Annotated in this window: 91 protein-coding genes and 5 pseudogenes (2 of these 96 cut by a window edge); 37 read left to right on the top strand and 59 right to left on the bottom strand. The window is 63.7% G+C overall.

Annotation, left to right across the window (positions count from 1 at the left end; genetic code table 11):
- A protein-coding gene (locus tag ACFTWF_RS23165; RefSeq protein ID WP_378463617.1) for a hypothetical protein crosses the window boundary here: on the bottom strand, positions 1–108 show its 5' portion. Its footprint begins 192 nt before the window's first position; only the first 108 of its 300 coding nucleotides appear in the window; the start codon lies at positions 106–108; its stop codon lies off the left edge, out of view.
- 1 nt (position 109) lies between these two features.
- On the opposite strand from ACFTWF_RS23165, the pseudogene ACFTWF_RS23160 reads away from it, so the two are divergent.
- Positions 110–920 (top strand): annotated as a pseudogene (locus ACFTWF_RS23160) (ATP-binding protein).
- Positions 921–1,453: 533 nt separating this feature from the next.
- Here ACFTWF_RS23160 and ACFTWF_RS23155 read toward each other — a convergent pair.
- The 5 genes from ACFTWF_RS23155 to ACFTWF_RS23135 form a co-directional block, all read right to left on the bottom strand.
- Entirely contained in the window at positions 1,454–3,430 is a 1,977-nt protein-coding gene (locus tag ACFTWF_RS23155) for an acetoacetate--CoA ligase (RefSeq protein ID WP_378463516.1), read from the bottom strand.
- On the bottom strand, positions 3,420–4,343 hold the full coding sequence (locus ACFTWF_RS23150; RefSeq protein WP_378463515.1) for a VOC family protein: 924 nt from the start codon (positions 4,341–4,343) through the stop codon (positions 3,420–3,422). Before ACFTWF_RS23150 ends, ACFTWF_RS23155 begins: the two co-directional genes overlap by 11 nt.
- A 13-nt stretch (positions 4,344–4,356) precedes the next feature.
- Positions 4,357–5,223 carry a fumarylacetoacetate hydrolase family protein gene (locus ACFTWF_RS23145; RefSeq protein WP_378463514.1) on the bottom strand — a complete coding sequence of 289 codons (867 nt, stop codon included), beginning with the start codon at positions 5,221–5,223 and terminating at the stop codon, positions 4,357–4,359.
- A complete protein-coding gene (locus ACFTWF_RS23140) occupies positions 5,220–7,016 on the bottom strand; it encodes an FAD-dependent monooxygenase (protein WP_378463513.1) in 1,797 nt (598 codons plus the stop codon). The genes ACFTWF_RS23145 and ACFTWF_RS23140 overlap by 4 nt, the downstream gene beginning before the upstream one ends.
- Before the next feature lie 624 nt (positions 7,017–7,640).
- On the bottom strand, positions 7,641–8,471 hold the full coding sequence (locus tag ACFTWF_RS23135; protein ID WP_378463512.1) for a GntR family transcriptional regulator: 831 nt from the start codon (positions 8,469–8,471) through the stop codon (positions 7,641–7,643).
- A gap of 237 nt (positions 8,472–8,708) precedes the next feature.
- On the opposite strand from ACFTWF_RS23135, the gene ACFTWF_RS23130 reads away from it, so the two are divergent.
- The 5 genes from ACFTWF_RS23130 to ACFTWF_RS23110 all read left to right on the top strand — a co-directional run bounded on the left by ACFTWF_RS23130 (position 8,709) and on the right by ACFTWF_RS23110 (position 14,729).
- Entirely contained in the window at positions 8,709–11,330 is a 2,622-nt protein-coding gene (locus ACFTWF_RS23130) for an alpha/beta hydrolase fold domain-containing protein (protein WP_378463511.1), read from the top strand.
- A gap of 46 nt (positions 11,331–11,376) precedes the next feature.
- Positions 11,377–11,568, top strand: coding sequence for a ferredoxin (locus ACFTWF_RS23125; RefSeq protein ID WP_378463510.1), 192 nt, complete (start codon positions 11,377–11,379; stop codon positions 11,566–11,568).
- Complete coding sequence (locus ACFTWF_RS23120) at positions 11,565–12,725, top strand: NAD(P)/FAD-dependent oxidoreductase (protein WP_378463509.1); 1,161 nt, start codon at positions 11,565–11,567, stop codon at positions 12,723–12,725. The genes ACFTWF_RS23125 and ACFTWF_RS23120 overlap by 4 nt, the downstream gene beginning before the upstream one ends.
- Positions 12,726–12,761: 36 nt before the next feature.
- Positions 12,762–13,943 (top strand): cytochrome P450, encoded by a 1,182-nt coding sequence (locus tag ACFTWF_RS23115; protein ID WP_378463508.1) that lies wholly within the window; start codon positions 12,762–12,764, stop codon positions 13,941–13,943.
- Between the two features lie 342 nt (positions 13,944–14,285).
- Positions 14,286–14,729 (top strand): helix-turn-helix domain-containing protein, encoded by a 444-nt coding sequence (locus ACFTWF_RS23110; RefSeq protein ID WP_378463507.1) that lies wholly within the window; start codon positions 14,286–14,288, stop codon positions 14,727–14,729.
- 315 nt (positions 14,730–15,044) lie between these two features.
- Here the strand turns inward: ACFTWF_RS23110 and ACFTWF_RS23105 are convergent, their stop codons facing one another.
- The 8 genes from ACFTWF_RS23105 to ACFTWF_RS23070 all read right to left on the bottom strand — a co-directional run bounded on the left by ACFTWF_RS23105 (position 15,045) and on the right by ACFTWF_RS23070 (position 23,748).
- Complete coding sequence (locus ACFTWF_RS23105; protein WP_378463608.1) at positions 15,045–15,779, bottom strand: sugar phosphate isomerase/epimerase family protein; 735 nt, start codon at positions 15,777–15,779, stop codon at positions 15,045–15,047.
- Between the two features lie 486 nt (positions 15,780–16,265).
- On the bottom strand, positions 16,266–17,030 hold the full coding sequence (locus ACFTWF_RS23100) for an SDR family NAD(P)-dependent oxidoreductase (RefSeq protein WP_378463506.1): 765 nt from the start codon (positions 17,028–17,030) through the stop codon (positions 16,266–16,268).
- A 312-nt stretch (positions 17,031–17,342) separates the two neighbouring features.
- Positions 17,343–18,551: an NAD(P)/FAD-dependent oxidoreductase gene (locus tag ACFTWF_RS23095; RefSeq protein WP_378463505.1), complete on the bottom strand. Its 1,209-nt coding sequence runs from the start codon at positions 18,549–18,551 to the stop codon at positions 17,343–17,345.
- A 263-nt stretch (positions 18,552–18,814) separates the two neighbouring features.
- A complete protein-coding gene (locus ACFTWF_RS23090; protein WP_378463504.1) occupies positions 18,815–19,450 on the bottom strand; it encodes a PadR family transcriptional regulator in 636 nt (211 codons plus the stop codon).
- A 453-nt stretch (positions 19,451–19,903) separates the two neighbouring features.
- Positions 19,904–20,779 carry a fumarylacetoacetate hydrolase family protein gene (locus ACFTWF_RS23085; protein WP_128639640.1) on the bottom strand — a complete coding sequence of 292 codons (876 nt, stop codon included), beginning with the start codon at positions 20,777–20,779 and terminating at the stop codon, positions 19,904–19,906.
- An 8-nt stretch (positions 20,780–20,787) separates the two neighbouring features.
- On the bottom strand, positions 20,788–21,873 hold the full coding sequence (locus ACFTWF_RS23080; protein WP_378463503.1) for a cupin domain-containing protein: 1,086 nt from the start codon (positions 21,871–21,873) through the stop codon (positions 20,788–20,790).
- 603 nt (positions 21,874–22,476) lie between these two features.
- Positions 22,477–22,671: a ferredoxin gene (locus ACFTWF_RS23075; protein WP_378463502.1), complete on the bottom strand. Its 195-nt coding sequence runs from the start codon at positions 22,669–22,671 to the stop codon at positions 22,477–22,479.
- A gap of 33 nt (positions 22,672–22,704) precedes the next feature.
- Complete coding sequence (locus ACFTWF_RS23070; protein ID WP_378463501.1) at positions 22,705–23,748, bottom strand: Rieske 2Fe-2S domain-containing protein; 1,044 nt, start codon at positions 23,746–23,748, stop codon at positions 22,705–22,707.
- A gap of 1,184 nt (positions 23,749–24,932) precedes the next feature.
- Between ACFTWF_RS23070 and ACFTWF_RS23065 the strand changes: the two genes are divergently transcribed.
- From ACFTWF_RS23065 to ACFTWF_RS23045, 5 genes are all read left to right on the top strand, one after another.
- Positions 24,933–25,136, top strand: a complete 204-nt coding sequence (locus ACFTWF_RS23065) for a hypothetical protein (protein WP_378463500.1) — start codon at positions 24,933–24,935, stop codon at positions 25,134–25,136.
- Between the two features lie 50 nt (positions 25,137–25,186).
- The gene (locus ACFTWF_RS23060; RefSeq protein ID WP_378463499.1) at positions 25,187–26,653 is read left to right on the top strand and encodes a Rieske 2Fe-2S domain-containing protein; all 1,467 of its coding nucleotides are present in this window, start codon (positions 25,187–25,189) and stop codon (positions 26,651–26,653) included.
- 551 nt (positions 26,654–27,204) lie between these two features.
- Positions 27,205–27,720, top strand: a complete 516-nt coding sequence (locus ACFTWF_RS23055) for a flavin reductase family protein (protein ID WP_378463498.1) — start codon at positions 27,205–27,207, stop codon at positions 27,718–27,720.
- A complete protein-coding gene (locus tag ACFTWF_RS23050; protein ID WP_378463497.1) occupies positions 27,720–29,183 on the top strand; it encodes a bifunctional 3,4-dihydroxy-2-butanone-4-phosphate synthase/GTP cyclohydrolase II in 1,464 nt (487 codons plus the stop codon). Before ACFTWF_RS23055 ends, ACFTWF_RS23050 begins: the two co-directional genes overlap by 1 nt.
- Positions 29,183–29,353 (top strand): hypothetical protein, encoded by a 171-nt coding sequence (locus tag ACFTWF_RS23045; protein WP_378463496.1) that lies wholly within the window; start codon positions 29,183–29,185, stop codon positions 29,351–29,353. The genes ACFTWF_RS23050 and ACFTWF_RS23045 overlap by 1 nt, the downstream gene beginning before the upstream one ends.
- A gap of 617 nt (positions 29,354–29,970) precedes the next feature.
- On the opposite strand, the gene ACFTWF_RS23040 is transcribed toward ACFTWF_RS23045, so the two are convergent.
- Positions 29,971–32,331, bottom strand: a complete 2,361-nt coding sequence (locus ACFTWF_RS23040) for a LuxR C-terminal-related transcriptional regulator (protein ID WP_378463495.1) — start codon at positions 32,329–32,331, stop codon at positions 29,971–29,973.
- A gap of 592 nt (positions 32,332–32,923) precedes the next feature.
- On the opposite strand from ACFTWF_RS23040, the gene mftG reads away from it, so the two are divergent.
- Positions 32,924–34,543, top strand: coding sequence for a mycofactocin system GMC family oxidoreductase MftG (gene mftG / locus ACFTWF_RS23035; protein ID WP_378463494.1), 1,620 nt, complete (start codon positions 32,924–32,926; stop codon positions 34,541–34,543).
- A gap of 98 nt (positions 34,544–34,641) precedes the next feature.
- The gene (locus ACFTWF_RS23030) at positions 34,642–36,495 is read left to right on the top strand and encodes a thiamine pyrophosphate-binding protein (protein WP_128639651.1); all 1,854 of its coding nucleotides are present in this window, start codon (positions 34,642–34,644) and stop codon (positions 36,493–36,495) included.
- A gap of 356 nt (positions 36,496–36,851) precedes the next feature.
- On the opposite strand, the gene ACFTWF_RS23025 is transcribed toward ACFTWF_RS23030, so the two are convergent.
- Positions 36,852–37,541 (bottom strand): TetR/AcrR family transcriptional regulator, encoded by a 690-nt coding sequence (locus ACFTWF_RS23025; protein WP_378463607.1) that lies wholly within the window; start codon positions 37,539–37,541, stop codon positions 36,852–36,854.
- A gap of 2,283 nt (positions 37,542–39,824) precedes the next feature.
- Positions 39,825–40,556, bottom strand: a complete 732-nt coding sequence (locus tag ACFTWF_RS23020) for an SDR family NAD(P)-dependent oxidoreductase (protein ID WP_378463493.1) — start codon at positions 40,554–40,556, stop codon at positions 39,825–39,827.
- 122 nt (positions 40,557–40,678) lie between these two features.
- On the opposite strand from ACFTWF_RS23020, the gene ACFTWF_RS23015 reads away from it, so the two are divergent.
- Positions 40,679–41,365 carry a TetR/AcrR family transcriptional regulator gene (locus tag ACFTWF_RS23015; protein ID WP_378463492.1) on the top strand — a complete coding sequence of 229 codons (687 nt, stop codon included), beginning with the start codon at positions 40,679–40,681 and terminating at the stop codon, positions 41,363–41,365.
- Between the two features lie 151 nt (positions 41,366–41,516).
- Here the strand turns inward: ACFTWF_RS23015 and ACFTWF_RS23010 are convergent, their stop codons facing one another.
- The 5 genes from ACFTWF_RS23010 to ACFTWF_RS22990 all read right to left on the bottom strand — a co-directional run bounded on the left by ACFTWF_RS23010 (position 41,517) and on the right by ACFTWF_RS22990 (position 47,111).
- Positions 41,517–42,893 (bottom strand): MFS transporter, encoded by a 1,377-nt coding sequence (locus ACFTWF_RS23010; protein ID WP_378463491.1) that lies wholly within the window; start codon positions 42,891–42,893, stop codon positions 41,517–41,519.
- 249 nt (positions 42,894–43,142) lie between these two features.
- On the bottom strand, positions 43,143–43,937 hold the full coding sequence (locus tag ACFTWF_RS23005) for an SDR family NAD(P)-dependent oxidoreductase (protein WP_378463490.1): 795 nt from the start codon (positions 43,935–43,937) through the stop codon (positions 43,143–43,145).
- A 50-nt stretch (positions 43,938–43,987) separates the two neighbouring features.
- Positions 43,988–45,010 carry an NAD(P)-dependent alcohol dehydrogenase gene (locus ACFTWF_RS23000; RefSeq protein ID WP_378463489.1) on the bottom strand — a complete coding sequence of 341 codons (1,023 nt, stop codon included), beginning with the start codon at positions 45,008–45,010 and terminating at the stop codon, positions 43,988–43,990.
- Positions 45,011–45,073: 63 nt separating this feature from the next.
- Positions 45,074–46,111 (bottom strand): cupin domain-containing protein, encoded by a 1,038-nt coding sequence (locus ACFTWF_RS22995; RefSeq protein WP_378463606.1) that lies wholly within the window; start codon positions 46,109–46,111, stop codon positions 45,074–45,076.
- A 124-nt stretch (positions 46,112–46,235) separates the two neighbouring features.
- The gene (locus ACFTWF_RS22990; RefSeq protein ID WP_378463488.1) at positions 46,236–47,111 is read right to left on the bottom strand and encodes a fumarylacetoacetate hydrolase family protein; all 876 of its coding nucleotides are present in this window, start codon (positions 47,109–47,111) and stop codon (positions 46,236–46,238) included.
- A gap of 227 nt (positions 47,112–47,338) precedes the next feature.
- Here ACFTWF_RS22990 and ACFTWF_RS22985 point away from each other — a divergent pair, with 227 nt between their 5' ends.
- Entirely contained in the window at positions 47,339–48,178 is an 840-nt protein-coding gene (locus tag ACFTWF_RS22985) for an IclR family transcriptional regulator (RefSeq protein WP_378463487.1), read from the top strand.
- 200 nt (positions 48,179–48,378) lie between these two features.
- Here the strand turns inward: ACFTWF_RS22985 and ACFTWF_RS22980 are convergent.
- Positions 48,379–48,610, bottom strand: a pseudogene (locus tag ACFTWF_RS22980) (IS701 family transposase); the annotation flags it as partial.
- Positions 48,611–49,264: 654 nt separating this feature from the next.
- Between ACFTWF_RS22980 and ACFTWF_RS22975 the strand changes: the two are divergent.
- The 3 genes and pseudogenes from ACFTWF_RS22975 to ACFTWF_RS22965 form a co-directional block, all read left to right on the top strand.
- On the top strand, positions 49,265–51,232 hold the full coding sequence (locus ACFTWF_RS22975) for a flavin-containing monooxygenase (protein ID WP_378463486.1): 1,968 nt from the start codon (positions 49,265–49,267) through the stop codon (positions 51,230–51,232).
- On the top strand, positions 51,229–52,077 hold the full coding sequence (locus ACFTWF_RS22970; RefSeq protein WP_378463485.1) for an alpha/beta fold hydrolase: 849 nt from the start codon (positions 51,229–51,231) through the stop codon (positions 52,075–52,077). Before ACFTWF_RS22975 ends, ACFTWF_RS22970 begins: the two co-directional genes overlap by 4 nt.
- 240 nt (positions 52,078–52,317) lie before the next feature.
- Positions 52,318–52,479: pseudogene (locus ACFTWF_RS22965) on the top strand (transcription antitermination regulator); the annotation flags it as partial.
- Between the two features lie 595 nt (positions 52,480–53,074).
- Here ACFTWF_RS22965 and ACFTWF_RS22960 read toward each other — a convergent pair.
- Together ACFTWF_RS22960 and ACFTWF_RS22955 are read right to left on the bottom strand one after the other, a co-directional pair.
- A complete protein-coding gene (locus ACFTWF_RS22960) occupies positions 53,075–54,094 on the bottom strand; it encodes a hypothetical protein (RefSeq protein ID WP_378463484.1) in 1,020 nt (339 codons plus the stop codon).
- Between the two features lie 2 nt (positions 54,095–54,096).
- Positions 54,097–55,263 carry a tyrosine-type recombinase/integrase gene (locus ACFTWF_RS22955; protein ID WP_378463483.1) on the bottom strand — a complete coding sequence of 389 codons (1,167 nt, stop codon included), beginning with the start codon at positions 55,261–55,263 and terminating at the stop codon, positions 54,097–54,099.
- A 227-nt stretch (positions 55,264–55,490) separates the two neighbouring features.
- Between ACFTWF_RS22955 and ACFTWF_RS22950 the strand changes: the two genes are divergently transcribed.
- The 3 genes from ACFTWF_RS22950 (at position 55,491) to ACFTWF_RS22940 (ending at position 56,749) form a co-directional block, all read left to right on the top strand.
- The gene (locus tag ACFTWF_RS22950; protein WP_378463482.1) at positions 55,491–55,649 is read left to right on the top strand and encodes a hypothetical protein; all 159 of its coding nucleotides are present in this window, start codon (positions 55,491–55,493) and stop codon (positions 55,647–55,649) included.
- Positions 55,650–56,015: 366 nt separating this feature from the next.
- The gene (locus ACFTWF_RS22945) at positions 56,016–56,375 is read left to right on the top strand and encodes a hypothetical protein (protein ID WP_378463481.1); all 360 of its coding nucleotides are present in this window, start codon (positions 56,016–56,018) and stop codon (positions 56,373–56,375) included.
- 158 nt (positions 56,376–56,533) lie between these two features.
- Positions 56,534–56,749 (top strand): hypothetical protein, encoded by a 216-nt coding sequence (locus ACFTWF_RS22940; protein WP_378463480.1) that lies wholly within the window; start codon positions 56,534–56,536, stop codon positions 56,747–56,749.
- Between the two features lie 345 nt (positions 56,750–57,094).
- Here the strand turns inward: ACFTWF_RS22940 and ACFTWF_RS22935 are convergent, their stop codons facing one another.
- A complete protein-coding gene (locus ACFTWF_RS22935) occupies positions 57,095–57,808 on the bottom strand; it encodes an HNH endonuclease family protein (RefSeq protein ID WP_378463479.1) in 714 nt (237 codons plus the stop codon).
- Between the two features lie 492 nt (positions 57,809–58,300).
- On the opposite strand from ACFTWF_RS22935, the gene ACFTWF_RS22930 reads away from it, so the two are divergent.
- Entirely contained in the window at positions 58,301–61,555 is a 3,255-nt protein-coding gene (locus ACFTWF_RS22930; protein WP_378463478.1) for a protein kinase, read from the top strand.
- Positions 61,556–61,743: 188 nt separating this feature from the next.
- On the opposite strand, the gene ACFTWF_RS22925 is transcribed toward ACFTWF_RS22930, so the two are convergent.
- The 4 genes from ACFTWF_RS22925 to ACFTWF_RS22910 all read right to left on the bottom strand — a co-directional run bounded on the left by ACFTWF_RS22925 (position 61,744) and on the right by ACFTWF_RS22910 (position 66,982).
- The gene (locus ACFTWF_RS22925) at positions 61,744–62,583 is read right to left on the bottom strand and encodes an LLM class F420-dependent oxidoreductase (protein ID WP_378463477.1); all 840 of its coding nucleotides are present in this window, start codon (positions 62,581–62,583) and stop codon (positions 61,744–61,746) included.
- Positions 62,584–62,708: 125 nt separating this feature from the next.
- Positions 62,709–63,854: an acyl-CoA dehydrogenase family protein gene (locus ACFTWF_RS22920; RefSeq protein WP_378463476.1), complete on the bottom strand. Its 1,146-nt coding sequence runs from the start codon at positions 63,852–63,854 to the stop codon at positions 62,709–62,711.
- Positions 63,855–64,016: 162 nt separating this feature from the next.
- Positions 64,017–65,465, bottom strand: a complete 1,449-nt coding sequence (locus ACFTWF_RS22915) for an APC family permease (RefSeq protein WP_378463475.1) — start codon at positions 65,463–65,465, stop codon at positions 64,017–64,019.
- 305 nt (positions 65,466–65,770) lie between these two features.
- Complete coding sequence (locus ACFTWF_RS22910; RefSeq protein ID WP_378463474.1) at positions 65,771–66,982, bottom strand: cytochrome P450; 1,212 nt, start codon at positions 66,980–66,982, stop codon at positions 65,771–65,773.
- A gap of 94 nt (positions 66,983–67,076) precedes the next feature.
- Here ACFTWF_RS22910 and ACFTWF_RS22905 point away from each other — a divergent pair, with 94 nt between their 5' ends.
- The gene (locus tag ACFTWF_RS22905; RefSeq protein ID WP_378463473.1) at positions 67,077–67,886 is read left to right on the top strand and encodes a FadR/GntR family transcriptional regulator; all 810 of its coding nucleotides are present in this window, start codon (positions 67,077–67,079) and stop codon (positions 67,884–67,886) included.
- A gap of 87 nt (positions 67,887–67,973) precedes the next feature.
- Here the strand turns inward: ACFTWF_RS22905 and ACFTWF_RS22900 are convergent.
- From ACFTWF_RS22900 to ACFTWF_RS22875, 6 genes and pseudogenes are all read right to left on the bottom strand, one after another.
- Positions 67,974–68,066, bottom strand: a pseudogene (locus tag ACFTWF_RS22900) (CoA transferase); the annotation flags it as partial.
- Between the two features lie 355 nt (positions 68,067–68,421).
- Entirely contained in the window at positions 68,422–69,615 is a 1,194-nt protein-coding gene (locus ACFTWF_RS22895) for a thiolase family protein (RefSeq protein WP_378463472.1), read from the bottom strand.
- Between the two features lie 215 nt (positions 69,616–69,830).
- Positions 69,831–70,805: an acyl-CoA dehydrogenase family protein gene (locus ACFTWF_RS22890; protein ID WP_378463471.1), complete on the bottom strand. Its 975-nt coding sequence runs from the start codon at positions 70,803–70,805 to the stop codon at positions 69,831–69,833.
- Complete coding sequence (locus ACFTWF_RS22885; RefSeq protein ID WP_378463470.1) at positions 70,802–71,881, bottom strand: acyl-CoA dehydrogenase family protein; 1,080 nt, start codon at positions 71,879–71,881, stop codon at positions 70,802–70,804. Before ACFTWF_RS22885 ends, ACFTWF_RS22890 begins: the two co-directional genes overlap by 4 nt.
- Positions 71,882–71,895: 14 nt before the next feature.
- Positions 71,896–72,690: an enoyl-CoA hydratase/isomerase family protein gene (locus ACFTWF_RS22880; RefSeq protein WP_378463469.1), complete on the bottom strand. Its 795-nt coding sequence runs from the start codon at positions 72,688–72,690 to the stop codon at positions 71,896–71,898.
- Between the two features lie 61 nt (positions 72,691–72,751).
- Complete coding sequence (locus ACFTWF_RS22875; RefSeq protein ID WP_378463468.1) at positions 72,752–73,954, bottom strand: CaiB/BaiF CoA transferase family protein; 1,203 nt, start codon at positions 73,952–73,954, stop codon at positions 72,752–72,754.
- Positions 73,955–74,067: 113 nt separating this feature from the next.
- Here ACFTWF_RS22875 and ACFTWF_RS22870 point away from each other — a divergent pair, with 113 nt between their 5' ends.
- Complete coding sequence (locus ACFTWF_RS22870) at positions 74,068–74,952, top strand: LysR substrate-binding domain-containing protein (protein ID WP_378463467.1); 885 nt, start codon at positions 74,068–74,070, stop codon at positions 74,950–74,952.
- Positions 74,953–75,134: 182 nt separating this feature from the next.
- Here the strand turns inward: ACFTWF_RS22870 and ACFTWF_RS22865 are convergent, their stop codons facing one another.
- From ACFTWF_RS22865 to ACFTWF_RS22800, 14 genes are all read right to left on the bottom strand, one after another.
- Positions 75,135–75,875, bottom strand: coding sequence for a hypothetical protein (locus ACFTWF_RS22865; RefSeq protein WP_378463466.1), 741 nt, complete (start codon positions 75,873–75,875; stop codon positions 75,135–75,137).
- Positions 75,876–76,018: 143 nt separating this feature from the next.
- Complete coding sequence (locus ACFTWF_RS22860; protein WP_378463465.1) at positions 76,019–76,189, bottom strand: ester cyclase; 171 nt, start codon at positions 76,187–76,189, stop codon at positions 76,019–76,021.
- Positions 76,186–76,437 (bottom strand): nuclear transport factor 2 family protein, encoded by a 252-nt coding sequence (locus ACFTWF_RS22855; RefSeq protein WP_378463464.1) that lies wholly within the window; start codon positions 76,435–76,437, stop codon positions 76,186–76,188. The genes ACFTWF_RS22860 and ACFTWF_RS22855 overlap by 4 nt, the downstream gene beginning before the upstream one ends.
- 266 nt (positions 76,438–76,703) lie before the next feature.
- Positions 76,704–78,011 (bottom strand): flavin monoamine oxidase family protein, encoded by a 1,308-nt coding sequence (locus tag ACFTWF_RS22850; protein WP_378463463.1) that lies wholly within the window; start codon positions 78,009–78,011, stop codon positions 76,704–76,706.
- A gap of 376 nt (positions 78,012–78,387) precedes the next feature.
- Positions 78,388–78,516 (bottom strand): hypothetical protein, encoded by a 129-nt coding sequence (locus ACFTWF_RS22845; protein WP_378463462.1) that lies wholly within the window; start codon positions 78,514–78,516, stop codon positions 78,388–78,390.
- A gap of 470 nt (positions 78,517–78,986) precedes the next feature.
- Entirely contained in the window at positions 78,987–79,385 is a 399-nt protein-coding gene (locus ACFTWF_RS22840; protein ID WP_378463461.1) for a cupin domain-containing protein, read from the bottom strand.
- Positions 79,386–79,412: 27 nt separating this feature from the next.
- Positions 79,413–79,799 carry a cupin domain-containing protein gene (locus ACFTWF_RS22835; RefSeq protein WP_378463460.1) on the bottom strand — a complete coding sequence of 129 codons (387 nt, stop codon included), beginning with the start codon at positions 79,797–79,799 and terminating at the stop codon, positions 79,413–79,415.
- Between the two features lie 106 nt (positions 79,800–79,905).
- A complete protein-coding gene (locus tag ACFTWF_RS22830; RefSeq protein ID WP_378463459.1) occupies positions 79,906–81,213 on the bottom strand; it encodes a flavin monoamine oxidase family protein in 1,308 nt (435 codons plus the stop codon).
- Positions 81,214–81,596: 383 nt separating this feature from the next.
- On the bottom strand, positions 81,597–82,706 hold the full coding sequence (gene ald / locus ACFTWF_RS22825) for an alanine dehydrogenase (RefSeq protein ID WP_378463458.1): 1,110 nt from the start codon (positions 82,704–82,706) through the stop codon (positions 81,597–81,599).
- A gap of 84 nt (positions 82,707–82,790) precedes the next feature.
- Positions 82,791–84,062 (bottom strand): NAD(P)/FAD-dependent oxidoreductase, encoded by a 1,272-nt coding sequence (locus tag ACFTWF_RS22820; protein WP_378463457.1) that lies wholly within the window; start codon positions 84,060–84,062, stop codon positions 82,791–82,793.
- A gap of 3 nt (positions 84,063–84,065) precedes the next feature.
- Complete coding sequence (locus tag ACFTWF_RS22815; protein WP_185723799.1) at positions 84,066–84,254, bottom strand: ferredoxin; 189 nt, start codon at positions 84,252–84,254, stop codon at positions 84,066–84,068.
- An 80-nt stretch (positions 84,255–84,334) separates the two neighbouring features.
- Entirely contained in the window at positions 84,335–85,093 is a 759-nt protein-coding gene (locus ACFTWF_RS22810; protein WP_378463456.1) for a gamma-glutamyl-gamma-aminobutyrate hydrolase family protein, read from the bottom strand.
- Positions 85,094–85,103: 10 nt separating this feature from the next.
- Entirely contained in the window at positions 85,104–86,600 is a 1,497-nt protein-coding gene (locus tag ACFTWF_RS22805) for an aldehyde dehydrogenase (RefSeq protein ID WP_378463455.1), read from the bottom strand.
- 17 nt (positions 86,601–86,617) lie between these two features.
- On the bottom strand, positions 86,618–87,985 hold the full coding sequence (locus tag ACFTWF_RS22800) for an aspartate aminotransferase family protein (protein ID WP_378463454.1): 1,368 nt from the start codon (positions 87,983–87,985) through the stop codon (positions 86,618–86,620).
- A gap of 95 nt (positions 87,986–88,080) precedes the next feature.
- On the opposite strand from ACFTWF_RS22800, the gene ACFTWF_RS22795 reads away from it, so the two are divergent.
- The 3 genes from ACFTWF_RS22795 to ACFTWF_RS22785 all read left to right on the top strand — a co-directional run bounded on the left by ACFTWF_RS22795 (position 88,081) and on the right by ACFTWF_RS22785 (position 91,970).
- Positions 88,081–89,511 (top strand): aldehyde dehydrogenase family protein, encoded by a 1,431-nt coding sequence (locus ACFTWF_RS22795; RefSeq protein WP_378463453.1) that lies wholly within the window; start codon positions 88,081–88,083, stop codon positions 89,509–89,511.
- 256 nt (positions 89,512–89,767) lie between these two features.
- Positions 89,768–91,177 (top strand): glutamine synthetase family protein, encoded by a 1,410-nt coding sequence (locus ACFTWF_RS22790; RefSeq protein WP_378463452.1) that lies wholly within the window; start codon positions 89,768–89,770, stop codon positions 91,175–91,177.
- Positions 91,178–91,259: 82 nt separating this feature from the next.
- A complete protein-coding gene (locus ACFTWF_RS22785; RefSeq protein ID WP_378463451.1) occupies positions 91,260–91,970 on the top strand; it encodes an ABC transporter substrate-binding protein in 711 nt (236 codons plus the stop codon).
- Positions 91,971–92,622: 652 nt separating this feature from the next.
- Here the strand turns inward: ACFTWF_RS22785 and ACFTWF_RS22780 are convergent.
- Complete coding sequence (locus ACFTWF_RS22780) at positions 92,623–93,045, bottom strand: hypothetical protein (RefSeq protein WP_378463450.1); 423 nt, start codon at positions 93,043–93,045, stop codon at positions 92,623–92,625.
- A gap of 98 nt (positions 93,046–93,143) precedes the next feature.
- Between ACFTWF_RS22780 and ACFTWF_RS22775 the strand changes: the two are divergent.
- Positions 93,144–93,821, top strand: a pseudogene (locus ACFTWF_RS22775) (transposase); the annotation flags it as partial.
- A gap of 234 nt (positions 93,822–94,055) precedes the next feature.
- Here the strand turns inward: ACFTWF_RS22775 and nemA are convergent.
- Positions 94,056–95,189, bottom strand: coding sequence for an N-ethylmaleimide reductase (gene nemA / locus ACFTWF_RS22770; RefSeq protein WP_378463449.1), 1,134 nt, complete (start codon positions 95,187–95,189; stop codon positions 94,056–94,058).
- A 406-nt stretch (positions 95,190–95,595) separates the two neighbouring features.
- Between nemA and ACFTWF_RS22765 the strand changes: the two genes are divergently transcribed.
- The 5 genes from ACFTWF_RS22765 to ACFTWF_RS22745 all read left to right on the top strand — a co-directional run bounded on the left by ACFTWF_RS22765 (position 95,596) and on the right by ACFTWF_RS22745 (position 103,974).
- On the top strand, positions 95,596–96,024 hold the full coding sequence (locus ACFTWF_RS22765; protein ID WP_378463448.1) for a serine/threonine protein kinase: 429 nt from the start codon (positions 95,596–95,598) through the stop codon (positions 96,022–96,024).
- A 1,033-nt stretch (positions 96,025–97,057) separates the two neighbouring features.
- Positions 97,058–98,242 carry a tyrosine-type recombinase/integrase gene (locus ACFTWF_RS22760; protein WP_378463447.1) on the top strand — a complete coding sequence of 395 codons (1,185 nt, stop codon included), beginning with the start codon at positions 97,058–97,060 and terminating at the stop codon, positions 98,240–98,242.
- A gap of 98 nt (positions 98,243–98,340) precedes the next feature.
- Positions 98,341–99,441, top strand: a complete 1,101-nt coding sequence (locus ACFTWF_RS22755) for a hypothetical protein (protein ID WP_378463446.1) — start codon at positions 98,341–98,343, stop codon at positions 99,439–99,441.
- A gap of 2,965 nt (positions 99,442–102,406) precedes the next feature.
- A complete protein-coding gene (locus ACFTWF_RS22750) occupies positions 102,407–103,501 on the top strand; it encodes a ParA family protein (RefSeq protein ID WP_378463445.1) in 1,095 nt (364 codons plus the stop codon).
- Positions 103,501–103,974 carry a hypothetical protein gene (locus ACFTWF_RS22745; protein ID WP_378463444.1) on the top strand — a complete coding sequence of 158 codons (474 nt, stop codon included), beginning with the start codon at positions 103,501–103,503 and terminating at the stop codon, positions 103,972–103,974. Before ACFTWF_RS22750 ends, ACFTWF_RS22745 begins: the two co-directional genes overlap by 1 nt.
- A 332-nt stretch (positions 103,975–104,306) precedes the next feature.
- On the opposite strand, the gene ACFTWF_RS22740 is transcribed toward ACFTWF_RS22745, so the two are convergent.
- From ACFTWF_RS22740 to ACFTWF_RS22720, 5 genes are all read right to left on the bottom strand, one after another.
- Complete coding sequence (locus tag ACFTWF_RS22740; RefSeq protein ID WP_378463443.1) at positions 104,307–105,170, bottom strand: ParB/RepB/Spo0J family partition protein; 864 nt, start codon at positions 105,168–105,170, stop codon at positions 104,307–104,309.
- Positions 105,170–105,883: a ParA family protein gene (locus tag ACFTWF_RS22735; protein ID WP_378463442.1), complete on the bottom strand. Its 714-nt coding sequence runs from the start codon at positions 105,881–105,883 to the stop codon at positions 105,170–105,172. Before ACFTWF_RS22735 ends, ACFTWF_RS22740 begins: the two co-directional genes overlap by 1 nt.
- Positions 105,884–106,295: 412 nt before the next feature.
- Positions 106,296–108,185 carry an RNB domain-containing ribonuclease gene (locus ACFTWF_RS22730; RefSeq protein ID WP_378463441.1) on the bottom strand — a complete coding sequence of 630 codons (1,890 nt, stop codon included), beginning with the start codon at positions 108,183–108,185 and terminating at the stop codon, positions 106,296–106,298.
- 218 nt (positions 108,186–108,403) lie between these two features.
- Complete coding sequence (locus ACFTWF_RS22725; protein WP_378463440.1) at positions 108,404–110,161, bottom strand: hypothetical protein; 1,758 nt, start codon at positions 110,159–110,161, stop codon at positions 108,404–108,406.
- 318 nt (positions 110,162–110,479) lie between these two features.
- Positions 110,480–110,677, bottom strand: a complete 198-nt coding sequence (locus tag ACFTWF_RS22720) for a toxin-antitoxin system (protein ID WP_378463439.1) — start codon at positions 110,675–110,677, stop codon at positions 110,480–110,482.
- Positions 110,678–110,868: 191 nt separating this feature from the next.
- Here ACFTWF_RS22720 and ACFTWF_RS22715 point away from each other — a divergent pair, with 191 nt between their 5' ends.
- From ACFTWF_RS22715 to ACFTWF_RS22705, 3 genes are read left to right on the top strand one after another with little or no spacing between them, the layout of a single operon-like run.
- Positions 110,869–111,768, top strand: a complete 900-nt coding sequence (locus ACFTWF_RS22715; RefSeq protein WP_378463438.1) for a nucleoside hydrolase — start codon at positions 110,869–110,871, stop codon at positions 111,766–111,768.
- Positions 111,769–111,812: 44 nt separating this feature from the next.
- The gene (locus tag ACFTWF_RS22710) at positions 111,813–112,304 is read left to right on the top strand and encodes a hypothetical protein (protein ID WP_378463437.1); all 492 of its coding nucleotides are present in this window, start codon (positions 111,813–111,815) and stop codon (positions 112,302–112,304) included.
- Complete coding sequence (locus tag ACFTWF_RS22705) at positions 112,301–113,320, top strand: hypothetical protein (RefSeq protein WP_378463436.1); 1,020 nt, start codon at positions 112,301–112,303, stop codon at positions 113,318–113,320. Before ACFTWF_RS22710 ends, ACFTWF_RS22705 begins: the two co-directional genes overlap by 4 nt.
- Here the strand turns inward: ACFTWF_RS22705 and ACFTWF_RS22700 are convergent.
- Positions 113,277–113,645, bottom strand: coding sequence for a hypothetical protein (locus tag ACFTWF_RS22700; RefSeq protein WP_378463435.1), 369 nt, complete (start codon positions 113,643–113,645; stop codon positions 113,277–113,279). The genes ACFTWF_RS22705 and ACFTWF_RS22700 overlap by 44 nt on opposite strands.
- Positions 113,638–114,231 carry a helix-turn-helix domain-containing protein gene (locus ACFTWF_RS22695; protein WP_378463434.1) on the bottom strand — a complete coding sequence of 198 codons (594 nt, stop codon included), beginning with the start codon at positions 114,229–114,231 and terminating at the stop codon, positions 113,638–113,640. The genes ACFTWF_RS22700 and ACFTWF_RS22695 overlap by 8 nt, the downstream gene beginning before the upstream one ends.
- A 545-nt stretch (positions 114,232–114,776) precedes the next feature.
- Here ACFTWF_RS22695 and ACFTWF_RS22690 point away from each other — a divergent pair.
- Positions 114,777–115,343, top strand: the 5' end (the start) of a protein-coding gene (locus tag ACFTWF_RS22690) for an insoluble domain protein (protein WP_378463433.1). 612 nt of this gene lie beyond the right edge of the window; the window shows 567 of its 1,179 coding nt (coding positions 1–567); its start codon is at positions 114,777–114,779; the stop codon falls past the right edge of the window.

Raw genomic sequence — 115,343 nt, 5'->3', positions numbered from 1 at the left:
CGCCACCTCTGGGACCGGCGTTGCCACGGAGAGGACCGGCGTCGCCACCGAGAGGACCGGGCACCTGACGGTGATCCTCGGCGGCAACCCCGACACGAAGGGAGACACGATGACCACCCCACCCGCACCCGCGGGGCCGGTCGATCCGATCGGCGCCGACCTGATCGCCCTCCTCAAGGCTCTCAAACTCGGCGCCCTCAGGGACACCCTGCCCGAGCAACTCGCCCTGGCCCGCCCACACCAACTCAGCCACGTCGCGTTCCTGGAACTGCTCCTCGCCGACGAGGTATCACGGCGGGAATCACGCTCGGCCACTTTGCGGTCGGCGAAAGCCCGGCCTCGATCAGTCGATGCGGATCGACACCTGGAACGCCCTCGACGACCTCCGCTACGACCGATCCCTGCTGTCGGATCTGGTGTCGCTGCGGTTCACCGAGGCCGGCCACTCGGTTCTGGTTCTGGGTCCGGTTGGGGTGGGCAAGACGCATCTGGCGACCGCGCTCGGGCACGTCGCGATCCGGCGGCGGATAACGGTGCTCTGCGCCCGCGCCGACAAACTGTTCGCCCGTCTGCGCGCCGCCCGGCTGGACAATTCGGTCGAGGCGGAGATGCGGCGCATCGCCACCGTCGATCTCCTGGTCCTCGACGATTTTGCGTTGCTGCCCCTGAACGCGACCGAGACCAACGACTTCTACGAGTTGGTCGTGGAGCGTCATCGCCGCAAGGCGACGACCGTCTCTTCGAATAGGGCCCCTGAGTGGCTGTCGATGACCACCGATGCCCTGCTGGCGCAGTCGGCGATCGACCGGCTCACCTCCTCGGCGCACACCCACGTCATCGAGGGCCCGTCCTACCGGCAACGCACCCGTCTGGGGCATGGCGCGGTTGACAGTTCAGAAGGGGAGGCCGATGCTCGATGACACCTTCGGGTGGTCCCATGCTCGTGGCAACGAGGTGGTCCCATCACCCTGGCAAGCGACAGACCCCGCCCCCCGGGCGGTGAGTTGATCTCCTGTGACAGTCGATCGTCCTTTTTGTCAGTGAATCTTGCTCATTCCCGTTTCTCTGCTTTACGGCCGAGGCTCTGGTCGCGTTCTACGGTGCGCTGGGGTGATTTCGTGCTCGTCACCTTCTGAGATCGCTGACCGGTGAGAGCTTCCTGCATCATCGGCAGATTACTCACGTGGCGGTTTCTGGTTCTGGAACAGCGAAGACGGCTGGCGTGCCATCGACTGCGCAAAACCCGGTGGCTGCGGGGTGCTCGACATCGCTGGATTAGAAAGCCTGGTCACGAGGTCGACTTCGAGTGGCAGAAGCCGACCGTCCGGCCGTGGCTGCATTCGTGGCTACCCAGGTACGCCAGTGCAGGCCGATTGAGATGGGCGACCAGTATCGACACCACAGCTATTCCGCAGTCGGAGATGCTGGCCCGGCCGCCGCGGCCTGGCCCAGGTCACCCCCACGTACTGGTGGTCTGCGGACGGAAGGTCTCGAATCTGATCAAAGCGCCGGGGTCGTCGATGGCCTGGGGGTTTACCACGGTGGCCGCATCGGCGCCCTGCAGGATTCGCTTGACGGGTACCTCGAGTTTCTTGCCGGTTCGGGTGTGGGGTAGGGCGTCGACGACGATGACGTCGTCGGGTACATGCCGGGGGCTGACGCCGACGCGGATGGTGTCCCGGATGGTTTTGGTGAAGGTGTCGGGGTCCGGCACCGGGTGGCTGGGAACGACGAACAGGGGCATCCAGTATCCGCCATCGGCGAGTTCGACGCCGACGATCAAGGAATCGCGCACCTGGTCGAGTTGTTCGACGACTTCGTAGATTTCGCCGCTGCCGATGCGCACACCCTGCCGGTTCATCGTCGCATCGGATCGTCCGTGCACGATAACCCCACCCCGGTCGGTGACGGTGATCCAGTCGCCGTGGCGCCAGATGCCGGGGTATCGGTCGAAGTAGGCGGCGGTGTATTTGGTGAAGGCGGGGTCGTCCCAGAAGAAGAGCGGCATCGAGGGCATCGGGCGGGTGACGACCATCTCGCCCGTCTCGTTGAGGACCGGGTCCCCGTCGGCGTTCCAGGCGGCGAGCGCGACCCCGAGTAGGGGGCCTTGGATCTGGTCGGCGTAGACGGGTTCGGTGGGCACGCCGCCGGCGAACGCGGAGCAGATGTCGGTGCCGCCGCTGGCCGAGGCGAGCCACACCTCGGGCAGCATTTGGGACACCCACTGCGCGGTGCTCGGCGGCAACGGTGATCCGGTGCTCCCGATCGCGCGCAGTCGCAGTCCGGGCGCAACGTCGCGAGGATGGGCGTCGAGCTTCTGGGCCGCGATCAGGCTGGCGGCGCTGGTGCCGAGGAAGTCGAGGTCGAGCTTGTCGGTGATGCGCCACAGCTGGGCGGGGTCCGGCCATGCTGGGCTGCCGTCGTAGGTGACGATTGTCGCCCCACACAGCAGCCCGGAGACCTGCACGTTCCACACCATCCAGCTGGGGGTGGCCAACCACAGGAACGTCGCCCCGGGTTTCAGGTCGGCGTGCAGTCCCAGGAACTTGGTGTGTTCGAGGACGATGCCACCGTGACCGTGGACGATGCCCTTGGGTCGGCCGGTGGTGCCGGAGGAGAACAGCACCCACAGCGGATGATCGAATTCGACGCGGGTGTATTCGGGTTCACGGCCGCTCGCGGTGACCTCGTCGAAACGGGGCCCGGCGGTGGTTGCGTCGAGGTAGCCGAGGTTGTCGATCCACAACACCGTTTCCACCGAGTCGAGGGCTCCGGCCAGTGCTGTCGCCTGCGCGCGGCGGTCGTGCTTCTTGCCGCCGTAGTGGTAGCCGTCGGCGGCGATGAGAATCTTCGGTTCGAGCTGCGCGAACCGGTCGCGGGCACCGTCTGCCGAATACTCCTGCGCGCACGAGGCCCACACCGCTCCCACGGCCGCGCAGGCGAGCATGGACACCACCGCGGCCGCGATGTTGGGCACGTAGGCGGCGACCCGGTCTCCGGGCTCGATGCCCTGGCTGCGGAACCAGTGGGCGAGCGCTCCGACCCGCAGGCGCAGTTCGTCCCAGGTGAGGATCGCGAGGACGCCGGTCTCGTCGAGGGATTTGACGGCGATACCCGGCCCCGAGGTGCGCAGCGCATTGGCGGCGTAATTCGTTGTCGCACCGACGAACCAGCTCGTGTGGGGCATACCCGCACTGTCGTCGACGAGGCGATCGCGGTCGTCGATGTCGAGGTCGAAGAAGTCGCGGATCGAGCTCCAGAATCCGGCGAGGTCGGTGGTGGACCACTGCCACAGCTGCGGGTAGTCGTCGAAGGTGCGCCCCCGCTCGGCGGCGAGGTAGTCGGTGTACGCCGTCAACCGTGACTGGGCAATGAATTCTGCGGAGGGCACCCAGAGGGCGTCCTCTGCAGGTGACGAATCAGCCGGCATGGTGGGATCCGGTCATGTGTGCGGCGAGGTCCTCGGGCAGGACGAACGACGGCGGAGGCGGCGGCCCCCAGTTGAACAGGCTGTGCGCGGCGTCCCACACTCCGGGTTCCCACAAGGCATCGTCGACGATGCAGTCGATGTCGGAGTAGTACTCGGAGAAGTTGCCGGCCGGATCCTTGAGGTACCAGAAGAAGTTCGACCCGACGTGGTGGCGGCCCAGGCCCCACACGTGCCGGGCGGGATCCTGTTCGAGCATCGCCATCGCGCCGCGGCCGATCTCGTCGATGTCGTCGACCTGCCAGGAGGTGTGGTGCAGGAAGTTCACCGGGGCCTGTTGGACGAGGACGTTGTGGTGATCGGTCGAGCAGCGCATGAAGGCGGCCAAGGACGGGATCACGTCGCTGACCTTGAGTCCGATGCCGTCGGTGAAGAACTTCTGGGTCGCGGCCTGGTCGGTCGACCCGATCACCACGTGCCCGAGCTTGTGCGGACGCACCCGCTCGTCCCGCAGGATGCCCGGCGCCCGGCCGGTGCCGCGGTCGATGCGGCCGGGACCGTTATAGGGCGTGGCCGGGACGGGTTCCTGAGCCAGGTGCGGCATGATCTGCACGACGGCCTTGAACCCGGCGATCGGTTCGAGCGCCTCGACCCGGCCCTCGGTCACCGCGGCCGCCAGGTCCAACCGGTCGATCTGCCGGGCGATCCGGTCGATATCGTCCTGGTCCTCCGCGCCGATGGTGATCTCGACGACTTGCCGCCGAGGCGCGTGTACCACCCGCAACTGTTCGCCGCCGTCCGTGGTGGCGAACCGGTCCTGACCGAGCGGTGTGAGTCCGAAATCCTCGTAATAGGTGGCGGTTTCGGCGACGTTGGGGACGCCGATGGTCACGGACCCGAGCCGGTGAAGTGCCATGATGTGCTCCTGTTTATGAGGTGCTGCCGGCCGGGTACGGGGTGCCGGTGCGGCAGGTGGAGGTGATCGTGCCGATGCCCTCGACCCAGGTTTCGAGGACGTCGCCGTGGCGCAGGAACACCGGGGGTTTGCGGGCGCCGCCGACTCCGGACGGGGTGCCGGTGAAGATCAGGTCCCCGGGCAGCAAGGGCAGGATGGCCGAAAGCTTGGCGATAATGCGCGAAACCGAGAAGATCAGATCGCTGGTGCGGCCGTCTTGCATGACCTGTCCGTTGACCGAGCAGCCGATCCCGAGGTCGTCGCGGTTGCCGAGTTCGTCGACGGTGACCAGCCACGGTCCGGTGGGGGAGAATCCGGGGAAGGACTTGCCCAGACTGAACTGCGGGGCGGGGCCGATGAGCTGGCGGGTGCGTTCGGAAATATCCTGTCCCACAGTGAGACCGGCAACGTGATCCCACGCCGCCGACTCGGATACCCGGTGGGTGGGGCGACCGATAACGGCGACGAGTTCCGCTTCCCAGTCCACGGTGTCGGTGGGCAGTTCGAGAATGGTGTCGGGGCCGGTGACCGAGGTGGGGAACTTGGTGAACACGGCCGGTTCGGGGGGCAGGTCGAGTCCACTTTCGGCGGTGTGGTCGGCGTAGTTGAGGCCGACCGCGAACACCTGGCGCGGTTGCGGCGAGGGTGCGCCGAGTTTGGTGCGGTCGATCACGAATCCGTCCGCCAGGTCGACGGTCTGCGACCATGTTGCGAACTCGTCCCAGACGGCGAAGATGCTCTGCGGGTCGTCGGCATACTTGCCGTTGCTGGCGTCGGCGGCGAAGACGGCGCGCTGACCGTCGGTGACGACGGCCCGGCCGTCGTAATGGGCGAATTTCACTGTGGGACTCCTAGGTCGTGGGTGGAAAGGATGCTGTCGAGGGCGTCGGTGAGTGCGGCCTGTGGGTCGGCCACGGCACCGGCGGAGCGGAAGCCGACGAATCGGTCGGGACGCACCAGCACCACTCCGTCGCGGGTGATCTCACGCTTGCGCAACCACGCGAAGCGCACGTCGGCGAGATCGGCGTCGTCGGCGCCGACGGTGACCGCCTCGAGGGCGATCCCGGTGCTTTCGGCGATCTTGTTCGCCGCCTCGACCCACGCCTGCCCGTCTTCGCCGGCGATGAGCAGGAATTTGCCGCCGTGCGTGAGGTTCTGCAGCGGGAACGTCTCCCCTCGTCGGGAGACGAACGCATGAGGCAAAGGATGGCCCGGTTTGGTGCTCGGCTCGTACAGCCGAACCGGATCGATCGGCTCACTCGCCGGGCTGCCGTCGTCGACGATCGCGGCAGATAGGTACGTGAAACCGAATTCGAGCCCGTGGTGATGGAATTCCCCGGATTTCGCAGCGAGCGCGTTGTTGACCAGGTCGCTGCGTTCGGGGTGTTCGGGGTGTGACTCGTCCCAGATGGCCTCGATCGCCGACCAGTTCTCCTCGGGTGACTTTTGCGGTGACAGCCCGAGTGCAGCATCGAGTGCGAAGGAATCGTGGGTGCATTGGACCGAGTTGGCGATGTTGCGCTCGACCACGGGCTTACGCTCGTCTTCGTAGGTGTCGAGCAAACCGTCTCCGGCGCGGCCGGCGACAACCTGCGCCAGTTTCCAGCACAGGTTCTGAGCGTCGTGGATAGCGGAGTTCAACCCGAGTCCGCTGGTGGGTGGGTGTTTGTGGGCGGCGTCGCCGGCGACGAAGACGCGGCCGGCGCGGAACCGGTCGGCGACGACGCCCTCCATGGTCCACACCGACACGGCATGAATTTCAGTGTCGAGGTCGGGCAGACCGAGCAGGGTTTTCATGTGCTCGATGACCTTGTCGCGGTCACCGGCATCGGGGTCGCCGTGAGGGTAGCCGATGTGGAAGGCCCATTCTTCGGAGCGGGTGCCCCACTGGTCCGGTCCCATCGGGCACAGCACCCCACCGGTGAAGGTGCCACCGAAGTCGGGATTGGTCAGCCACCGCAGCAACACCGAATCGTCCTCGAGCACCCCGGACAGGTCGGCGCTCATGTGCACCGAGACCATATCGAGAATGTTGCGTTGCCCCTCGAGCGAGATACCGACCAGCTCGCCGACGGTGCGGCCGCCGTCGGCGGCGATCACATATTGCGAGTGCACCTGGTAGTCCTCGCCGGTGGACTTGTTCCGGATGGTACTGAGCACCCCGTTCTCGTCCTGTTCGAGCGCGATCAACTCGTGGTGGAACCGGACCCTGCCGGGGTTGAGCTGGTCGGCACGTTCCTTGAGGATGGGTTCGAGGCGCAGCTGCGGCAAATTCCCCGTCGGGCACGGGCTGGCGTCGATGTACTCCGGATCTCGATAACCGGCTCCCCACAATTCGAGCTTGCCGATCTCGCGGCCGGCGTTCGGGTTGGCTCCGCATACGCCGGCATAGAAGGCGGTGGCAGCCAGATTGTCGGGCGGAGTGCCGCGCCGGTAGACCTCCTCGGCAACGCCGAGTTCGGTGAAGATCTCCATCGTGCGCTGGCCGAGTACATGAGCCTTAGGCAACGTCGACGTGGTCGGCAGGGCGCTGACCAGCAACGAGTCGACACCGTAGGTGGACAGCAGCATCGATGCGGACAGGCCCGCGCCGCCGCCTCCGACGATCAGTACCGGGACAGTGGTGGTGGTCATAACGGGTTCAACCTCTCGAACGCGGCGATACGCCGCTGGGGTTCGTGACATGCACCACAAGTTCTACCCGTCGCGAATCGGAATAGCAAGCGAATGTCGTTTTTTTGCCCAATATCGGTTTTCTGTTGTGTGATGCGATCCCACGGATGCCGACCGGTACTGAAGACCCAGGTCGAAGCCGTCTTCGGTGCGCTCCGCGCGAGGTCCTTGCTGCCCGCATTCGCCATGAAGCGCGCCGACGAGAGTCACGCTCCGACGTGAGGTGGGCACTGCGGCGGTACGTTCTGGGATTGCTGAGCGAGTCTGGGGGTGCCCGAGGCCATGCGCCCGGACCGGCTCCCCGAACAGACGGGTGCGGTGCAGGCGAACCGCAGGAGGGTTGCAGTGCGATGCCGGGTAGATCGATGACACCGCTCGGGCTCATCGGCACCCTGGTCGTCAGCGCGCATCCATCCAGTGCGGCGACGGCACCTAGCGGCACGGTGTGCAGGTCGAGCGACAGCGCCTCTTTTCGCAGGCCGCCACTCCGCCTCGAGGCCTCAGCCGCGCTGTCAGTGGCAGGAGGTGACCACGACGCCGCAATGCTCTCGATTCATAAGTGCCGACAGCGAAACCGTGGTCGACCTACCGGTCCGACTTCACAGCATCAGCAGCGGCGGACGCCTCGGTCTGAGTGCAGGTCAGCAGCGCCGCAGTGGTACGCGTGATGTGCGCGGTGAGTTCCGTGACTGCGGTCTCGACGTTTCCGGACAGAGCCGCATCCATGATCGCCCGGTGCTCCGCGGCGAGGTCGCGCTCGTCGTCGTGAGCGATCGTGGTCGACCACACGCGATAGAGTTCGGCGCCGTCGCGTAGAGAATTGGCGATCATTTGCAGACGCGGGCTGCCGCACCCGGACAGCAGTGCTTGATGAAAGTTTCGGTGGACCTCGAGCCACTCCGGGTTGACCCGCCCGTCCTCGCAATGAACCGGGGTGCGTTCGAGGGTGTGATGCGTTGACACCACCAGCGCTTCCCACGCGATCCCACCGTGCTCGATGGAATCACGCAGAGCAAGGGGCTCGATCTGGGTGCGGACGCGCGTGATGTCCTCGAGATCCTCGCGGGAGAGGCTGACGACGTTGAAGCCTCGCTGGGGATTGGCGACCACGATGTTTTGCTCGGCCAGACGTGTCAGTGCCTCCCGGACTACCGACAGGCTTACACCGAAGCGAGCACCCAATTCCGCGATACGCAATCGCACCCCCGGCAGGATGTCGCCGTTGAGGATGTCCGCGCGCAACGCATCATGGACGATCTCCGTTCGCGTCGTCTTCACCTCGTCTACCATGCGGCACATCCTATCGTAAATTCGCAATTTTGGCGAAAGATCGACTTTTTGTCGAATGTCTGAGCCTGAGGCCGGCGAAGTGCTGGGCGAGGGGGCAAACCGGTCCGACTCTTCCACCTCTTCCACGGTATGCGTTGAAGTATCGGCCGTGACAGTTCTCGTCGTTTTTCTCTGAAATTTCGATTTCCTATTGATAAATCGTCTAGTTCGGTGCATGCTGTGTTGTACGTCACGACGCACCAGCCCTGCGGAGACCGCTTTGCGCTGGTCCCGCGGATCCGAGACGACTCCGATGACCGTGTGCCGTGCGGCTGATTCGATGCACAACTTTTTTCAGCGAGTGCCCCTGGAGGGAACCAACCCATGACCACCACCGAACACCCGTCGCCCGACCAGATCGCGACTCGTCACGACGTCATCGTGATCGGGGCGGGCTTCGCCGGGATATACGCAATTCATAAGTTCCGCGACCAACTAGGCCTCGACGTGCGCGCGTTCGACGCGGCCTCTGGAGTCGGAGGAACGTGGTACTGGAACCGTTACCCCGGAGCAAGGGTCGACATCGCCGGCGTCCACTACTCCTACTCGTTCGACGAGGAACTGCAGCAGCAATGGCACTGGAGCGAACGCTATCCGAGCCAGCCCGAGATCCTGAGCTACCTCGAGTACGTCGCCGACCGCTTCGACATTCGGCGAAGCGTCACATTCGACACGCGCATCACGCGGGTGGACTGGGACGAGGACGCGGACCTCTGGATTGTTTCGACTGATCGCGGCACCCGTCACTGCGCTCGCTTCCTGGTCTCGGGTAGCGGGACGCTCTCGGTGCCCAAAGCCCCGGATATTCGGGGGATCGAGTCATTCGCAGGCCGCACCCTGGTCACAGCGAACTGGCGTGAGGACGTGGATCTGAGCGGGAAGCGTGTCGGGGTCATCGGAACTGGCGCGAGTGGGATCCAGGTCATCACCGAGGTGGCGAAGGTGGCGGAGAGTCTTACCGTTTTTCAGCGCACCCCGAATTACGCGACTCCCATCAACAACTACCCGACGGACCCGCAGGAGGAAGCCGCTGAGAAGGCTGCGTATGCCGAACTGCGATCGGCCTCACGCAACCACATGTTCGGACTTCCCTACTCGGAGGTGCAGCCATCAGCCCTCGCGGTCACCGCGGAAGAACGCCGTGCCGTTTACGACGACCGCTGGGGCAGGGGCGGATTTCGGCTCATCATGGACAGCTTCGCGGATCTCCTGCTCGACCGGGCTGCGAACGACACCGTCTCCGAGTACATCCGGGATCGAATCAGAGACCGGGTATCGGACCCCGCCACCGCCGAGCTTCTGACCCCGACCACGTACCCATACGGAACCAAGAGACCACCGTTGGAGAACTCCTACTACGAGACCTTCAATCGGGATTCGGTGTCACTCGTCGACGTCTCTGCGAATCCGATCGACTCGGCCGTGCCAGAGGGGGTGCGGTTGGCAGACGGCACGGTGCACAAGCTCGACGTGCTGATCCTCGCCATGGGTTTCGATGCACTGACCGGTCCACTGCTGTCTCTGAATGTGACGGGTCGAGGCGGTGTTCGTTTGGTCGATGCCTGGAAGGAGGGCCCGGAGACCTACCTCGGGTTGACCTCGACCGGTTTCCCCAACATGTTCATGATCACCGGCCCACAGAGCCCCGCCGTGGTCTACACGGTCCCACTCGCCATCGAGGATCACGTCGACTTCATCGCCGACATGATCACCTACATGGACGACCACGGGCACTACATCTTCGAGGCGACCGAGCAGGCTCAGAGTCAGTGGGACGCCGAAACCACGGCCATGGGGAACGCGACACTTATCGCGCAATCGAACAACTCCTGGTTCGTCGGTGCCAACGTGCCCGGCAAGCCCCGAAAGATGCTGCTCTACATCGGCGGAGTGCCCCGGTATCGAGCCATCTGCGCAAATGTTCAGAAGAACGATTACCGGGGCTTCCGCTTCGCGGGAACATCCGCCGACCTCGACACCGCGTCCCCTGCTCCGGCCGTGGATCCCTCGGTGATGTTCCTGGACGAGATGCTCGCCCAGCAAGGTGTTGCGGGCCTGCGGGACATCGGTATCGAGGGTGCCAGGTCGCTTGCGGACTCCTTCCTGGAGATGCAGGCTCCGAGACAGCAGATGGTACGGGTCACCGAGCACCGTTATGGCCCCGAGGCGGAACAGGTACTACGTGTCTACGTTCCCGCGGAAAGGCCGGGCGCGCCCGTGCTGGTCTACTTCCACGGCGGCGGATTTGTCAGTGGCGGATTGGAGGTCGCCGACGAGCCGGCCCGCGACCTTGCCGCACGGACAGGCGCCATCGTGGTGTCGGCCACGTACCGGCTCGCTCCTGAGCACAGATTCCCCGCAGCCCACGACGATGCCGATACCGCGCTGTCCTGGACCTTCGACAACATCGCGGACCACGGCGGCGATCCCTCGAAGATCGCCGTTGCCGGTGAGTCGGCGGGCGGCTCGCTTGCCGCCTCGGCGGTAGCTCACGCCCACCGCGACGGCCGGCCACTGTCGGCGCTGATGCTGATCAACCCGTGGGTCAATCCGGCGATCACCACACCTTCGCTTGCCGAGTACGCGGATGGTCCGCTGGTGCGGCGAGAGGATTTGCTCTGGTTCATCGAGCAATACGCGTCAGGGCCTGGGGATACTCGGGATCCACGACTCGCGCTGGACCTGTCGGAGCTGTCGACACTTCCGCCGACGCTCATTCTCAGCAATGAATGTGATCCGCTCCGCGACGAGGCGGAGCTACTTGCAAAGTCCATGCACGACGCCGGGGCCGACGTCGAGCAGCAACGATTCCCCGGCCTGGCGCACGGGGTCTTCTCGCTCTCGCTCGCGGTGGCGCGTAGCAGCGAGCAACGCGCCGCGGTCGCCAACTTTCTCGCACACCGCCTCGACTCGTCACAAGCCGACAACGCGAAAGCGTCCCGCTGACAAGTTAACCCCTCTATCCGAGGGTCGATCGAACAGGAGCCGTACCATGCGAATTCAAGCCGACCGCCAGCGATGTGAAGGCCACGGCCTCTGCGAGGAGGTGGCTCCCGAGGTTTTCGGACTCGACGAGGACGCCGTCGTCGTGGTCCTCACCGAAGAGCTCGATCCGGGCCTCGAGCTCAAGGCCGAGGCGGGCGTGCGCGTATGTCCGGTCGCAGCACTGAAAGCGCAGCGATGAGTTTGCGGGACATCGTCGTCGTAGGCGGTTCGATCGCAGCCGTGACGGCGATCGAAACTCTGCGCATCGAAGGCTTCGAAGGCACGATCACCATGCTCAGCGACGAACACGTGCCGCCATACACACGAGTTCCGCTATCGAAGGGCGTCCTCGACGGCTCGATGCCCTTCAACGAGGCGGTCCTCGCCCCCTTGTCCGACGACATCGACGTCCGGCTGAACACCCGCGCCCTTGCCCTCGATACCGACACCAAAGTGGTCAGCACTGCGACCGGCGCGGTGCCGTACGACGGTCTGATCATCGCCACGGGTGGACGCGCAAGGCGACTCGGCAGGGCCGATCAGGACGAGCGAGTACTCCGCTCGCACGCTGACTGCACTCGCATCCGCCACGAACTGGAATCCGCATCATCGGTGCTGGTGGTCGGCGGCGGATTCCTGGGCATGGAAGTCGCCTCCACATGTCACGACCTCGGCAAGGCTGTCACCGTGGTCGACCTCGCGCCGCCGCTCGAAAGGCTTTTGGGCCCCGATGTGGCGAAGTACGTGCGCACCACCGCGATGAGTATGGGCGTCACCATGGTGGTCGCCGACGGTGGCGTCCGACTGATCGGAGCCCCGAAGCCTGCGGGCGTGGAACTCGTCGACGGGCGACGTCTCGAGGCTGATCTGGTGATAACCGCCATCGGCGACTGCGCAAATGTTGAATGGCTGGCCGGCTCGGGGGTGGCCGTGCACGGAGGAGTCGTCGTCGACGAACGGTGCCGGGTCCGGGAGAACATCGTGGCCGCCGGTGACGTCGCCGTGATGACCACAGCCACAGGGGAGTTCATCAAAACGCCGAGCTGGTCGAACGCCGTCGACCAGGCTCGAACCGCCGCCCGTGCGTTGTTGCACGGAACGAACACTCCTGCCTATCGGGCGTCGGACTACTTTTGGACCGAACAATTCGGACTCGATATCAAAATGGTCGGGGAGCAAGGACCGAGATCGCACTATGCAGTGCTGGAGGGGAATCTGTCCGACGGCCGGGCGCTCATGTCATGGCAGCGGACCGACCGGCACCGCACCCTGCTTGCCGTCAATCACCGGATTCCGCCGGCAAAGCTGAAAAAGCTCTATCACTCCCCCATCCCCGCTCTTTCCAGTCTTCCTTGATCCACTGCCTAACTCGCGAAAAAGAGGATGATCCCCATGACCACCCCGGTACTGCCTGCGACAAACCTCGATATCTACTCAGATCAGGCAATACTTGACCCGTATCCGGCCTATCAAACGCTGCGCGACCTCGGTCCTGCCGTGTGGATGGAAAAGTACAATGTGTGGGCCGTTACCCGCTATGACGAGGTATACGCGGGCCTGCACGATGCAGAGACGTTTTCCTCTGCATCAGGGGTCGCCCTGACCCCGGAGACCAACCAGCAACTCGCAGGCAACACTGTCTCCAGCGATCCGCCGGAGCACGACCGGCTGCGCGCATTGATCGCGCCGCGACTGAGCCCACGGGCGCTGCGAGCACACCACGACGAGGTGCAGCGCCGAGCCGAGGCGCTGGTGGATCATCTGATCGAACTGGGAACCTTCGACGCCGTGAGCGATTTCGCCCAAGTGTTCCCCGTGTCATTGGTCCCCGATCTGATCGGCTGGCCCGAAGAAGGACGTGACCGCCTTCTCGACTGGGCCGCAGCCGGATTCAACACCATCGGTCCGATGAATGAACGGACCGTCGAAAGCATTCCTGCGGTAATGGAAATGGGTGCCTACACCGCTGCGCTCGTCCAGTCGGGAAAGCTCCGCTCCGGCGGTTGGGGAGACGAACTCCTCGCAGAAGGCCGGCAAGCGGGAATCGATGAACCCACGCTTGCGTCGTTGCTGATCGACTACCTCGCTCCTTCCCTCGACACAACCATCAGCGCGCTCGCAAGCATGCTGTACCTGTTCGGCGAGCATCCCGAGCAGTGGGACATCGTCCGTTCCGACACGACAACAATCCCGAACGCATTCAACGAGGTCGTGCGGATCGAGTCGCCCATCCGAGGGTTCTACCGCCACCTCAAGCGTGATGCCGTCTACGGAGATGTCACGGTTCCCGAAGGATCTTGGGCCCTCATGCTCTATGCGTCGGCAAATCGCGACGAACGCAAGTGGAAGAATCCAGAAGTGTTCGATGTCAGAAGGAGCGCGGCCCAACATGTCGGCTTCGGACACGGGGTGCACAGCTGCGTCGGACAGGGCCTCGCACGTCTCGAAGCGCACGCGTTGCTCAGAGCACTGTCCGCGCGAGTACACCGATTCGAAGTAGGACGCCCGCAGTGGTCCCTCAACAACACCATCCGTTCGCTACAGTCGCTCCCGGTGTCCGTCGTACCGGCCTAATAGATCAATGGTCAGGGCAGGTCCTTTCGGCGTCTGCGACTTTCCCGGTAGGACTCGCCTCCGGCGACGAGATGTTTTCGTAATGCAGAAACCCGTCGAAGATGGAACGCTGGAGCACCAGATCGAGTTGGGGCCGCGAGGCTTTCGCCACCGCGTGCACTGCGGTTCCCTCCCGCCGGCATTACAGCCGGGGACAGGTACTGGGTGATACGGGCGCATGCGCCCCAGCAAGACTCACTCCTGTCGGTTCTGGAGCAGCGCGGCACGGTTCCAGGGTTCCGTGGTCTCGCGTGCTACATCGACCAGGATGTCAGCGCAATCGTCGGATGTGTCCCCAGTCTCGTGAACGCCCCCGAATGTACTGTTGCGATCGCCGGACCGGTCTATCCAGATCAGCTCGGTGCCGCGTTCAGCGAGGCGACCGGCACGCTTCAATCAGCACTGGTCTTCGACAAACGTGGGCTGGTCACCGCTGACCAGATCGGGATTCTGCAAGCAGTCGCTGACTACCCCCAGGTTGCTCAACGTCTGGAGGCCAGATACGTCACACCGATCCAAGCCAATGTCGGCAAACCGGACGAAATCCTCGATTCGGTCTGGGCATACTTACAATGCCAACGTTCCATCAAGCAGGCCTCTGTTGCCCTCTCGATTCACGTCAACACGCTCCGATACCGGTTGGCCAAGTTCGAATCAACGGTGGGGGCGCAGCTCGACGACACCCAGACGCTCGTTGAGATGTGGTGGGTGATGCAGAGCCGACAACGATCGAAATCCACTCACTGAGACGCTCACCTGCCTGTACCACCACCGGGCACGCCTCTGCGGGTTGAACGCTGCCGACTGCTTCTGCGCCGTTTCGGCGTTCGACGACGATCGCCCTCCGGCTCAGACGTCCAGTGCCGCTTCGTCGATCGACAGTGCGAGGGTCGTCGCCTTCCGGCTCACGTTCGGTAGGTGCTGTGGGTCAGCCCTACAGTTTGCGACTTGATCAGGAGCGTGGCAGCAGGCGCTACCGGGTGCGATTGTTGGACGCTGCGGTGCGCGAAGAGACAGTGTTGAGACCTATCGAGTCCTCAAGGGGTACGTCAGGTAGTCGGGTCAACGATCTTGAACTGCCGCGTCGAATGATTTTATGGATTCCACGCCGTTTCTCTCACCAGCAATCGACAGGTCTTTCCAACCGTGTTCGAGGTCGACGAGGCCGCGATACCCGCGCCGCAATGCTGCAGCTGCGATCCTGATGAGTGGGAGCGAATCCGTGGTGGGCTCCACTCTTCCGGGCTGGTCCACAATCTGAAGCAGAACCATGTAAGGGAATGCCATCGCGAAGGCCGATTCCACGTCACCATCAGTATCCGAGGCATGCCCGGTATCGAAGATAATGCCCGCACTTTTGTGGTCCGTAGCTTCGATGACCGCTACCGCCTCGGAGATGGAGCGCACGAGCAACCCCGGCAATGATTTCATCGGTTCGATTCCGATTACCATGCCGTTGTCCGCGGCCACGTTTGCGGCAATACGGAGATTGTGTGCAGCGGCCTCCAGTTGTACGTCTCGATTGGCTTCCGCAGGGTCTTCAGCAAGGGGGACCATCAAAACGCCTGTGCCAAGCTCAGAAGCCGCCGCCGCGGCTGTGGAGATGGTCCTCTCAATCCGTTCGCGCCCCGACCTCGTCCGATCAGTCCAAATGGGTTCCATGAAGGCCTCCAATGGGACCGTGACTACGCAGCTGGACACGAGACCGGTCGCTCGCAGGGCATCCCTAACGGCCCGGACCTCGGTCGGCGGACGGCCTAACACCCATGGATAGAGTACGCCTGACATACCCAACATCGCCGCGTTGTGGACATGGGCAGAAACGTCGTTACCGAGAGTGGCTTGAAACTGCGGCCGTAACAACGGGGGTTCGTAACCTAGATGTGCGGTATATCTAAGTGCCCATCGCCGGGGACTATCGGTCATCGCGGTCATAACACTACCTTTCGATGTAGAACATTGATCGAGTCGGTCGACTAGGCTGCGGTTGCTGTTGCTTACGTGTCTCGCCTCGGTGCACGGTCACCCACGATCGGAATGACATCGGCGAGAGCGCGTACGAGACACGATTTTGGTGTCGTACGCGCATCGACAAGATAACTGCCTTCAGACTCAATAGCCGTCCGATTAGCGGCAGCCGAGTCACTGGAATCCTCCACCGCAGCTGAACGTGCACCCGGAGGCGTTACGGAGCTGGATCCGGCAGGTCGAGGCCGATCACGGCGAGCGCGTCTCTGGCGGAGTCCGGGCAACGCTCGGTAGCGTCGCACCTGGACGGAATTTCTACGGTGCTCCGGCCATGCTGCTCACTGCGTAGGTTTGACCATTGATCCAGGTGGCTTCGTCGGACAGAAGAAATGCGACCATGGCAGCGACTTCTTCCGGCTCACCGTAGCGTGAGGATCGTACTGAATTGAGCAAGACATCGCGCATCTCGTCGGATACTGATTCGCGCTGGTTATCTGTCATTGTGATACCCGGATCGACTGCGTTGGAACGGATTCCATCTTTTCCGAACCGTGCGGCAATGTGGCGGCTCAAAGCAATGATGCCTCCCTTCGAAGCACCGTAAGCGGCAAACATTGGCGTTCCTAGCACGACCCCCGATGTCATGTTGACGATACTTCCTCCGCCGGATTCAAGCATCGCGGGGATGGCGTGCCGACAGGTGTAGAAGTATCCGATCAGATTGACTTCCAAGGTGTGCTTGAGGACCTCGATCGGGAGGCTGACCACGTCGGTATCACGCCCGAGGTTGTCTGCGGAGAGGTCGGCAGCGACGTTGTAAAGTCCGTCGACTGCGCCGCAACGCAGCTGTGTTTCCTGGACGAGCGCACGACAGGAGTCTTCCTCGGAGATGTCGAACTCGAAATCGTAGGCTGTGCCGCCCGCGAGATTGATCTGTTCAGCAGTGTGATTCGCTCCTGCGCCGTTGATGTCTCCCACCACGACACGAGCACCTTCCTGAGCGAGCCGCTTGGCGGTGGCCGCCCCGAGTCCCGTCGCACCGCCGGCGACGATGATCGCCTTGTCTTTTAGCCCGCGCATGAAGAACTCCTTTTAGAACTTGGATTCGGACGAGGCTGGGGCCTACGCCTGGAATTTGGCTGTCAACAGACCGGCGTCCAATCCCGCACGCGGGATTGTTCACGCTCGATTACGACGATGTCGTGAATCTGATGGTTTGCCCGCGCAGGGTTCATGCATCGACAACCGGGTCGGTTCGTCGATCTCTTCGCCAAATCTCTAGTCGAGGTTTGGCCCGTGCGCAACCGATTTCCGCAAGTGCCCGATTCACGAGGGATCCGAACTTCATCGAGGACGTGGGCAGTCTTTGCGGTTCGGGTCTGTATCGCCGGTTCAAACCGGAGCGAGACCCAATGCTGAGTCGATGGGTTTGGCATCTGCGATCAGTCCGCGATAGCGAATGAGTTGACGGGACGCATCGGCTCCGAATGCTCCGACGATCACTCCGTCCCGCTCGAACAGAGCAATGAATGGGGTCCGACTGCTCGAATCTTCGGGATTGCCGGCGATCACGTGGATCTCGTCGGTGGGTGTGCTGTGGCCGAAGAACTGCAGCCGTGTCCCGAACTGGTCGGACCAGAAGTACGGGACAGGCGCATATGGCTTGCGCTCGTTCTCGGTCGTGAGCAAATTGTGTGCCACCACCGCGGCCTGTTCGCGGGCGTTGGTCAAGTGCTCGATCCGCATTCGGCGGCCGAACAGCGGATTTGTCCAGCGAGCGACGTCGCCCGCCCCCCAGATCCCGGGCGCAGCCGAGCAGTAGCTGTCACAGAGCAGACCGTTCTCAACGGGCAGTTCACTACCGAGCCACTCCGTGTTCGGCACTGCCCCGATACCGACTACCACCACGTCGGCGTCGAGGATGCTGCCATCGCTGAGGAGGACACGCTTCACCCGTTCGCCGTCCCCCTCGAAGGCGTTGACACCCACCCCACACCGGAGGTCGGCTCCGTGGCGGCGCAGCAGATCACTGCAGAAGCCACCGACGAGCGGGCCGAGCTTTTCTTCGAGCGGGAGTGACATCCGTTCGATGACCGAAACCTGCATCCCGACACCGAGTGCAGCGTACGCGACCTCGGCACCGATAAAGCCAGCCCCGATAATCACCGCACGTGCTCCCGGGCGAAGTTCGGCGCGTAGGGCGAGCGCGTCGTCCACGGTACGGAGCGTGTACACGCCAGCGAGGTCGGGGCCTGGCAGGGTTCGCGGGCGCGTTCCCGTCGCGACGACGAGATCGTCGAAGTGCACTGGGATGCCATCCGAGCCGGTAACTTCCTGTGCCGCGAGATCGAGGCTGCTCGCCCCGACGCCTGCCCGCCAGTCGACGTCAAGCGCCTCGAGCTGCTCCGGACTGCGCAAACGGATCTTCTCGGTGGTCCATTCGCCTTTGAGGACCTGCTTCGACAGGGGGGGACGGTCGTAGGGAAGGGCGTGCTCCTGGGACAACACGGTGATCGCATCGGTGTACCCGTTTTTTCTCAACGCCTCTACGGTGGCCAGGCCGGCGAGAGAGCCCCCTGCCACAACGATGCGGCGGCTCATCGGTTGCCGCCGGTCTGCATCGACGAACGCGCGGGCGTTCCCGAGATGGAACGTATCCGAGGAGATAGGAGCAGGTCACGCGCGGGTCGAGTCATCGGTACTGCCTCCGAGCTGGGATGGTGGGATCGGGAAACGCCGGCTGGACGGCCGGGATATGTATTGATAAACATACATACAGCGGGGTGTGTGGACAATGGTGTGACGTGCTTTCCTGCTTTGTGCGGTGGGTTGCTTGCCACCGAAGTTTCGGCGGCAAGCCGGCCCTATGCGCCGAGCTTGCGTACCACCGCTTCGGCGACCGCATCGCTGTCGGCACGCTCGCGAGCGAGTCGATCGAGCAGCCGCAGACCGGTTTTCGCCCACTCGACCTCACCACGCGCACGGGTGACCAACCCTGCATAAGCGAATGCCTTGAACTCGATCACGGCTTGCTGCTGCTCAGCCGGCACGTCTTCGAGTCGGTCACGCAACAGGGGGATCTTCCGTCCCAGGATGTCGTCGTGCTGCTGTTGATAGAGGATCTCGGCTGCCTGGAAAAACTCGAGGTGTGCAACGAGTTGAGCACGGGCGGCCTCGGGGTCAGCCCATTCCATGTAGGCAGCCTTCAGCCGATAGGGATCACGTTCGCGACGAGGCTCCTCGATTTCGTTCATCATTGCCCGCAGTTCGGCGATACCGTCCTCGGTGATGCGGTACTGGCGCTTGGTCCCCTTCGGGCCCCGCGGTAGGTCGGCACCCTGGACCAGGCCGGCCTGCTCCAATTTTTTGAGTTCGGGATAGATCTGGGTATGCGGGGCGTTCCAGAGGAATCCGACCGACGCGTCGAACTGTCGCATCACATCGAATCCCGTCATGGGACGGGCGGTCAGCAACGCAAGCACTGCCATACGCAACGACATCGGAACCCCTGAACCTCAGACTGTATGTACATTCACTCAGATTGTATTCGCTCACCGTAGCGTCCCCCCATGGACACCCAGCCAGAAGTCACGAGCGATCCCGCGATTTGCGGGCCATGCGGTGCTCCCCGACGCCTCAGAGACACCCGTTTCGTGGCCCCACGGGCAGCACACCCGCTTTGCCTGCTCCGAGGCGCCGAGCGGCAACCAAAGCGGACGACAGCGGGACGACCGGTCGTGGTCCCGAGAATCCCGCTTACCGCAGGGAGTCCGGGGCGCTGTCGCCGGGTGACTCGGCACGTCCTTGGCGGTGCCACCCACACGAGATTGAGGTGCCACCCACACACGCAATTCAGTCTTGATTGCAACTGGAGTTGCGCGATCATCGGCACCCGAGGGAGCCCAACAACGGTCAAGCCACCCGGAAACGGGCAGGTGGTCCGACCGGCACCATCAGGTGTGGGCTGCGATCGCACTCTCGGTTCCGGGGCGCTCCGCGTACGGACGGGCGGACGCACTGGTGACGGTGACGGTGAGCGTCCCGATGCCTTTGATCTCGACCTCGATCGTGTCGCCGTCTGCGACGGGGCCGACCCCTGCCGGCGTGCCGGTCAAAATAACGTCACCAGGCCAGAGCGTCATGACAGAGCTGGTGTAGGCCACCAACTCACGGACTCCGAAGATGAGGTCTTTCGTCGAGGTGTGCTGGCGAACCACGCCGTTGACGCGGGTTTCGAGTTCTAGTGCGCCGGGATCTCCGACGTCCTCGGCAGTCACCACCACTGGCCCCAGCGGGGTGAAGGTGTCGAACGACTTGCGAGTCGAGCGATCTTCGGTTGAGCGGACGCTCATGTCCAGTCCGCAGGTGTATCCGAAGATGTACTCCAGTGCGTTGTCGGCGTCGACGTCTCGAGCGGTCTTACCGATCACGACGGTAAGCTCGCCTTCTTGATCGGTGCGTACGTCCTCGTAGGGGAGCTGCACCTGATCATTCGGTCCGACGACCGAGGACGACGCCTTCAAGAACACACCGAGATCGGCGATGGAGTGCGTGTAGGACATCTCGGCCTTGTGGTCGAGATAATTGACCGGTGCGCCAATGATCTTCGGCGGCCGGGGCAGGGGTGCCTGCACGGTCACCTCGGTGAGCGGCTGCCGGGGCAGTTCGCGCAGTTGCGCGTCTGACCACGCACCGGTTTCTCCGGACTCGATGAGATGGTGCAGTGGTCCTGCCGGTCCAATGGGGCCGGAAAGCAGAGAGGTCACGTCGATGACGACGTCATCCTCGACGAGTCCGAGCCGTTGCTCTGCGAAAACGACGAAGCGCACTAATCCTCCTAGGGGCGGTCGGTGTCGTCGGGCAGTTCCTCACGGAAGAAGCCCAGGGCCCGAAGCACCGGTTCATTGGTGTAGCTGAATAGATAGGCATCCTGCGAGGCGCTGTCATTTCGCAGCTCGAAAGTGTGCCACGGTGGTACGGCGAACACGTCCTTGTCGTGCCACTCCAGGCGCTGGTTCCCCACTTGGGCTACGCCGGAACCCTGGACGACGTGGTAGATCGCGCTCGAGGTCCGCTTGACCGGCGTGCCCCTGAACCCGGGCCGCAATCTGCTGATCCGGCATCCCATGGTGGGCAGAACAGGACCACCGGTAAGAGGGTTCTTGTACTCGAGCAGCACGCCTTCTGCGGCGCTTCCCTCGGCGTCGTCGGCGATCGCGTCGAACGCTCGCGCCGTTTCGGCCCAGGGATAGTTTCCCACCGGCGACGCCTCAGTGTGCACTACTTCCCAGGCCGGTGAGAGTTGACCATGGATGAACTGTCGGGACGAGAGGTCGTCGGGTACGGAACTCTTCTGCGATCGATCGCCGTACAGTTCGAAGAAATTGATGTCCAAGCAGTTCGTGGCCAGCGGGTAGTCGAGCGCATCGAGCCAGACCATGGGGCCGTCGCCCTCGTGGTAGTGGTCGTGCCAATGCCAGTTCGGCGTCAGCAGTAGGTCTCCCGGGTTCATATGGACCCGTTCGCCATTGACCGTCGTGTACGCCCCTGACCCCTCGATGACATACCGGAACGCGTTGGAGGTATGCCGGTGCGCTTGGGCTGTCTCTCCCGGTCCGATGATCTGTAAGCCGGCATACAGTGAGGTCGTTGTCGCGGGCGGCTCTACCATGCCGGGATTGATAAGCATCAAGACCCGACGCTCTGCCTCTTCGAGCGACAACTCGTCGAGAAACCGCAGCAAGTACGGTCGGAGCGCCGCGTAGCTCCAGAGGTACGGAACCGCGCTCGGTTGCGGTTCTGCGGGTAGAACGCTGCCGTAGTAACGCCATAATGGAGCCGTACCCAGTGCGCGGATCGCGACGTAGGGGTCTTCGGTAGCGGCAGCGGAGTTCGCGGCCTCGATGTCATGGTGGGTCGTCATCCATTTGTCCCTTCGTCGGGCCGTCCCGCAGTGGCGATCCCGGCTTGCTGCCGCAGCACCTCGGCGATGGTTACCACCGGGCTGTTCGCGAGTCGGTATGGTCTTGCATCTGCCGGCCGAGGGATCGACGAGACTTCCTGGTCAGCGCTTACTACATCGAATCGCTCGTGCCAACTATCGGAGATGTCGCCGGGCGGTTCCCACAGCAGGATCCCAGTACCGCTCGGCGCCCCGAGGAGTACCGCTGCGGCGGCATCTCCGTGCGCGACGATCAAGTCTGCTCCGACCGCGCACGCGGCAGTACGGATGCTGCTGGCGTCCGCAGAGGTTGTAACCGACCCTGGTCTGACGTCGAGCGCCGATACGACGAAGTTCTCGACCAGCAGAGGAAGTATCGGCTCCCATTCTCGGTGATCGGTACCGCTGCGATGTACCAACAGCACACTGGGTCCGTTATTGCCTGTCGACCAGATGGATACGTACCCATGAGCGGCGTCCGGTACCCGCAACGACGGTGCATCGAAAGTCCACCACGCACCAAGCGGTTCATAGGCTGGACCGTGCACCGGTGATCCTTGTGGAAGCGTTGTTTCAGTCATGTTCTCAGTCGGTAATCACGATAGCCTCGGTCGGGCACTGCTCGGCGGCCTCTCGCGCCACCTCGCGGTGCTCGACACCTGGCTCGTCGATCAGTGGGTATGCCAAATTGTCATCCGCTCGCAGGTCGAATAAGGCCGGCGCGATGACCGTGCATGTCCCGAACCCACAGCACTTATCACGGTCCACACTGATACGCATGTAGGGCTCCTCTCTTCTCATTAGTACTTCGAGTCACGCTGTCTCGGTTCGGGTTTCTGACTCATCGGCAATCATCCGTTCGATGATGCGCCTGGCTCGGAGCGGGCCACCGTCCACCTTCATATTCAGCTCGGTCGGATACCCAGGCTCGTATGCGGAGATCACCCGCTCGATCGCTTCCGCGGCAGCTATGTCCTGCCCGAAGACTGTTGGTGTTCCCTGCTCCCAGAGAGTGCTCACCTCGTGGTCATCGGTCCGGTAATCACGGGTGACCGCCCAGAAGTAGTGGGCGCTGTTGCCTCGTTCCGGCGTGATGCAGTGAATTGCCTTGTGGCGACACACTTGGTCGCCCTCCGGGTCTGCACCGGCCGGCTTCGCCGTGACGTGGGTGATATGAAAGTTCGGAGCGATGAACTCGGCAATCTGCTCGCGGTCGATTCGCCCGTTCAATCCCATCACTTGCTGAAACAGCGGCGGGCTCTGAATATCGAACATCGCCCGCGTCACCCGGACCGAGCGCTCGTCGAAGTCAGTCGAGACGGGAGACTCGGCGACTTCTTCGGTGCCGATGGTCTCGGGGTGCAGGAAGGATACATGGGAAAGATCGAGGAGGTTTTCGTTTATCAACTGGGCGCGGGCATCCAAATGCAAAGTACCGCGCACAACGGTCCAGTCCTGCGACTCCAACCACGGGTGTGCGGGGATCATCGATTCGTCCGCCTTGTCCGGGTCGCCCATCCAAATCCACACCAGTCCTCCGGATTCCCTGGTGGGATAACGATGCACGCGACATGCCGGCGGGACATGCGCCTGAGCCGGAATGCGCCGCGCTTGCCCGTCGTCTCCGTAGAGAATCCCGTGATAGCCGCACTCGAGGTCATCACCCTTGAGGCGGCCCAAAGAGAGGGGCATCTGTCGGTGGATACAACGATCGACGAGAGCCACAGGGGCCCCGTCCTGCCGGCGGTAGAAGCAGATCGGGTCTCCAAGAATCCACCGCGACATCAGAGCGCGATCGAAGTCCTGAGCATGGCCGGCCACATACCAGTGGTTGCGGGGAAAGGTGACGGGATACACACCAAGTATGTAAGTTCATACACACAGACTTGTCAACCCCTAGTCTTCACCATCTGACTGGCTGCGAGCGGAAGGCGTGATCCGAATCCGCCGAGGGCGCCCTTGAGTGCGAATGCCGAGGGATCGGAAGTGCAAATGCCACCCCTCGCAGCAGATCTCTGTGGTCGCCAGAGTTCGATACAGGCCGAAGCCGGTCGGACCGGCTTTAGCGAGCGATCGCCCTGGCGGCCGGACAGCCCGCCACCAACACGAGGATGTGCTCGTACGACGGCGTCCAGTTCCGCCTTGAGCACCTCGTCGCCACAGTATCGATCACCGCAGGCACACAAGGTTCGACGCTATGACCCTCTGAACCATCGGGCCCCTCCGCCACTGTCGGACAGATCGTGCGGGGAACTTCCAATCAACTGCCCAGGGGCAGTCCCCCACGACCATCGGTAAGCGAGGCCCGCACAGCCCTTCGCACGAGACGGTCAACGCCTTGGCGGCACACGCCGGGTGGTGGGTACGGGTGTTATTACCCGTGACGCCGCCCTCGCGGTCAGTCAATGTGACACACATGACATATTTTCTTCGTGCTCGCGACGCCGCAGAGGCTGTCGATGTAGCAGTCAGTCATCCCACGTAGGTCCGGTGCGACGAAACACGGATAGACCGGGATTCTGCGCGAGCGTTAACCCGGAACCGCTCGGACTCACGACCACCGAAACTTGGTGAGCAAGATGGATAACACTACCACCGAAGCGATCCACTCGTGGTCGCTGCCAAGCGCGACGCCGCGGACGGTGTCGCGGCCATCGCAGTGCGCCGAGCAGGCGGTGCCCGCGCTGCCCCGGCAGACCTTGACTGATAGTCAAATTCTCCGTAATATCGCTGCCGTGGTGACGGAGATCACAATTGTGACCTCGCCGGCACAAATCGTATGCACGCAGCGGGCGCCAAAGCGGGTACTTCAGCTGTTCGCGCACAGCCCCCGTCCTGGACGGCGAGCAACCAAAAACGCGGCAGGTTATCGATCCCCGCATTGCCACAAGGCCAGGATTCCAACGCACTTGAAGGACGTCTTCCACAGCCCGACCAACCGCACGTTCCGGGCGCCGATTTCCGCCGCTCGCCCGCGAAGCCTGACGCCATTGGACGATAAAGAGCATCGACGGCACGCACCCCACGGATAGGAGAGAAATATGGTTATGCTTCGCCATCCCCTCAGCAAGACGGCCTACTACAAGAACCCCGATGGCACGGTCAGGGTCGTCGGTTCCAATAACAAAGAGGGTTTGTTCACCCGCACAGGACGCTGGATCAGCGGGGAGCGGCGCACGTGCGATCCGTCGATGGCGCAATGGGTCGCGGATGGAAAAATTCGGACGGTAACGGTCACCGAATAAGCAGTCATAACGGCGTTGAGACCCCCGATATTGAAACGAAGGAAGAAGAAATGACCGAGACAATCGACAACAAGACCGCAACTGCACCGAATCGCGCCTTCGTCAAACACAGCCACCCCGGCCAATTCCAATCCTACGAAGAAATTCTAGCCTCGGACACTCGCCCGGTCCCGCCATATCTGCGTGATCTGGGAGAGTCCGACATCGGGCCAAATCAGATCCCGACCCGGTGGTACCTGGATCAGGAAGTGCACGACCTGGAGGTCGAACACATCTGGAAGCGCTCGTGGCAGCTCGCCTGTCGCGAAGAGGACATTCCGGAAGTTGGCGATACGTTCGTCTATGAGGTCGCGAACATGTCGTTTCTCATCGTTCGGGAGAGCACGGACTCGATCAAGGGGTACTGGAACTCGTGTCTTCACCGCGGCGCCGCCCTCGTCGACGAGCCGGGCAGGATCGATCGCATTCAATGCCGCTTTCATGGTTTTACCTGGGGCTTGGACGGCGCATGTCAACTCGTGCCGTTCCCCGAAGATTTTCCCCAGATCGATAAAGACGAACTCGCCCTGCCGCAGACTCAAGTCGCCACGTGGATGGGATTTGTCTTTATCAATCCCGATCCGAATGCTGGTTCCTTCGAGGAGTATATCGGGGAGACGGCTGCGCCTATCGAGAATCAAGGTGGCTACGCCAACCGGCATAAAGTAATACATTTTGCCAAAATCTTCCCGACGAACTGGAAGGCCGTCCAGGAAGCCTTCTTGGACACGTTTCACGTCATCACCACCCATCCCCAGTTCGCCATCGTCAACTCTGACGAATGCAGTCAGTACGCGACTTGGAACAATTGGTCGTTCGGCGTCCTCCCGTTCGGGCAGACAAGCCCATACGTGGCGACTACGCCGACAGAACAGGAAATTTTCGAACGTTGGAATGGCGCATGGGACGACGAGGAAAGCGTCGAAGACATCACGCTCCCACCGGGCAAGACCGCCCGAGAAGCGCAGATCGACATCAATCGCGAGGCGCTACGAGCATCGCTCGGACCCGTTGTCGACAACTGGTGTGACTCCGAAATCGTCGATGTGATGTGGTATACGCTTTTCCCCAATTTTTCGCCGTTCACCGGAATGAACTCCGGAATGGTCTATCGCTTCCGCCCCTACGGTAATACGCCGAATTACTCCATTATGGACGTCATGGTTCTCGCGCCCATTCCGGAAGGTGCCGATGCACCGCCTTCAGCGCCGATGCATCTTGTGCCCGAAGGGGATGACTTCACCTCCGTTCCAGGTTTGGACAATGTCGGCGCATTCAACCTCGGCTCGTTCCTCAGTCAGGACATAGCCATCATGAACGGTATGATGACGGGAATCCGTAACAACCAGATCGGTTACGTGAACCTCGGACGAAAGCACGATGTCAAAATCCGACACTTCTATCATCTGTACGAGAAGTCTCTTGGCCTTTCCGCTGAGCAAGAAGTTTCACACCTCGATAACAGGAGAAACCGGTAGCCATACTGCTCCAGTCACACCCGGGCGGCCCTACGCACGGGAACGTCACACCTTAGCTCTCGGGTTGGCACGCGCGGTCGAATGATTTCCTCAACGTTCATCAGGAGGCCGCGCGTCTCCGCCGCCGGCCGGGTCGGCCCGCGCCGCGAAAGGTCAAGATCGTCCATCTCGCAACCGGATTGACAGTTCCGCGGGGGTGCTAGGCGAACTGTGCTCCCCGCGGGTACCCGGTGATGCTCGGGTACGGAACACCGGGACAAGACCGCCGAAGCGATCGACGCCAGCCGGTGGATGTATCCGGCGACATCTGGGTTCCGACGGATACGTTGCGATCACCGGACGGACCAAGGACATGGGCATCCGCGATCATCGACGAGTTCCCGATGACCGTGACGGGCAAGGTCCGCAAGAACGCGGTCGCTGACTCTCATCACGTGAACGCTTGTCCGTAGCACCGGCGCAGCGGTAGCCCTCTCGCAGTCCACCGGCGCCGTCGTCGCACCGTCCACCCGAAACACCTTCTCTCACCACCTGCTCGCAAGGAGCGCGCCATGACCTCCATCCCCACCGACTCCCTCGATCTGCCCACCCTGCAGACCAAATTCCGGAACGTGATGGCCGCGGTGTGCACACCCGTGGCCGTGGTCACCGCCACCAGCGACGACCTCCCCTACGGAACGACCGTCAGCGCATTCACCTCTCTGTCGATGACACCGCCGATGGTCCTCGTCTCCCTCGACACAGGTTCGGAGCTGCTGGCCGTCGTACAGAAAACCGGCACCTTCGGCCTCAACGTCCTCGGCAGCGCCCAGTCGGATCTGGCCCTGACCTTCGCCCGCAAGGGCGGGCCGGCGAAGTTCTCCGGGGTGGCCTGGGAGAACGAGAGCGGTGTCCCACGCCTGCCCGGTGCCAGCGGATTTCTGGCCTGCTCGGTCGAGCAGATGGTCGAGGGCGGCGACCACCTGGTCGTCCTCGGCGGCGTGCGAACCGCCCATCTGCTCGACAGCCCCCCGTTGACCTACCACGACCGAGTCTTCGGCACCCATGTCGCGCTGGGAGATGGGTAATGACCGCCGCCGCGCACTCGGTAAAGCGGTCACTGGCGGCGTTGGCCGCCGGCCGGATGATCGTCGTCACCGACGACGCCGACCGGGAGAACGAGGGCGACCTCGTCGTCGCCGCCGAACACATCACCACCGACCAGATGGCGTTCCTTGTTCGGCACACCACCGGAATCGTGTGCGCACCGATGTCGGCCGAGCGCGCCGACGCCCTGCAACTGACACCGATGGTCGTCGACAACACCGATGCCCACGGCACCGCATTCACCGTCAGCGTCGACCTGGCCGGAACCGGCACCGGTGTCTCGGCTGCGGACCGGACCGCGACCGTGCGCGCGCTGGCGGACCGGAGCCTGCACCCGTCCCGGCTCAGTCGCCCCGGCCACATCTTTCCGCTGCGTGCGCGAAGCGGCGGTGTGCTGCAACGCCCCGGCCACACCGAGGCGACCGTGGATCTGCTCCGAATGGCCGGACTGGGCGGCGTGGGTGTGATCAGCGAGATCGTCGCCGACGACGGCTCCATGCGCCACGGTGACGACCTGCTGGCCTTCGCTGCCGAGCACGACCTGCCCGTCCTGGCCATCGCGGACCTGATTCGGTACCGGATGACCACCGAACGCCTCGTAGTGCCCGTCGCCAGTTCCACCATGCCGACCAGTTTCGGAGATTTCCGTGCAGTGGCCTACCGCAACACCGTCGACGGCACCGAACACCTGGCATTGGTCATGGGTGATGTAGCGGCCGCCAGCACCAGCGGGGACGGGGTGCTGGTGCGCGTGCACAGCGAATGCCTCACCGGCGACATCCTCGCCTCGATGCGGTGCGATTGCGGCGCCCAACTCGAACAAGCCCTGCGGCACATCGCCACCGTCGGCACCGGCGTCGTGGTGTACCTGCGAGGGCATGAGGGGCGGGGCATTGGCCTAGGGAACAAGATCGCCGCCTACGCCCTGCAGGACGACGGACTCGACACCGTGGACGCCAACACCGCGCAGGGACTGCCCGCGGACTGCCGCAGCTACGATGTCGGCACCCAGATACTCGCCGACCTCGGAGTCCAGCGACTACGGCTGATCACCAACAATCCCTCGAAATATGACGGCATGTCCGGCTATGGCCTCGAACTGCTCGGCCGGGTAGCGCTCCCGAGCACCCCCACCCCACACAACATTCGTTACCTGCGCACCAAGAGCGAGAGGATGGGACACGCACTGCTCACCCCCTCCCCGGCGCACAACACCACCGGAGCCGAAGGCCGACCCGCACATGCGGACACGCACACAGTGATGTCAGTCCCACATTGCCGCACAAGCCTGACCAGTGCACCGGACTGGTCCGACGGCATCGTCCGCGGCAACACCCGCACCGCCCTGTGGATCGACCTCGACGACCCTTCGACCTGGCGAATCGGCGTCCCACGTGAGCCCGACGGCCGTGGCGGATCCCAGTACACGTGCACGACAGGCTGATGACCGGCGACACCGCTCCCGTCAGGAACCCGCGTAACCATTTCCAGCTCGTCGACTCACCGGCATACCTGTATACCGTCGGCAGCATCGGCATCACCCCGATCATGTCAATGGCGGCCGAGCAACCGAATGCCCTTCGAGCTGCGGGCGCGACGACCAGCAACTACTAGTTGCGAGACGGAGCAATGCCTTCTCAAGCAGCCGGAACGATCAAACAATCTGGGGTGCAGCAAATGACGACAACGCCTAACGAAGACCTTGTCATGCTAGACCTGGCGCGTAGATGGATGCCTTATGGTGCAGTACCTGCCAGCGAGATCTGGATTCAGTTCGGTATGGGCCCTGATCGCTATTACGCCCATATCCGGAGAATTTTGAGTTCTATTGGAGCAAAGCCACTTTCCCCTTACGAGCGATCGTATCTAGAGCGACTCGCAGTAGACCGACAGGTTGGCCGTACCGCGATCTCCGCCTCCAGGCAGGATCACTAGGCTCAATTCCAGGGTTAAGTCTCGACCGACTGTACCGGCGTCAGGGCGGTTCGCTTGCCCTGGCGGTCGAGACTGAGTGAATCAGAAGGCTGCCCGGGGATCCGGTGCAGCCCAGACGAATTTCCCTCCTGTGCCCAACCCACGCATATGTCTCCAAACATTTCGTAACGGGGACGGACTCTCGTCTGACGCGCGTCACCAGCGAAGCACCGAGGGGCGAGGCGTCGTCGGAGTCGCTCCGCGTGGGACTTATCGTGTCCTCTTGACAAGTCGGCTACATATCAGTGGGCCCAGTTCTAACGTCCGGAGGCGGCAATCAGTGCGATGACTTGTCCGCGCGACGAGCAGCCCAGTTTGGATAAAATGTTCTCCATGTGCCCTTCAATGGTGCGCCGAGACACTACGAGATGGTCTGCCATCTCGCGATTACTCATCCCGCGGGCCAGAAGATCGGCCACCTCCTTCTCGCGCTTGGTCAACACGTCCAGGACGTTCGGGGCGAAGGTCGGTGTCTGCGGGTGCACGGCCGCAAGGTCGAGTCCGGTCAATATCCAGCGGATGGCGGCAGAGGGGTCGTAGTCGCGGCCTGCAGTGAAGTAGTGCTCGAAAACGTCTTCGCCGAGTTCTTCGCGGGCACCGCGCTCGCATCGTCTGTGGTGTTCGGCACTGTGGACACCCAAGGCGCTGATCGTAGTGCCCAGTGGTTCCCACACCGTTTTCGCAACACCTAGCAGTACCGCCGCCCGCACGTAATGTCTCCGTGTGACCGCGATGCACGCCAAGGTGTCGACGACCACGCCCGTACAGACCCGGTCGTAGAACACGTCGGCGATCGCAAGCGCTGCCAGCGAGTGCTGTTCGGCAACTTCTACAGACCCATGCAGCCACTCTTCGACGCCCATCGCCCATCGCGTGTACGAGCGGGCCCACTGCTCACCATACGAATCCGAGATGGCGAGCGCGCGTTGGCTGACAGCGCGTGCACGTGACGATTGATCGGTGTAGGTAAGAGCAATCGCATTCTGGAACAAAATGAGCAGCACCCCTGACGGGTTGCGCTGCCGTTCGTGCATCTCAGCTGCGGTGTCGTACAATTCGATCGCTTCGGGCAACTGGCCGACGAAGAGCGCCGCCGCAGCATGCAACTGTACCGCATAAGCCTCGTTGACGTAGTCACCGATGAGCCCCGTCACCGCCAGGCATTCTTCACGAAGCGTTTCCGCCGTTTCGAGGTCCCCTTGCAGAGTCGCTGCCCAGGCCGCCACCCACAGACCCTCGGCCCGCGTGGCAGTCCAACTGGGCGAGGCGGCGAGAGCACTTGCGAGCCAACGTCGCCCTTCACTGAGCATGCCGTTGACGACCCAATGAAAACGAAGTGCGGATGCCAAGGCCAGCCCCATGTCGCCGTGGCCGGGGGTGGTCAGCATCCACTGCAGGGCTGCACGCAGGTTCTGATGCTCGACGCGTAACCGCGCCAGAGATGCGGCCTGGTGAGGCCCACACCAATTGCGTACGCACTCACGCGCCAGGTCGAGGTAGAAGAAGCTGTGGCGGCGATGGTAAGTGTCCTCGGTGCCGGTGGATCGTAGCTGCTCACGGCCGTATTCCCTGATCGTCTCCAGCATCCGGTAGCGGACGACAGATCCGGGGTGGGAGGCGATGAGTATCGACTGAGCAACCAGCTGGTCGATCAGAGTCAGTAGGTCGTCACTCGAGACATCAGTGCCCGCGCAGACAGATTCGGCGGCATCGAGGCCGAAAGTGCCAGAAAACACCGACAGTCGCGCCCACAACTGTTGCTGTGCAGGAGTGCACAGTTCGTAACTCCAGTCCACCAGCGCTTTCAGCGTCCGCTGACGGGGAGGAATGCTCTTCATGGTTCCACTCAGGATCGCGAATCGGTCACCGAGTCGCTCGAGGACCTGCTTCACCCCCAGCGCTCGCAGGCGGTTTGCGGCCAACTCGATTGCAAGGGGCAAACCCTCGAGTTGGGCGCACAACTGAGCGATGGCTGCTGCGTTGTCATCGTCGAGCACGAAGGCTGAGTTCTGTGATCGTGCGCGGTCGAGAAACAGTTGCACTGATTCCACGTCTCGGATCGCATCGGGTTCGCACTTGCGGCCGGCGTCGAGTCCGTCGGTCAGTGGAACGGCCAATGGGGCCACTGTCACCACGTGTTCGCCGGGAACATCGAGTGCAGTGCGACTGGTGGCCAGCACTTTTAGCTCTGGCGCAGACCCGAGTAGCTGGCTGACAAGCGTCGCGCAGGCTTCCAGGATGTGCTCACAGTTGTCGAGGACCAATAGCAGTCGACGGGTCGACAGATAGTTGCTCAGTTGAGCCTCGACCCCCTGACTCGGGTGCGGGCTGACCCCGAGCGCCGCGCTCACCGTTTCCCAAAGCAGGGATTCGTCGGTGAGATGTTCAAGATTGACCAACCAGACCGGGTCGTCGTGCTCGGCGGCCACGCTCAGTGCGAGCCGAGTCTTACCGACGCCACCCATCCCGACGAGCGTGACCAGTCGTGCGGACCGCATCACATCGGCGATCTCTGCGATCTCCGCCGTGCGGCCGATAAAGGTGGTAACCGGGGCGGGCAGCGTGCCGGGGCGAAACGGCACGGAGTGCTCACTTGGACTATCGATTGGGCTGTTCATCGCCCCACCATTTTCGCCCCAACAACTGACCAGCGGTACACACTTGCCACATTCAGACCGACCACTCACCGGATATGCGCAGACGCGCGCCCAGTGGCTGTGTCTCAGTCTATACATACATAAATGTCAAGGATTCCCCGATCCTCATCCACACTTCTGCCGAGCCCGAATGGCGCTCGATGCTCTGTTCACGAACTACCTCGACGACCCGACCGGCAGGGCGCGCGCAGTCCGGGTGATGAGTACGGGTGTTTTCACCCGTGACGCCACTCTCATCGATCAGCCACTCTGAATGGCCTACCTCGCACGTCCGGATTTCCGGACGCTGCCGACTCCGGGCCGTCGGTGCCATCGCGGACGTCATCGCAAGATCTGTCACCGACACGCACTCAGCGCCCTCCGTCGCCGCAACGACGGGAGCCCTCGTCGGTAGCTGCTTAGTCCCGCCGACAACCGGTGAGGATGTCGGGGGCGACCAACCGCTACTCCGCGATACGTGCGGTCACGCAAGCTCTTTCGACGAAATTCTTATTTGACCACTAGTCAAATCATGGTTTAAAGTGACCTGGAACACAAACATCGGAGGAATGCAGTGGACGGATATAACGTGATCGTGGTCGGCGCCGGGTCGACCGGAGCCGTCATAGCGGCTCGGCTGAGCGAACGGCCGAATTGCACGGTCACCCTTCTCGAGGCCGGCCCGGTGTACGAGCGGCTGGAGGACTTCCCGACGTCGCTTCTCGATCCCGCCGACATGCGTGAATCGATGCCGGGGGCGCCGCACAGCTGGGCGATGCCGGGAACGATCCTGCCCGGCGTTCAGATTCCGATCCCCCGAGGAAAGGTCAGCGGTGGCTCCAGCTCGATCAACGGGGCCTACTTCGAACGCGGTACGCGCGCCGACTTCGATAGCTGGGTCAAGCTCGGAAACGACGCATGGTCGTACGACGAGGTGTTGCCGTACTTCAAGCGGTCGGAAACCGACCTGAACTTCGCGACGGACGTTCACGGCAGCGAGGGTCCCGTGCGGGTCAATCGCGAGGCGCAGGACCGTTCGCCCGAGTTCACCGGGGCATTCGAAGCGGCGTGTCGCGAGCTCGGCTTCCCGGAGGAACGTGACAAGAACTCCGGTGCCTCCGGAGGCTTCGGTCCGATTCCCATGAACATCGACGGAGGCCATCGCCTGAGCACGGCGATCACATACCTTCTGCCGGCTGCGCAACGGCCCAACCTGACGGTCATCGGCAACGCTTACGTGCGGCGCGTGCTTGTCGAGAACGGTCGGTGTGTAGGCGTCGAGGCCGATATCGACGGCGAGCGACAGGTTCTGCGGGGGGACCGGATCGTCGTGTCTGCCGGGGCTCTGCGGTCCCCGCACTTGCTGATGCACTCCGGCATCGGACCCGCTGAGCATCTGCGGAGTCACGGCATCGAGGTTGTCGTGGACCTTCCCGGTGTCGGCCAGAATCTGATGGACCACCCCGAGCTGAGCATGCAGTGGGACATGCCGGGCAAGCACCCGGCCACCCCGGGGCGTGGTGTGATCACCAGCGCGCTGAACTGGACGTCGGAGGGCTCGGACCAGATCGACGACCTCGAGATTCTCCCCTTCGTTTCCACCGCCGCCGATCTCATGCGCATCACGTCGATGATCAAGAATCCCAAGCAGGCTTTCGGCGCACTACGGAACACATCGACGAAATTCTTGATCGAGCAGGCAAAGGCGCTGCGTTTCCCGTTCACCGTGATCGGACTGCAGGCCGAGGACAGCCGAGGATCTGTCACCCTGGCCTCGGCCGACCCGACCGACGCACCACGACTGGACTGGAATCTTCTCTCGGAGGAGAACGACCGTCGGCGTATGCGTGAGGGCGTGCGCGTCGCAGCCGACCTCTTCGGCAGCAACGCGATGCGGAGCGCGAAGGGGAAGGCTGTGAACCTGTCCGCATCCGACCTGGTCGACGACAAGACCATCGATGAATGGGTCACGCAGCACATATTTGCAGTGGGTCACCCTTCCTGTACCTGCCGGATGGGTCCGGACGACGATCAGCTCGCCGTGGTCGACCAGTTCGGGTCCGTGCGAGGTATCGAAGGCCTCACGGTCGCGGACACCTCGATCTTCCCGGTGCTCACATCCAGAGGGCCGAACGCCACCGCGATCATGCTCGGCGAACGGATCGCCGATGTCATCGCGACGACGCAGAACTGAATGTCGACAAGTGTCTGTCGAAACAGCTTTGCCCTTCCTCATCAGCACCGACTGAATGTGCCATTTCCGGACCACCGACGAATTCCAGGAGTTCACCAGTGACTACTACAAGCACTCCCGAGCAGTCTTCCGAAGCCTTGCCTGACGGATATCAGGCTCCCCGTGTACGCAGCAGGGAAGAGCCCGATGCCGTCGAGATCGACCAAAATGTGGCCAGCCGCGACGGCGCCACCGCCATCGCCGACGCGCTCGTGGCAGGGGGGGTGGAAATGGTGTTCGGCTACACCGGCGGATCCGTACCATCCTTGACTCAGGCGCTTTTCAACGAGAACAAGATCGCCGAGTTCGGCGGCCGCACCGAGTTGACGGCGGCTTGGATGTCATACGGTTACAACCGAGTGAAGCGGCGTGCAGCCTCTGCCGTCGTGAGCTGGGCGGTCGGAGCGCTCCACGCCTCGCCCGTCGTCTACGCGGCAAAGCTCGACAGCACGCCGTTTCTGATGATGGTGATGAACAACCCTCCAGCGCTCGATGCCCGCGATGTCCTGCAGGACGCAGGGGAGTTGTATTCCGCGCTCAAACCGTTGTCGAAGTACATCAAGAAGGTCACCGATGCCGGCGACATGCCCGTCGTGGTGCGGCAAGCGGTCAAGGAATCGAGCTCGGGCCGATTCGGCCCCGCAGTCCTCGATTTGGCCCAAACGGCGATGTACCAGACCACATCGATGCCGGTGGAGCCTCTCGAGCTACCAGCTCCGCCGAGTGCCCGTGCCGGCGATGTCCAGGCCGTGTGGGATCTGATTTCGAAGTCGGAGCGCCCGGTGTTCTATGTCGGTGCAGGCGTTCACATTGCCGATGGTGCCGCGGAGCTACAGGAATTGGCCGAACTGACCGGTATCCCCGTCGTCTCCACTTCGTGGGGTGGACGGGGTCTGCTCGCCGACTCCCACGACCTCTATGTCGGCGCCTCGGGCAACTTCGGCTGGCGCTCGGCCAACGATGCTCTGCAAGGCTCGGACCTGTGGATCGGTGTGGGCTTGTCGTTCTCGCAGATGAGCACCGGCTCGTGGAGCATCAAGAAACCGGAGAAGGTCGTCCATGTCGACATCGACGACCACGAGATCGGCAAGATCTTCCAGCCGACTTTGGGTCTGGTTTCCGACGCCCGTGAATTTCTTCGTATGCTCCTGGGCGCCGCTACCGCAGCCACTGACCGCGTGGAGATCGAGCAGCGGTTTGCGTCCTGGAGGGCCGAGACAAGCGAGGCGAAGCAGGCATGGCTCGAAGAGATGGACGCCTGGATCGACGACACAGAAGTGCCGATCAACCAGTATTTCGCCATCCGCACACTGTCGGAGCAGCTACCCGAGAACACGCTGGTCGTGGCCGACTCCGGGGGCAACGCATTCGGAATGTATCGCGCGTTCCAATACAAGTCCGTCACACCTTTGGCCACCGGTGGCCGTTACATGTCCCTCGGGGCTGGGCTTCCCGTTGCGATCGGCGCGAAATTGGCGGATCCCAGTCGGACCGTGGTGAGCTACCACGGCGATGGCGGGTTCTATTACGATTTCATGGAACTGTCGAACCTGACCCAGCGTGGACTGAAGGTCATCGTTGTCATCGACAATAACCATGCGCTGCTGGCCAACCGTGCCTCCGCGAAAGCGATGGGCATCGACAATCCGTGGGTTGACCTTCCCGAGTCCACGGACTTCGTTACGGTAGCCAAAGGCATGGGTGTCGAAGGAGAGCGTGTCGAAAAGCCCGAAGATCTGACCGCCGCGATTCAACGTGCACTCGATGCGGAAGGTAGCTACCTGATCGACATCCATACCACTCCCGGTCTGCGCATCGTCCGCGCCTTGACCGACGTCATTCCCATCGTCGGTGACCGGACGCCGAAGTCGGGGCACCTCGCCGACGTCGTGGAGGGCTCGTGGCCGAGCTGAGCCCACCAACAGCGTGGCCGGTCGGCGGCGGTGGGGTGCTGGTTTCATCGCCCCACCGTTAACCCGGCGAAATCGGCTGCCTACTCCGTAGCCACCGGCATCGACGACGAGAACCCGGTACAACCAGCGACCTCACCGACAAGCTGTCGGTGAGGTCGCTGGTTGTTCGCGGGTAGCATCAGCCTTGTAAGTTTGTTGCAGGGCATCTGATCCAAGGGCTCACGCGAATGATCCAAGGGCTCACGCGAAATACGTCGACGGACGCGATCGGAAGAAACAGTCGTTCGAGTTCGACCCTGCTCGTTCGTAGCGTGCCGGACGGGCGGGACCTCGGCAATCAGCCGATGGTCACCATGTCACCCGGCGAGAGTTGTCGACTCCGGACTTCCCGCTGACGGCACGTCGGACGCCGGCCCGATCACCAGGTTGAGCCTTTCCAGTTCGGAGTCGTCGAACCTCACGTCATTTGCCTCGCGCACAGAGAACACCAAAGCCTGGACGCACAAGTCGGTGATGTAGTTGATATCGAGGTCCCGATTCTGGAGCCAATCCAGAGCAAGGTGGTCCATGTAGCCAACCCAGCCCCAAATCGCCGCCCTCAGCCGAGGAGATGGGTGTTCCGGGCAACCCAGGCTCGCCTTGATCTCGACAAGCGCATGCTCCCGCGCCGCCATCGCCAGCGCGTTGACTTCCTTGTCGGCGTGACCGGTCCGCATCAATGCCTCGAAGCGCTCGGGGTATCTCACCACATACTCGAAGTGGCGGCGTACGTAGCCGTGGACCCGCTCGGCTGGAGTCGTCTCCTCGGGTCGCGGCTTCTCCCACGCCACCATCTCCTCCCACGCCTGGCGCACCGCTGCGGCGAAGAGGCCCCTCTTGCCGCCGAAGTAGTAGGAGAGCAACCCGTGAGACACGCCGGCTCTTTTACACAAGTCATCTACCGAGATGTCTTCGTATGGATTAGAGGAAAACAAGTCGACAGCCGCCCTGAGTACATCATCACGGCGGCTGCTGTCTGGATCAGCCGGCTTTCGACCTCGAGGCATGTCCTCGAGTCTACGCACCTCGTGTGTCTTTTGTCGGATTGGGTTCAGTGCCTACCGCCCACAGCCGGAAGCCGCCTGCTGTGATCTCGCGCCATCGCCGCGCGCAACAACTAACAGATTCGCGAGATCGGGTTCGTTTCGAAGCGGTCCTCGTACCTTGTCCCATTCCGCCGATGGAAGACCGATTTTCACGTCGGGGAAGAGGCAGCCGTTCAATCCTATAGCCACTGCGCTCGGGCCGACCAGCACGTGTGTTGTGCGATTCTTGTCATAGCAGAACGCAGGCGGAAACGAGCACGACGACGCCCGCTACCTTTTGCTCGCCGATCGCCGATCGCCGATCGCCGATCGCCGATCGCTGATCGCTGATCGCTGATCGTCACTGCTGCGGGGTGCGATCGAGAACGCGAAGTGTCCTCTCGTCAAGGATTTTTAGGAGAATGTTGCCCTGTCAGTGTCGACCCGACATGCCCAAACAAACGAGCGCTCGGAAAATGGCGCCGGGTCATAGGAATACGTCGTCGAATTCCGAAATTTTGCGCGTGTACTCGGCTCGTTCAAAGCGACGTCGATGCTGACGGTCATGTGTGCAGGCGCGGGTTGTGTTCGGCTTGGGAAGATGTGCTGGCGGCCTGGGGTGATTGACCGGTTGATCGGGATCAGCAGTTCTTGCTACCTATAGCTATTCGGGAATGGGTGCCAGCATCGGATCCGGTGTTCGCGATGCTCGATGTGGCGGCGCGTTCGACCAGCGCGGCCCATCCAAAGCGGCGCATCGGATGTGTGGGCCGGGGCAGGCTACGACCCAGATAGACCAGCGTTCCTGTTGATTTCGGGGGCGATAGGCCACGTTCCTCACGCACACTCGAACGACTGCGTCGGCGTGATCGGCGTTCCAGATCATCTGCGCAGGTAACACCCCTGATCATGTGACGATCTCTCCCGGTTCAGTTCCGACTGCGCCGATCACGTCGAGGGCTTGTTCCCGCAGGTGCCAACTCTGTGGCGTCCGGGTATGTCCACCTCGGTGTCGATGCGCTCGACGGGGCAAGACCGCGCCTCGAACACAGTTGTCGGCGAACCGCACCGAATAGGGTTTGCGTGTTGCAACCCAGGCCGGGGCCGAGACCTGGATCGCCGAGTGGACCGACGATCCGCCGCACCCTGGCGCGAGTCGACGCGGCTGTTCTCGACCGAGTGCTCGGCGCGTAGATGTGGTTGCAGGACAATGTGGTCGACAACGGTCGCTGCGGCGATGTCTCAAGTTCCAATACCAGCCTCACCACTAGAACGAGCCGTCCCCGCGGTGCCATCATCCCCCCTCGCCGTGTGTGACAGCAGACCGGCACTCGGCGCGTCACCAGCCCCTGCCGCCACCGGGGTCCTCGACCTGCCCGTCACGGTGCCCGATCCCCGTCAAGCAGCAGGATCATCGCAGTCGACGGAGAGACTCTGCGTGGAGCGAAAGACACCGCGGGGCACCTCACATATGTCCGCCCTCGATGACGACGTCGGTGTGGTGCTCGGACAGGTGGAGGTCGGCACGAGGACCAACGAGATTCCACTGTAGTCCGACCTGCTCGACCCCCACGAGATCGCCGATGCCCTGGGCACTGCCAGCGCTGCACCGCGCAGTACTTCCCCGACCGCGGTGGCCAATACGCGTTCACCGTCGAAGCGAACCAGCCGACGTTGCTGGCGCGGCTGAAGGCACTGCCCTGGAGGACGTTTCCGGTATCAACCTCGATCGCATGACGAGGATCGAACGTCGCACCATCAAGGTCACCGAACACGCCAGTGGGCTCGGGTTCTCTGGTGCCGCGCAGCCGTGCTGGTCCAGTGCACCGTCACCCCCGCCGGGGCAAGAGCGTCGAGGTGCTCTATCGGATCTGTTCACTTCCGATATCCGAGGTAGACCCATAGCAGGTCGCAGCCTCGATACGAGGGCATTGGGCCATCGATAACCGACTGTCTGGGTTCGCGATCTCACCCTTGATGAGGACCGTCGCACCATCCGTGCCGGTGCGCCGCCACAGGTGCTGGCAACTCACCGCAACGCCGCCAACGGATTGCTCCGGTTGCCGGCCACGCCGGCATCCCCGCGCGCTACGCCACCACAGCCGAGACCCGCGCCGCCCAGTCGAACTGCTTCTGTCTATCTGACATGGATCTATACGACTCGAGGCCCTGCCTCACCTCCCCTGACATCAGGCGCGGGCCCACTTGCCCCAGCTACCCCCTGCCGCCGAGTGCCCCGAACAGCCCGTATCGGCCTTGCGACCGTCAGAACGACACATACGGCGCATGGGCGAACAGGCCGCCATCGACGCAGATATTCTGACCCGTCACATATCGAGCGTCATCCGAAGCCAGGAACGCGACCATTGCCGCGATGTCCTCCGGAGCGCCGAGGAAGTCCGTGAGAAGAGTCGGGCCCATGATCTCGGGCAACTGGGGAGCCTTCTCGAGAATTGGCGGCGTGACAATGATTCCCGGCGAAATCGAGTTCGCCCGCACATTCTGACGGCCGTACTGCGTTGCAATATATCGAGTGAGGTTGATGATACCGGCCTTGGAACTGCCGTATGCGGTTTGTGCCATCTGGCCACCTAAGCCAGAACTGGAGGCGGTGTTGACGATTACCCCGCCACCGTTGGCGATCAGGTGGGGTAGCGCGAACTTGGCACCAGCGAAGTAGGCGCGCGAATTCAGCGCCATGGCTCTGTCCCATTCCTCCAAGGAGGTTTCCAGGACAGTGGTATCGCCGGGGCCGAGACTGCCAGCATTGTTGTGCAGAATGTCCAGACGCCCGAAGTGGTGGGCGGTGGACTCGACCAGGTCCATGATCGAGTCTTCGTCGGTCGCATCGAAGCCGAAGGCTGCCGTGCCCTCGCCGAGCTCCGCGGCGATCGCACGCGCGCCGTCCACATTGATGTCCGCCACGGCGACCAGCGCGCCCTCCTCGTGAAGACGCCGTGCAGTCGCGGCACCGATTCCCGAGGCTCCGCCGGTCACCAGAGCGACCTTTCCGTCAAGTCCACGCATCTTGGTAATCCCGTCCATCCTGTTGGCATTTGAGTACGCTCTCGTACTGTATTGGGCGAAGCTTAGAGTGCGGGTAGTCTGTACGACAACCCATGACAACGAATCCCGTCGGCTCGGAGCCGCCCCGCCTGCGCGGTCGCCCACCCAATCGCAACCGTGACCGCGAGATCCTTCGCATAGCTCAAGAGATCATCGCGGACCGCGGTGTTTCAGCTGTCACCATGGACGAGGTGAGCGTTCGAGCCGGGGCCAGCAAAGCTACGCTCTACCGGCGGTGGCCAAATCGAGTTGCGTTGGTAGAAGCAGCGGCGGCGGCGTTTCAATGGGACGATCGCGTGCCTGACACAGGCAACTTGGTGGACGACCTCAACGAACTGATGCGATCCTGGAACATGCCCGAAGGATTCGACGCCGGCGCCGTTGAGAAAATCATCAGGTCTGTCGTCCACTCGCAGCCCGCTTGGGCCGCCTTCCATAGTGCGACGGCGCGGACCAGGGAAGACGCACTCGCGGTGGTCGTCGAGCGCGCTGTGGCACGAGGTGAAGCGTTGCCAGGACGTAACGTTGCGCTACTCAATCGAATAGCGCAAGCCATGGTTGCCGATGCGATCGTGCTTCGCGGCGAGGCGATGACCGATGCGGTCCTGGCCGAGATCGTCGAATGCATACTTGTCCCGCTTCTGACCGGAGTGCACCAGCCCGAAATCGACGGCTCGCCGGGAGGCCGCGAACCACCTAGTCGGCCATCCCCCGACGGAGGCAGAGCGCGCCACATGTAATCGCTCGGTGCTCAGCCCCTGTTCGATTGCGTTTGCGTCTGAAAATGCGATCACGCGCGGCTTTCGCTCGCTAGCCGCGGCAGCGACCGGACCGTCTGTACGGAGTACCTACGTACTGCAACCGTGCGGGCGCCTACCCGTCGACCATTGATCAACCATCAATCGGCCGTATTCTCGAATCCGGACGAATGGCAGCGAGGGCAAGAAGTGCGCCAAGGCTCATTAGAGCAGGTAAAGCGGCCGCGGAAAATAATGCCTCGGCTCCCCAGCCGGTAGAGATCAAAAGTCCACCCACAACGGGGCTGATGATCGATCCGATTCTCCCGACGCCCAGCGCCCAACCAACACCGGTTGAACGCACCATCGTGGGATAAAGCTGACCGGACAGCGTGATGATGCCGAGTTGCGTACCGCCAGAACCCATTCCCAGAAGAAGGATTGCGATGAACGTTGGTGCGATCGACGGAAGAATGGCGGGAATGCTAAGAATCGATACAACTGCCACCGTGGATGCGCAAGCCAGCACGATAGCCGGACGCGCAACTTTATCCATTAATTTGCCTAGCGATAATGCGGCCGCGATGCCGCCGAGAGAGAATACAGTACCGGCGAGAATTGCGACAGACAGTGAACTCCCTGCAGCTGTGATTAGCGACGGAATCCAGCTAGCCAGGAAGTAGAAGACCGCATAGTTTGCGAACATTGCGCACCAGACGAACACGGTAGTGCCGGCCCGACCTTCCGAGAACAGCGCAGTAACCCCCGAACCGCCTGAGAGCCCCTCTTCCTCAAAGTAAAATACCGTGTCGCGGTCGACGGGCAGGGACGGAGAGATTCTATGCATAATGGTGAGTATCTTTTCGGAATCTCGCCCCTTGGCGGAAAGAAAACGAATTGATTCGGGCAACAGAAGTGTCATAATTGCAGCCGTCAGGATCGGCAACACTCCACCGACGAGGAATACTGATTGCCATCCAAAAGCGGGAACCAGCCATGTGGACAGGATTCCGCCCGATACAGACCCGATCGGTAACCCGGCCAGCATCGTCATGGCGGCGGTGCTGCGCAACCTTTGAGGCGTGTATTCGTAGGTCAAAGGGACGATCAAGGCTGCAGCACCACCGACGCCCAACCCGGTCAGAAATCTCACTGCGAGAAAGGATTCCACGGAACTGCACCAGATCGTGGCGATGGCTCCGATCCCAAAGACGAGAGTCGAACCGATGAGAAGTGGACGACGGCCGAACTTGTCTGCCAGAGGACCGATGACCATGGAGCCAGCAGCAGCGCCGGTGAGGAATGCGCCAAAGATCCATCCGATCGCACCCGCCTCGATACCGACTTCGGATCGAAGAACAGGAGCGACGTACGCCACCGCTTGAATATCAAATCCTTCGATCAAGGCCACGAAGGCGCAGAGCGCTAGTACTCGTCTTTGAAGTGCAGAGATCGGGGACGAGTCGATTTCGGTAGCAATATCCAGCCGAGCGTGCCGAGAGATGGAACCGCTCAAGTCGGGCGAGCTCATATCTGCCCCCGTGGTGTTATGGCAATCATACTCAGGTCATTCCTATCTAATTCGCAAAGGTTTGGTCAACGCAGAGCGGGGAAATGGATTTCGCGGCTCTCTGCTCCTCCAACAATTCGTGAATTGAAGCGGCTACGGTGCGGCTACGCGACCAGCCGCGGCTGCGTTCCCGACTAGTTGGCATCGACCCAAGGGCTTGTATGGATTTGCTTTCAAGAATTGCGGGCAGACAGGGAGTCGCGCGCGGAGTCAGACAGCTCCGCCGTCGATACTATAGGTGGCCCCAGAGATAAAGCTCGATGCATCCGAGCACAGCAGCAAGGTCAATCCGTCAAGTTCGCGCGGCTGGGCGAGTCTGCCGAACGCCGAATCGTCCGTGAACGCCTGAGCGATGTCGGGAATGTCGCTGAGCCGGCCGCCGCCGATGTTGGTGTCGAACGCAGAGGGTGCAATTGCGTTGATCCGAATCCCGCTCTTGGCCAAATCTTTGGCCGCGTACTTGACGAGGGTCGACACAGCAGCCTTCGACGCGGCGTAGGGGTACCCCGTCAGGGAGAGGAATCTCAAGGCCGCCACCGAGGACGTCACTACAATACGGGCGCTGTCACCGGGAGTGAGATGGCGGGCCGCGGCACGGAGCGTCCCGGCAACCCCGGACAGGTTGATGTCCATCACCCGCTGCCACACCTCGGCATCGAGATTGGCCAGCGTTCCCTCATCGGTCAGCGGCCCAGGGCCACCGGATATCCCCGCGTTTGCAATTACGATGTCGAGACGTCCCTGCGCTGTCTTGGCGTCTGTGAGAGTCGCCTCCACGGCGTCCCAATCGGATACGTCCAGAACTGCGCCGTGGACGTCGAGTTCTTCGGCCCGCAGCGTCTTGACGACGCGGTCAAGTTCAGGGGCGTTGACGTCGGCTAATGTGACAATCGCACCCGCACGAGCCAGCACTGTCGCCATTCCGAGACCGAGTCCGCTGGCACCGCCGGTGACCACGGCTACACGCCCTGCGACAGCGAATACATCACCGGCAATTCCAGACACGTAAGGCTGCCTTTCGGATTTTGTTTGTGGACGAATCATGCTGTAGTAGATCAGGGTACGAGCACCGCGCGCCCGGTTATCATGCCGCGTTCCAGTCGGTTGAAGACGTCGTTGATGGCAGTGAGTGGGTATTTCTCGATGTGGGAGACGAGGGCCCCACGCTGGGCCAACGCAAGAACTTCCGTCAGCTCGTTCCGAGTCCCCCAGTTGCTGGTGGTCAAGGATGCCCCCTGCGCGATGCCGAAGAACGAGTACGGAACGCTGCCACCCGCGAGACCCACCAGTACGAAAAGTCCTTGTTTACCCACCGAAAGGGTTCCGAGGGTCATGGTGCTGTTCACCCCCACGAAATCGATGACTGCCTCGGCGCCCTGACCTCTAGTAAGTTCCATTATTTGGTCAGTGGCGTCATCGGCACCGGGGTCGAGCACGACGTCGGCTCCCAAGGTCGATGCAAGTTCACGTTTCGCCGGGTCGGTATCGATTGCGATGACCCGCGCTGGTGTCAACATCTTCAAAAACTGGATTCCATACTGCCCGAGTCCGCCGACGCCGATCGACAACACGCTGGTCCCCGGTACAAGCCGAGGCAAGGTCTTCTTTACCGCCGAGTACGGCGTGAGTGCCGCGTCGGTTAGCGTGGCTGCCAGTACCGGGTCCACGTCGCCCGTGGGTACCAGTACGCGGACCGATGGGACAATAAGAAACTCCGCGTAGCCGCCCGGTGGCCCCACCCCGCTCCACAGCGACGTGTTACACAGTTGCTCCTGTCCACCAAGGCAAAATCTGCACGTACCACATCCCCAGCCGCCGAACACTACAACCGGGTCGCCAATCTCGAAACCGCGGGACTCAGTTCCTGGGCCGAATTCTTCAATCCATCCGGCATTTTCGTGGCCGAGCGTGTTGGGAAGGCGAACGCCGGGTACCCCACCCTGTTTAATGTGTAGGTCAGAGTGGCAGACCCCTGCGCCAGCGATTTTGATGAGGACTTCCCCGGGCCCCGGTTGTGGGCGAGGCAGTTCCTCGATGACGAAGTCGGCTCCCGGAGTGAGCAGTCGTGCAACTTTCATGGTCGGATCCTGTCCTGGAGCACAATGGAGGTCGTTTCCACGTTCGATTTTTCTTGCTGGCGTCTACAGCGACATTGGGGGGACGAGTCCCGGCGGACTAGACAATCCTAATTTCTCGATTATTGGCTCGTCACTGAAGGAGAAGAGATCGAGGGACGATTCGGCCTCGATGCTGGCCCGAGCCCAGGACGGGACGACCACGACGTCACCCTTCTCTATTTCGAACACCTTCTCACCTATCACGAATCGACCGCGGCCTTCGAAGGCCTGGAACACCCGAGAACCAACAACTCGACTGGACTCCGTAACGGTGCCAGGGCGCAGCCTGTGAAACTCGGCTCGTATCGTTGGCAGCACGTCCGCGCCTGTGGTCGGATTCACGAAACGGATGGCGGCATGGCCCGGTTCCACAGTTACGGGGTGTCCCTCGTCTTCCAGTGCGAGTTGATCATTCAACGCGCTGTCGGTGTGTTCCCAGCGGTAGGCCGCAATCGGTGAGCTCTCGGTATTGCTCTTGCTCGACACCGGCCGAATACCCGGGTGTGCCCAAAGACGTTCGGAGCGCGAATACTGGGGAGTCGATTGGTCCGTGACTTGAAGCGGCCCGAGTTCGAAGAATGAACCGTCGGTGTAGTGAACGAAGGGCACGTCGAGGCCGTCGATCCACGCCATCGGTTCGTCCGTCTCGTTGTGATGGCCGTGGTAACACCATGCCGGTGTCAGCAGGAAATCACCCCGGCTCATCCGAACCGGATCCCCGTTGACGACGGTCCACACCCCCTCGCCCTCGACAACAAATCTGAACGCGTTCTGTGAGTGCCTATGCTCCGGCGCGACCTCCCGCGGACCCAGATATTGAATCGCGCACCACAATGTGGGAGAGGCGAACGGTTCCTGCAGCCCCGGGTTGGCGAGGGCGATCGCGCGACGTTCTCCGCCCCGTCCTACGGGCACAAGCTCGCCGGCCTCTTTGGCCAGCGCCGAGAGTTCTGACCACCTCCAGGCGTAGGGAACTGCCGACGGCTCGGGCTGACTTGGCATGATATTGCCAATCTCCGACCACAGGGGAACCATATGGTGATCGTCGAATTTTCGGTACATCTCCGCCAATCGACGTTCTTCTTCGGGCGTGGGGGGCGGCGGTACAGGCAACGCAGTCGTGGTCACGGACGAAGAGTCGGTGTCCTGCAATTTCATGACAGTTCCTTTGCTTGGTTCGGCCTGTCTAACCAACAGCTGTCGCGGATCCCTGAGCGGCGAGACGTGCGCCTATTCGGCTGCCATAGGCGATGGCTCCCTCGTCCGACACAGTGACCTCAAGGCGTCCCAAGCCGGTGATCTCCATCGTTAAGCGGTCACCACTATTCACCTGGCCGACTCCCGCGGGCGTGCCGGTGGCGATGACGTCACCGGGCTCGAGGGTCATGACCGAACTCACGTAGGCGATGAGGGTGGGGACGTCGAAGATCAGATCTCCAGTGCTGGTGTCCTGTCTCGGTTCGCCGTTGACCCAACAGGACATACGCAATTGACTCGGGTCGCCGACCTCATCCTTGGTGACCACGACAGGTCCCAGAGGAGTGAACGTGTCGAACGACTTTCGCGTCGAACGATCTTCGGTCGATCGCAACGTCATGTCGAATAGGCACGTGTATCCGAAGACCGCGTCCAGTGCATCATCCGGTGAGATGTTATGGCATCGCGCACCGATGACGACGCCGAGTTCAGCTTCCTGATCGTGACGCACATCTGTGAATGGCAATCGCACAACACCGTTAGGACCGATTACGCTGGTGTGCGCTTTGAGAAAGACGCCAAGGTCGGCAACCGTGTGTGTCACCTTCATTTCGACCTTGTGGTCCAGATAGTTCACCGGTGCAGCGACGATCTTCGGTGGCAGCGGCAGCGGCGCCAGAAGGCGCACTTCGTCAAGGCACTGTCGTGGCGCAGCTTTCAGTTCGGCCTCGGTTATCGTGCTGCCCGAGACAATCAAGTCGTGCAGTCGTCCCGACTGAGTCTCGGCAGTGGTGCCGGTTATGTCGACGATGCTGTCGGCTATCACCACGCCGAGTCGGCCATCACCGAAACGAGCGAATTTCATGTCGTGTCCTTCGCGTTGGTCGGCGTTGCGCCGAATGAGGTTCTCTCGCTTCCGACGTCACTCGAGCATGCTCGGCCAGAAGGGTCGTAAACGCACAGTGTCCGAAACGCAATAGAATGCCGCGCTTCTATCGGATCGGGTCAGTTCGTTCTGGGGACGAACCTCAGGATGCGATGAAGCGTGTCGGCCCTTATTCATGATCCGCCGACCAGTGCGCCGGGCGTCCGATGAGATCAATTGTGCGTATTGCGCACACTGTGTGCGCTATGTTTGAATGCTATGCGGTGCATCACAAGGGGTCAAGGGCTAGAAGGCGAGGTGCTCATATGGGCGAGGAACGACGAACAACGGTCCAGTCGGTGATGCGAGCCTGCCAGGTTTTGGACGTTCTAAAGAATGCAAGTCGCCCGATGACGGCTCGGCATATCGGAGAGGTCGCAGGTTTGGACCGTACAGTGACTTACAGACTGTTGTGCAGCCTTAAGGCTGGCCAGCTAGCTTGCGACGTTGGCGGCGAATGGCATCTCGACGTCGGGGCGCTCGACCTGGGCTTTGCATATCTGAACCGCTTATCGTTCCCATCGGTGGCTCCCGCATATGCCATGGACCTCTACAACAGGGTAGTTCGAGGTAATCCATGGGTTGTCTCTCTCGGCGTTCCAGTTGGTGACCACGTCATGCTGATCGACAGATTTTGGACCGAGGATTCACCGCTGAACGCGACTGTATCTGTCGGGACCAGAATCAGGATGGACACCAGCGCGACTGGTTTGGCAATTCTCAGCCGGATGACGAAGAGCGACGGCCAGAACTGTCTCGGCGCGGATCTCTATAACTCTGTGCTCCCGAGTATCGAGGAGGTTCGTGACAACGGCCACATTGGCATAGTGCGCGACACGCTTCGCCCCGGATCCAGTGCAATCGCAGCCGCCGTGTGCGACAGAGATGGACGGGTCGTCGGAGCGGTCAACATTTCAGGACTCGATATGGAGGAGTACTTGACGCCGCATTCAACACTGGCCCAGCACGTCGAGCGAACTGCTGTCGCCATCTCGTCGGCGCTGTGAACGCTATCGGCCTAAGCGAGGCCCAATACTGCAACGGCATGGCAGGTGACCACAGGTTCGATAAGTGAGAGGTGCCGGCCCGGTGTTGACGGAGTCTTCGCAAGTGTGACCAGGATCAGATGTGCTCGTCGGGGTGGGCGTGTCGCAGGATCAGATTCACAGGCAGCCGCCTGATCTCGGGTAGCGCGTACGCGATCATGCCTGACTATCAGTTCCGATTCCCCCTTTACCGCTTCGGTTTTCGTCCCGGCGAGCCGGGCGAGGGCGAGCATCGACAAGGCGATGTGCGCGTACCAGGCCCGGTAGGTGCGCACCTGATACTGGTCGAGGCCGGCTTCGTTCTTGGCTGCTGGAAGCATTCCTCGACCCGCCACCGCAAGTCGGCGACGGTGGCGAGTTTCGGTGAGGCGTGGTGCGGCGTGGTCCGGCGCAGCCCAGGCTATCCGGATCGGGATCCGCACCCGCGGCATCGGCGAGGGCCTGCAACGCGGTCAGGATCCGCGCCCACTGCCTGCGTCGAAACAACCCGTAGACGGTCTGCCACAGCCCGTACCGGGCCGGGACGTCTAGTAGCCTGATCTACCGCATCTCAAATGCGCTTCCCACCACGCCAGCCAAATTCGCGAGATCGCCTACTCTGAGGCATGATCCGCCTGACTGGAACGTCAGGGTGATGCCGAGCAGACGCGCGCTCACGCTGCGACGCCTTGATCGGCGGGCGGCGTCGCACCGCGTCCTGAACATCGTCGAGGTGACGTCATAGTCAGGCCGACGCAAGAATGCCCATGCCGGGGTCCAGACCCGCGGATCGATGGCCAGCTGCCTAGCGCTAGCGCAAGCCGACAGCGAACGCCCAGCGAATCACTCATTGCCAAGATTCCTTTCCGCCGACCGGACGGTGATCGCCAGCAAATTTGTATGGCGCGAGGCCGATGCCGGAACCGTTCATACGCCACAAGGTGTCGCTGTCGCCAATGCATTGACCGTGGCTCACCCCACATCTACACTGTGTGCACAACGCACGTGTAGTGCGCATTGCGCACACTAGCATTTGCCGACTCCGTCTTAACTTGCGAGAGGATCTGTATGACCTCCACCAATCGTTTGCCCGAGCCTCCGACTCTTCGGGAGGCCGACGACGGGTTTCTGACTTCGGTCGTCGAGGAAGCCGAGCTTCCTGCCCTTCTGTGTGCGTTGGCGTTCCTGACGGGCGACCTGTCGCTGGTCCAACACGATGCGCGACCGCCCGCTGGTCCACTCGGTGCCGTGGTGCCCACGCAGGCGGGAATGACCTCCGACACACAACAGAAGGCAAAAGTTATTGCGGTTAAGGGTCTTCGGACGCTTAGAGATGAGGGTGCCACACCACTGGACCTCGAAGACGAGAACAACCTGCGCACCTTGATGAGCTTCATTACCGGCGACGTCGACGACGCCTACATGCCGCTGATGACGCACGAACTCGGGTATCCCCATGATGTCGGAAAACCGTCTTGGCACACCTCGGACTATCCGGATCTCCCTACCCGACGCGTGGCAGTGGTCGGCGCCGGCATGTCAGGGATGCTCGCGGCTCATCGCCTCCGCCAGGCCGGTCACGAGGTGACCGTGTTCGAGAAGAACCGTGACATTGGCGGCACGTGGCTCGAAAATTCGTACCCGGGGTGTCGGCTGGACACCACAAATTTCGGGTACAGCTATTCCTTCGCGCAGGTGTCCGACTGGCCCCAGCAGTACTCGCCGCAGGGTGCTATTTTGGAGTATTTCCGCAAGGTCGCTGGGGATTTGAAGCTCCGCGAGATGATCCGGTTCGGTGTCGAGGTGACTCGGATGGTCTTCCAAGAGGACACCGGCTCGTGGTTGGTGTCCACGGTCGGTAACGAACATACAGATACGCTCGAATTCGACGTAGTGATCAGCGCCGTCGGGCAGCTGAACCGACCGAATATCCCTGACTTCGTAGGCCTGGGCGCGTTCGGTGGTCCAGTTGTCCACACCGCTCGGTGGGATCACTCGCTGGATCTATCCGGCAAGCGCGTTGTTGTGATCGGTACGGGTGCCAGTGCTTTCCAAGCAATTCCACATTTGGCCGAGACTGCGCACCAAGTGTCGATTCTTCAGCGGACGCCTCCGTGGATGCTGCCCGCGGCGGACTATCAGTCGGCCATCGCCCCCGGACTGGCGTGGCTGTTAGAGCACGTTGACCACTACAATCGGTGGTACCGATTCCAGCAGTTCTGGATGACGATGGAAGGTCGGCGCGCTTATGTTCAAGTCGATCCGCAGTGGAAGAGCGACTTCTCAGTATCCTCTCTGAACGACGAGCTCCGGGTAACGCTCGAGGCCTATATCCGCGGTCAGTTTGCCGATCGTCCAGACCTACTAGCGCACGTCGTGCCTGACTATCCGCCGGGAGCGAAACGGATGCTCCGAGACGATGGCACATGGGCCCGAACTCTCAAACGAAGCAACGTATCTCTGATTACAGAGGGCGTGGACCGATTCGAATGCAAGGGAGTTCGCACCACGGACGGCACACTTCACGAGGCCGACGTGGTAGTGCTTGGCACGGGCTTTCGGGCGTCCGAGTTCTTTATGCCGATGGAGGTCGTCGGCCGCGGGGGCATCGATATTCACTCATCGTTCGGGACGGATGTCCGAGCGTACATCGGTATCACCATCCCGAACTTTCCGAACTTCTTCTCGCTGTACGGCCCGAACACTAACCTGGTGGTCAACGGGAGTACGATTCTCTTTTCGGAGATGGGCGCCGAGTACATTCTGGAATGTCTGCATCTACTGCATGAGAGTGGGCTGCAGTCGATAGAGGTGAAACCCGACGTGTTCGAGAAGTATAACGAGCGAATCGACGCAGCCAACGCAGAAATGGCCTGGGGCGCTTCGGGGGTGAACAGCTGGTACAAGAGTGCATCCGGCCGTATCTCTCAGAATTGGCCTTTGAGCATGCTCGACTATTGGAAATTCACGCACGATGCTAATCCCGACCACTATCTTTTCGCAGTGGGGGCACAGGCAGAGACGAGCATCGTATGACCGAACCTTCGGCAGCCGTGAGCCATCAAATACCAGTGGGCCCATTTTCGACGCACTATCTCACCTGGGGCAGTCCGGACCGGGATCCGATTGTATTGCTTCACGATGGCGCATTCGGTGGCAGTGCGGCTGTATCTTGGTCTCGCATTGGTCCGCTCCTAGCGCAGGACTTCTTCGTCATCGCGCCCGACCTGCTGGGGTTCGGGGACACGGCGAAAGCAGTGTTCCTAGGCGCATCCCCCTACGATTTCCGCCTCGCACATATTGCAGACCTGTTACTGGTCATCGGAATCACCGAGCCGGTGCACCTGCTCGGTACGTCGTTCGGCGGTTCCCTCGCCTTGCGTGCTCTTGCTTCAGACGCGCCACTCGACGTGCGTTCGGTAACGTCCGTCAACGGAACGGGCGGACCCTGGCGTACACCACTCGCGCTGACCGAACTGAGCCGATGGGACGGTACGAAGGAGGACCTGTCGCGCATCGTCCGGCTCCTGATGACGGACGGCCCACACCTGTCAAAGCATCTCGACCGACGGTATGAATCTGCTAGTACGCCCGGCCACTACCGCGCGGTCAAGGCTGTAGCATTCCCGATACCGGACGCGTTGCGCACGGCCAACCCTGTCGGAGACCCATGGCCTGAGCAAGTAACTGGTAGAGACACTCCGGTGCTGTTGGTGGCCGGGTCGGAGGATCTTCTTTTAGAAACGTACTGGGCACAGCGCCTCGAATCGGTACTGTCGAACTGTACGGTTGTCACACTTCCTGGTCGACACGCTCCCAACGTGGACGACCCTGACAGCTTGATGTCATGTGTCCGCGAGTTTCTCGATGAGCACGGCTAAGCCCGAGTCCACCGATTTCGTGGCACTTACTGAGAGATGGGTGGCGAGACGGCGAAACGGTGGAGGATTCCAGTGACTCGGCTCGTATGGAAATCGGTTGCGCACGGGCCAAACCTCGACTAGAGATTTGGCGAAGAGATCGACGAACCGACCCGGTCGTCGCTACATGAACCCTGCGCGGGCAAACCATGCGAGTCGCATCGCAGCGACGTCATGGACGCCGTCGACAAGACGGTCGCAGACCTCACCACCTGGCGCTCCCAGGAGACCAACACCCGCCTCGGCGTCATCGCCGAACTGATCGTCGACGGCCTCACCGACTGCGAACCCGACCACGGTTTACGCACCCAGTTCGACCATCTCCTGCTCACCGCGCACCAGCAATCGCGGCGACCGGAATAGCAGACGGGTGACATCGAAGTGCACGACCTCGATCGGGAGGTAGAGCCGCCAGTCATTGACTCCGTGAGCTGCTACCGAGGTCGGACGAGAAGGCGAAACGGGCTGAGCGCTGTTCTGCGGTCATCAGGGTTAGCTTCGGCCCCCCGTCCTACCGGCATCCCTGAGAACGGCGATCCTGTGGCTTGCGATTTCGCTCCGGACCGTTCGTTGTCGATGCTTGGTGGACAAGTCCGGTGTGACCCGCTGGACGGCGGACGGATCGGATGTGTCGCCCCGTTCGGCTCATGGTTGCGGGTCGTTTCCTTCGTCGAGGAGGTCGCCGAAGCCTCTGCGGTGGAGGATGCGGACGAGGCCGGCCGTTGGCGTGTGATCACGGAGCCACTCGGCGATCCCGGCGGACTGCGTCGCGAGATCAGCTCTGGCCAGCTTCAGCCGGTTGAGTAGTACAGGGGGGTGGCATCGACGTTCCGATCGGCAGAAAGTTGCTGTCGTCGTAGAACCGCCATTGATCGCCATGCGGGCCGTCCGTTCGAGTCAGTGTTTCCTCCGAGCCGTCGAGACCAGGATGTCGATCGGGCTGAGCTCGGCCGGGTACTCAGGGCACGTCGTTGAGGATGCCGTCCAGCTCGGCCGACAGCTGGTCCGCGCGGTCTTCGATGTCGTCGAGGAGGTCGGTGACGTCGGTCAACTCGTGGTGGGCGCTGCGCCGGGCCGCGGTTCCCCGTTCGTAGTAGTGCGGATCGAGGACCCGGCCGTCGTCGATCGGATACCTGTCGGGCGACTTGGCCGGCCGCGGCCGTGGCTTCGGCGGCGGAAGGATGTGCGCGGGTGCGGTTCCGGACAGGTGGGCGTGGACGATCGCGGCGACGGCACGTGCGGTGGGCGGCGCCGGGTCGAGCGGGGTGTGACCCCAGCGGTTGATCGAGGTCAGCAGCGGTCGGTCGTCGGCGCGGTAGCCGGCGTCGAAACCGGTCAGGTCGCGGCCGGCTTTGAAATGCTCGGCGATCGTGGTCGTGACGTCGTTCTGGTCGAGAAATCCCAGGACCTCGGTCCACTCCCGGTAGAGCGCACCCAGGGGGATCTCGCGGGACTCGGGCAGATCGAGCCGGGCACCGTCGATGCACAGCAGCAGGGGTGCACCGCGATTGCCTGGTACGGTGAGATCGCGGCGGCGGAGCCGGGCGATCGGTTCGAACCCCACGCCCGCCGCGGCCAAGGCGAGGATGAGCCGGTCGCGGCGGCCGAAGAAGCCGGCCGGCCACCCGGTGACCGGGATGTTCGGGAGCCGCTCGGCGACCAGCGCCGATACGCGGTGCAGGCGAGCGGCTCTCGTGGTGTTGAGGGCGCGGCGGATCGCCTCGTCGGTGCCCGGCGCCGGGTGTCCCTGCCCGCGGTGGACGGTGTTGATCACGCTGACCCGGCGTCGTTGGGTGGCCGGGGCGGCGGGGTTCTCGCGCAGGAACCGGGCCAGCTGCTGCGGTGTGGCGGGGATCTGAGGTTGGTCGGTCGCGGCGCACCAGTCGGTGAACAGCACCCAGACATGCCGGTCCCGGGCGGACAGCCGCGGCGCGGGCTGGGTAGGTACATCCCGGGTGCCGGGTGTGGTGGCGTACATCGCTACAACCCGAGGATCGTGACAGCGTTTCCGACGAGCGGAGTCCGTTCCCGCGCATACGCTTCCACCATTTCGGGCGTGGTGTGTCCGGTCTGACGCATGATCGCGTGGGCGTCGGCGCCGTTGCGGAAGGCCTGGGTGACGAACCCGGCGCGCAGTGAGTGTCCGCCGAGCTGAGTGACCTGGTCCGGGTCGTAGCCGGCCTGGCCGGCGCGGCGGCGGATCGCCTTGTGCACCGCCGCCCCGGACAGCGCGGTGTCGGAGAGGTTGCCGTTCTTGCGGATCGACCGGAACAGCGGCGCCCGCGCCGTCGTGCGGGGGCTGACGCCGCGGCACACGTGCGTGTCGAACGGTTCCGCGGTGGTCAGCAGCCGGATCACCCCGGGGCGGCCGCGGGTGTCGAACGCGGCCACGACCTGCGCCCACCGCACATACGCGCAGGGCGGGCAGCTGTCGGGGCGGTCGGTGAACGGCAGCGCCCGCACCGTGCCGTCGCCTTCCTGGTCGGTCTTCGACCGGCGCAGCCGCACGTGGACACCGTCGTGCCGGTGCACGCGCACATCCCCACCGTCCAGGCCGACGAGTTCGCTGCGCCGGAAGGCGCCGGCGAACCCCATCAGAATCAGTGCGCTGTCGCGGCGTTCGAGGACCGCATCCGCCCAGCCGTCCACCGCAGTCCGGGCGGCGTTGACGATGGTGACGATGTCCGCGGTCAGCAGTGCGGCCCGCGGGGTGCGGGGCCGGTCCCCCACCGCGGCGTAGTCCCGGCGGATGCCGGACAGGGTGGCGCGCACGATTTCCTGCCCGGTCGGCGACTCGTGGCCGGCACGGCGATGGTGGTGGGCGATCGCGGCCACCCACTTGGTCAGGGTCGCTGGCGCATACACCCGGATGCCGTCCGGACCGATGGTGTCGGCGGCATCGACCAGGTACGCCGCGACCGTCGCCTCATGGGCCGGCAACGGAGCATGCCCGTGGGCGGCGCACCACTGCGCGAACCGCCGCCACGCCGAGGCATAGGTGCGGCGGGTGCCCTCGGACCGGGACTCGGCCATCGACCGCCCGATCCGCGCCGCCACCGCCTCCGACAGGTCCGGAAACACCGCGGCGTCGCCGGTAACAGCAGCCGCGGGCAGCTCACGGGGACGTAAGCCCTGCTCGATCGTCATGCCGAGCATGTTATCGGCACCACCCTCCGACACGATTTCAACGCGAAAAGTGTGCTGAAGTGCGGTTTTCCGGGAGACGGTGCGGGAAGCGGAATTCTCGTCACCCACCGCGCACAACCGAAAGTAGGCCGCCGCACACGCCGAGGATGGCTCTCGCCCCCACTTGTTGTTGTGAACTGCTGCAGGCGGCGGATGATCGAGGCGTGCCAGCGGGAGGAGGAGAAAACATGAGCGATCGAACCGCCACAGATCTCGAGCGTGAACTCGGCATGCTCGTCGCCGTCCGCGCCTACCTCCGGGACACGGTGGGGATGGATGTGCACATTCCGACCACCGCGGTCGACCGGGTGCTCGATGAACTCAACAGCCTCGATCGGAAGACCTGACCACCCACAGCCCCCGCTCCCGGTGGAGAACGATCCCCATGTAACTCATACCGGCGCGCCTGACGATCAGCGACACAGGCCCGCCATGTCGGGCCCCGCCCCTACCCTTCCCGGTAACACCCGAGAACGGGACACAGGCGGGCACGGGATGACCACCGTCACCGGCACTCCCCTGCCGCTGCCAGGGATGCCCTCCCCCGCTTCCCCATCGGCGCTCGAACAGCTCGTCCTGCTCGGGCAACCGCAGCCGATCCGTGTTCCCGAGACGCTGTGGCGCTCCTGGCTCGACGACCCCGCCGTGATCTCCCGATTTATATCGAAATGCTATGTGCAAGAGGGCAGTCGATGTTCAGTGTGGATCGGTGGGTGTCATCGACAGGACATGGGTCCTTCCGGGCGGCCAGCCTGCCCGGACCATCGCGGCGCGGCACGGTGCCCGCGCACCTGTTTGCCTACCAACTCGAACACGGGATCATCCCCGATTGGGGTGGTCCGGCGCCGACGACGCGGTGCTGTGCCACCAGTGCGACTTCGCCGGCTGCGTCAACCCTGCGCACATGCGGCTGGGCACCAACCGAATCAACCGCAGCAAATACGACCTGCGGCGGCACCCGCGCCATCGCCGCCGCCATCCGCACCGGCCTCGCCAACCACGACGACCCAGGCACCATGGAAGACCGGATCCGCGCCGCCGAAAACGCCGGTCTACCCCTCACCCTCTGGTAACCGCCGGACCGCGCACACGTACAACGCCAGAATTGTCGCTGACCCGTAGGGGGACTGTCCGAGAACAAGTCTCGTCCTCGCCACACCGCAGCAACGCAGGAGCGTCTGCACCAACCACTACCATTCATCGCAACCACAGGAAACGGGCAGGAGATCTCATGACGATCGAACCGGGCATCGACGAACTCCGCGAACTGAACGCCGAGAACGAAGGCGTGATCCGCGCACTGAGGCGCCAACGCGACACCGCCGAGACGAAACTCGCCAAGATCGAGAACCTGGTGAACTCGCCTCGCGAGCGAGTGATCGCGCAGGACGGCACAAGCGGTGTCCCCCTCGAGAAGCTGCTCGCGCTGCTCGCCGAAAGCGAGTAATCGACAGCTCATCGGCGAGGCGAAGGACAACCGGAATACCTCCCGGTCGGAATACGTACCCTTACCAGTCTCCCGTAGCCGGCCTGCCCGGACCGTCCCGCCGCGGCACCGTCCCGCCGCCCCCGGGCCATCGCGGCCGCCGTCCGTATCGGCCTGGCGAACAAGGAAGATGCCGAGGTCATCGACGAACGGATCCGCACCGCCGAGGGCCGCCAGATCACCGCTCACACTGTGGAAGTTCCGGCGCTGTGCCGTCGGCGTTGTAGCGCTACAGCGCGGCGACAGCACAATTGGCTGATTGCCAGCGCATCTCGCCGTCCGTCGCCAGCGCGCAGACCATCGGTGTCAGCAGGAGTGCAGAACCTGACTTATCGCGTCCTTCTCCGCCTGGGTCACCCACAGCCGGTAGAGCGCCTTGACGTCGATCTGACGGGAGACGTAGGTGCACCGGTAGGCCTTGTTCGGCGGCAACCACGAGGCGGCGTCGGAATCGGACTTCTGGCCGTTGGTCGGTCCGTCGACGGCCTGCAGGTTCCGCGGGTCGTTGGCCAGGTCGCGGCGCTGCTCCGGGCTCAGTTGCTGGGCGCCCTTCTGCCAGGCATCCGACAGCGCGACGACGTGATCGATCTGCACCGCGGTGGAGGTGTCCTGGCCGCGGACGAACGCGATGGTCGTGCCGGTGTAGGTGTCGTGCAGGGTGCCGGTCGCCACCACACAGTCCTTCGTACTGGTCTTGTAGGTCAGGTCGACCAGGTCACGTCGGAGTATGTCGTTGCGGGTGTCGCAGCCGTTGTGGCCGCCCTCGACTCCGTTGTCGTCGGACCAGGACGGGCCGAACTGCTCCCGGGTGTAGCCGGTCTTCGGGGCGCGGCCCTTGACCGGCAGGGTCTCGAGCTTCGCCAACGCCGGTGCCGGATCGAACCCCGGTGCGGGAGCGGTCGGTGCGCCCCCGAGCGATCCGGTACCCGGGTCGGCATCGGCGATCGCCGAACACCCGGTCAAACCGAGCACGGTGACCGCACCCAAGGCGAGAAAGGCGGTCCGGGGGCGATGGCGCATGCGTCTGTTCTCCTGTTACCTATGAGGCTGGTGTGACCTCATTATTGCCTGTGCCTCCGACAACGGCGCCATCGCTTATGACGTCCCCGCTGACCGCGCCTTCGACATCCTCACCTGGCGCTCCCAAGAGGCCAACACCGGCCTGCGCACCATCGCCCGAACAGCTCGTCGCCGGCTTTACCGAACTCGAACCGGACACCGGCCCTGCACACCCAATTCGACCGCCTGCTGCTCACCGCCCACCGGCGCACCCCGCGACCGCGATAGCCGAGTGACCACATAATCTCCCATAGCGGCCCGCTACCGTCGGCTCATCAAGAGATTGTGCTGGTCCTGACACCGCGCGTTCCGTCCACTCCAAGCGTTCGATTCGAGCCGTAGCCCGCCCCGCCCGGAGCCGCGGACAGCGATATCCTGGGAACCACGTCGTCGAGAGGCTAACCGTGCGGATTTTGTCGAACGTATCGCGGAACAGATGAATCGATCTGGACGATGTCCGACATCGATCCGTTCGAGACCCACCGCGATGTGACCCCCTCGGTCACATCGGCGCTGAGCGCTGACGGATTCTACGACGCTCGGGAGATCGGTCGTGGTGGCTTCGGCGTTGTCTACCAGTGCACACAAACCTCTCTCGATCGCACCGTTGCAGTGAAGGTGCTCACCAACGATCTCGCGGAGGAGAACCGGGAGCGCTTCTTTCGCGAACAACGCGCCATGGGCCGCCTGACCGGCCACCCGAACATTGTCAATGTCCTCCAGGTCGGCGTCGCCGAGAGCGGCGAACCGTTCATCGTGATGCCGTACCACCCGCAGGGCTCCCTGGACGAACGGATTAGGCAGCACGGTCCATTGCCTGTGGACGAAGTGCTGCGGCTCGGAGTGAGGCTGGCTGGCGCGCTGGAAGCAGCCCACGGCCAGGGCATCGTCCACCGCGACGTCAAACCAGCGAACATCCTCCTCACCGACTACGGTGAGCCGGCGCTCTCGGATTTCGGAATCGCGCATATCACCGGCGGGTTCGAAACTGCTTCGGGCATCGTTACCGGTTCACCCGCGTTCACTGCCCCCGAGGTCCTCGGCGGCGCGGCCCCAAACCCTGCCTCCGACATCTACGGACTCGGAGCCACCCTATTTTGCGCTGTCACCGGCCACGCCGCATTTGAGCGCCGCAGTGGCGAACATTTGGTAGCCCAATTCATCCGCATCACAACCGAATCAGCCCCGGACCTGCGAGATCAAGGCCTCGCAGATGATGTTGCTACCGTCATCGAGCAGGCAATGTCCCGTCACCCCGAAGATCGGCACCCCTCTGCCGCCGCATTGGCCGAGCACCTACGCGAAATTCAACGCAGCCGCGGACTACCTGTAGACGATATGGCTCTGCATGCGCGAGCCATGTTGGAACCCGAACCACGATCACCTGAACGGTTCCCAACGAACCCTTCCCGCCATGAACGGGGGAACCTCCCCCTGGAATTGTCCAGCTTCGTCGGTCGCAGACACGAAATCACCGAAGCGAAGAGTCTGCTGGCATCATCACGCCTGCTGACGCTGGTCGGGGTCGGCGGGGTGGGGAAAACACGTCTCGCACTACGACTTGCCACGAGTATCCGCCGCGAGTTCGCCGACGGAGCGTGGCTCGTCGAACTCGACGAAGTCCGCACTCCGTCCCGGTTGATCGACGTGGTGGCCGCCACCCTCGGCTTGCGGGACCAAACTGACCGGTCGATACACGAGATTCTGCTGGACTTTTTGTCTTCCCGTGAGCTGTTACTGGTATTGGACAATTGCGAGCAGGTGGTCGACGCGGCGGCCGACCTCGCCACAGCACTGCTGCAACATAACCCGAATCTGCGTATCCTCGCGACAAGCCGTGAGCCGCTGACCGTAGCCGGGGAGGCCACGCTGCGGGTTCCCCCTCTCACCGTCCCCGATCCCGACCGTGAGCCGTCACTTCAGGGTCTTCCCCGTTACGACGCCGTGTCGCTGTTCACCGAACGCGCGACCTCGGCGGTATCGACCTTCGCGTTGACCGATGCCAACAAGTCCGCGGTGACGCGGATCTGTCACCGGCTGGACGGGTTGCCGTTGCCGATTGAGCTGGCGGCGGCGCGGTTGCGGGCGATGTCGCCCGAACAGATCCTGCAGAGACTTTCCAATCGCTATGCGCTGTTGACCCGCGGGAGCCGAGGCGCGCCGACGCGCCAGCAGACGCTCCGGTTGTGTGTCGATTGGAGTTACGATCTGTGCTCCCCGCTCGAGCAACTGACGTGGGCACGTCTGTCGGTGTTCGTCGGCGGTTTCGAGTTGGATGCTGCCGAATACGTGTGCGGGCACGAGTTGCAGCCCGGGGCTCTGCTGGACTCAGTGGCATCCCTCGTCGACAAGTCGATCCTGATCCGCGAAGAGCAACGCGGCACCGTCCGCTTCAGATTGCTCGAAACCCTGCGTGCCTACGGGCGCGAGAAGGCACAGGAAAACGGCGACTACCATGCTCTGCGTCGGCGGCACCGAGATTGGTTCCGCCAGCTGGCCCGCCGGGCCGAGGACGAATTCATCAGTCCCCGGCAGCTCGAGTGGATCGCACGATTCGATAGTGAGCAGCCGAATCTGCGTGAGGCCATGGACTTCTGCCTCGCAGTGAACGATGCCGAAGCCGGTTTGCAGATCGCCTCACCCTTGGCGCAATTCTGGGGGTCACGCGGCCTGCTCAGCGAGGAGAGACGCTGGCTCGACGAATTCCTCTCACGCCGGGGCGAACGTCCTACCACCGCCACCGTCAGAGCGCTGGGCGTCGACTGCCTCATGACCGAACAGCAGCGGGACCATGAGCGAGGTGCCGAGCTTGTCGAGCAGGCGCGCGCCCTCGCCGATCAGATTGACGACCCGATAGCGCACGCGATCTCCGACCATGCGGACGGCACGCTCGGGTTGTTCAGCGGCGATCTCCCGCGCGCGGTGTCGGGTCTGGAGCGGGCACTGTCGGTGTTCCGCCGATCCGAGAGTGATCTCGCGCTCCAGATCGAGTCTTTGACCCTGCTGGGACTGGCGTATCAGCTGCTCGACACCGAACCCGACCGGGCGATCGAATGCTATGAGGAAGTCCTCGCGATTACGGAGGTTCACGGTGAATCCGTTTACCGGTCGTACGCGTTGTGGGCGATGGCCGTTGCCCAATGGCGATTGGGTGCTCAGGGCCGAGCAATCGATCTGCTCGAGCAGGGATTGCGACTTGCTCGCCTCGTCGACGACCCCGTTGGGTGTGCAAATTGCTTCGAGGCGTTCGCCTGGGTGGCCGGAGGCAGTGACCCGACACGTGCCGGTACGTTGATGGGCGCCGCGGAGGTGCTCGGTGGCGTTGCCGGGAGCCCTTCTGTGCTTGTACCGAACCTGCTCGTGTACCACGAGGCGTGTGAGAGGGTTGCCCGTCTGGCGCTCACAGACCAGGTCTTCGAAGAGGCGCGGAAGCATGGCAGGGCTTTGGATCTCGATTCCGCGGTCACCTACGCGCTCGGCGAGCGCCCTCACAAGCCGGTGTCCCCAGGTTCGGGCACCCTGACGAAACGCGAACAGCAGGTTGCGGATCTGGTCGCCGAGGGTTTGACCAACAAGGCGATCGCTGCCCGGCTCGTGATCTCTCAACGCACCGCGCAAGGACATGTCGAACACATCCTCACCAAACTCGGATTCACCTCGCGGACACAGGTCGCTGCCTGGGTTGTAGAAGAGAGACAATCCTCGTAGCTCCCTTGTGCTAGAACAAGCATGGAGTCCAAACGGGACATTAACACCTTCGGCAAGCACGCAAACACGCCGATCGTGACGCGTCGTGCACGTAAACTGCTCCAACTCCCGCACTTCGCGGGGCGATGCCCTGGGCAAGGCGCATCGATGGGCCCCTTCTCGACGAGGTCCGGCCGGGCGAGCGGGAACTAGGCAGTGAATTCCCCTGCGTAGGCGGACCACTCGTCGAGCTTCTTCAACGTCTCAGTCTCACCTGCAGTCGGTAAGAGGAGAACAACTCGGTCGACTCCCAGCTGCGCATAGCTGTCGAACGCTCGGGGTTCAGGGGGTCCGGTATGCACCACAGTCACACCGATATCCGAACGTCCGCCCAGGTCGGCCAGCCTGCCGAGTTCGGAGACGTTGGTTGCCAGCGTAGGCCCGCTGATGGGCATCCAGGAGTCAGCGTAATCGACTACTCGGTTCAAGATTCCTGGCCCGTTTCCTCCCAGGAGAATCTTGGGACCGCCTGGTTGGGCGGGTTTCGGCCAGCTCCATGATGCGTCGAAATTCACATAGTCGCCGTGATATTCCGCTTCCTCGTGAGTCCACAGCGCTTTCATCGCCTGGACTCGTTCACGCAGCACTGCCCACCGGTGTCGGGGGTCGGTGCCGTGGTGCCTCATTTCCTCTCGGTTCCAGCCTGCTCCCACACCGAGCAGTGTGCGTCCGCCGGAAATGACATCCAAGGAGGCGACGACCTTCGCGGTCGTTATGGGATCACGCTCGGCGATGAGGCTTATCCCGGTGGCGAGCCGGAGCGTCGTGGTGACCATGGCTGCTGCGGTGAGGGCGACGAACGGGTCGTAGGTGTGAGCATATTTCGAGGGCATTTCGCCGCCGCCCGGGTACGGGGTCAGTCGACTGATGGGAATGTGGGTGTGCTCGGGCAAGAACAACGACTCGTACCCTCGCTCCTCCATTGCCGTAGCCAGCTGAGCTGGACCAATCGAGTATTCCGTGAGAAACACACTGCCTGCGATGTGCATGGTGGAGAACCTTCCTTGAGGCAACCTGGGGTCGTGAGACAAACAGAGATCAGTGGACGACTGGATGCGGCAGCGGCTCGGCCGGTTCGACGAGGCCGCGTACGAGGTGTCGTCCGAGCCGGCGGTCACAGCGACTTCGCGATGATTCCCTTCATCACCTCGTTGGCGCCCGCGTAGATCTTCTGGACGCGGGCGTCCTCGTACATCCGGGCGATCAGATATTCGCGCATATATCCGTACCCGCCGTGCAACTGCACGCACCGGTCGATGACCGCGCACTGCTGCTCGGTGAGCCAGTACTTGACCATCGCCGCCTCGGACGGATCCAACTCGCCCCGCAGGTGCGCCTCGATGCAATGGTCCAGGAACACCGCACACGTGCGGGCGATGGTCTGACACTCGGCGAGCTCGAATGCCGTGTTCTGGAACTCGAACAGACTGTGCCCGAACGCCTGCCGCGACCTCGTATACGCGACGGTGTCCTCGACCGCACGATTCATCGCACCCGACGCCTGCACGCCGATGATCAACCGCTCCTGCACCAGCTGCGCCATCAACTGCCCGAACCCCTGCCCCTCCTCGCCGAGCAGGTTCGACACCGGCACCCGCACGTCGGTGAACGACAACTCCGACGTGTCCGCGCCGTGCTGACCGACCTTGTCCAGCACCCGACCCACGGCGAATCCGGGACAGTCCCGCAGATCGACGATCAGCAGCGACACCCCCTTGGCGCCGGCCTTCGGGTCGGTCTTGACCGCCAGCACGATCAGGTCGGCGGACGCGCCGTTGGTGATGAACGTCTTCGACCCGTTGACGACGTACTCGTCGCCGTCCCGGATGGCGGTGGTCTTGATCGCCTTGAGGTCCGAGCCGGCGCCGGGCTCGGTCATGCCGATGGCGCCGAGGATCTCCCCGGTCGCCATGCCCGGAAGCCACGCCTTCTTCTGCTCCTCGGTGCCGTACTCGTAGATGTAGTGCGGGACGATGCCGGAATGCACGGAAATGCCGAGCGCGAGGTCACCGGCATATCCCTGGGCCTCGAACACGGCCAGGTCGTGGGCGAACGTGCCACCGCCGCCGCCGTACTCCTCGGGGATCGAGCAGCACAACAGTCCGAGCTTGCCCGCCGCCAGCCACACCTCACGGTCGATGCGGTGCTGGGCGTCCCACTTCTCGTGGTGCGCGACCACCTCGCGTTCGAAGAATCCGACCGCGAGCTCGGACAGGGCCTTGACTTCGTCGTCGTGCCACGACGGGATGTGTGTGTTCATGTTGATTCTCTCTCGGATGTGATGGTGTCGCTTGCGCTGTTCCCGGGTCTGGAGGACCACAGCGCAGCGTGATCGGGGCCGCTGTTTCTCCAGGTGGGCATGGTGAAGTGGCTGGAGGGATGTGTCCCTCCAGCCACTTCGCGTTTTTCAGATTCGAACTGGTCAGACCTCTTCGACTTGGACCGCCGGTCGCGGTGAGACTTCCACCCCTGTACTCGGAGGTTGTCTGCGTTTGGTGATGGCGAAGACGACAAGCAGGACTGCAAGGACGATCAGCACGACCCAGGACATGGAGTCGGCCGGTGAGGGCGGTGGATTGATTACCCCGTTGAGGTACATCCACGCGGTCGCCACCGCGCCGACAACGGACGCGCCGATCAGGAACGGCCGGTTCTCGCGCGCTCGCACGGTGAGCACGATGGCGCCGATGGTGATCAGGACGTACGGGAGCACCCACAGGTAGACCACGAGGGGAGCGACGGTGTAGTACGCCGACACTACGTCGCCCGCGACGAAGACGAGGGCGGTAGCGAGAACGAGACCGGCGAGGGACATCACCGCGATGCTGACGAAGGGGCTGTGGTGGCGAGGATGGATTCTCCCCAGCGGCGCGGGGAGGACACCGTCGTCGGCGAGGGTCATGGCGAAGCGCGCACCGTAGTTGACGAAGCCGATGAGCGCGGCGAAGGTGGCGACGGCGAGCACCAGGTCGCTGGCGGTGGCGACGCCGGAGCCGAGTCCGGCATGCAGCGCCAATGCCGCGGGCGCCGACATTCCGGCGTCCAGTTCGGCGGAGGCCGCCTGCAGTCCCGGGACCTGGAGGATCGTGACCAGGGGGAAGAGGCCTCCGAGGAGGACCGGGACGGACATGACGGCGAGAGGAACGTTGCGGCGGGGATTGCGTGTTTCCGCGGCGAGTGCGGTGCAGGATTCGAATCCGACCAGGAAGGCCGCTCCGACCGCCATGCCCTGGAGGGTTCCGCTGAGACTGAATTCGCTGAGGCTGAACTGATGGGCGAGATCGAGTCCGGTTTTGGCGGCGCTGGCGATGGTGATGACCAGGACGAGGGGGAACGACAGCACGGCGAGGGTCACCGCGATCCAGACCGAGGTGTCGAGGCCGCGGTAGGCGATCGCGGCGGCGAGGGTGAGAGCGAGGAGGAAGATCGCCAGTTGCGGGCCGAATGACAGGGCGTTGTCGACGCCGTGCGTGAGCAGGAAGCTTCCGGCGAAGATCCCGACGACGGCGGCGAGTGCTCCGATCGCGGCGATGAATCCGGCGAGCAGTGCGGCCGCGGTCAGGTATCGGGCCCAGGGTCCGAATACCTCTCCGATGTAGGAGTACAGCGATCCGGTGGCGACATACCGCCGGGCGAACGCGGTGACCGCTCGCCCGACGCAAATGACGGCGATCGTGGAGAGGAGGGATGCCTGCCATGCATTGGCGCCGGCGGTGCTGAACACGAGCAGAGGCACCAGAGCGATGCCTACGGCAGGGAAGAAGGACGCCAGGGACAACGAGACGAGTGAGGCCCGCCCCAAACGTCCCGACTCGAGGTGCGCCTCCGCGGCGGCGCCACCGCCTGCTGTGGATGTGGAGGGGTTGGTCATGTCACGCCGCCTTGGTTGACGGGCCGAGGCACGCCGTCTGCAGACAGTTCCGTCCACTTCTGTGGACAGTGGATTCCCGCTCGGTCATGTGAGCTCCTTCGGTGAGGGTGACTGACCGGGGTGTGACGACGCGCACTCCGATCGATGAGCGAGAACGCTACTGCCGTCATACCACTAATACAAGAGGTTTTATGTTAAAAATCTGAGCGGTAGGTTTCTCGCGCCCCGCGCCCATGCAGGGACACTGCCGTCCGTTCGCCCGACGCCTACGGCTCGGCAGGACGGCGTGCCGGTCACCTCTCTGGTCAGTTCGGGCGTGCTGGAACGAAGCTCACGGGGAGTTCGATCGGGCCGGTGTTTCCGGTCGGGGGCCGATAGCTGGGCAGGGCGGAGAACCGCGGCTGCATGAGGCGCTGCGAAAGGGCTTGCAGCGCTTCGCGGATATCGAGCCGGGCGACGAAATGCCCGAGGCAGTGATGCCGCCCTCCCCCGAAGCCGAAGTGGGGGGCGCGTTTGACCGTGATGTCGAAACTCGCGTCTCCGACGGCGAGGGGGTCGGTGCCGGCGGCGTAGGACAGGAGGTGGAGCACCGTACCCTCCGGGATGTCGACACCCTGGAAGGAGAAGTCCTCGGTTGCCAGCCGGGTGGTCCAGTGGATCGTCGGATTGAAGCGAATGACTTCCTCGACCGCCTGGGCGGCGAGTTCCGGCCGGTCAGCGAGCAACGCCCATTGATCCGGGTGCTCGACGAAGGTTTGCATCATCAATCCGAGTTGGCTGCGCGTGGTGTCCATGCCGCCGAAGATCAGGCTGGTGATCAGCTCCCGAAGCTCGTGATCGCTCAGCCGATCGCCGGCCTCGTCCGTTGCAGTGACCAATGCCGAGACGAAGTCGTCGGTGGGATGGCCGCGGCGCTGGGCGACGAGTTCGTCTGCGCGGGCGTAGAGATCGAGGATTGCGGTTTCGATCGTGGTGCGCTGCTCGACGATTTCTGGACCGAACGCGAGCCCCATGTCGGCCGCGAGTTGCGTGAGCTCGCGCCAATCTTCTTCAGGCAGGTCGAGCAGCCGGGACAGAGCGCGAGAAGAGTACGGTTCGGCAAAATCCGTCATGAATTCGCATGCGCCGGTGTCGGCGAACTGATCGATCACATCGTGGGCGAGCTCGCGGAAACTCTCGGTCATCGTCGCGATGACCGAGAGGGAGAACGCGGGATTGACCAACTTGCGGATGCGGGCATGGTCCTCACCCTCCATACCGACCAGGGAGTTCTTCCACCAGTCCGAGAGCACACCGTCGTTGATGCCGTTCTGTGCGGGCCACGACCAGCTGCCCTGCCGGAGCCGACGGTCCTTGAGCAGGGCACCCACCTCGCCGTGACGAAGGACAGCGAGACCGTAATTGGTTCGGGCATACCAGTTTCGCTGCCTGGCCGCACGGATCTCCTCACCCATCGCAGAGAAACCAGGGTCGGTGATCTTCAGCAGTTCGCCATCGGTGGCGGATTCGATACTCATGCCTTAACTCTAACATTAGATGTTAGAGTTGCAAGTCCTGAGTGATCCTCACCCAATGACACATACGGCTCTATACCTATATGATGTGGAGATAATGGATACCAATGACTCGACGTCCGATTCCCGGACCCCCTCACCGGCGTCCCTGCTCGTTCGCAGTGTCATCTTGTCCCCGATCGGCGGCGAAGGGCTGGTAGCGCAGACCGTTCGCCGGCTCGGTGAGGCCATCGGGCTGGGCATCTTCGATGTCGGAGCCAGACTTCCCTCCGAGTCGGAACTGGCCGAGCAGCTGGGGATCTCCGCGATGACGTTGCGTGAAGCGCTCGCCGTGATGCGCGAAGCCGGCTACGTCGAGACCCGACGCGGTCGCCAGGGCGGCACCTACGTCAAAGAGCTGGCTCTCACGGTTCCCGAGCGCGAAGCGCAGAAGCGGATCGCGGCGATCACCGACGAGTACCTCGAGGACCTCACCGCCTATCGCATCGCCATCGGCGGGGAGAGCGCGGCGCTCGCTGCCCAACACGCCACAGCCGAGGACATCGCTGAGATGTGGCAGCTGCTCGAGCGGATGGACGCGGCGGAAGCGTTCGAGGAATTCCGTAAGTGCGACGCAACCTTTCACGTCACCATCGCCTCGTGCACCCGGTCACACCGGCTGGCGCGGGCGGAGACGGAGGTGCAGGCCGAGTTGAACCCCCTGATGGGGGCGTTCCGAGTGGGCCCGCAGGCCCGCCATACAACGAACGCCCAGCACCGCGACATCCTTGCGGCAATCGAAGCGGGTGACGCGGAGGCGGCACGTCGGCTGATGGCCGAGCACATGAGTAGCAGCGCGGAAGGAATCCTCGGGTTCATACGCGCCACTGCAGGGGCGCACGGCCCACACGATTCCGCGCAGGCATGACTTCGCGGATCTTACGTCTGGGCGAATCAACCTTGCAGCGCTGAGTGCAACCCCGGTACTCCGGTGACGGACGGAGGCTTCAGCCGTCGGCCCGAGATCACCGAGGACCATCGCCGCGTGCGGGCCCGGCCCGATACCCGCCAGCTCGATCACTCGCAATCCGTCGAGAGGCCCCATCATCACTGTTTCCTTCCGATCGGTGCGCCGGTTCGCGGGGGACTGTCGGCACCGGCGTCCGATTCGATCGATCGATTAGCGCCGGGACTGTCGGGCGTTTGTTCCTGAAGGCGTCGATGCCCTCGACGGAGGCGGCCGCCGCCGGCAGTGCGTGCTGCGCTTCCAGTTGAAAGCTGCATCGAGTGAGCCAAGCGTTGGCGTCGTCGATCGTCTGTAAGAGGTCCGGGTACGCGGTACCGGATGCAGCAGATCGATGGCGGCCACTCCGTCCGATATGCCGACGGGATCGGTGGATCGGATCCCACACAACCCTGTTGGGCTGTTCGCCGGCCTCCCGTACGGCGACGTTGAGGGTGTTTCAGAGTCTTTCAATGATGGTGGCGTTGGCCATTCCCGCGCCTTCGCACATGGTTTGGAGTCCGTAGCGTCCGCCGGTGGCTTCGAGGTGGTTGACGAGGGTGGTGAGCAAGCGGGTGCCGGAGGAACCGAGGGCGTGTCCGAGGGCGATGGCGCCGCCGCGGGGGTTGAGTTTGGTGGGGTCGGCGGCGAACTCATGGGCCCACATGAGTGGGATGGGCGCGAAGGCTTCGTTGACTTCGTAGGCGTCGAGGTCGTCGATGGACAGCCCGGACTTCGCGAGGACCTTGTGGGTGGCGGGTATAGGGGCGGTGAGCATGAACATGGGGTCGTCGCCGGCCACGGCGAAGGAGTGGAACCGGGCGCGTGGGATCAGGCCCAGTTTTGCGGCCATTTCCTCGCTCATGATGAGGACGGCGGAGGCGCCGTCTGTGAGCGGCGACGAGTTGCCGGGGGTGATGTGCCAGCCGGCTTCCGGAAAGCGTTGCGCGACGGTGTCCGTGCGAAACGACGGGCCCAACCTTGCGAGGCTGTCAGCGGTGGTGGCGGCGCGGACGGTTTCGTCGACCTCGTGGGGAGTGATCAATCCGTCGGCGTTTCGGACGGCGATAGGGACGATTTCGGCGCCGAAGAAGCCGGAGTCGCTCGCGGTGGCGGCTCGCCGGTGTGATTCGGCGGAGTAGGTGTCGAGGGTCTCACGGTCGAGTTTCCATTTTGCGGCGATCAGTTCGGCTGAGATGCCCTGGTGGATGAGGCCTTCCGGGTAGCGGGCGGCGATGCCGGGGCCGGTGGGGTCCTGGCCGGCGGGAGCTGTGCCCATGGGTATCCGGCTCATGGATTCGACGCCGCATGCGATGACGATGTCGTAGGCGCCGGCGATGACACCTTGGGCGGCGAAGTGCGCGGACTGTTGACTCGACCCGCACTGGCGGTCGATGGTGTTCCCGGGCACCGAATCCGGGAAGCCGGCGGACAGCAGGGCGGTGCGGGTGATGTTGACAGACTGCTCACCGACCTGCTGAACGCAGCCGCCGATGACATCGTCGACGAGGGCGGGATCGAGGTCGTTGCGGTCGATCAGCGCGCGCAGGACCTGGGCGAGGAGTTCGACGGGGTGGGTGCCGGACAGGGCACCGCCGGGTTTGCCCTTGCCGGACGCGATTCGGATCGCGTCGACGATGACAGCGTTCGTCATCAATGTTCCTTTCGAATGGGTGGTGACCTCGCTAGATGCGGGAAGAGGGTGCCGCGAGTCGTGTCGGTGCGCGCCGGTGACCCGCGCTTCGGTTCATAAACCGCGTCGAGGCAGCGGTGTTGTACACGAGGCGACGTGCCCGGGCCCACCACGGGTGAAATCAAGATTGGAGAAGATCGGCGGGGAACCTGGTCGAGGTGTGGGCGTCGCCGTCGTCAGGCGGGAAGGGTGCCCTCCGGCTGGCTCAGCGACCACAGGTCGACCTCGCAGTTAGGTAGGGTATCCACGCCCCAGCCGCGGTGGTGCAGGCCCTCGTCCCGGTCCGCCCAGAGCAGCAGGGTGCGGTGCCGAAGCGTGGCGTCCGCGGTCAAGCCGAGTGCACCGTGCAATTGGTGTGTCTGTGCGGCGACGTCGGAGGCGACATCACAGGCCAGGGCCCGGGCGACGGTGGCAGCGAATAGGATCCGATCAGCTGATGCGGTGTGCAGGCGGCGAGCGAATTCGGCGATCGCCTCGTCGAGTTGCAGCTGTGCGATCGTCAGCCTTCCCAGTTCCTGGGCCACTGCGGGAAGCTTGATCAGGGGCCGGCCGAACTGCACCCGGCTGGAAACGTAGGCGCGGGCCTGCTCGATCGCACCATGGGCGGCGCCGGCGATTTCCTGGACGAGCAGAAACTGGGCCAGCACACTGTCGGGTCCGTCCCCGAGGTCCTTCGGCGGGTCGGTGCGGTGCAGGGGCCGGGCAGCGATGTCGCGGTCCGCCGTTTCCTGCGCCGTCCGCTCGTGGGCAGTGCCGTCCCCATCGACAAAGACGGTCGCGATCGGGTCCCAGACCCCGAACGAGTGCGGGCTGACCACGATCGGGCCGGTCGCTATCGGCTGGGAGGCGAGAGCGCGCGCAACCAGAGTCTGCCGGACGGGAAGGGCGGCGCCGGCGTGGGCGAGTGTGCGGGTGACGGCGGCGGCGGCGTCGATGAGTTCGGCCGACTGTGCCAGCGTTTCGAAGCTGGTGCAGTCGGCGTCGTCGAGGATCGTGGTCCATCCCAATTCCTCGGCGACCTTCCACTGGTCCTGGAAGTGTTCGGTGTCGGAGATGAGGCGGCCCGCGGCCGGGGGGTGCCAGGTGGCCACCACATCGGTGACGGTCGCCGCGAGTTGGGCCGCTTCGTCGGTGAGAATCGTGGTGCTCATTGCATTTCCTTCGTGACGATGGACAGCATGACCGGGGCGGCGCCGCCGCGTAGACCCGACTTCGGGGACGCGATCACGGCCGCGTCGAACAGGGCCTGTACGCGCCAATCACACCGAGGCAGCAGAGGCCGGACGAAGTCGAGCGTGGCCAGTTCGAGCCGGTTGCCGAGGTATTTGCTGGTGGCGGCCTCCGCGACCGGGCTGTGTCCGGCGTCCAAAGCGGCCGCGATGTTCCGCGAGAGTGACCGCAGGACCGTCAGCTGTGCGGTCAGCACGCGGAGTGCGGCGCGGTCGGTGTCGTCGAGGACTTCGGCGTCGAGGACCGCGCCCAGGAGCGGGTACATCGACAGGAATCGTTCGGGACCACCGCGTTCGAAGGCGAGCTGGGAGATGACCTGTTGCCAGCCGTGTCCCTCGGCGCCGATCAGCCACCGGTCGGGCACGTGAACGTCGTCGAAGACGACTTCGTTGAAGTGATGTCCTCCGTCCATGCCGATGATGGGTTGCACGTGTACGCCGGGTGCGGAGGTGTCGACCACGAATTCACTCAGGCCGGCGTGCCGATCCTCACCCTTGGAGGTGCGGGCGAGGACGTAGAGGTAGTCGGCGAAGTGGGCGCCGCTCGTCCAGATCTTGCGGCCGTTGATGACCCAGCCTTCATCGGTGCGGGTGGCCGTGGTGCGGACCGCGGCCAGGTCGGAGCCGGCGTCCGGTTCGCTCATCCCGAGCGCGAAGCTGATCTCTGCCCTGGCCAGGCGGGTGCAGAATTCGTCCTGCAGTGCCTTGCTGCCGTGGCGGATCAGGGTTGGGCCGATCTGTCGTTCGCCTGCCCAGTGGTAGGAAACCGGGGCGCCGGCGCGGAGCAGTTCCTCGGTGACCGCGAGCCGGGACAGGTTCGATTCCGCAGCGCCGCCGAGTTCCTTCGGCCAGGTCAGCGCGAGTAGTCCGCGCCGTCCGAGTTCCCGGCTGAAGTCGGGGTCGGTCTCGCCGCCCCAGGCGTCGCATCGGGGTTCGTAGTCCCATTCGGCGCACAGTTCGCGCACCGCAGCGCGCAGCGATTGTTCTCGTGTAGTCATCGTGTCCTGGCTTGTCATCGTCCCTCGAAGACGGGGGTGCGTCGGGTGGTGTAGGCGTCGAGCGCCTCGATAGAGTCGGCCGTGGTCATCGCCACCGCCTGGTGTGAGGCGATCAGGTCGAGCGCCGCCCGCAGGTCGCCGGTATCGGATTGGCGTACTGCGGTTTTGATCATCTGGACCGCCACGGGCGGCTGCCGGGCGATCTGGGCGGCGAAGGCATGGAGCCGGGTGTCGAAGTCGTCGCCCGTGCAGACTTCGTCGACGAGATTCCAGTCGAGGGCCTGTTCGGCGGTGACGAACTCGCCGGTCCACAGCAGCCGCAGTGCGCGGGGGCGGCCGATCAGCCGCGGCAGGTAGAAGCAGCCGCCGTCCCCGGGCACCAGGCCGACGCGGATGTACCCCTCGGAGAACCGCGCCGTTGTCGAGGCGATCCGGTAGTCACACATCAAGGCCATATCCATTCCGGCGCCGACGGCGGGACCGCTGACACCGGCAATGAGCGGTTTGGTCAGATCCTCGACCGCACGTGCCACCTGGTGGACCGTGTCGGTCATCAGCCTGCGATTGGTCAACGGTGTGCGATCGATCCCACCGATGTCGGCGAGATCTGCTCCGGCGCAAAAGGATTCACCGGTACCTCGGACCACGACGACCCGCACCCCGTCGTCGCGCTGGAAGTCGTGCAGCGCCTGCGCCCAGTCCTCGAGCATGGCGACGGTGAAGGAATTTTTCTTCTCGGGCCGGTTGAGGGTGATACGCCCGATCTGGTTGTCGATGGTGACGAGAAGGTCACCTCCGGAAATGGTCATGGCAGTTCGTCTCCGTTCACAGTGGTGCGGCAGGCCCGGGGTCGAATGGCTGTGCGGGCGGTCATGCCCGGCTCCGCAGCCGATGGCCGAGGTCGTCGAGGATCGACTCGGTGTGCTGCCCCTGGGCCGGGCAGTGCCGGCGCAGTTGCGCCGGTGTCTCGGAGTACCGGACCGGGTGACCGATCAGCTGGTAGGACCCCTCGGTGGGGTGCTCAGCGGTGGTCAGCAGACCGCCGTCCCGTGCGTAGCGGCTGGTCGCGCTCTCGGCGAGGTTGTACACCGGATGCGCCGGGATGCTCGCGCGATCGCACATGCGCTGCCACTCGGCAGTGCTGAACTGCGCTGTCAAGGAGCGCATTCTGGCGTAGAGGGCATCGGCGTTCGCGACGCGGCCGGCCATGGTGGTGAACCGGAGATCGGCTGCGGCGTCGGGGTCGCCGGCGAACGCGAAGAAGTCCCGCCAGTTCGTGTCGTTGTAGGGCAGGATGCACATCCACCCGTCGGCGGTGCGGCAGGCCTTGCGTTCCCGGCTGAGAACCCGTCGGTAGCCGTAACCGCTGTCGTCAGACGGGTCCAGTGTCGCTCCGGCGAGGTGTTCGACGAGATTGAAGGCGATCATGGTGTCCGCCATCGGGATTTCGACGTGCTGCCCGCGCCCGGTACGGTCGCGGTAGTGCAGGGCGGCGAGCACCGATTGCACCATCATCAGTCCGCATACCTTGTCGGCCACCACCGATGGGATGAAGTGCGGCTGGCCCGAGACCTGCTCGTTGAGCCAGACAAGTCCGGTGGCCGCCTGAATGATGTCGTCATAGGCTGCGTTGTCCCGCATCACCGAGTCGGATCGAAAACCTTGTGCGGTGGCGTAGACCAAACGCGGATTGACCGCCGCGATGTCCTCCCATCCCAGTGACAGCCGCGCGAGCGCGCCGGGACGGACATTGGTGATGAACACATCGGCGGTCTCGAGTAACGCGAGAAGCGAATCTCGATCGGACGCGTCTTTGAGGTCGAGTGTGATGCTGCGTTTGTTGCGGTTGAGATTGAGGGTCGGACCGCCCATCCCCGGATGCCGTTTCGGGTCGAACTGCCGTGTCGGATCACCGGCGGGAGCCTCGACCTTGATCACGTCCGCACCGAGATCACCGAATTGCTGACCGGCGTAGGGGCCCATGATGACCGTGGCCAATTCGATCACGCGGAGCCCTTCCAGGGGACCGCGGGTCGAAACCGCAGGGGTGGAGGGTTCTGCGCGAGGGGACATGGATGTGCTCGATCCGTGGGACCCAAGGTTGTCGTGCTTCACACCACTAATGAAAACCGCAACAGCCGTCGATATCCAATACTAATTATGGCACCATTAATATGATGGAGGATATGGATTTTTCCCGGCGGCTGCTCGAGCAGTTCGTCGTGCTCGCCGAAGAACTGCACTTCAGCCGCGCGGCCGAACGACTGTCCATGAGCCAGCCGCCCCTCACCCAGGCGATCAAACGCCTCGAGAAAACCATCGGGGTGCCGCTGCTGGAGCGAAGCACCCGCCAGGTGGAACTCACCCCCGCGGGGAAGTCGTTCGCTCTCGATGCACGACACCTCCTGGATGCACAGAGTTCCGCCACCGAACGTGCCAGGCGGATCGCACGAGGAGCGGAGGGAACGCTGCGCCTCGGATTCGTCAGCGGGGCCTCCTACGTCTCGGTTCCCCGCCTGATCGGCATGGTGCATGGCCACTTGCCCGGCCTACGCATCCACCTCTATCAACGCACCTCCGCCGAACTCGCCGACATGGTGCGCAGCCGGCGGCTGGACCTCGCGATGGTCCGCGCTCCACTGGCGGACCCCGACCATCTCGATATCCGGCTCCTGCACGACGAACCGTTGGTGTGCGCACTTCCCGCCGAGCACGATCTCGCGTCCCGGGACAACATCGCCCTGGCCGACCTGCGGGATCAGGATTTCGCGCTGCCCTCCTCGACCGCGTTGCCCGGGCTCAGCCAGTTGATCTACTCAGGTTGCCGCGCCGAAGGTTTCGAGCCCAGAGATGGTGGGCGAGCCGACAGCCTGATGGGAATGCTGGGTCTGGTCGCCGCCGCCCACTGCGTGTGTCTCGTTCCACGGGAGATCCGCGACGGAACCGTTCCCGGGATCACCTACCGGCCGCTCGTCGACGCGCCGCGTCTGCACACACTCGTCATCGCCAGTGCGGCACGCAGCGATCCGCTGGTCGACCGAGTGATGGCGCTCGTCGGGCATCCTGCGTAGCACGCATGGGGTCTGCGCTGGGTCACCACGGTGCCGTGCGAATCCCTGTCGAATGTGATCGTGATCTGACCGTCCACTTCGACCACCGACGCTCAGCACGACCGGTCGCCGTGTCGATGGCTGAACCACGCGACACGGCTATCCGACTCGTTGCCCGAAGTAACGCCTGGGGCGTGCAGTTTTCAGCCCGCCAGGGGTTCGGTGGCGGGGGCGTTGATGGCGTCGTAGAACTGGAGTGCGCTTGCAACGGCGACCGGCCCGCCCACGATTATGGTTCCCGCGACGGCTCCGATGGCACCTGCTGCTGCCCCGGTCACCAGGCATCCGCCGAGAAAGCCGGGGACGGCGAGGGTGCCAATGGTCGGGACGGCGACGGCGGATCCGACGAGCGCTCCGCCAGCGATGCATCCGATCCCGGCACCGATCGCCGTTCCGATCAGACTGCCCATCCCGACGCCGAGCGCGACCTCGGTACCGAAGTTGATGAGGGCAGTGCTGAACTCCGGTGATTGAACATCCAGGGCGTTCGGCGCCAGTGGGAGCGCTGCATCCTCGAGCGGTGTGGCTGTCGAGGAATCGGTGCTGGGTGTGAGGGTGGCGCTCCTCCCGTCGATCTGTGCGGCGACCGGCCATTCCTTCCCATCCCGGTAGTAGGTCAGCGGGAAGCCGGCCACCAGGTTCCCAGCGTCATCGAGTACCTGAAACTGGTCGCCTCGGGTGGTCAGTGAGCCGGCATCGGTCGTCAGGACGACGGACCTGTCGATGACGCTCGCCGTGTAGTGAATGCCGGGGAGTATCTCCGTTTCGACGGCTGACGGGTGGTGCGGATCGGATTGTTGCGGTGCGGCACTGGCGGTACTGGTGGTGGCGACCGCTGCCGTGATGGCAAAGGCTGTCACCGCAATGAGACGTGTCATCATCATCGGGGTCTCCATTGTGAAGGGTGAGGCGTTTCGAATGAGAGTCGCGGGTTGCTCCGCCGTGAGAAGCAACGAGCGACGGCACGCGGGGGTGTACAGCAACGGCGCCCTGATGGGACCCCGGGCGGCGTGGTCGTTAGTTCCGATCAGTTGTCGAAGACTCCGAGCTGACGCAGCAGCGTCCCCGAGTCCCAGTACGAGCGCTCCTCGCGCAACAATCCGCCGGGGTTGCATTTGAGCAGGTTGACCCCGCGTGCCTCGATGCGGTTACCGGTCGGTGCGATGCCGTCGAAGTCCCCGGTATGCACTCCGGTCACCGTCCATTCGGCGGTGGCCGTCTCATCATCATCGGCGACGACGGAACTCTGAAACACATCGAGGAGAAGGCGTTCGTGAAGGCCCTGAGGGCTTCAGCGATCGCGGCGCGGCCGGTGACCGGCCCGGGTGAGGTCATGTCGTGCAGAACACCATCGTCCGCGAAATGCTCGGCAATAGCTTCGTGGCGCCGCTTATCTATCCATGCCTTATCCATGTCCTTGACGAAGTTGTCCAAGCCGGGGCGCACTGGGACTCCCTTCTGCGCCCCGGGTGTGCCGGGTTTCGATGCACGGCACACCCAGGACAGATAGCGGTCGAATGCGGGAGGTGCGGATGTGAGCGGTGGGCGCGGTCCCGCTCGGGCCGACGGCCGAACGGTTCTCCGCGTCAGAATTGCCGGCTCCGGCGATCCACACCGCTGCCGCCGGGTTGGTAACAGCGGGTGATCGACGAGTTCGCCCTGCGGACGTCCGCGGCGGTCACAGCCGGGTCGCCGGCAGAAAGGGGCGACTCTCAGGCCTGCGTGCTGCCGACCGCCTGATCGCGCACCACATTCCGCGCCGCGAGTGCGCCGCTTTCGAGAGCACCCTCGATCCACCCGACGAACGAGGGGGCGATATCGCTTCCGGCGAAGTAGACACGGCCGTGTGGCTCCTGAATGTCCGGAACCGTCGACGACAACTGCCCGGGACGCATCATCATCCAGGTGCCCTGCGAGAATTCGTCGTCCGCCCAGTCGTGCCCGTCGGTGTCCACGACCTCGAGGTCGGGCACGTACGCACGCAACGCCTTCTGCACCGCGGCCTTGTCGTCGGGGTCGAGCGCTGTGGCGTCGGGGCAGAAGCACACGATCAAGCTGTCACCGTCGAGTCGGTATTCGGTCATGGCGATGGTGATCGGGTTGGCACCGAGCGGCGCGTAGGCGGTGAACGCTTCGATCTCGCCCTTGACCCGGACCCACATCTTGCGGTTGCGCATCGGATGCCCCTCGTCGGCGAGACGCCGGCTGCCCTCGTTCAGCGTGGGCGAGAACTCGATCGTGTTGAGGGCGTTGACCGGGACCGTCACGACGACGGCCTTGGCGCGGATCGTGTCCCCTGATCGTGTGGTGACGACCACTTCGTCGCCGTCGTCCGCGATCGCCGACACCGGAGTGGACAGCCGGATATCAGCCGACGAGTCGGCCGCGATCGCCTCGATCAGACTCTTGGTTCCCGTGGCGATACGCCAGTAGGCCCCCGACTCCCACAGGGCTCGCCAATCCCCGAAATACAATGCAGCCCAACGGAGCAGCTGAGACACCGCCTGCTGGTCGGGTGCGGCCACCGTGTAGGAGAGGATGCCGTCGAGCATATCGCGGTCGGCCGGGTCGAGGTCGAGTCGCTTCATCCGATCGGTGAAGGTCTCGAAGTCGATCTCCCCGATGTCCGTGGTGTGGACATCGTGGGGATACGGGAAGTGCTCACGGGCGTCTTCGACGAACTTCTCCATACTCGGGCCGGCGAGGGCGTCGAACTCGGCCTCGGTGCCCGAGTGCAGTGTGCCGTCGGCCAGCCAGTGGACGCGCTCGATCGGCTCGGGTGTCGACAGTTCCAGACCGTGCCGCTGCATCTCCCGCCACAGGTTCGGCTGTGTCCAATGCACATAGGCGCCACCAAGTTCCACCGGTCGCCCGATCGTGCCATCGGTGTAGGTACGGCCACCGATGCGGTCGCGTCCCTCCAGAACGACGACCGACTTCCCCTCCGCGGTCAGGTCTCGAGCGGCGGTGATGCCGGCGAACCCCGCCCCCACGACAACTACATCAAAAACTTCGTCCATCGACACTCTCTCCTTCATCATTTATGAGCGCCGTCACAACCTAACATTACATAATTTCATATACTAGAGGTTATAGTATTTATATTTAGGTGGCCGTGCGCCGACGCGTCCGTGGGCGTTCAAGCTGCCGGGCAGAGGTGGCTCGGCGCCGGTGTGAGGAGGTGCCGTGAACACGGAGGCTTCGCCGTAGGAAGCGGCAGAGCGATGGCGAGCAGGGTTGTACGACAAGGCGCCCTGGGAGGTCCCGGGCGCCGCTGTATGTCGTTCGTGTCAGTGGTCGAAGACTCCGAGCTGCCGGAGCAGCGTCCCCGAGTCCCAGTGCGAGCGTTCCTGTGCCACTGCCCGTCAGGCTTGCAAGCGAGCAGATTGATCCCGCTCACCTCGATGCGGTTACCGGTCGGGGCGATTCCTCGAGGTCACCGGTGTGCACTCCGGTCACCGTCCATTCGACGGTGGCCGTCTCACCACCACCGGCGACGAGGACGACGGAACTGTGGAACTCCATCGAGTCACTCCGGAAAAAGTCCGATCATCACCTACAGCCGGGCTGCACGCCGACTGTCTCGTGAACAGCAGCAGACCACCAGCGAGGTGCTGCCCGTGTCGAGCGGACGCGGATCCTCGCCGATCAGATGACCGACCCGATAGTGCACGCGATCGTCGATTACGCAGACGACATCGTCGGATTGTTCACCGGGGGCCTACGCGCGCGGCGTCAAGGCTAGAGCCGCACAGCGGTGTTGCGACAGGCCGGGAACGCGCACTCGTGCGTACCGAATACATCCGGTCGCCGAGCGACCTCAGCATCCCGGCTGAAAGCAAGTGTGCGCCTCAGCCCCCGAGGCGAAACCATCTTCACATACCGACCAGTGGCGCGTTCCCTTTGGGACCACGACGGTCCGAAAGCGGCTGGGCCCTGCGGACTGCAGGCCCCAGCCGCCTCGAAACTTCCACACCGTAATTCGCGCGGTATCCTCATGCTGAATCGAAGGCGCGCGGAAGGTCCCAATACTCAGTCTCGGACACTACCGATCCTGTCGGATTCGGCCCATAGATTGCGAGCATCCGAGCGTAGTGCGGCGCCCAGTATCGCCCAACCGATCCTGCCGGAACCCGCCCAAGGTCTCCTCGCTTCAAGACGACTTCATCCCCACCGCACGAGAGGTGGAGCTCGCCTTCGAGCAAGTATGTGAATTCGTCATGGCCGTGCAGATCTTGCCAACCAGCCGAGCGGAGCTCCCACTCGGTGAGAACACATCCGTCCCACGCCGTTGCCGGCGGTGTGAGGACATTGCCCCGCAGTCCCGCCCACTCCGGCCGGTAAATGCTGAGCTCGCGCGCCGACCACCGATCGACGCCAGGCGTTGAGGCCATCGCCCCACCATCCCCTCGGCACGCTACCTAGAAGAGGATGTAGATCTTCCGGACGGGTTCAAGGGCCTCCCATCGGCCAGACCATCCCGCCGGCAGCCGGTACCCCTCGCCTGTGTTCACGATCGTCACTTCCCCTGTCTTTGCATCGGTGAGGCGAACAACTCCTTCGAGAATGAAAGCGGCCTCGGCGACAGGGATATTCTCGGACGTGAAGCCGTCTCGGTCACATGACCAGGCAGCAAGCGTGCCCGCGCTGAAGCCATCACCCGCCATCAGTGAGAACTTCATGGTGCTGTCACCGTTGCGGGTACAGCAGTCGGGCAGCTCCTCCATGAGCTCCCATTCGAGAGTGTCGAATACGGCCAGAGAGTACTTCTGGAGAAGGTTGTCGGTCACAAGCGCGCTGTCAGTCATAGGTTCTCTTCTTCCCGTGTAGGTGGAACTTTCCCGAGACTTACCATGGGAGAGTTGGGGATTCATTGATCATGCAGAAGCGGATGTCGTCGCCCGCCGCTGGCGCTCAAGCGAGCGGAGCCCCAGGAGCGATGGCCTGTGAGACGCTTCGGGCGGTCAGGGCACCACTCTGGAGGGCGCCCTCGATCCAGCCTGCGAACGCCGGGGCGATGTCACCGCTGGCGAAATGGATACGACCGTGCGGTTTCTGGATATCCGGGATCGCCGAGGTCAGCTGGCCTGGGCGCATCATCATCCACGTTCCCTGCGAGTATTCGTCGTCGACCCAATCGTGGCAGGCGGTCTCCACGACTTCGATGTCCGGCACGAACGTTCGCAGCGCCTTCTGCACTGCGTCCTTGTCGTTGCTGTCGATCGCCGCCGAATCGGGGCAGAAACACACGATCAACGTGTCACCGTCGACGCGATATTCGGCCACGGCGAAGGTGATCGGGTTTTCCCCCAGGGGCGCATAGGCAATGAAGGACTCGATCTCGCCCTTGACCCGGACCCACATCTTGCGGTTGCGCATCGGATGCCCCTCGTCGATGAGGCGTTGGCTGGGCTCACGCAACGACGGCGTGAACTCGATCGTGTTGAGGGCGTTGACCGGGACCGTCACGATTGCCGCCTTGGCCCGGATCTTGTCTCCTGATCGTGTGGTGACAAGCACCTCGCTGCCCTCGTCCTCGATAGCGGATACCGGGGTCGAAAGCCGAATGTCGGCCGTGGACTCGTCGGCCATCGCCTCGATCAGACTCTTGGTTCCGGTGGCGATACGCCAAAGGGCGCCGGATTCCCACAGTGCATGTACGTTCCCGAAGTTCAGTGCCGTCCACACAAGGAGCTGCGACACCGCCTGCTGGTCGGGATCCACGACGGTATACGAGAGGACGCCGTCTATCAGATCTCGCTCCAGGGGGCTCACATCGAGGCGCTTCATGCGGTCGGCGAACGTTTCCAGGTCGATGTCGCCGATATCTGTAGCGTAGATGTCGTAGGGATCCGGGAAGTGTTCCCGGGCGTCCGCCACGAGCTGTTCCATGCCCGCAGTCGCGAGTGCCTCCGCCTCTGCCTCGGTGCGGGAATGCAGCGTGCCTTCCGACAGGAAATGGACGCGCTCGATCGGCAGCGGCGTCGCGAGGGCGAGGCCGTGACGCTGCATCTCGCGCCACAGATGGGGCTGCGTCCAGTGCACGTAGGTGCCGCCGAGTTCCACCGGTCGCCCGATCGCGTCATCGGTGTAGGTACGGCCACCGATGCGGTCGCGGCCCTCGAGCACGAGGACCGATTTCCCCTCGGCGGTCAGGTCTCGGGCTGCGGTGATGCCGGCGAATCCGGCCCCCACGACAACTACGTCAAAAACTTCGTCCATCGACACTCTCTCCTTCATCAATTATGAGCGTCGTCACAACGTAACACCTAATAACCTCATATACTAGAGGTTAGTTTTTAACTTTAGGTGGTCATTACGGCGACGCGTCTGTGGGCGTCCGAACGGGCAGAGCTGACTCGCCACCTCTCTGGGACGCAGGACCACCCGGTTTACAGCGGGAGCGGTTTGACGTTCGGTGGTGACCGCGCCGTCCTCGACGGGCACGCCCGAGTGCGCCGCCGCTGCTCCGGTGATGAGAAAGCCGAAAGGGCCGCCGAACAATCGCTGTGCGCGTTCGCCCCATTCCTTTCAGCGGGGGCGAGCACGTGGAACGGATCGTTCGGCGGCCCGTGGACAGCCGTTGGATCAGGAGTGTGCATTGCTCAGACAGCGACGGCGTGCGCCGGTTCGAGCCCGTGTGCTTGCGCGACCGGGGCGTAGGTCACCTGCCCGGCGTGCGTGTTCAGGCCCCGCGCCAGCGCCTGGTCCTCCCGCAGCGCCTGCTCCCACCCCTTGTTCGCCAGGGCGAGGGCGTAGGGCAATGTGACGTTGGTCAGGGCATAGGTCGAGGTGTGGGGCACGGCGCCGGGCATATTCGCCACGCAGTAGAAGATGGAGTCGTGCACTTCGTACGTCGGCTGGGCGTGCGTGGTGGGGCGCGAATCCTCGAAGCATCCGCCCTGATCGATGGAGATGTCCACCAGCACCGAGCCGGGTTTCATCCGGCTGACCAGCTCGTTGGAGATCAACGTCGGGGCCTTTGCACCGGGCACCAGGACCGCCCCGATCACCAGGTCGGCGCCCAGGACCGCGCGTTCGATCGCATAGGCGTTGGAGGTGACGGTGCGCAGGCGCCCCTGGTAGATGCGGTCCGCGGCGCGCAGGGTGTCGACATTGCGGTCCAGAAGCCAGACCTCCGCCTGCAGACCCAGCGCGATCGCCGCGGCGTTCATCCCCGAGACACCGGCCCCGATCACGACGACCTTGGCGGCCTGGACACCGGGCACGCCGCCGAGGAGAACGCCGCGCCCGCCACCGGCCCGCAGCAGGTGATGGGCACCGGCTTGCGGCGCCAGCCGGCCGGCGACCTCACTCATCGGTGCCAGCAGCGGCAGGGCCCCGGCACTGGTTTGCACCGTTTCGTAGGCGATGCCAGTCACTCGACGCTGCTGCAACTCTTCGGTCAGCGGCTTGTCTGCCGCCAGATGAAGGTAGGTGAATAGGACCTGCCCCTCGCGCATCCGATGATATTCGGGTGCGATGGGTTCTTTGACCTTCAAGATCAGGTCACCGGTCGCCCAGATGTCGTCCGCCGAGGCGAGGATCTTCGCGCCGACGGCGAGATACTCCTCGTCCAGGATCGACGATCCCGCCCCTGCTGCCTCCTCGACGAACACCTCGTGCCCGTGCGACACGAGCTCGTGCACACCGGCCGGGGTGATGGCCACGCGGTACTCGTGGTTCTTGATTTCCTTGGGAATGCCGACCTTCACAGGACCCTCACTTCAGTGGTTCTCGGTTGTAGAAACGGGTGGTGATGCACGTGCGCGTGGACACATCGGCGCGCTGGACGGCATTCACCGGGTCGAAGCCGCGGATTCGCCCACGCCCTGCTCGAGAAGGGCTTTGTGCCGCAGCCGCTGGGCAGGCGTGCCGCCGGCGATGACCACGCCGGTCATCGTGGACTGCCGGAAGTAGCCGACCGCGACCCCCTCCGAGACCCATCCCGGACCGAATCCTCCTTCCAGGACCTCGATTCGATCTGCGTGCTCCGTGCGACCGAAACCCTGTATCCTGACGTCGAATTGGTCGCTCCAGAAGGACGGCAGCGGCGCGAATGGTGTCGGATCCCCGTGACCGTTCTCGGCGGCGCTCAGCCCGTGGATCAGGGTGGTGGCCGCGCGGTGCGCGGTGTCGGCCGGAATGCACCAGTGTTCGACGCGGCGCGGGGTGCTGTCGAATCTCGGGTTCGGGAACCGTGCCACATCCCCGACCGCCACGACGTTCTCGCGTCCTTCGGCCCGCATCATGTTGTCGCAGAGGACGCCGTCGGACAGATCCAGGCCGTTGCCGGCGAGCCATTCGACGTTGGGGTTCGACCCGACCGCCTCGACGAGGACGTCGGCTTCCAGTTCGGTTCCGTCGTCGAGGACGACGGAACCGAGCATCGCAGGATCCGGTGCCCGCCCGACCAGGGCCGAGACCGATCTACCGAGCCGGAAGGTCACGCCCTGCTCTTCGTGGAAGGTTTGCAGGGTGCGGGCGAGCCCGACGCCGAGGGGGCGCAGCATCGGCGCGGCAAACGGTTCGATGACGGTGACCCGGCATCCGAGCCGGCGTGCACTGGCTGCGACCTCGCATCCGATGAAGCCGCCCCCGACGACGACCACGGCGCTGCCCGGGATCAGTTGACCGCGCAATGCGATCGCATCGTCGAGGGTACGGAGCGCGTGACGATGACGGTCGAAGCCTGCGATCGGCAATCGGCGGGGCCGCAGTCCGGTCGCGATGACCAGACCGTCGTAGGTCAACTCCCGTCCGTCGACGGTCCGCAGACTTCGATCCGACAAAGCGGCACTGGCGACCTGAGTGTCCAGAACGAAGGACACGTCCTCGACATGTGCACGACGCCGCAGGGCGACACCCGGGTAGTCGACGAGCTCGGCTGCGGTGAGCGCGCTGATATCCGGCGACACCAGCACGTTCTTCGACAGCGGCGGGCGGTTGTAGGGCAGATGGGCCTCCGCGCCGACGACCGTCAGTGCACCCGACCAGCCGTTCACACGCAACTGTTCAGCGGCGCGGAGCCCGCCGAGAGACCCGCCGACGACGACGATCTGTGCTGCCATGGGTCAGTCGGCTATACGGATCGCCTGGACGGGGCATACGTCCGCGGCTTCCTCGACGGACGCACGGAGCGACTCGTCCGGCGACGGCTCCCAGACCAGCTTTCCGTCCTCGGCGAACTCGAACACCTGGGGAGCGCTGAAGATGCACTGTCCGTGGTCGGCGCATACCGCGGTATCTACGGTGACTTTCATTGTGGGCCTCACTTTGCGGGTGGTCGGTGGCGTTGCGGTGATTGATGAGGTCGTTGTCCTGGCTCGTGCGGCCGGAGCCGTCAGCGGCCGGTGCCGCGGTGGGAGACCCGTTCCTCGACCCGGTCGAGGAACGCCCTGAACAGTGGGGTCATCGGGTCCTGCTCGGGATGCCACAACACGCCGAGCGCGAACGAGTGCTCGGGTGACTCGATCGCTTCGATCACCGCATCCGGGACCGAGCGCGCACTGACCGTCAGCCCGTCGCCGAGCCGCCCGACGCCCTGATGATGGGCGGAGTGCACGGTCGCGGCGTCGGACTGATACGCCCACGCGGCGACCGTATCCGGGACGAGGGTGACCTCGTGCTTGCCGAACACACCGTCGTGGGCGGCGTGCTCGTCGTGGGCGAGCGAGTCGGGCAGGTGCTGGTCCAGTGTTCCCCCGCAGGCGATGTTGAGCATCTGCATCCCCCGGCAGATGCCGAGGATCGGGACGTCGAGATCGAGGGCACGCCGGGCCACCGCGAGTTCGACCCGATCGCGGGCGAGATCGGGCTCGGCTGTGGCGGTATGAGGGGTCTGGTCGTAGATCTTCGGGCCGATGTCCCGCCCCCCGGCCAGGATGACGGCGTCGACGAGATCGAGTACCTGGTCGGGGTTTTCGGCCAACGCATCGTCGGCGGGGAACAGGAGCGGGATCGCCCCGGTGCGGCGGACGGCGTCGATATAGGTGGTCGGCAGCATCGCGGTGGGAATGTTCGTCCACATGCCGAAATCCCCGTGTTCGACGCCGACGACGATGCCGACCTTCACACGCTCGGACTTGTTCGAGGAGTGCATCGTGGTCACCTCAACCGATCGTGAAGGGATCGCGGGTGGCGCCGGTCAACTCGACCCAGACCGCTTTGGTTTCGGTGTATTCGAGGACTGCCTCGGGTCCGTTCTCCCGCCCCCAGCCACTCATCTTGAATCCACCGAACGGCGCGCCCGGCCCGGCCACCCGGTAGGCGTTGATCCACACCGTGCCGGCGATGACCGCGGCGGCGACGCGGTGTGCGCGCTGCAGGTCACGGGTCCACACTCCCGCGGCGAGCCCGTAGTCGGTGCCGTTGGCCAGCTCGACCGCTTCTTCCTCGGTCGAGAATCGCGTGACGGCAAGGACAGGACCGAAGACCTCCTCCTGTGCGATGGCCATGTCCGGCCGGACGTCGGTGAGGACGGTGGGTTCGACGAACAGCCCGCCGAGGCCGGTCGGTTGACCACCACCGGTGGCGACGGTGGCGCCGTCGGCGACCGCCTTCTCGATCCTCCCGAGCACCGAGGCAAGTTGCGTCTCGTTGGCGACGGGCCCCATCTCGGTAGCCGGATCGGTCGGATCTCCCAGCACGATGGTCTTCGCCCGGCGCACGATCAGCTCGACCAACTCGTCGTGGATGGACTCGTGGACCAGCAGGCGTGAGCCGGCGAGGCAGGTCTGCCCGGTGGCCGCGAAGATGCCGGCGATGACACCGTTGGCGGCGGCTTCCAGGTCCGCGTCGGGGAAGACCAGTTGGGCGGACTTGCCGCCGAGTTCGAGCAGCACCCGGGTCATGTTCTGCACGGCAGCGCGGCCGACCTCGACACCGACCGTGGTGGATCCGGTGAACGCGATCTTGTCGATGCCACGGTGGCCGGCGAGCGCCTTGCCGACCTCCGGCCCGGTGCCGGTCAGGACGTTGAAGACGCCCGGGGGGAAGCCCGCCTCGTCCATGCGCTGGGCGAATTCGAGGGTGGAGGCCGGGGTGTAGTCGGAGGGTTTGACGACGAGGGTGCAGCCGGCGGCGAGGGCGGGCGCGAGTTTCCAGGCCAGCAGCATCAGGGGTGAGTTCCAGGGCAGGATGGCACCGACCACGCCGACCGGTTCACGCCGGGTGTAGATGAAGAAGTTCGGACGATCCGACGGCAGAGTGTCGCCGCCGAGTGTCTCGGCGATGCCGGCGTAGTACCGGTACCACTGCGGGAGGTAGGCCATCTGACCGGTCATCTCGCGCAGGAGTTTGCCGTTGTCCGTGGTCTCGACGGCTCCGAGTTCGGCGGCATCCCGCTCCAGCAGGTCCGCGAGTCTGCGCAGTAATCGTGCGCGCTCGGCACCGGTCGCGGTCGACCACGGCCCGGTCGTCAGGGCCGAGCGGGCCGCGGACACGGCGCGGTCGACGTCGGCGGCGGTGGCGTCGGGGGCCGTCGACCAGGCCTCCTGGGTATAGGGGTTGACGGTCGCGTAGGTGGCGCCGGAGTCGGCCCCGACCCAGTGCCCGTCGACGTACATCTGGTACGCGGGCAGGCCGGTGGTGTCGATCGTGCTGGTCATCAGGTTTCTCCTGGGGGTCATTCGGTCGGTAGCGAGAGCGCCGCGGCATCGGCGAGCACCGACCGCAGGATGGTCTCGATCTCGGCGAAGTGTTCGGGGCCGGCGATGAGCGGTGGCGCGAGTTGGATGACGAGATCGCCTCGCATGTCCGCCCGGCAGATCAGACCCCGTTTGTAGAGTTCGGGGGCGAGGAAGGCCAGCAACGTGCGCCCCTCTGCTGGGGAGAAGCGTTGCTTGGTCGCGGTGTCCTTGACCAGTTCGATCGCCCAGAAATAGCCGGCGCCGCGTACGTCGCCGACGAGGGGGATATCCCGGAGCGACTCGAGCATGTTGCGGAATACCGGTTCGTTGGCGCGCACGTTCTCAAGCATTTTCTCGGTTTCCATCAGCTCGATGTTGGCGAGAGCCACGGCCGAGGCGACCGGGTGGCCGCCGAATGTGACACCGTGCATGAACACGTTGTTGTCGGCGAGGAAGGGCTCGATGACGCGGTCGGAGGCGATGATTGCCCCCATGGGGGCGTAGGCCGAGGTGAGCCCCTTCGCGGTGGTGATGATGTCGGGCACGTAGTCGAAGCGCTGGGCGCCGAACCACTCCCCCAACCGTCCGAACGCGCAGATGACCTCGTCCGAGATCAGCAGGACGTCGTACTGGTCGCAGATCTCCCGGACGCGCTGGAAGTAGCCCTCCGGCGGGACGAAGCAGCCGCCCGAGTTCTGAACGGGTTCGAGGATGACCGCCGCGACGGTGTCGGGTCCCTCGAACTCGATCCGTTCCCGGATCGCCTCGGCGAGCGCGTCCACCGCCTGCGGGTCGAGTCGGTAGACGTTGGTGTTCGTCACGTGGCTTCCGCCGATGGGCAACGGCTCGAAGGGCACTCGTGCCGGCGACAACGCGGTGGCCGCCAACGCACCCAGGGTGGTGCCGTGGTACGCGGTGTTGCGGGAGATCACCTTGTACTTGCCGGCATTTCCCCGAAGCTTGTGATACTGCCGGGCGAGCTTGAAGGCGGAGTCAACTGCTTCGCCACCGCCGCCGACGAAGAACACCCGGTTCAGGTCCGCGGGCGCGAGGTCGGCGATCTTGGTCGCGAGTTCGATCGCGCGGGGGTGGGCGAAGCCCCAGGTCGGAAAGAACGCCAATTCGGTGGCCTGCTTGGCGGCGGCGTCGGCCAGCTCGGAGCGGCCGTGACCGACGTTGACGCAGTAGAGCGAGCTCAGACCGTCGAGGTACCGGTTCCCGTGCTGGTCCCACACGTAGCAACCCTCGCCGCGGACGATGACCGGGACTTCGGCACCCTGTGCGTACGCGCCCATGTTGCTGAAATGCATCCACAAGTGTCTGCTCGGGTCGGAATCGATGGCCTGCACGGGATTTGCACTCAACTCGACTACCTCCACTCTCACTCAAATCCGAATCTTGCCTTCTAACCTCTGACATTATAGGTTTGAGTTATGGATGTCAACGGAGGAGCGAACCCATGAGGCAGATACGCAGTCAGAACTTCATCGGCGGTCGGTGGGTCGACCCCGCCGACGGCGCGCGAGCGCCGATCACGAATCCGGCCACCGGCACGGTGATCGCCGAGGCGGCGGCGAGCTCGCGCGCCGACGTCGACGCCGCGGTCCGTTCCGCCGAAACCGGCTGGCAGACATGGCGGGAGACGACGCCGCGGGAGCGATCGGAGTTCCTCTTCCGCTTGGCCGATGCGATGGCGGCACACACGAGCGAGCTGGCCGATCTCGAATCGGCGAATGTGGGCAAGCCCATCTTGCTGGCCCGCGGTGAGGTCGACGAGGCAATCGACGGTCTGCGTTTCTTCGCCGGTGCCGTACGCAGCGGAGAAGGACTGGCCTCCAACGGGTTCCGCCGCGGTACCACCTCGATCGTGCGGCGCGAACCCATCGGTGTCGTCGGCCTGATCACGGCATGGAACTTCCCCCTGATGGGCGCGATCTGGAAGGTCGGCGCCGCACTGGCCGCGGGCAACGCGTGCGTGCTCAAACCGGCCGAGCAAACCCCGCTGACGACGCTGGCACTGGCCGAACTCGCGGCCCCGATCCTGCCGCCCGGAGTCCTCAACGTCATTACCGGGCAGGGTGATCCGGTCGGCTCCACGCTCGCTCAGCATCCCGCGGTGCGGATGATATCGGTCACCGGTGCGGTCACTACCGGGAAGGCGGTGGCCGCCGCAGCGGCACAGACCCTCAAACTGGTGCATCTCGAATTGGGTGGCAACTGCCCTGCCATCGTGTTCGCCGATGCCGATCTCGACGCCGCGGTCGCGGGAATCCGTCATGCCGCCACGGTCAATTCCGGTCAGGTCTGCCTGGCGGCGCCGCGGCTGCTGGTCGAGAAGTCGTGTTATGACGACTTCCTCGATCGCCTGGTGCCCGCGTTCGAATCCGTCCGGGTGGGAGCACCCGACGAGGGCGAGCACATCGAAATGGGACCCCTTGCCTATCGCGGGCACCGCGACCGAGTCGTCGGCTATGTCCAGAACGCTCGGAAAGCGAAAGTCCTGACCGGCCACGCCCAGGCGTACTCCGACAGCAATTTTGTTTCCCCGACAGTTGTCACCGGGGTCGAGCAAGGCGATCCGATCGTGCAGGAGGAGATATTCGGTCCGGTCGTGACCGTGCAGTCGTTCGACAACGACGCCCAAGCGGTGGAGTGGGCGAACGGTACCCCCTTCGGCTTGGCAGCTTCCCTGTGGACCGGCGACCTCAGTCGGGCGATGAGCACAGCCCCTCACCTCGAGTTCGGCACCGTCTGGATGAACGACCATCTGTCGATGCTTCCCGAGATGCCGCACGGCGGGGTCAAGGATTCCGGTTACGGAAGCGAGGGGTCGAGCTACGGTATCGACGAGTTCACCCAGGTCAAGCACGTGTGGATCAAGCACGGCTGACCAGTGGGGCGTGATGTCCCGGCGCGCCGTTTCAAGGCTGCGCCGGGGCATGCGTACCGACCGGGCTGTTTACTGACCTGATCGGCAATCAGGGCTTGCGGATGCCCAGACAAGCCGATAACATCTAATGCCAGATGTTATATTCATCACTCAGGGTTCGAGCCCTGGGTTCCTCGTGTGCCGCACGCAGCCGACCCGAAGCCTCGCTTGTTCGAGCGCGACGCCGCACAATATCTTCAGACCCCGGAGGCCAAATATGCCCACCCGTGAACATGCGACTCCACTGGAGCTGGCGCTCAGCGATCCCGCCCGCGAATCCGAGCTGGAACGGTGTCGGCGACTGTTCGACGAGCGCGGTGTCACCCACATTCACTGCCAGTATGTGAGCGTGCAGGGCCGCGTCCTCAGCAAGGTCATGCCCGTCAAGTACTTCCTCGGCACCGCCGCGCGCAAGGGCGTGCCCTTCGGCTACGCCGCGGCTGGCGGCTTGCAGGCGAGCCTGGCCGGTGAACTGCTGGGACCGGGCGGCATCAGCACCCGCGAAGGTCTCCTCGTGCCCGACCTCGCCACCGTGCAAATCCTGCCGTGGGACCCGAGCGTCGCACGGGTCTTCTGCGACCACTTCCGCTCGCTGCGCGAGGAGACCGGGCCGGGAGAACCGGAAGAGGCCGACGCCCGCGGCAACCTCAAGCGCGTGATCGCCGCCTTCCGAGACGAGACCGGGCTCGAGCTCCGCACCGGATGCGAACCGGAAATGAGCTGGTTCTCCGGCCCGGACGCCATCGACCGCTCCGCCTCCTTCTTCCCCGACTGGGTGGGCCCCTCCTACCACCTCGAACACATCGCGGAAATGATGCCGATCCTCAAGCGCATCACGCAGTACGCCCAGGAAATGGGCTTCGAGATGATCCAGTCCGACTACGAAGATCCCGGCCAGCTCGAATGCAACTTCCAATACGACAACGCCCTCGCCACAGCAGACCGACTGATCACCTACCGTCAGATCTGCATCGCAGTGGCGAAGGAGTTCGGTGTCCTGGCTACCTTCATGCCCAAGCCGGTCCCCGGAATCATGGCCAACGGCTGCCACCACCACGCGAGCCTGTGGCGCGGCGAGGACAACGTCTTCGCCGACGATGACGACCTCACCGAACTCGGCCGGCACGCGCTCGGCGGTCTGCTCGAGCACACCCGCGGAATGACCGCACTGTTCGCGTCGACGGCAAACTCCTACGCCCGATTCTGGGATGTCGGCCTGTTCGCGCCGGCGGTCACCAATTGGGGATATGACAACCGCACCACCAGCTACCGCGTGTTGCCCGGACGAGTCGAAGTCCGCTCCCCCGACGCGGCCGTCAACCCCTACCTGTCCCACGCCGCACTGATCGGCGCTATGGCCGACGGCATCCGCCGCAACCTCGATCCCGGCAAACCCGAACTCGGCAACGCCTATGCCCCCTCCGCCGACGCTCCCTCGGCGTTCGCGCCGCCGCCGCTGACCTTGACCGAAGCCCTGGACGCGCTCGAGGAAGACAAGGCGGTTCGCTCCATTCTGCCCAGCGGGCTCTACGAAACTTTCACCGCCTGCAAGCGCGACGAATGGAACCGGCGAACCGGAGCAATCACCAACTGGGACTTCGACGCCTACCTGCGTTACACCCCCTGACACACCCTTTTGCGGACCCCGCCCTCCCCTGGGCGGGGTCCGCTCCCCCATGCCGGTATTCACCTTCAGAAGGATCCTGACCGTGAGCGATCTCGAACTCATTCAACCCGGAACACTCGTCCTGTGCTCCACGGACATCGCCGCTCCCCCCATGACCTCGGTTGTCGACGGGGTGCGACTCGGCTTCGAACCCGACCTCGGTCGTGCGCTGGCCAACCACCTCGGCCTCGAACTGCAGTGGGTCGACGTGCGCCGGTGGGCCGATTTCGTGCCGACACTGACCGAACTGCGATGCGACGCAATCTTGTGCAACCAGGCCATCACCCCCGACCGTCAGAAGGTCGTCGACTTCACCATCCCCTACGGACGGTTCAACGAAGGCGTCGTCGTCCGGACCGACAGTCCCATCAACTCGGCCGCTGACCTCGTCGGCCGCAAGGTCGGGGCCATCACCGGTACCACCAACATTGCACTCGCCGCCTCGTTCGCCGGTGCCGAGGTCATCGAATTCGGCGCGAGCGACGACGCATTCCACGAGATGGCCGACGCTGCCGTCGACGGCACCATCGACGCGTTCGTGGACGACGAGATCGTGCTCCCCACACTCGAAGCCACCGGCACGCTGCGTGTCGCCTTCATCGCACCCACACGCAACCCCTATGGCGTTGCGGTGCGCAAGGAGTCAGCAGCGCTGCGCACCGCGCTCAATGGCGCGATCCAGCACCTGATAGCGGACGGAACGCTCCTGGAAATCTGGCATGACAACTTCCCTGGCAAGGCATTCCGGCTCTGATCCAGCAGGCTCATTCTCAGCAGGACACCAATCCTCCATGAATGAGGCCGTGGCCGCCGACGTCCGCACTCGCACGACGGCGACCACGGCCCAGACCGGCCCCATCGGACGTGGGCCACTACTGAAAACTCGCCCGCACACGGTTCGGAGAAGGCAATGGAATCGACGGTGACACATCCCGACGTCATTCTCGACCTGGCCATCTTGTGGGCACCGATCGGCGGGCCCACGCCGGACCGAATCAGGGGTCTCTTCCACATCGGGGTCGACGACTACCGGCGCCGCCTACTGAACTGCAATCCGTTTCCACCGCAGCCGCATTCCCGAACGCACCCGATCTCGATCTCGAGCTTGTGTACGGATCGTCGATCCTCGCAGGACTCGAGAAATCTCAGAGTGGGGCTCACGCCCCGTCACTCGATGACTGTCGGCCGGTGCAGATCGCATCTTCGAGCATGGCCACCCGACTCTAAGGCCAACCTCCGCCGGTACTGCCGGCTCGATCTCGCGCACTCTTCACATGTCGTACTCCCGAGACAGCTGGTTTCCCATGTCTGAACCGCGCACCAACCGCAACTTCCGGTCCGATCCCTCATCGAGCAGGGGGCGCGCCGACAGTCCCGCCGCCGACGAGCTCCCCACGGTGCACCGCCTAGATCGCCGCCGACAGTTGCGTGACAAGATCCGCGCGGAACGACACTCCCGCGTTCCGCGCGAGGCCGACCAGTTGATTCGCTTCGCGCAGACCTGGCTCCCGTACGGGGGGCCGCCGGCGGATGAAGTCATGGTCCAGTTCGGCATGACCACGGCCCGCTTCCTGCAAGCTCTTCGACTGGCGATCGACCTGTCCGACTGCGATCCCATCATCGCGCGCCGAATACACACTGCCTACTTCACGCGACGATCGACCCGTTAACACAGGCGTCGCACTACTGTCGGGATCGCTTCTAAGGAAGCGATATGCGGTGACGCGCTTGTCGCCATCGAGAATCACCGACTCCGAGGAGCGCGCGGACGACCGAACCAGGTAAAGAGGACTTAGCCAAGGTTGACCCTGCATGAAGAACCGCAGCACGCCTGTTGGCGTTCCTCACCTTCGCCCCCGGCTTTCGTCGTTAGGCCGCTCGGAGCGGCGGTGTTCGACCGCCTCGGCGATCAGCTCACCTACCGACGACGACGCTGCGGACGGTCTTCGACCGCCTGGCCATCTACGGATCGGAGCTGGTCGTCGTCGACCAACTTGGGCACGATCGGCGCCCTGCCACACGCCGTGGCCCGCGCCTGCAGCCACGACGTCGGCTACCTGCCCTCACTGGCGATGCGCCGCATCGCCAGTCCGGTATCCCGGGCAGACGAAAGCCGGCTTGCCCGAGACGCGTTCATCATTGCCTTTTGCCGCCCCACCATGCCGCACTCCCTGCGCCGGGTCTTTTGCCGGCGACGCGGCCCTCGCCGAGCTCGAGGTCCTCGTCGGGTTCGATGACGATCTGGCTGGTGAGGCCACCCGGGTCAGCAACCGGATCCGCGGACTTCTCACCTTCATCCACCCCGCCCTCGAGCGGTCCTCGGCCCCAGGATGGCACACCCGGCGGTCCCCTGGAATCCTCTCCCGCCGCGGTGGACCGACCGGAATCCGCAGGGCAGGCAAGCGCAAGCTCACCGCGATTGCGGTCAAGCAGCACGCGCCCCGCATAGGCACTCGGCTCGTGGCGAGACCCTTGGCGCCCCCGGGCGAGCAAACCGTGGTGGTCCCCGGCATCCAGCCGCTGGGACCATCCTCCCGAACTCGCGGACACCCTGAGCGGGGCCCTCCAGCAACGGAAAGCGGCCGCCGAGGACGTGGAGAGGGCCCCTCTCCCATCGACGGCTTGGCGAAGACCATCAGGGACATCCCCGGTTGACCACGCTGGGGGAGGCCGGGAGACGGCTCATCCCGATGAGGGAGCCTCGGCTAGAACTCCGCCTCACAGTGGACGAGCCGATCCTGCAATGGACGGCAAACTTCGCTTGATTGGTCCTCAGAGCCGGATTCTGCATGGCCCGCCCGGCGAATGAGTCGATCTTCGACTGGGCAGAAGTGACGTGCTAGGCGCTGTGGACCGGATAATCCGTGTAACCTCTGGCGTCTCCGCCGTAGAACGTCGCAAGCACCGGTTCGTTGAGCGGCAGTCCCCTCGCCAGGCGGTCGGGCAGGTCGGGGTTAGCAATGAACGAGCGGCCGAACGCGGCGGCATCAATAAGGCCAGCGGAGATCAAGGTCTCGGCCTTCTCGACGTTGTAGCTGCCAGCGCCGACGATGACGCCGGGAAACGCGGACCGCAATTGGGCGCGAAACTCTTGATCCGGGGGCGTGCCGTCCGCCCAGTCCGGCTCGGAAAGGTGTAGAAACGCTATACCGCGAGCCGCGAGCTCCGTCGCCACGTGCAATCCCATCTCGGCACTCTCCGGATCTTCAAGCCCGTTGAAGGGACCGAATGGCGAAATGCGGACACCAACGTGGTCGGCGTCCCACGCGCCGGTCACCGCGTCGACGACCTCCAACATCAGCCGGGCACGGTTGGTCTGCGATCCGCCATAAGCGTCGTCCCGGCGATTCGACTGCGGTGAAAGGAACTGTTGGAGGAGATAGCCGTGCGCACCATGGACCTCAACTGCGTCGAAACCCGCCTCCCGCGCGTTAACCGTTGCCTTGCGATAGTCATCGACTACGCGTGGGATCTCGTCAGTACGCAGTGCACGGGGCGTCGGGCAGCTCACACGCTCCGGACGCCCGTTCTCGTCGCGCAAGGTTGTGCGATTTCGGAACGGTAATGCGCTCGCCGACACAGGCGACGCTCCGTCGTGTAGTGACTCATGGGATACGCGCCCCACGTGCCACAGCTGAGCGGCGATACGGCCACCGATCGCATGCACCGCATCGGTCACGCGACGCCACCCGGCCACCTGCTCGGAGCTGTAGATACCCGGCGTGTCCATATAGCCCTTCCCCTCGGGTGAGATCTGTGTTCCTTCCGAGATGATCAGGCCGGCGGACGCACGTTGGGCGTAGTAGTCACGCATCAGGTCGTTGGGCACGTCACCCGGCTGGGTGGCACGCATCCGCGTGAGCGGCGCCATCAACACCCTGTTGGGAAGATTCAGCGCTCCGACCCGCAGCGATGAGTGCAATAGGCCGACCGACTTCGTCCGGACGACGGACGTGTCGCGGGTGTTCTCCATGTGTGGACTCCTTCGTCTTTACAATATCTAACATACAAATTTATATGTTAGATGCATAGAGGTAAGGCGGAATCCTCGGCCGGAACTTTAGGGCACAACCACCGGATTCGGTCAATGCCGCGTAGTCGTCGACGACCTCGCCGATCGCGTCGGCTTCGGCGCGCCTGCGAACCAGTACCCGGACGCCGCCCGTCAACTCGGGGCCGTCCACCCGCCGGGTACCGCTTCCGTGGGCCATCGTTTGCTCGCCCAACTCCCTGGAAGTGGAGCATAAGCACCTCCCCCACCCGCGGGCGACCCGAAGCCTGCCAAGCATCCCGGTGGCGGCACGGTTACTCACGCGTACAGCGACTTTCACCGATCCGAACCGTTGCCCCTGGCCCGGTGGTGGAGGACGATCGGGGTCGTGTGCGCAGCCCGCTGGCCCGCGACCGCCCCACCGCCGTGCGGCGGTGATCGGGTGCACGACCGGCTGCCGCTGACCGGGAACACAAACCTGAGCCTGGAGCTGGTGCGGATCACCTCGTACCCGTCCGGCCTGGCGGTGCAGCTGGCGTTGACCGCGACCGGTCGGCCGGCGCGGCGGGCCTGGCACGAGACCCGGCCGCTGACCGACCCCACCGACCTGCCGGCGCGTTGGTCCTCCCTGGAGGTGTGGGCCGGAACCGGCGACCTCGCGGTCGCGGACCCCTACTTCCTTCGCCCGGACCTGCGGGCCGCCGACGCCGGGTTTGCTCCTACCGCAGCGAACCGCTGTACTGGCTACCCGTCTCACCAGCACGGGCGCTCACCCTGGCCACCGGATGGCCGCAGATCGGATTACCGACGGAAGTGACCACCATGCACCTGGACCCCATCACCCCGCCGGCATCTCGCCGCGCCTGATCCGTGCTGTTACCGGGGTCGACACGACGCCGGTAACAGCTCAAACAACGGTTTCCGCCGTTCATCTGCGCGGATCGGCAGGCCGAGCCGCCGCGACAGCGTTCTGCAAAGCAAAAAGTGTGCTGACCAGCGAAATTCCTCGAGACGCTGCGGAAATGTGGTTTCCGGCAGCCACCCCACCGACCGGCGGACCGTCCGGCTCCCCCGAACCCGACGACGACTGTCCATTGCCATTCGACCTGAGGCACGATGGGGCCCGCTGACCAGCGGCACTTCAACAATGTGGCAGCGCGGCCCAATGGCGTTCCTGCCACATTGATGAGGCACGAGCACGTCGGGCGGCGAGGACCATCGCCCGAAACATGCAGGTAGACCGACTGACTGCCTCAACTTGGTGGCAGAAACCCCGCACTTGCCTCAGCCACGCTGGCAATACCTCGGATCCAATGGCAAAGGACAACGACCCGCCGACCTGGGGATTTCCGGCTGCGTCGGGGTCCGACCCCAGTGGGAGCCCGTTTTGGTGGGGTGAGTACCGCTAATGCCGGTTAGCGCCATCATCGATGCGCTGACCACGGGGTTCCTGGAACCGCGGTGCGGGCAGTCGTCGGACCTCGACCGACGCTGATGTCGGTCATTCCGGGTGCAAGGGTGGCTTCGGGCACGGCAGCAGGTGAACACCCTTAGACCCCGCAGGCGTCTCACTCTCCCGGCGAGCTCCCTTGGCTCCGGCACTCCCCCTCGCTGGAAGGGAGAATTTCCAGACCCAAGCCTAGGAAGCAGCAGAAACCGTCACAGTGACGAAACTGCGCCAGGCTCCTCGGACGACCTAAACCAGGTATTGCGAAGTGCAACACCACGCCTCGCCCGCATCTCCGCAGCAATGACATCCGCAGAAATTGACCCGCCACCGCCGATGAACTGCGGTTACACAGGATCGTCGGTGTATCTCAGTAGGCTCCTGCGTACAGGAGAGGAGCGCGATGACCACCGAGACCACGACCGGCGCGGCCGTTGCACTCGCTGCACCCACCGCCACCGTCCGCGAACCCAACAAAGTTGCGACCACGCCGATCCTCTCCCCTGACGCCGAGGCTCGCATCGTCGCCGCACTCGGGCAGCGCCACTCCCCCTCAACCGCCCGCAACTACCGGCAGGACTGGGAGAAGTTCACGGCCTGGTGCACCATGAACGGCCACATCGCGCTGCCCGCGCATCCCGCAATTGTCGCCGACTACCTCACCAGCTGCGCTGACCTGCGCACCGAGACCGGCGACCGCGCTTACTCGATGAACACCCTCGCCCGCTGGGTGGCGTCCATCAACTACTGGCATCGAGCAGTCGACCACCGCGGCCCCGGCGAGTACCAGCTCATCAAAGACACGATTGCCGGTCTACGCCGCACGTACGCAGCCGCCGGCGACCGCCCCGTCAAACGCGTCGCCCCGCTTGAGCTCGCCGAGATTGAACACATCGTCACCACTCTCCGTTCGCAGGCGTCGGTCTGGCAGGCCCGGATGCGTGAACGCCGCGACTCCGCATTGCTGCTGCTAGGGTTTCTCGGCGCGTTCCGCCGCTCCGAGCTGTCCGACCTGCAGATCCGCGACGTTCTCATCCATTCCAGCGACGGACTGCACATGCGGGTCCGCCGTTCGAAGACCGACCAGACCGGTCAAGGCCTGGTCAAGGCCGCACCGGTTGCCCTCACTCACACCGTCTGCGGGCCGTGCACCTATCGCCGCTGGCTCGATGTCCTCACGGCCCACCAGCAGGCCGGCCGGCCGGGCATCATCAGGCTGCTACGCGTCGCCGACGAGGCCACCGGCCACGTCTGCCACCTTCCCCACCCCGACGTCGACATAGTGGATGTGCCGGTGTTTCGGCCGATTCGCGTCAACGGCAACCTCGGCGACACCGCCTTGTCTGGCCAGGCCATCCACGCGGTGTATCGGAAGGCAGCCCAGGCTGGCGGGCTCTCCCCGGCGAAGATCGCGCAACTCGGTGGCCACTCCGTTCGCGCGGGGTTCGTTACCGAAGCGCTCCGCAACGGCGCCCAGCCGCACGAGATCCAGCGGCAGACCGGGCACGCCTCCCCTACCACCGTCGGAATCTATGCGCGTGAACACAACCCGCTGACCGGCAACGCGGTAACACGCTTCGCCCGCTAGCGAGAACAGGCTGCGCTCCTTGCCGGATGCAGCAAAGTCTTCACAGCATGTCGATCTCCGACACACATTCTGGACAAGCGTGATGCGACGATGACCCCGTGAGCCTCCCTCAGCGAGTGAACAGTGCCGCACCGGCCATCGCGGTCGGTGCCAGATACCGGTACGACTGGGAACTGTTCGCCGACTGGTGCACCGCGGTCGACCTATCCGCGCTGCCCGCAGACCCGCTCACGATCGCGAGGTACTTGGACGAACACACCGCCGCCCCCAGCACCCACCGGCGTCGGGTGACTGCGATTAACACCGTCCATCACCGGTGCGGCTACCCGAAACCAGGGACCGCACACGCGCTGCGCGAACGACTGACCCGCCGAACACGCCCTCGTCCGGACCTTCGGACCGCCGCCGACGAGGTGATCCGCCGGCTGCCGACCACGGGTTGGCCCGGAGGTCTCTTCGGTCGACGCGACGCGCTCCTCCTCATCCTCGCGTGCCGACTGCAGCTCTCCCCCATCCAGATCGGTCGACTTAAGCGCAGCGACGTCACCTTCGACGGGCACACACTCCGTATCCCCAGCCACGGCATCACCGTCGACCACGACCCCGCCGGATCACCGCGCACCGACTTGGTCGCCGTGTACCTGCGGTGGGCCCGGCTGCAGGCATTCACCGACCGAACGCCGTCGAATCGGTTGCTCGGCGAATCTCTCACCGCCGCGACGCCAATCACCGATGACACCGTCACCGGACTTCAGTTGCTCCCCGCCCTTCGACACGACGGACCGCTGCTGCCGTCGTTCGACAAGTGGGGTCACGCCAACATGGGTCAGGCCGGACTTTCCCGTCGCGCCACTACTCGCATCCTCACCGCGCACCTCACTGGCGCCACTCATACCCGCGTCCGACGTCAGGTGAAGTTCTTCGACGACGGGTGGGCCGACGCTGTCGCGGATGTCGTGGCCGTGAGCGACGGCGAGAACGCCACGCCGGTCGAACCACCTGACCTTTCCAGCGAAGAGATCGAGGCAGGGTACGAAGCGGGCCTGGCAGCACGCCGCGGCACTACCCAAGCGATGGCAGACCTCGCAGCGACCTTCGAAGACCTCGACGACCGCACCAACGAACTCCTCGCCCGGATTCAAGGCATCTTCGACGCGCTCGACGAATCAGCGGACGCGAGCCACTCGCCACCCGCCTGAGGTGGCGAGGCTGCCCCGACGCTCTGCAATTTCGGGGAGAGAAGCCGCTCTTTTCCCTATGCCGGCATGAGAGAGAAGCGGTTCGAGCAGGGCCTGCACCTTTTGTGTAAGTCGAGCACCATGGCGACGTGCACGTTCCTCGCTTCTGGATGTGCCCTGATTGCGGGTTGCCGCTACCCGGCGTTTGCCTGGTGGCGGCCCCTGGAGCAGTAACCGCCCTAAGGCTTGGTGACACACCGCAGGTGTCGCGGACATGGTTCACCGGTGGTCAACGCGCGTTCGACGTACGCTGAGATCGTTCACGCCGCCCTCCGTGGTGGTAGCGGATCCGATCCGATCGCTGTTCTTGTCTTCCGGGGATCGACGGTCGTGGGCGGACGCATCCGGGTGTTCTCTGGTGGTCACCCGAATGCAGCGTGACGCGAGTGGGGCCGGTCTCGATTTCGGGGCCGGCCCCATACGTGTTTTGGGCGTGGTGTTTTGCGACTCAAGGCTGCGGGTCGGGGTTCCACCGCCCAGCCTGTGCTCCCCAGCTGCTACCCCAATATGAAGGTGTTTTGCCACGGTGGTCGCGGCGTCTCCGAACGGCGGACGCCTCCCCGGGATACTGCTGTCCGGTTCACGGCGGCGAAGGTCGAAGCAGGCAGGGAGAGGCGCCACCCGGACCGTGTGCAGCATCGGGTGAGACCCGGGGTCGGCTGGGCGAATGATCGACATACCCGTCCTCGCACACATTCCGAGCATCGTCGCCGAGCTGGTCGTTGCTCTCAGCGTTTCGGCGTTGGTGCCGCAGCTGTTGCTCGCGTTCTTCCGACTTTCGGCTCCGACGAGGTGCCCGCCAACAAGGATGATTGCGGACACCGGAGCGGCGGAGGTGTCGGCCGGGGGGGCAAGGAGTGACCGGCGCAAGCCGCCAGCCGCGGTCCGTGCCAAGCCGTTCCGCGGGCCGCCGATCGCCGGGCTCGGGCGAACGCGTCGCCGGTACTCCGGACACCGATTTTCACCGTGCGCCTCTAGCGTCCCGAAGGCCCTTCGGCGCCCCAATCCCCCACGGAAGCCAGTTTCGGCGCTCTGCGGGGCAATGAGGCGGCAAAACGGGCACTCCCGGTTCGACTCCTCCCCCAGGTTTTCCGCCGGTGGGCCAAATCCTCCCGTTGTCGACGCCGAGCCTGAGCGCCGTTCTGCGTCGCCTGAATGCCTCGCCCGGACCCGACGGCGTCGGTGGCCGGTTGCGCGTCGCAGCGGCCCGCACAGCCGCCAATGCGCGCCGCTCGAATCCGGATGCCGGCGCGGCGCGCGGCAGCCGAGCCCAGACGTCACTCCCACGCGAATTGTGTAATACCCGTGAGATGCACAATACCTGTCTATCGCGTGGAATCCGCTCCCCTGCTTGCAAATCTGGGGGGATATGCACCGCTCCCCCAATACCTGCGGTAGTCGGGATTCCCGCAATACCCGTGAAATGCGTGTAATCAGTATCTAATTGGTCCAACGTTAGATGTGGTGCACACGCTTTACCTGTTGATGCCGTGAAACCACGTGACTATGTGTCTTACTCAACTTGCGCGATTCGCTGGTTCAGTGTGGAAACCATGAGACATGGATATTCCACGACACCAGTCTGAAGCGCGAACCGTGTGATATTCGGGTATCGCCCATAACCCGTGGACGGAACTAAGCACGGGATCTCTGGGTATCGCACGATGCACGCGCTTGGCGTGAATCCCGGCGATCCTGTGTCATACCCATCTCACAGAAGTAGCGCTGAACTCTGGAACTCAGGGTATTGCGCATCACCCGTGACACCTGAGAGCTCTGTGTGTCCTGCGTCTTCCGCATGTAGAGCGGCGCGCGTGGACCACGCGGACTACGGAATACACGGATGCCCCACATCACCCTCGGGCCGCGCCGAACACGCGCCTTGCGCCACTCCCCCACTTCCCGTGGATCGCGCCATTGACAGGAAAACCGCATCACCCAGAAGACCCGCCTGGCCCATGAATGCCCCGGATTGCGTGACACCCCCATCCCGTGCCACTCCCCCATTCACCGCGACAAGCACACCTACCCATCTCCCGGATTGCACACATCCCCTGGATTACCCGTGAGATACGTGAATCACGTATCTCACACATAATCACCCAAATGTGAGCCTCCTGCATTTCACGCGACTCCCGCCCACACCATGAGTTGGGCTAGTCCCGCATAACGCCCGTTCAACGGACTGAACGCTGGAACCGCTTCATGCGCGATACTTGTGTAACCAGTCCACAGTGGATCTCATGTCACCAATTGGACATGTGCATAACCAACCCACAACGGATCATCCGGGTACCACACATCTGACGGAATACTCGGGGAAAACACGAATCCCGGGAGCAACAGGTTCCGCGGTATCAACGCGTGCAGTGGGCCCGACGCTTCATGCGTGAACAAGTGGAGAAGTGGGGTTCCTGCTAACCACTCGACAACCGTTAGATACAGGAGTCACCTTCATTGGGGGATGGACGGGATACGCGGGTATCACTGATATCTCGGGCTTCATGTCACGGCCACCAAATGAGGGAATCCCATGGATTTAGGGAGTCCAGCATCTCGCGTGATGAGCGGAATTCCCTCGCGACACGCGAAACGCGGGACGCAGGGGAGTTGCATGAATCACAGGCAACCCGTGACCCCTGTGACCAGCACAATTTGACGGGACTGCAGGAGGAGTGGGTATCGCGCTACTCACGCAGACCGCGTCAATCCCGGGAGTTACCGAACCCACGCGTTACCCTTTGTGCGCACGTAACCCAGGAGTCACAGGTGTCACGCGCTACCACCAGCACCTGTGAACCCCGGATGTCGTGGAGAACCTGGGTTCTACGGTTCTCGCACCACAAAACAACCACCAGAACGGATCCGCGATGCAGCATTCACCGATGTCGCAGCTCGCCGGCCGCGCAAGTGGGGGAGGGGCACGATGACCACCCTCACCCGCGAGCAGGCCGACGCCGCGCTCGACAAGACCTGCTCGACGACCTCCCAGAAGGGAGGCGTCGCCAAGACGACCACCACAGGCCAGTACGCCATGTTCCTCGCGAACCTCGGATTCAAGGTTCTGGTCACCGACGCCGACACCAGCCGCGGCATGACCACCCTCACCGGGACGGCGCCGACCGCTGAGCACCCGTACTCGGTTGCCGACCTCATCAAAGGTGACGTCGACCCGAGACTGTGCGTGCACACCGCGGCGGAACCATGGCAGCCCGACACCGCCCGACCTTGGAAGCTCGGCGGCGCACTCATCGCCGGCGGGAAGATCGACGTCATCCCGTCACCAGGTGGGACGCTCCAAGCGATCTCCGACGAAAAGCCGGCAGCCTCACACCTCCGGATGTGGAAGGGCCTGCACGAGTCCGGTCTGTCCGAGGACTACGACATCGTCCTGATCGACTGCCCGCCGTCCTCGGGCGCCACCACCGAGCTGTCGATCCTCTCGTCCGGGTGGGCGATCTTCCCAGCGCATCCAGAGATGCTCGGCACGGTCGGCTTTGCGGACGGCGTGAAGGCTGTCCGTCAGTTCGCGGAGGCGTGGCGGCACCCGCTGGCCTCGGCTGGCGTGGTGTTCACCAAGGTCAACCGCACCAGCGAACATAAGACTGGCATGCAGGAGACCGTCGAATGGGTCTCGACGATCTGGGCCGACTCCGGATTCCCGGAGGACGACCCCAGAGCCGCGTTCGCCTCCGGCGTGTGGACACCCGCGATCACCGAGGCCGCATTCGTTGCGGCAGCGAACTCCCGGGGCGAATCCGTCGCGAGTGTGCTGCCCAGCCTGTACACCGTGGTGGGGGAGCCGAAGGTCAATTCGGAGAACCAGTTCCGCTTGATCTCCGCCTATATGCGGCACTCGCTGAACCTGATGGCGTTGCTTGTGCCGACGCGCTACGAGGACGTCATCGCGAAGCTGGAAGCCGAGCCGATGCCCCCGGTGATGCGAGAGGTCCTGTTCGAATCGCCCCTGAAGTTCAATCCCGAGGCCGCGATGGTCTCTACCCCCGAGGGAGTCCACTGATGGCTTTGCAGAGTGCCCGCCCGAACCGGTTCGGTGATACCGCGCCACCGTCACCCGCGACCGTCGCAGCCGCCGCCCCCGGGGTCGCGGAGGAAACCACGGCCGCACCGCTGACGTCGGTGCCCGATACGACGCCCGCCCCGGAAGCTGCCCCCGCAGCGCCTGCCGTACCGGCGAAGAAGTCAGCTTCGAAGAAGGCACCTAAGCCCGCCGCGACGGAGTCGACCGACAAGCTGCGCAAGAGCGTCGAATGGTCCAGCGATGTCGAGGCTCTGTTCCAGGACGGTTGTGACGACTGGTACGGCGACCGGAACAAGAGGGAGCGCAAGCGCCGACTCGGTCGCCGCCCATCGGACAACGGAATGGTCATTGCCCTAGTCAAACTGGGCCTGGAGGCGATCGCCGAGAACGAGAAGTACAACGATCGGCTCGAGGATCTGCTGCCATCAGACGGCCGCCGCCGCACCAGCTAGCAGCACGACGCAGTTATCACGAATATCCCCGGAAGACCCGATGTCTCCCGGGGATATTGCTGTCCGAGGGAAGAGTGTGACGTCCGCAGAACGGCGCTCAGCCCGTTTTCGCCTCCTCAGCCGGGTTCGGTAACAGCTAACGCAGCGATGTCTGGGGCTTTCAGCTACTGCTCACCGGCAAGGAGGTGACGCAAGCATTGGGGGTGAAACGTGCGGGTGTCGCCGGAAGCGTTAGGTCGTCCGCTCGGGAAACCTAACGCTTCCAGATGAGGATTGCGCATTTCTGTACCGGGCTGTTCACCGTAGTGGCCCAGCCCGGTACAGATCCTGAGTCAGTGTCGTTCGGTGAGTGCCTGAATGAGGGTCTGCAGACCGTCGGCGTCGAGGTAGTCGACCAGGGCGTCGGCGAGCGTCACGGGGTCGGCCTCCATGCGGCGGAAGGTGCGCGTGACCTTCGCGGCGGTGACCGGAGCTCGTGCCGGCTTACGGTTTTCGGGCTCAGGTGTGGGATTCGGGTCGGGGTTCTTGTGTTCCCGTTCTCGTTCGGCGGCCCAGGCTTGGACCTGTGCCTCGGGTGGCACCTGGGCGAGTGAGCGGGCGGTGCGGACGGCGAGTTCGCCGTTACGCAGCGCGGTTTGCAGTGCGGGTGCGAGGTTGAGCAGGGACCGGCGTTGCGAGATCCAGCCCTTGGACTTGGAGAGCTTGAGGGACGCCTTCTCCACGGTTCCGCACTCTTTGATCAGGAGCTCGACGGCCTTGGCCTCTTCGATGACGTCGAAGTCGCGGCGGCCGACGTTCTCGATGACCGCCGCGGCGAGCAGGGTCTCCCGGTCGGTAGCGACCTCGTCCTTGACGACGATGTCGAGGTTGGGGCGCCCGAAGTTCTCCGCGGCGGCCAGACGCCGGCAACCGTTGATCACCACCCACCGGGCGAGCCCGATCGTGGATTCGTCCTCCGGATACAACCGCAGATAGGCGTCGCGGGTCACGACAAGGGCGGGCTGCAGCTGGGTGCGGGTGATCGACACCAGATCTTTGAGGTCGCCGAGGTCCTCGCGCGGATTGCGGGGGTTCGGTGCCAGCTCGCTCAGCGGAACGTTGGTCGGCGTTGCCGAGGCAGTCGGGCGGTCGACGGGGGAGTTCTCACCGACGACCCCGGCGAGGGTGGCGAGGTTGGTGCGGGTGCCGCGTGCCATCACCGACCACCGCCGATCCGCAGTTCCAGCGCCAGTCGGTAGAAGTCCTCGCGGGCCTGTAGTGCCACCCGGTTGGCGGGGTATTCGGTGACGACCAGGCCGTCGGCGCTTGCCCGGGCGTGCAGCTTGTAATGCCGGATCACGGTTTTCGCCAGCGGCCACTTGTTCGCCCGGACGAAGTCCTTCGTTTCCTCGAGGTCGAGCTTGCCGTCGCGGGGATCCCAGTTGTTGATCACCACCGTGAACGGAATGCCGCGGGGCTCGAGGACTTTTCGGATGGTGCGGGCGGTCGGATCGAAGCAGAGCGGTTCGGTTTCCATCGGCACGATGACGTGATCGGCGACCTCGAGCACCGCCCGCAGGGCGTCGGCGGCGGGGCCGCGGCCGAGCGGGTCGGAGGTGTCGTCGGCGCCGGAGAGGTCGATCCAGCCGGGGGTGTCGACGTAGGTTTCCTCGATGCCGGGAAGCTCGCCGAGGCGTCGGAGGCCGGTGAGGTCGTCGTGCGCCTGCACGATGTGGAACGGCAGGTTGTCGAGGCGGTCCGCCCACCAGATCGCCGATCCCTGCGGGTCGATGGACACCGCGGCGACGGGGGAGGTGGCGTCGGGATCGTCGTCCTGGTTGAGGACATCGGCGGAGACGGCGGCGAGATTGACCGTGATGGTGCTTTTGCCGACGCCGCCCTTCTGGCTGAGAAGAACTTGAATGGCCATGAGACTCTTTCCGTGTGCTTCACCCACCGGTGTGGGCTACTTCGGACCGGGTGGACGGTACGGCACCGGGCGGGCGCGTCGGGTCCGACACGCTGCCGCACACCGGAATGACGCGCGGATCATCAGTACTCCTGGCTCCGTGAAACTGATGCCGCAACGATGCGCCGACGTTCCGCTCGGCCGATTGCATTCGGCGGACGGTTGGACGCGCCCCAGGACGTCGGTCGGCGCCCAGGTCGATCCCGCATCGGATTCATCCGGGGCGGTATCGCGAACTCGCCAGCCGCATCAGATCTGTTGAGTTGGCATCAGGCGCCCTGAGCCGGGCAACCAGTTCCACCTCGAAATGTCTGTTTTGTCCGTTGTTTACCGCGGTAAACAACGGACAAAACGGACATACTCAGTGTCGGCGCTATGCGAACAGTGCCTCGACGAGTGCGGCGGCCGATGCGGTCTTCGCCGCCGTCTTTGTGGTTGCGTCGGCGGCGGCATGGTGGCCGGCGAGGTGCACGGTGGCGGTGAAACGAGGTGCGTGCGCGGGCCCGTCGGTGTGGAACTCCCACTCAGGTGGTGGCTGGTGGTTGTTCTGGGCGAGGCTCATCAGCCAGGCGGTGGGGTTGGACAGGGCCTTGGACTTCTTGGTCCCCTCCAGGTTCAGTACGCCCGGGTCGGTCGGACAGTGCGGTTCCGTGGCGACAGCGGAACCCGGATCATGCGGCACCGGTGGGGGAGTCGTCGGCTGCGGAGACGGTGCCGGTTGCGGGGCGTGCTGTGTGGTGGGCCAGTCCGGCTCCGTGTCAACGGGTTCGGTGCCGGTCAGTTGCACGCGCACCGCCGCCCAGAGGGCGGCCTGTTCGGCCGGTTTCTTCGCGGAGCCGATGGCCCACGGACCGCGGATGCCCAGATGGGTGGCGCGGGCCGCGAACAGCGGATTATGGTCGGCGCCGTTGCGCCGGATCTCGAGATCGGTCGGAGGTTGGTCCGGGTGGGCCTGCCGCCACACCGACACCACACTGGGCGCCATCTCCGGGTGGGTGTCGGCGAGGGTATCGAGGACGCGAAGTTGGATCGGACGCCAGCTGCGGTCGGCGGCGTCGATCAGGACCGCCACGTCCGGGGCGGTCAACAGGTCGGCGTCGACCCGGCGCGCGAGCTCCGAGGCAAGTTCGGCCCGAAGTAGTCCGGCAGCTTCGGCCTTGAGGACCTTGTGGAAAGTGCGGGCATCGAGAGCTGCGAGATCGCGTGCCGCCTCCTGGGCCACGAGACGTTGATCGGCGTGCTTGAAACGGTTCTTCTTCGCCTCCCGCGCGGCGCGGGTACGCCGGTTCAGGTCCGCACCGAGGGCCGCCAGTTGATCGCCGGTGTACGGGGCGGGGGAGCGGTCGAGATGGGCGACGATGATCCGCTGATTGATCAGATCCGCCACCCGCCGCAGCGGCGACGTGACATGGGTGTACGCGCTCAGACGCAGCCCGTAATGACCGTGCACCGTCGGCTCGTAGACCGCGGCCCGCAACGTCGACAGCAGCCGGCCCCGCAGTTTCGCGAACAGGTCCGGATCCCCCGAGGCGGCGGCGATCTCGGTCATCAGCTCGTCGGTGCTGCCGGCGACCGGGTTGGCGCGGTGATTGCGAAACAGGACCGGCAACCCCTGCTCGACACACCACAACGCCACCGCCTCATTGGTGGCGATCATCAACTCTTGGACGATGACGTACGCGACGGTCCGCAGCGCGTCCGGGATCGCCACAATGGCGCCGTCCTCATTCGCCGCCCAGCCGCGAGTGAGGTCGTAAAACGCCAGCGCCCCGCCGGCGCGGCGAGCGGCCAGCAACACCTGCGCGGCCGCATCCGCCGCGGCCAACTGGGAGTGCAGCGGATGCCGAGGGTCGGCCAAGATGCCCGGGACTTCAGCGTGATCGACCGCCACGCACCGGCCTACCGGGATCTGCCCGCGGCCGACGGTAACGTCGACCAACTGACCGCCGGGGGTGAGGGTGCCGGTGACCCGCAGGCTGGTACGGCTGCCGTCAGCGGTGAGGGTGGCGGCCTGTTCGGCCGCCTCGCCGAGCATCGGAATGGTGCGATTCGGCAGGTACCGAGTCTCAGCCCGCAGGAACGCCTGCTCGTCGGCCACCGACCCGAGCTCGACGACGTCGCAGACGCCCGCAATATGAACCTCGACCGTCCACCCACGCCCACCACCCAAGGGAATGACGGAGAAAGCGTCGTCCCGGTCCCGCGCGAACGCGGAATCGATCATCAGCAGCGTCGACATGTCGGTCGTTGTCGAAGTTGTCATAGTCGCTTACCCCCTCGTGTCCGCACGCCTCCCGACGATAACCAAACTCCGTCAAACGTGTCCGAGACGCGCGGCGGCGTCATCACCTGCGCTTTGTCGAAAATCGACGTCTTGTCGATTGTTTACCGCGGTAAACAATGGACAAGACGGACACGACCCGGACTCGTTCCAACCAACTTCCCACACGCGTTTGAACTCACCGACTCCGAACTCGATATCTACTTTGGCCAGTCAGGTGGACCGCTATCCATCACTGCTACGTGATACGCCTCGGCAGGGGGATGCGAAGCGTCTTCAACAACCGCGAAGAGGGTGAGTGAGGGCTCGGCAGGGGTGCGTGCTTCTTCACGCGCAGCGAGCCATTCACGCCAAATGATTCGCTCGGCGCGATGCCGGACAATCCGCGCCCGTACAGCGCCAGTCAAGCCATACCGATAACCGATAGTGTCAAGATCAACCGAACCCAGCATGATCTTGTTTTCTACAGAAGCGATCAGTCCGACAACTTTGAGGTCCAGCAGCGTTTCGTATCCACTGCTTCGTCCGATCGATACCCGTTCAAACAGCTCTTCTGAAGTTAACGGTTCAGCCGAAGCTGCCACAGCATCGTAAAGAGCCTTGTGGCGCCACCCAACTACACTCCACGCTGGATGCACCGACTCCAACTCTGTCTTTAGTGAAGACTTCTCAGCAACTCTCTCGGATTCGCCCACACACCGGGGAGTGACGAGCGCGTAACGGTCAGGATTCTGCCCGACTCCTCGTTCAATCAATAGCAGCGGAGAACCTTCGGCCTCCCTGAGTCGCTCCAGTACCGACCACACCGTTGTTTCCGGAAGCATCCCTGCCGCGATCGACAGCGAACGACCTCCGACGCCCACCACAGGTACTCCTTCAACTACCTGCCCCGCCACTGCAGACGCCCACGCAAGAGCTTGGACAACCGCATGGGTAGTCCAGCGATCTCTACGGCTGCTGTATTCACGGGTCACCCAGTTGGTCGCCGTTTGCAGCCAGTTCCTAAGGATCGGACTGTGAGTCCCCCCTGTGTGCTTTTGCTTGTGCCCCGTATCCCGGACTGGGTCTGGGAGGGTCGATGCGGCCCAGTCGAGTGCGCGCAGTGCGTCGCGGCGGATGGCGCGGTCCGGGTTGCGGTAGTGGGCGTAGGCCGCTTTCACGCCTGCCCATTCGGGGGTGTGAGAGCGGCCAGCGATGTCGGCCGCGGTGGCGCCGGCTAGCACTGCGTGCGCGATGACCGACTGGCGCGCCTCGGAACGAGATAGCCATCGTGTGGTATCGAGCTGGCCCGACGCGGCAAATGTGGTCACCGCAGCAGGAGGGGTTGAGGTTGTCCGGCAGAACTTTGGATGAAGCCGAGCTTGATCACCTACACCGATAACGCGTTCGGTCACGGTTGATGCGTGAATCTCTGCTTTGACGCCGCGGGCACGTACCTGGTGCGTGGAGTAACCACCGAGCAAGGTCGCGAGGCGGGTGATCGTGGCGGGTTCGGACCCGACCGTCAAGGTGTCCACGACCGATGCGAGGTCGTCGACAAGCTGGCGGTAGCCGCCTTCGCGGCACCGCGACCCAGGAACCGTGATGCAGCCGGTGGCCGCATTAGTCATGGGAGTGATGTCGAGAGTCGGTAGACGTGCAGCCAGCTGGTTCAACAGCGGCCGGAGTTCATCGACGGCGACAGTTTGTCCTGGCGCGAGTGGCACCAAGACGTGTCGTCCCCCGCTGCTCGACACATCGACGACGGTTCGGCCCCCACATTCTTCGAACCACCCCAGAACACGGTTGACGTCTTCGATGACCGCATCGGGGCCGTGGTGTTTTGAGTCGAAGTCGAGGGCGATGACGCGGGCTCGGCCGCGCGAGAACAACGGGACGGCCGCCGGAACTGCTGGAAGCTTCGCCGTCAATGGACGCGCGGAAGCGAAGCCACGCTGCGTCACGTCGTAGAGCCGCATAGACCGACGAGCAGCTAGTAGTGGCGCAATACGGCGCCAACTGTTGTCCGGTGTCGGCTCCATCGACCCGACACGAGCATTCAATCTTGTCTCTATTTCAGGGCACGATGTACCCTGAGACATGTCCGCCAAGACAGTCCCTTCGGGGAAACAGCAGTACCACTGAGATTCGAGCTGGTAACTCGACTCTCACCAACCTCGAAAGCCCTCGGCCTACCCGCCGGGGGTTTTTGGTTTCTCAGCTGGTCAGCGGTACCGCAGGTAAGTATGTAGCTGCTCGCGAGTCATCCTTTGGTGTCGGATTCTCGCTTTCGCGTCTTATGCGGAGAGCGGCAACACCCCCTGGTCCAGTTCGCGCACCAGCTCGGGATGCCCGGTATGCAGGGACAACAAGTCGGAGACGTACTGGCTGACTGAGCTAGCCCCAGCCTCCTCTGCCAGCTTTTCGAGATCGCTGTAGACGGCAGTCGGCACACGGCCCAAACGACCACGGTCGCCTTTGCTTGGCATCGCCATCCGAATCTCCTTGCCTTGAAGCCTTCTCTACGGCGTCCATCCTGGTCCAGATTGGACCGCCAATGCCGCACCGACACGCTGAGTAGATCCAGATATTGTTGCTGCCGTATCAGAGTGAGTCGTTCCCTTCCTCCGCGTATGTTAGCGGTAAGTGAGCGATATGGCACTTAACTATTTCTGGGAGATCCAATTTGCGACACGTTCTAGTTGACAGCGACTGTGGGGTGGACGACGCGCTCGCACTGGCCTTTCTCGTCAGGTCGGCAGACGTCGAACTAGCAGGTGTCACGACGACATGGGGAAACTGCACTGCGGAAGAAGCAGCGGCGAATGCCCGATATGTACTCGACATCGTCGAGGCAACCCATATACCAATTGCAAGCGGGTCTCAACCACACGCTTCTTGGCGGCGCGGCGACGCTCACGGGCCGGATGGCCTCGGTGGTACAGAGGCGCCGCGGCCGCAGTGGGCTGGTTCAACTGACGCGGTAGAGATGATCGTTCGGTTCGCTCGTGACCATCCAGGCGAGGGAGAAATGCTGTGTATCGGGCCCTTGACCAATCTGTCAGCGGCCCTCACGCTTGAGCCGCGGTTGCCCGAGTTGCTCAAACGAATAGTGATCATGGGTGGCCACGGCGCGAGCACTAGTGAATGGTTGCGACAGGTCGGCGATACCAATACTCGGCACGATCCCGCGGCCTCTCAACATGTCGCAGCCTCGGAACTACCCGCACTCTGGATCGGAATCGACGTCACCCGTACCGTGCTGCTCACCAGCGACGACTTCGGCGCCGAGGAGGCCAGCAGAATTCTTCGTCGAGTACATCAGGACTACGGGGTTAGTAGGGGAGCGTCTTACGGGTATGACCCTCAGAAGGATTGGCGAGTTCCGGCGCACGATGGCGTCACAGCTTCGTGCTTGGTAGACGCGGTGGCAGCTGGTCTTGCGACAGCGTCGGGCCGGCTCGGTGTCACCGACAGCTACGGGGCCGGACCCGTAGTGAGGGTGGTAGGCCCAGGTCCTCATCACTTTGCGACAGGAATTGATTCAACAGCAGTCCGGATGATGCTGCGGCGGGGATCACAATGATCGGCCTACGGCGGTATCTGACGCGACTAAAGGCGCGACGCATAGTGGCACAGGCGCTCAGCCATCAAGCGGTGACCGTGGAGGGCCTGCGTCAGTTCTGCGCCGACCGCACCGGAAGACAGGTCGTGCTTGTGCCCTTCCCGGTCTCAGGCCTGGAGGATCGGCCCTCGGGATTCCTTTTGCGCACCCGGAACAAGACCGACTATGTGTTCTACGATCACCGGGCAGGATCGTGGCGGGCCACCCTGATCATCTGCCACGAACTAGCACACATCCTTCTGGACCATAGCTGCGGAATGACCGAAGTACTGGACGACCAAATGCTGACCGCATGGTTCCCGTCCCTTTCTCCGGAGCTCCTCAAGGATGCACTCAGACGAACCGAATACGACACGATCGCGGAGTACGGAGCCGAGTACCTGGCTACCAAACTGCTGGTTCTGACCCTATTCGATGATCTGGACTTCAAAGCGTTGCGTAGCTCTGTGCAGATCGTTTGCGCCAGCAACATGATTCAGGCCTACGCGAGCCGATGAGAAACCATCTGCCACTCGCTCTCGATCTAGGCATCCTCATCTTTGCCTGGTTCGTTGTGATCTCCCGTTTCGGTCTGGTCCGCAGCAGACACGCGCGGATCGTCACCGTGCTCATCCTGTGCTTCACCGCGGTAGACACCCTCAAGACTGGTCCCATCAACGACGCGCTCACCTTCTACCTCGATGCCCGCACCGTCCGGTTGGCTGCACACATCCTATGTGTCATAGCAGCCGCGGTTGCAGCCTGGGCAGCAGCAAGTGCAGCGAAACGTCTACGGCCCGCCCGCCTCGTCTCCGGGGTGGTCGCTGCTTCAGCTGGTCTCATCGCTCTCGACGGGTTGGCTGGTCAACGTGACCATGTCATCGAAGCAGTGCATCCGCAGGGCATCGCGATCGCGTATTTCACAATCTATGCAGGCTCGATCGTCGTGTTCGAAGCGTATGCCGCGACAGTTCTCGCCGCTGCGATCCGAACCGACAGGCCGAACCGCGGACTGCTCGCGCCTTCGGCTACAGTCGTTGCCCTTTTCCTGGCCACAGGCCTCAATGCGCTAACGCTGTTGTGGTACGCAATTCGTGCCGCCGCCGGCGATATTGGACCGGTCGAGCAGTTCCAGCGGAACTCAAACGGAAATCTCTTCGCGTACTTCACGTTGGTGGTGGCGTTGGTCGGTGTAACAGCGGTGATGCGGCGAACGAGTGGTGAAAGTGCTGTCAGCCATTCATCCGTCAATGTCACCGAACTTCAAGTTCTGTGGGGAGACCTGACCGATGCCGCGCCGCACGTAAGGCTCGATATGAAAGACCTCGACCCAGACGCGCGCACAGTTCGAATGATCACGGAATGCATTGACACCCTTTATGCCCTCGGACTAGACCCCACGACAGTCACCTTCACAGATCTACACTCCAGCCCTAGCATGCCGCGCCCGAAGACCCTCACCGATTCCCGCGTCACCGCAGCCGATGTCATCAATCTTGCGCGACGCTGGGATTCCCGATCTCTTCGAGACTGACCAGGAGAGCTTTGCGCTGACTCGCGTTAGCAGACCCACGCAACATAACGCACTCGGGTCCCGCAGCGACCAGCACCTTCAACAGCCGGAGTTCGGTATAGGCGTCATTCTCGCCAGGCATTCCGAAGTACGTGGCGTGAGCGGTGCTTCTGTCGTTGAAGACGCCGCTGATCTCAACGAACCGATGCTGCTGGTCCGATGTGAGGTTGCCAGCCAAAAGAGCCTGCTCACTGCAACCGAGCGCGGCCGCAACTTCACCACTACTAAGCGCCGTGACGCTGAGAAGCAACTCAACTTTTTGGTTGTCGGTGACTCCCTCAGACATCTGCATCATCATCCTTTGTCAGGTCGTGGGCCAGAGAACGACGTCGAATATTGGCCTTCGTTCGGGCCGGGGTGATGTCGTCTGGGGGGACGGACCAAAATTCGTCAAGGGCTTGTGCCACCCACGTCGGGCTGACGTGTCCCTGTTCTCCTCGATCTCGAAGCATGGCAGATGCAACTCTGCCTATATGCGGAGAGATCAACGTTCGTAAGCGGTCGACAGCGGCAGACAGCTCGGGCTCTTCTATATCGTTGGCAAGTCGGCGAAGCTCGGCGCTCACCTCAACAAGTTCGCCCAATGCTGAGTAAGTAATCGATACCTCACCAGCTGGCGCACTGACCCCCTCGGAGCCCAAGGGTGTTGGCTCGCCACCCTCGTACGCGGTCGCAGCACTTCCCTCGGCCCACCGCAGCACGTGGTCGAGCTTCTTGAACGTCGCGACACGCAATGGCGGTGACTCCCCACTTTCAATCCGCACCATCGTCGGCTCAGAGGGCCCGCCCTGGGTGGCTACCGCGGCAAGACTTAGCCCCAACTGACGTCGACGCAGATTGACCACATCGGCGAACTGCTGCATGTCGGGCATGGAAGCAGCGTACTTAAAGAAGAGAAGCGTCTTTGACTCCAGTACTCCCGCGCAGCACGTCATATCCCGACCTTATATAAGCGTTGCGTAAACATCGAACAATTAGGTACATTCGTATCGCCAATTTATGTACGTTACGTAAGCGCACGGACGACGGTGTTTAAGCGAGGTACAGAGACGCTCAGGGGAGGAGCCTGGAGGTGGCCAACCGACTTCAGCATGCGCATCCATGCCGCAAGACCTCGGACCCGATGACCTCGGGCATTCGGTTATACCCATATCGGGTATTGCCCAGGTCGGGCACCCGACCACAGTTGTCACCAGCTGCACTTGCCTGGCCATCCGACGTGCCCGGTCGGGCACTCGCTGATCCCCGCTTCTGACTTGTCTCATTGGCGACGCTCACCCCGCCGCCATCCCGATCCCTCACTCCTCTCGTGAGGGCGTTCACGTATGGACTTTCGCAATCTTCCTCCACCGTCCTCCCCGAAGCCTGAAGTACTCACGCGGTAGCGGATTACACGCGACACAACGAAGGGAAACGTATGAGCCACAACGAATCCGGCGGGCGGCACTACCTCAAAACGCAGAGGGTTGCACTCCTCGGCGCGGTGACAGTAGTGATCGGATTGACCACGAACGGGCTGGCCAGCGCCGCACCTGATCAGCCCGGGATCACGACACCAGAAGCTCCGGCAGAGCAGGCAGGCATCACTTCGACACCGTCGACGCCCATCGAGCTGGCACCAGCGGAGTTTTCCGAACCGGCCCAACCCGAGCCGGTGTACTGGGGTCCGGCGCCCGCCCAGGAGATCGAGTATCAGGCGATTCCGAACTACGACTACGACTCCAATGCATACGTGGCACCCGATGACTACTATCTCGCGCCGGTGCAGTTCGAGGAGCTGCATCTGCCGACGCCGGTCGAACCGACAAAGCCGTTCATCGCGCCGCGCGACACCCTGCGCATCGGGGAGCTGCACGTCAAGCAGCCGAATTGGGTCACCAACGGGGACAAGGACCGGACCAACAACTCCCTCGCACTGGTCGAGTCCGGAGTGTCGACAGGGTGGCGGTCCATCGGCGTGGAAACGGAACGGGCCGACCGGATC

Origin of the sequence: Rhodococcus sp. NPDC056960 (assembly GCF_042674125.1) — a bacterium.
Taxonomy (GTDB): domain Bacteria; phylum Actinomycetota; class Actinomycetes; order Mycobacteriales; family Mycobacteriaceae; genus Rhodococcus_F.
The sequence above is the reverse complement of the archived record's forward strand: the minus strand, read 5'-3'. Positions and strand labels throughout refer to the sequence as shown.

Coding starts and splice junctions, on each gene's coding strand:
- ACFTWF_RS23105 (WP_378463608.1), bottom strand. CDS start 15,779: ATGTTGGGTATGTCAGGCGTACTCTATCCATGGGTGTTAGGCCGTCCG.
- ACFTWF_RS23080 (WP_378463503.1), bottom strand. CDS start 21,873: ATGACGACCCACCATGACATCGAGGCCGCGAACTCCGCTGCCGCTACC.
- ACFTWF_RS22960 (WP_378463484.1), bottom strand. CDS start 54,094: ATGTACGCCACCACACCCGGCACCCGGGATGTACCTACCCAGCCCGCG.
- ACFTWF_RS22700 (WP_378463435.1), bottom strand. CDS start 113,645: ATGTCTGAGGGAGTCACCGACAACCAAAAAGTTGAGTTGCTTCTCAGC.
- ACFTWF_RS22760 (WP_378463447.1), top strand. CDS start 97,058: ATGACCACCGAGACCACGACCGGCGCGGCCGTTGCACTCGCTGCACCC.
- ACFTWF_RS22975 (WP_378463486.1), top strand. CDS start 49,265: ATGACCTCCACCAATCGTTTGCCCGAGCCTCCGACTCTTCGGGAGGCC.
- ACFTWF_RS23100 (WP_378463506.1), bottom strand. CDS start 17,030: ATGCGCGGGCTAAAAGACAAGGCGATCATCGTCGCCGGCGGTGCGACG.
- ACFTWF_RS22795 (WP_378463453.1), top strand. CDS start 88,081: ATGAGGCAGATACGCAGTCAGAACTTCATCGGCGGTCGGTGGGTCGAC.
- ACFTWF_RS22885 (WP_378463470.1), bottom strand. CDS start 71,881: ATGACTACACGAGAACAATCGCTGCGCGCTGCGGTGCGCGAACTGTGC.
- ACFTWF_RS23155 (WP_378463516.1), bottom strand. CDS start 3,430: ATGCCGGCTGATTCGTCACCTGCAGAGGACGCCCTCTGGGTGCCCTCC.
- ACFTWF_RS22810 (WP_378463456.1), bottom strand. CDS start 85,093: ATGCACTCCTCGAACAAGTCCGAGCGTGTGAAGGTCGGCATCGTCGTC.
- ACFTWF_RS23140 (WP_378463513.1), bottom strand. CDS start 7,016: ATGACCACCACCACTGTCCCGGTACTGATCGTCGGAGGCGGCGGCGCG.
- ACFTWF_RS22935 (WP_378463479.1), bottom strand. CDS start 57,808: ATGCGCCATCGCCCCCGGACCGCCTTTCTCGCCTTGGGTGCGGTCACC.
- ACFTWF_RS22850 (WP_378463463.1), bottom strand. CDS start 78,011: ATGGACGAAGTTTTTGATGTAGTTGTCGTGGGGGCGGGGTTCGCCGGC.
- ACFTWF_RS22730 (WP_378463441.1), bottom strand. CDS start 108,185: ATGACAACTTCGACAACGACCGACATGTCGACGCTGCTGATGATCGAT.
- ACFTWF_RS22970 (WP_378463485.1), top strand. CDS start 51,229: ATGACCGAACCTTCGGCAGCCGTGAGCCATCAAATACCAGTGGGCCCA.
- ACFTWF_RS22815 (WP_185723799.1), bottom strand. CDS start 84,254: ATGAAAGTCACCGTAGATACCGCGGTATGCGCCGACCACGGACAGTGC.
- ACFTWF_RS22910 (WP_378463474.1), bottom strand. CDS start 66,982: ATGAGTATCGAATCCGCCACCGATGGCGAACTGCTGAAGATCACCGAC.
- ACFTWF_RS22725 (WP_378463440.1), bottom strand. CDS start 110,161: ATGCGGCTCTACGACGTGACGCAGCGTGGCTTCGCTTCCGCGCGTCCA.
- ACFTWF_RS22940 (WP_378463480.1), top strand. CDS start 56,534: ATGACGATCGAACCGGGCATCGACGAACTCCGCGAACTGAACGCCGAG.
- ACFTWF_RS22750 (WP_378463445.1), top strand. CDS start 102,407: ATGACCACCCTCACCCGCGAGCAGGCCGACGCCGCGCTCGACAAGACC.
- ACFTWF_RS22705 (WP_378463436.1), top strand. CDS start 112,301: ATGAGAAACCATCTGCCACTCGCTCTCGATCTAGGCATCCTCATCTTT.
- ACFTWF_RS23050 (WP_378463497.1), top strand. CDS start 27,720: ATGACCGCCGCCGCGCACTCGGTAAAGCGGTCACTGGCGGCGTTGGCC.
- ACFTWF_RS22955 (WP_378463483.1), bottom strand. CDS start 55,263: ATGACGATCGAGCAGGGCTTACGTCCCCGTGAGCTGCCCGCGGCTGCT.
- ACFTWF_RS22830 (WP_378463459.1), bottom strand. CDS start 81,213: ATGGACGAAGTTTTTGACGTAGTTGTCGTGGGGGCCGGATTCGCCGGC.
- ACFTWF_RS22840 (WP_378463461.1), bottom strand. CDS start 79,385: ATGGCCTCAACGCCTGGCGTCGATCGGTGGTCGGCGCGCGAGCTCAGC.
- ACFTWF_RS23000 (WP_378463489.1), bottom strand. CDS start 45,010: ATGAAAGTTGCACGACTGCTCACTCCGGGAGCCGACTTCGTCATCGAG.
- ACFTWF_RS22895 (WP_378463472.1), bottom strand. CDS start 69,615: ATGACGAACGCTGTCATCGTCGACGCGATCCGAATCGCGTCCGGCAAG.
- ACFTWF_RS22875 (WP_378463468.1), bottom strand. CDS start 73,954: ATGTCCCCTCGCGCAGAACCCTCCACCCCTGCGGTTTCGACCCGCGGT.
- ACFTWF_RS23015 (WP_378463492.1), top strand. CDS start 40,679: ATGACAACGAATCCCGTCGGCTCGGAGCCGCCCCGCCTGCGCGGTCGC.
- ACFTWF_RS23095 (WP_378463505.1), bottom strand. CDS start 18,551: ATGAGCCGCCGCATCGTTGTGGCAGGGGGCTCTCTCGCCGGCCTGGCC.
- ACFTWF_RS22905 (WP_378463473.1), top strand. CDS start 67,077: ATGGATACCAATGACTCGACGTCCGATTCCCGGACCCCCTCACCGGCG.
- ACFTWF_RS22865 (WP_378463466.1), bottom strand. CDS start 75,875: ATGATGATGACACGTCTCATTGCGGTGACAGCCTTTGCCATCACGGCA.
- ACFTWF_RS22870 (WP_378463467.1), top strand. CDS start 74,068: ATGGATTTTTCCCGGCGGCTGCTCGAGCAGTTCGTCGTGCTCGCCGAA.
- ACFTWF_RS22790 (WP_378463452.1), top strand. CDS start 89,768: ATGCCCACCCGTGAACATGCGACTCCACTGGAGCTGGCGCTCAGCGAT.
- ACFTWF_RS23130 (WP_378463511.1), top strand. CDS start 8,709: ATGACCACCACCGAACACCCGTCGCCCGACCAGATCGCGACTCGTCAC.
- ACFTWF_RS22740 (WP_378463443.1), bottom strand. CDS start 105,170: ATGGCACGCGGCACCCGCACCAACCTCGCCACCCTCGCCGGGGTCGTC.
- ACFTWF_RS23065 (WP_378463500.1), top strand. CDS start 24,933: ATGGTTATGCTTCGCCATCCCCTCAGCAAGACGGCCTACTACAAGAAC.
- ACFTWF_RS22695 (WP_378463434.1), bottom strand. CDS start 114,231: ATGCCCGACATGCAGCAGTTCGCCGATGTGGTCAATCTGCGTCGACGT.
- ACFTWF_RS23055 (WP_378463498.1), top strand. CDS start 27,205: ATGACCTCCATCCCCACCGACTCCCTCGATCTGCCCACCCTGCAGACC.
- ACFTWF_RS23025 (WP_378463607.1), bottom strand. CDS start 37,541: ATGCCTCGAGGTCGAAAGCCGGCTGATCCAGACAGCAGCCGCCGTGAT.
- ACFTWF_RS22820 (WP_378463457.1), bottom strand. CDS start 84,062: ATGGCAGCACAGATCGTCGTCGTCGGCGGGTCTCTCGGCGGGCTCCGC.
- ACFTWF_RS23040 (WP_378463495.1), bottom strand. CDS start 32,331: ATGAACAGCCCAATCGATAGTCCAAGTGAGCACTCCGTGCCGTTTCGC.
- nemA (WP_378463449.1), bottom strand. CDS start 95,189: ATGGAGAACACCCGCGACACGTCCGTCGTCCGGACGAAGTCGGTCGGC.
- ACFTWF_RS23060 (WP_378463499.1), top strand. CDS start 25,187: ATGACCGAGACAATCGACAACAAGACCGCAACTGCACCGAATCGCGCC.
- ACFTWF_RS22735 (WP_378463442.1), bottom strand. CDS start 105,883: ATGGCCATTCAAGTTCTTCTCAGCCAGAAGGGCGGCGTCGGCAAAAGC.
- ACFTWF_RS23090 (WP_378463504.1), bottom strand. CDS start 19,450: ATGTCGTTGCGTATGGCAGTGCTTGCGTTGCTGACCGCCCGTCCCATG.
- ACFTWF_RS22950 (WP_378463482.1), top strand. CDS start 55,491: ATGAGCGATCGAACCGCCACAGATCTCGAGCGTGAACTCGGCATGCTC.
- ACFTWF_RS23045 (WP_378463496.1), top strand. CDS start 29,183: ATGACCGGCGACACCGCTCCCGTCAGGAACCCGCGTAACCATTTCCAG.
- ACFTWF_RS23150 (WP_378463515.1), bottom strand. CDS start 4,343: ATGGCACTTCACCGGCTCGGGTCCGTGACCATCGGCGTCCCCAACGTC.
- ACFTWF_RS22995 (WP_378463606.1), bottom strand. CDS start 46,111: ATGTACCGAAAATTCGACGATCACCATATGGTTCCCCTGTGGTCGGAG.
- ACFTWF_RS23115 (WP_378463508.1), top strand. CDS start 12,762: ATGACCACCCCGGTACTGCCTGCGACAAACCTCGATATCTACTCAGAT.
- ACFTWF_RS22745 (WP_378463444.1), top strand. CDS start 103,501: ATGGCTTTGCAGAGTGCCCGCCCGAACCGGTTCGGTGATACCGCGCCA.
- ACFTWF_RS23010 (WP_378463491.1), bottom strand. CDS start 42,893: ATGAGCTCGCCCGACTTGAGCGGTTCCATCTCTCGGCACGCTCGGCTG.
- ACFTWF_RS23075 (WP_378463502.1), bottom strand. CDS start 22,671: ATGCGTATCAGTGTGGACCGTGATAAGTGCTGTGGGTTCGGGACATGC.
- ACFTWF_RS22915 (WP_378463475.1), bottom strand. CDS start 65,465: ATGACCAACCCCTCCACATCCACAGCAGGCGGTGGCGCCGCCGCGGAG.
- ACFTWF_RS23125 (WP_378463510.1), top strand. CDS start 11,377: ATGCGAATTCAAGCCGACCGCCAGCGATGTGAAGGCCACGGCCTCTGC.
- ACFTWF_RS22890 (WP_378463471.1), bottom strand. CDS start 70,805: ATGAGCACCACGATTCTCACCGACGAAGCGGCCCAACTCGCGGCGACC.
- ACFTWF_RS23120 (WP_378463509.1), top strand. CDS start 11,565: ATGAGTTTGCGGGACATCGTCGTCGTAGGCGGTTCGATCGCAGCCGTG.
- ACFTWF_RS22720 (WP_378463439.1), bottom strand. CDS start 110,677: ATGGCGATGCCAAGCAAAGGCGACCGTGGTCGTTTGGGCCGTGTGCCG.
- ACFTWF_RS22930 (WP_378463478.1), top strand. CDS start 58,301: ATGTCCGACATCGATCCGTTCGAGACCCACCGCGATGTGACCCCCTCG.
- ACFTWF_RS22920 (WP_378463476.1), bottom strand. CDS start 63,854: ATGAACACACACATCCCGTCGTGGCACGACGACGAAGTCAAGGCCCTG.
- ACFTWF_RS22985 (WP_378463487.1), top strand. CDS start 47,339: ATGAGATCAATTGTGCGTATTGCGCACACTGTGTGCGCTATGTTTGAA.
- ACFTWF_RS22835 (WP_378463460.1), bottom strand. CDS start 79,799: ATGACTGACAGCGCGCTTGTGACCGACAACCTTCTCCAGAAGTACTCT.
- ACFTWF_RS22845 (WP_378463462.1), bottom strand. CDS start 78,516: ATGGAGTTCCACAGTTCCGTCGTCCTCGTCGCCGGTGGTGGTGAGACG.
- ACFTWF_RS22805 (WP_378463455.1), bottom strand. CDS start 86,600: ATGACCAGCACGATCGACACCACCGGCCTGCCCGCGTACCAGATGTAC.
- ACFTWF_RS22990 (WP_378463488.1), bottom strand. CDS start 47,111: ATGAAATTCGCTCGTTTCGGTGATGGCCGACTCGGCGTGGTGATAGCC.
- ACFTWF_RS22880 (WP_378463469.1), bottom strand. CDS start 72,690: ATGACCATTTCCGGAGGTGACCTTCTCGTCACCATCGACAACCAGATC.
- ACFTWF_RS22925 (WP_378463477.1), bottom strand. CDS start 62,583: ATGCACATCGCAGGCAGTGTGTTTCTCACGGAATACTCGATTGGTCCA.